The following is a 113637-nucleotide window of genomic DNA, read 5'->3' on the forward strand; positions in this document are numbered from 1 at the left end:
AACTGCCCACCTCGGTCCTGCTCGCCCGCATGGAGCGGCACGGCATCGCCGCCGACCGCGCGCACCTGGAGGCGATGGAGCAGATGTTCGCGGGCGCGGTGCAGCAGGCCGTGAAGGAGGCGCACGCGGCCGCCGGCCACGAGTTCAACCTGGGCTCGCCCAAGCAGCTCCAGGAGGTCCTCTTCGGCGAGCTGGCCCTGCCCAAGACCAAGAAGACCAAGACCGGCTACACCACCGACGCCGACGCGCTCGCCTGGCTCGCCGGCCAGACCGAGAACGAACTGCCGGTGATCATGCTCCGGCACCGCGAGCAGGCCAAGCTCCGGGTGACGGTCGAGGGACTGATCAAGACCGTCGCCGCCGACGGCCGTATCCACACCACCTTCAACCAGACCGTCGCCGCGACCGGCCGTCTCTCCTCCACGGACCCGAACCTCCAGAACATCCCGGTCCGCACCGACGAGGGCCGGGCGATCCGCCGGGGCTTCGTGGTGGGCGAGGGCTTCGAGTCGCTGATGACCGCCGACTACAGCCAGATCGAACTGCGGGTGATGGCCCACCTCTCCGAGGACGAGGGCCTGATCGAGGCGTTCACCTCCGGCGAGGACCTGCACAACACGGTCGCCTCACAGGTGTTCGACGTCGACCGGTCGGCCGTCGACGCGGAGATGCGCCGCAAGATCAAGGCGATGTCGTACGGCCTCGCGTACGGACTGTCGGCCTTCGGCCTCTCCCAGCAGCTGAACATCGACGCGGGCGAGGCACGGGGCCTGATGGACACGTACTTCGAGCGCTTCGGCGGTGTCCGCGACTACCTGCGCCGCGTCGTCGACGAGGCACGGGCCACGGGCTACACGGCGACCCTGTTCGGCCGCCGCCGTTACCTCCCCGACCTCAACAGCGACAACCGCCAGCGCCGTGAGGCGGCCGAGCGGATGGCCCTCAACGCGCCCATCCAGGGCACCGCGGCGGACATCGTCAAGATCGCCATGCTCAGGGTGGACAGCGCGCTCCGCGAGGCGGAGCTGAAGTCCCGCATGCTCCTCCAGGTCCACGACGAAATCGTCCTGGAGATCGCGCCCGGCGAGCGCGCGGAGGTCGAATCCGTCCTTCGCGCGCAGATGTCCGACGCGGTCCACCTCAGGGCCCCACTGGACGTCTCGGTGGGCGTGGGCCCGGACTGGGAGTCGGCAGCGCACTAGCCTCCGGCGAAAGCCGGGAGAGGGCACCGCTCCCCGACTCGGGTGGAGCGGTGCCCCCGTCACTCACCTGGACCCCGTCAGAACGCCCCCGCCCTCGCCACCGGCAAGGATGCGGCCATGGGTATACGCATGGTTCACCGCCGGACGCCCCAGAGCAGGCCCCGGGCCAAGGCCCGTTCCGCCTCCGCCTCCGCTCAGGTCACAGCGTCCCCGTCGGCCCCGGCCCAAGCCGCCGGCGCCAGCTCCGCCCGCATCCCCACCGACCTCGCCGTCACCGTCCGCCGAGCGGTCACCCGCCTGCGGCGCAGGCTCCGCGCCCGCCTCGGCCCGCGCCAGTGGCTCGACCTCGCCCGCAGCTACCTCGCGCTGCTCCTCACCGCGCTCCCCGGCCCCCGCCGCCCCCGCACCATGACGGTGTTCGTGGCGACCCTCACCGAACGGCCGACGGGCTCCGCCGCACGCCGTCGGTCACCGGAGCCGGACGCCGCACCCTGACCGCCACGGCGTACCCCAGCACCCCGAGCAACAGTCCCGCGCCCGCTCCGAAGAGCACCGTGGGGAGCAGCTCCCAGGGCTTGGCCGTAGCACCCCAGTAGTCCCACCACCGCGTGGCCCGCTGCACCGCCGCGACCAGGGCGCAGCCGGCGATCCCGATCCCGGCCCACCACCGGTCCCGTACCGACAGCGGCGGCACCCCCACCGGCTCCCCGGCCCGCGCCCGCCGTACCGCGCGGACCACGAACACGGCGAGCACGGCCGCGCCCGCCGCCGAACTGCCGTACTGGAGCAGGGTGTACAGCGGCATGCCCGCGACGTCGTCCCGGCCGATCACGGGGATCAGCCGGGTGCCCCAGCGGTCGTGGTGGGTGAACGCGTCCCAGACGACATGGGTGAGCGCGCCGAGCACGGCGGAGACGTACCAGCGGGCCGCGACCAGGACTCCGGCACGCGCGCGTGGCGCCCCGCAGCGCAGCAGCCCGGCCAACCGCCCCTGCCGGGTCCGCGGCGCGAGGGCCACCAGCGGCTCCCGCACCAGCAGCCACAGCCCCACCAGCGCCCAGGAGAACAGCACATCGACGGTGAAGACACCGGTGAAGGAGTGGGTGAACTCGCCGAACTCCATCGCGCCCGGCACCGCGCTCGCCGCGTAGTAGGCGAGGTCGGGGGCGAAGGACCCCGCGACGAGCACCGCCGGCACCAGCCGCCCCCGCCCGGTCCCGTCACCGCGCACGGCGGGCAGCACGGCGGCGGCATGGCTGAGAGTGAACGGCACCCGGGCCCCCTGGAGCGGTCGTCGGCCGGTGTGCCGAACAGAGATCGCGTACGACAAGTATCCGGGAAGCCACCATCGTTCAACGGGGGATGGCCAACTGGTGAAAATCGGGCACCGGTGGGTGTCCGTGGAAAGCAAGTTGTCGTAGTGTCGCCTGGGTCGCCGCCCCGGGCGCGTACGGCCGGGTGCACGACCTCACAACTCGAAAGAGGTAACGGGGGCAACCACAGCACCGGGTCAACCGTCACACCAGGGCGAGCGGACAGACGGAAACGGGCGCTCAGAAGGCGCCCAGGGGAGGGGTTCACCACTATGGCGGCGCAATTCGGCAGGCGGCTGCGCAAGGGAGCGGCGACGACCGCCGCGGCCGCGTTGGCGGTAGCGGCTCTGTCCGCGTCCCAGGCACCGGGCAGCACGACCGGCGACACGGGCAGACAGGCCAACGCCGGCGCCAGCACCTCCGCACCCGACACGGCCGGCGCGACCGGTGGTGCCACCGGCAACTCGCCGTACTACACGGACCTGCCGCCGCTGAACAGCCCGAACCCCAGCACCGGCCCCACCGCCTCCTCGTCGAGCATCGGCACCGCCGTCGCCAGGGGCGAGGCCGAGGCCGGCATACCGGCCACCGTCCTGGACGCCTACAAGAAGGCCGAGACGGAGCTGCGCAGCGCCAAGCCCGGCTGCAACCTGCCCTGGCAGCTGCTCGCCGCCATCGGCAAGGTGGAGTCCGGACAGGCCCGCGGCGGTGACGTCGACGCCGAGGGCAACACCCTGCACCGGATCCTCGGCCCCGAGCTCGACGGCAACGGCTTCGCGCTCATCAAGGACACCGACGGCGGCAAGTACGACGGCAACAGCCAGTACGACCAGGCCGTCGGCCCCATGCAGTTCATCCCGTCGACCTGGGCCTGGGCGGGCCGCGACGGCAACGGCGACGGCGTCAAGGACCCCAACAACGTCTACGACGCGGCGCTGGCCGCCGGCTACTACCTGTGCCGCTACGGCTGGGACCTGTCCGTCCAGGCCGACATGAACAGCGCGATCCTCAGCTACAACAACTCGCAGGACTACCTGAACCTGGTCATGTCCTGGTACGAGTACTACCGCAAGGGCACCCACTCGATCCCGGACGGCACCGGCACCGTGCCCAGCCACCGCAGCGACGACGGCACGTCCGGGTCCGGTTCCGGCGGCTCCAGTGCCTCCCCGTCGCCCAGCACGCCGGGCACGAGCACGCCGACCCCCTCGGAGCCCACGCCGAGCACCCCGAGCACGTCGCCCTCCCTGCCGCCCACGGCCACCGACACCGTGGACCACCTGGAGGACGCGGGCACCGCCACGCTCACGGCGATGACCGGCGACGCGTTCACCAAGAAGATCAGCACGCGCGCGGAGACCGTGGCCGGCCGGACCGTCGCCAAGGTCCGGGTCCGCTTCACCATCGTCGGATCCACCGACGCGACCTTCACCGGCGGCGAGAGCACCGCCGTAGTCGCCACCGACAGCAAGGGCGTCGCCGTCGCCCCCGCGCTCCAGGCGGGCGAGAAGACCGGCGACTTCACGGTCCACGCCGGCGTGGTCGGCCGTACGGTGAAGGGCGTCGACTACGACGCGACCGTCACCGCGCGCGCCGCCGACACCCTCGCCCTCGTCAACACCACCGCGCTGACCTGCACCCCGGGCGGCGAGTTCGCCGACCAGGTGCAGACGAAGGCCACTTATCAGGGTGCCGTCGCCGACAAGGTCGCCGCCACCGCCACCCTCGTCAAGTCGGCGGACGACACCAGCGAGAACGACCAGGGCCCGTACTTCAAGGACGCGAACGGCAACGCCGTCCGCACCCTGACGGACCTCCAGACGGACGCCAACGGCCTGCTCACGCTGCCCAAGCTGTACGCGGACGACACCACCGGCACGTTCCTGCTGCGCATCACCACCACCGGCGGTGCGACGCTCACCGTCGAGCTGACGGTCGCCGCGGCGGACAGCTCGGCGAGCCCCTCGCCGACCGCCTCCGAGTCGGCCTCGGCCTCGGCCTCCGCCTCCCCGAGCGCCTCAGCCACGTCCTGAGTCCCGGTCGTACGACGACGAGGGCGCCCTTCCGCCGACGCGGGAGGGCGCCCTCGCGTGTGAGACCTGTTCTCTTCTCACCCTCCCGTTGCTACCGTGCCCGGACCTGACGATCCATCAGGAACCGAAGCCGCCGGGAGGCCCCGCATGCGTGCTCTGATCGCCGCCGCGACCGGTCTCACCCTCGCGGTCGTCCTGGTCGTCACGATCAGCGCCCTGGGGTCGCCGACCGGAAAGACGTCCCCCAAGCCGCTGCTCACGACGGTGCCGTCACATCCGTAACCGCCGCCCCGGGAGGCCGAGATGCGCCGCAAGGCCAGTCTGGTCCTGCTCGCCTGCGCCGTGTTCTTCGCGACGCTGTCCCCGATGCTGCGCTGGTACGCCTTCCCGCGCCTCGCCAAGATCCCGCCGAACCAGTACCAGGACATGGTCCTGGTGGCGAAGAACGCCACGCTTCTCGACTACGGAACCATGAAGGCGAAGAAGGTCCCCCAGGTCACCATCGTGCAGACCCTCAAGGGCAATGTGGAGGCCGCGAAGGAGATCGAGCGGACGGCGGGCCGGGACGTCGTGGTCTGGGACGGGCTGTCCTACGTCCAGGGGCCCGACGGCAAGATGGTCTCCGAGATCCCCGAGCGCTACATCTTCGACGCCCACAGCCAGGAACCCGTCCACGCCACCGGCGAGATGGTCGACGGCGACCCGGTGAGCCGGGACGGTATCGAGTTCAAGTGGCCGTTCCTGACCGAGAAACGGGACTACGAGTACTTCGACGCGCAGACCCGCACCACCAACCCCATCCACTACAAGGGGGCGCAGACCTTCCGGGGCGTCAAGGTCTACTACTTCGAGCAGACCATCCCGTGGACCAAGGTCGCGATGCCCAAGAAGATGCCGGTGCAGGGCATCACCCCGGAGACCGTCGCCAAGACCGGCACCACCCGCTGGTACACGACGGTCCGCAAGTTCTGGGTGGAACCCGTCACCGGCGCGCCCGTCTACGGCGAGGAACTCCACAAGGAGGAACTGCGCGGCGGCACCCTGCTGGGCGGCCGCGCCAAGGTGACCGCCTTCGCCGGCGACGTGAAGATGCGCGAGGACTACATCGAGCACACGGTCGCCCTGGTGAAGCACAACCGCACGATCGTCCTGCTGCTGACCTCCTACCTCCCCTGGGGCTTCCTGTCCCTCGGTATCGCGCTGCTCGCCCTCTCCCTCTGCCTGGAGGCGCTGAGCCGGCGCCCCGCCGACCCGCAGCCGGCCGAGTCCGCGATCCCGGAACCGGTCAGCGCCTGAGCCGCGCGTTGGTGTGCCGGGTGGGCTCGGCGGTGGCCGGATCCTCCGGCCAGGGATGCTTCGGATACCGCCCCCGGAGCTCGGCCCGCACGCCCTTGTAGCCGTCCTTCCAGAAGGAGGCGAGGTCGGCGGTGACGGCGGCGGGCCGCCCGGCGGGAGACAGCAGATGCACCAGCACCGGCACCCCGGCCACGGCAGGCGACTGCTGCAATCCGAACATCTCCTGCAACTTCACGGCGAGAACCGGCTGTTCGGGATTCCCGTAGTCGACCCGGATCCGCGACCCGCTGGGTACGGCGATCCGCTCGGGCGCCAGCTCGTCGAGCCGCCCCGCCTCCCCGCTCGCCCACGGCAGCAGCCGCCGGAGCGCCTCCCCGGCGTCGATCCGCCCGAGATCGGCCCGCCGCCGGGCCCTGCCGAGCTCCGGCTCCAGCCAGTCGTCCACGCGCGCGTGCAGCGCGTCGTCGGACACGTCGGGCCAGGGCTCCCCGAGGTGCAGCCGAAGGAAAGCGAGCCGCTGCCGCAGTACGGCCGCGTCGGGCGTCCACCGCACCAGGCCGAACCCCTCCTGCCGCAGCCCTTCGAGCAGCGCGTCGCGTACCAGGGCGGGGTCGGCGTCCCGCAGCGGCCGCACCGCGAGCTCGATCGCCCCGAGCCGTTCCACGCGCCGTGCGACGACCTCACCGTCGGCCCAGTGCACCTCGTCCCGCTCGTCCAGCAACGCCCCGGCCGCCACGCGCGCGACCTCCTCGTCCACGGCCGCCGCGAGCTGCACCCGCGCGTGCCCCTTCCCGAGGGGCCGGTCGGCGACGGCGACGGCGAGCCAGGGCGTGGACCGCAGCGGCGACCCTTCCCGGAGTTCGGCACGGGTCCCGGAGACCATGAGGTAGGAACCGCCGTCCGCCCGGCCGACCCGCTCGGGAAAGGCGAGGGCGGCGACGAGCCCGGCGATCTGATCGTCGGGGGTGTCCGGCCCGTACCCGACCTCGACCTCGCCTGCTGACCGACTGCGATGGGCCGGTGGGCGGGAGATGTCGTCGAAGACGGCCCGCAGCCGCCGGACCTCCGCACGCCACCTCCCGGAATAGGCGTCACCCCCACGCCGCACACTCCGCAGCGCAGCCCCCAGATCGTCCCCGTACTCCCGAGGAACCTCCTCGCTCAACAACGCGACCACCTCCGCGGCCCGCTCCACCCCCGCCACCGCGGCTCCGTCCACCAGCGCCCGCCCCAGCCGGGGGTGCAAGCCCAGCCGCGCCAACCGCACCCCCCTCCCCGTGGCCCGGCCGACGGAGTCCACCGCCCCGACCGCCGTCAGCAGCCCCCGTGCCGCCGCCATCGCCCCGCCCGGCGGTGGATCCAGCAGTGCCAGCCCCGTGGCCCCGGGATCGCCCCAGCAGGCCGTCTGGAGGGCGAACGCGGTCAGGTCGGCCACCTTGATCTCAGGTGCCGGAAAAGCCGTCAGGCGGGCGTCCTCGGCCTCGGACCAGCACCGGTACACCGCCCCCGGCGCCTCACGCCCGGCGCGCCCCGCACGCTGCCGCCCGGCCGCGCGCGACGCCCTTACCGTCGCCAGCGCGCTCAACCCGCGCGCGTGGTCGACACGCGGCTCCCGCGCGAGTCCGGAGTCGACCACCACCCGGACGCCCGGGACGGTCAGCGAGGACTCCGCCACCGACGTGGTGAGGACCACCCGGCGCCGCGCCCCGGGCGCCAGCACCGCGTCCTGCACGACCGCCGGTGCCCGGCCGTGCACCTGGAGCACCTCGGTGTCCCCGAGGTCCCCCAGCTGCCCGGCCACGCGCGCGATCTCGCCGACCCCGGGCAGGAAGCACAGCACGTCCCCGGAGCGCTCGGCCAGGGCCCGCCGCACGACGGACGCCACGTGTGCCAGCAGGAGGGGGTCGACGCGCATCCCGTGCGGCGGCCGTACCGGACGCGCCGGCGGCGCCCACACCACGTCCACGGGGTACGACACGCCGTCCGCCTCGACCACCGGCGCGTCGCCCAGGAGCCGCGCCCACCCCTCGGCGTCCGTCGTCGCCGACGCGGCCACGAGGCGCAGCTCCGGTCGCAGCGTCTCCCGTACGTCCCAGAGGAAGGCCGCCACCGTGTCGGCGTCCAGATGCCGTTCGTGGCATTCGTCGAGGACGACGACGTCCACGCCGGACAGCTCCTGGTCGCGTTGCAGACGCTGCAACAGCACACCGGTCGTGACGACCTCCACGCGCGCGTGCCGCCCCACGACCCGCTCGCCGCGCACGGTGTAGCCGATGCTCCGCCCGACCTGCTCGCCGAGCAGCCATGCCATCCGGCGGGCCGCCGCACGGGCGGCGATCCGGCGCGGCTCGGCCACCACGACCCGTCGCGCGGGCCCCTCGCCCAGCAGCCCGGCCAGCGCCAACGGCACCAGCGTCGTCTTGCCGGTGCCGGGCGGTGCCACGAGGACGGCGGTGCCGTGCCCCTCCAGGGCGTCCTCCAGGCCGGGCAGGGCCTGTCGTACGGGCAGCGCTTCCAGGGCGTCGTAACGGATCACGCCCCTAGTGTCGTACGCCCCCGGAAACCACCCGCACGCGCGCGTGCGGGTGGTTTTTCAGTCCCGGTCCTTCAGTCCCGCTCGCACACGAAGATCGCCGTGCCGGGGATGAGACCGCCCCGCAGCGGGGACCAGCCGCCCCATTCGGACGAGTTCCAGGCCGGCCACTCCGGCTCCACCAGGTCCACCAGCCGGAAACCCGAGGAGGCGATGTCGCGGACGCGGTCGCCGAGCGTGCGGTGGTGCTCCACGTACACCGCGCTGCCGTCCTCGTCCTGCTCGACGTACGGCGTCCGGTCGAAGTAGGAGGCCGACACGGACAGGCCCTCGGGGCCCGGCTCGTCCGGGAACGCCCAGCGGATCGGGTGGGTGACGGAGAAGACGAAACGGCCGCCGGGACGCAGCACGCGGTGCCCCTCGCGCAGCACCAGGCGCGGGTCGGCGACGAAGGGCAGCGCGCCGTACGCCGAGCACACCAGGTCGAACGACGCGTCCGCGAAGGGCAGCGCACCCGCGTCCGCACAGACGAGGGGAAACGATCCGCCGATGCGCAGCGCGTGCTGGAGCTGGCGGTGCGAGAGGTCCAGGGCGACCGGCCGGGCACCCTGGGCGGCCAGCCAGCGCGAGCACTGGGCCGCGCCGGCGCCGATCTCCAGGACGTCCTTCCCCTTCAGCTCCTCCGACGGGCCGAGCAGCTCCGCCTCCACCTCGTCGAGGCCCTCGGGGCCCCACACGAAGCGGTCGTCGCCCAGGAACGTGCCGTGCTCGATCTGGTACTCGTCGGCGTTGCGGTCCCACCAGCCCCGGTTGGCCCGGCTGCTCTCCGCGACCCCGGCGGCACGCCGGGTGGCTTCCGGTTCGGCCTCGGCGCCGGCCGTCGAACCGGCCTCTTCCAGGTCGAACGAATCGGGCTCTTGGATGATCGGCTCCCTCGTCGTACTCTTCCGTGCAACCCGTCGGCGGGTGTGTCACGGAGGGGGTCTCTCAGGCGTGCGTGGCCTGGTGGGACGTTTCTTGTGCCGGGTATGCGGTGTTCCGCCCCGGGTGTGCGCCTTCGCGCATTGACCCTGCCCGGCTGCCCCCGTATGCTACAAGTTGCGCTGCGGGCCTGCGCACCTCAGACGTAGCAGGCTGCGCTCGCATCTGTATGTATGTCCCCTCGGTTGTCGAGGCGTCACCAGTGTTTCGGGTGGCGCTTCCCAGGCTGTCCGGCTTCTGCAGAGCGAAACAGGCTCCCGGCGTAAGCAGTACCTACGACTTCAATGTCCGTACCGGAGCCCTTTCTCACATGACGAGCAGCACCGAGACCACCGCCACCACCCCGCAGGTAGCGGTCAACGACATCGGTAACGAGGAAGCCTTCCTCGCCGCGATCGACGAGACGATCAAGTACTTCAACGACGGCGACATCGTCGACGGCGTCATCGTGAAGGTCGACCGGGACGAGGTCCTGCTCGACATCGGTTACAAGACCGAAGGTGTCATCCCGAGCCGCGAGCTCTCGATCAAGCACGATGTCGACCCCAACGAGGTCGTCGCCGTCGGTGACGAGATCGAAGCCCTTGTTCTCCAGAAGGAGGACAAGGAAGGCCGCCTGATCCTCTCGAAGAAGCGCGCCCAGTACGAGCGTGCCTGGGGCACCATCGAGAAGATCAAGGAAGAGGACGGCATCGTCACCGGTACCGTCATCGAGGTCGTCAAGGGTGGTCTCATCCTCGACATCGGCCTCCGCGGCTTCCTCCCGGCCTCCCTGGTGGAGATGCGCCGTGTCCGCGACCTCCAGCCCTACGTGGGCAAGGAGCTCGAGGCGAAGATCATCGAGCTGGACAAGAACCGCAACAACGTGGTCCTGTCCCGCCGTGCCTGGCTGGAGCAGACCCAGTCCGAGGTCCGCCAGACGTTCCTCACGACCCTCCAGAAGGGTCAGGTCCGCTCCGGTGTGGTCTCCTCGATCGTCAACTTCGGTGCCTTCGTGGACCTGGGTGGCGTCGACGGTCTGGTCCACGTCTCCGAGCTGTCCTGGAAGCACATCGACCACCCGTCCGAGGTTGTCGAGGTCGGCCAGGAGGTCACCGTCGAGGTCCTCGACGTCGACATGGACCGCGAGCGCGTCTCCCTGTCGCTGAAGGCGACCCAGGAAGACCCGTGGCAGCAGTTCGCCCGGACCCACCAGATCGGTCAGGTCGTCCCGGGTAAGGTCACCAAGCTGGTTCCGTTCGGTGCGTTCGTCCGCGTGGACGAGGGCATCGAGGGTCTGGTCCACATCTCCGAGCTGGCCGAGCGCCACGTGGAGATCCCGGAGCAGGTCGTCCAGGTCAACGACGAGATCTTCGTCAAGGTCATCGACATCGACCTCGAGCGCCGCCGCATCAGCCTCTCGCTGAAGCAGGCCAACGAGGCCTTCGGTGCCGACCCGGCCACGGTCGAGTTCGACCCGACCCTGTACGGCATGGCCGCGTCCTACGACGACCAGGGCAACTACATCTACCCCGAGGGCTTCGACCCCGAGACCAACGACTGGCTCGAGGGCTACGAGACCCAGCGCGAGGCGTGGGAGCACCAGTACGCCGAGGCGCAGCAGCGCTTCGAGCAGCACCAGCAGCAGGTCATCAAGAGCCGCGAGGCCGACGCTGCCGCTGCCGAGGAGGGCGGCGACGCCGCGGGTGCGGCTCCGGCCGCGGGTGGCGGTTCGTACTCCTCCGAGGGCGCCGACACCTCCGGTGCGCTGGCCTCGGACGAGGCGCTGGCCGCGCTTCGCGAGAAGCTCGCGGGCGGCCAGAGCTGAACGCTCACTGAGCAGTAGCTCCTGACCGAGGGGCCGTGCCTTCCGAGGTGCGGTCCCTCGGTGTTTTCCGCGTTCTCCACCGGCACGCCCCGGCGTTCACGGGGATGGTCGCCCTCACAGCCGTAGAAACGTGTGGGATACACGAGTAACCGTTGCGCCGTAACGCGGCGCTGGGACGCTTCCCCGGTCTTCGTTCAAGATCGGAAGGGGAGTCCCGTCATGGCACAGCCTCAGTACAGGTCAGGGACGAGTCGGCGGGCGTTCCTGAGGAACGTCGGTGTCACCGGCGGAGCCGGCGCCATGTTCGCCACCATGGGAGCCCTCGGCCTCGCTCCCACCGCCCGCGCGGAGGCCTTCCGGGCACCGCGCGCCGGCGACTTCGCGCTCACCGGGCGCGCCGCGGCCAGGGTCGTCGTCCTCGGCGGCGGCATCGCCGGCCTCGCGACCGCGTACGAACTGGGCAAGGCCGGCTACGACTGTACGATCCTGGAGGCCAGGGACCGTACCGGCGGCCGCAACTTCACCGTGCGCGGCGGTGACTCGACCACCGACCTCTACGGCAACACACAGACCGCGCGGTTCGCCGACGGCCACTACATGAACGCCGGACCGGCCCGCATCCCGCAGTGGATGATCACCCTCGACTACTGCCGTGAACTCGGCGTCCCCATCCAGGTGTTCACGAACGTCAACGCCGACGCGTACCTCTACAACGAGTCCGCCGGCATGACGAAGCCCGAGCGCTACCGCACCGCCAAGGCCGATGTGTACGGCTACGTCTCGGAGTTGCTCGCCAAGGCCACGAACAAGGGCGCCCTGGACAAGGAGTTGACGGCCGCCGACCAGGAGCGGCTCGTCGAGTTCCTCAAGGACTGGGGCGAACTCGGCGACAGACTGACGTACGAGGGCGGTGAGCGGCGCGGATACACGACCGTACCGGCCGCCGCCGGCACCCCCGGAGTGCTCCTCGGCGACGTCCCGACCGCCTCCCAGGTGTTCGCGAGCGGTGTCGGGCGCTACTTCTCCTTCGAGTTCGGCTTCGACCAGGCCATGCTGATGTTCCAGCCGGTCGGGGGCATGGACCGGATACCGAAGGCGCTCACCCGGGCGATCGGCGCCCACCGGGTCCGTACCGGGGCCGTCGTGTCCAGGATCACCGACAAGGGCGACGGTGTCACCGTGACGTACACCGAGGGCGGCCGCACCAAGGCCGTCGAGGCCGACTACTGCGTGGCCGCCATGCCGCCCAACATCCTCGCCAGGGTGCCGCACAACCTCGGCTCCGGCGTACAGAGCGCCCTGGAGGCCATCACGCCGTCGTCCGCGGCCAAGATCGGCCTCGAGTACCGCTCCCGCTGGTGGGAACTCGACCACCACATCTACGGCGGCATCACCGAGACCGACCAGGACGTCACCCACATCTGGCACCCCTCGTACGGCTTCCACGGCGAACGGGGCGTCCTCATCGGCTACTACAACTACGACGACGACGCGGACTCCTACGCCGCGCTCACCCCGGCCGGGCGCGAACAGCGCGCGGTGGCCGCCGGAGTGAAGATCTACGGCGAGAAGTACCGCACCGAGCTGGCCTCCTCCTTCTCCCACCACTGGCGGCAGACACCGCACCTGGAGGCCGCCTGGCACGACACCCCCGGCGGCCCCGACGACGTCCGCTACAAACCCCTCGACGAGCCCACCGGCCGGGTCTACTTCGCCGGTGACTGGCTCAGCTACACGGACGCCTGGCAGCACGGCGCGTTCAGCTCCGCGCGGAAGGCGGTCACGGCCCTGCACGCGCGCGTGATGTCGGTGTAGGACAGGACGGGTGCACGCGCGCGTGCGTGTGTTCGGCCCCGCGGGGACGCGCGCGCGTGTTCGCCTTCCGGCCGTGAGAAGGCGGTGAGATGTCGGCCGTCCGCATCGCCGACGGGAATGCCTGCGGCCTGCGGCACGTTGTCCCGTACGAACACGAGGAGGAGCGGTCACAGTGCTTGATCCGCAGGGTTTGTACGCATGGGAGCCGAAGGGCCTCGCCGTGGTCGACATGGCGCTCGCCCAGGAGTCGGCCGGTCTTGTCATGCTCTACCACTTCGACGGATACATCGACGCGGGTGAGACCGGCGACCAGATCGTCGACCGGCTCCTGGACTCGCTGCCCCACCAGGTCGTCGCCCGCTTCGACCACGACCGGCTCGTGGACTACCGGGCCCGCCGCCCGCTGCTGACCTTCAAGCGGGACCGCTGGACCGAGTACGAGGAGCCCACCATCGAGGTGCGGCTGGTCCAGGACGCCACGGGCGCGCCGTTCCTGCTGCTGTCCGGGCCCGAACCGGACGTCGAGTGGGAGCGCTTCGCCGCCGCCGTACGGCAGATCGTGGAGCGGCTCGGCGTCCGCATCTCCGTGAACTTCCACGGCATCCCCATGGGCGTCCCGCACACCCGCCCCGTCGGCCTCACCCCGCACGGCAACCGCACCGACCTCGTCCCGGGCCACCGCAGCCCCTTCGACGAGGCCCAGGTGCCCGGCAGCGCCGAGTCGCTGATGGAGTACCGCCTCATGGAGGCCGGCCACGACGTCCTGGGCGTCGCCGCGCACGTCCCGCACTACATCGCACGCTCGCCCTACCCGGACGCCGCCCTGACCGTCCTGGAGGCCATCACGGGCGCCACCGGGCTGGTCCTGCCGGGCATCGCGCACGCCCTGCGCACGGACGCGCACCGCACGCAGACGGAGATCGACCGCCAGATCCAGGAGGGCGACGAGGAGCTCACCGCCCTCGTCCAGGGCCTGGAGCACCAGTACGACGCGGCCGCGGGCGCCGAGACCCGGGGCAACATGCTCGCCGAGCCGGTGGAGATCCCGTCGGCGGACGAGATCGGCCTGGAGTTCGAGCGGTTCCTGGCGGAGCGCGAAGGCGACAACTGAGCACCGTCCGGGCGACGGGCGGGCGCAGGCCGGGCGTAGCCCCGGTGACGGCCGAGCCCCGTCCGGGCCGGTGCCGGTGGCAGGCCCTAAGCTTCGGGGCATGCTGAAAGTTGGCCTCACCGGCGGGATCGGCGCCGGCAAGAGCGAGGTGTCGCGGCAACTCGTCGGGCGCGGCGCGGTGCTGATCGACGCGGACCGCATCGCGCGTGAGGTCGTCGCGCCCGGAACTCCCGGTCTGGCGGCCGTCGTCGAGGCCTTCGGCCCGGACGTGCTCACCGCCGACGGCAGCCTGGACCGGCCGAAACTGGGCTCGATCGTCTTCGCCGACCCCGAGAAGCTCGCCGTACTGAACTCGATCGTGCACCCCCTGGTCGGCGCCCGCTCCCGTGCACTGGAGAGCGCGGCCGCCCCCGACGCCGTGGTGGTCCACGACGTCCCGCTCCTCGCGGAGAACGGCCTCGCCCCGCTCTACGACGTCGTGGTCGTCGTGGACACCGCCCCCGAGACCCAGCTCGACCGGCTGACACGGCTGCGGGGGATGACGGAGGAGGACGCACGCGCGCGCATGGCCGCGCAGGCGACACGCGAGAAACGCCTGGAGATCGCCGACATCGTGATCGACAACGACGTGCCCCTGGCCGCGCTCGAACAGCGCGTCGAGGAGGTCTGGGGCGATCTCGTACGCCGGGCGCGGACGTCCGGTTCGAACTAGCGGGCACGCGTCTTCGAAATAGCGGGCACCCGTCCGGGCGTTGAACCGCTTCAGTGAGGGAAGGACTTTGCCGTGCCCGAGACCAGCGGTTCGACCGGACGTACTCCGGAGACGCATGTCATCGACTTCCGTGCCGCCGAGCAACTGCTCAACGCACGGGACCCGCGGGGTGCGGTGAAGCTGCTCGACAGAGTGATCGCCGCGCACCCCGAGAACACCGCCGCCCGGCTGCTGCGCGCGCGTGCCTTCTTCGCGGCCGCGCAACTGCGTCCCGCCGAGCTGGAGTTCACCATCGTCCTGGAGCGCGAGCCGGACAACGCGTTCGCCCACTTCGCGCTCGCCCGCACCTACCAACGCCAGGGCCGCGCCGACCTCGCGATACGCCACTTCCGGCTGGCGGCCGCGCTGGACCCCAACCCGGAGTACCTGAAGGCGGCCCGTTTCGAAGGCGGTGCGTGAGCGGGCGGTCCCTCACGGGTGACCTTGCTGCGGCGGGCGCCGGAACGTCGGCGGGCGGGTGTCAGCGGGCCGGTACGGCGGCACATCGCGGCCCGGCTGATAGTGCGGACCCTGTCTGATGTGCCTGAGGATCACGGCCATGTCGATGGTGGCCACCAGCCACAGCACCCCGCAGGCGGCCGCCCAGCCGGGACGGCCGAGGAGCGCGAACACCGCCGTGCCGAAGATCGCCCAGGCCAGTCCCCACACGCTCAGCCACAACCGCGCCCGCAGTGCACTGCGCGCGGTCGCCGGTTCACTTCCCGTACGCATCCCGGATCACCGCTCCTCCTAGCAACGTACTCTTCGACCAGGACGTTCACCAAGGGGGACCCCGCTGTGCTGCCGGACGCCGACGACCTGCCCGACCTGCTCCTCGACCTCGCCGTGCCGCACGAGGACATCAACGAGGTGGTCGCGCTGCGGCGGACCGTGACCGCCGATCCCGGGGTACGACGGCTGCTGGAGGAGTGCGCCGAGGACGCGACCGGGGGCGTACGGGAGGTCGACGACCCCGACGGGCTCGGTGCCCGGGCCGCCGAGGCCCCGGCCGCGCTGGGCGAGTACTTCCTCGTGTACGTCTTCGTCACCGCGCTGCCCCACGTCCGCGCGCTGCACCGGGCGCGCGAGATCCCCGACGACGTCTCCCGGCACACGCTCGCCGACCTCGGCCGCGGCATGGCGCTGCACCGCAGACGGTACGGCCGAGGAGGCCTGGCACCGCGCCACGCGCACTGGCTCACCCGCCACTTCTGCGGCCGCCTCTACCAGCTGGGACGACTGCAGTACGAGCGGACCGGGCTCGGCGATCGCACGGCACGGGCGGTCACGGCGGCCGGAACCGCCGTGACCGCGGGCGAGCCCTGCCTGGACCTGCACATCCCCGACTTCCACGGACCGCTCTCCCCGGCCGCCTGCGACCGCTCCCTGGACCGCGCCCGGAAGTTCTTCGCCCGGCACTTCCCCGAGGAGACCCACGCCGTCGCGGCCTGCCACTCGTGGCTGCTCGATCCGCAGCTGCGGCAACACCTCCCGGCGGACTCCAACATCGTCCGCTTCCAGGAGAGGTTCCGGCCCGGCTGGGAGGATCCGGAGTCGGCCGACACCACCCCGGTCGGCTTCGTCTTCGGCGACCCGGACCTTCCGGTACGGGACCTTCCCCGGCGCACCTCGGTGGAGCGGATGGTCGGCGACCATCTGAGGGCGGGCGGCCACTGGTACGTCGGGCACGGGTGGTTCCCGTGGGAGCACTGACCCGTGGAAAGTTCCCGACAGACCTCGAACTACTCGAACGGGTGAACCGGCGAGGTGCGGGAACGGCCGTGCGGCGGCGGGCCGTTGTTCGGGTATGACGGTTGAAATGCGTGAGGGGTACGAGGGAACAGGGCCCGGTGCGATCACCCCGGACGGCTGCGCGGTGGAGCTCTACGCGCGACTTTCCGTGGGGGAGGAGCCGGACATCATCGAGGCGGCGGTGCCGGCCGGCGCCCACATCCTGGAGCTGGGCAGCGGCGTCGGGCGGGTGACGCATCCGCTCCTGGAGCGCGGCTTCACGGTCACGGCGGTGGACGAGTCACCGGAGATGCTGGGGCGCGTGCGCGGGGCACGCACGATATGCGGCGCCATCGAAGGCCTCGACCTGGGCGAGAAGTTCGACGTGGTGATGCTCGCGTCGTTCCTGGTGCACACCGGGGACGTGGAGGTGCGCCGGGGCATGCTGCGCACCTGTGCGGCGCATGTGGCGGACGGTGGCTGTGTGCTCATCCAGCGGGAGGGCGCGGACTACCACTCGAAGGTGCCCAGGGAGCGGGTCGACCCCAGCGGCTACACCGTCCGGATCGTGTCGGCCGAGCCGGTCGGGGACGGGGTGAACTCGGTGCATGCGGAGTACGAGTTCCCGGACGCGGCCTGGACCCAGACGTTCCTGGCCCGGCCGCTCACCCGGGAACAGTTCGAGGAGGCACTCGCGGAGGCGGGACTGGAGGTGGACAAGTACCTGACCGAGGACGGGACATGGGTGCGGGCGGTGCCGACGGCGACGGCGTAGCCCGGAGCGGGCCTCGGCGGATCAGCGTCCGTCGGGGCGCTCACCGCCCGGCCGACCCGTTCCCCCCGACCCGCCCATCCCACCCATCGCGCCGAGGCCGCGCAGCCGTTCCAGCTCGCGGCGGTCGCGCTTGGTGGGGCGGCCGGCGCCGCGGTCACGGATGCCGATGGGGGCGACGGCCTCGCGGGGCGGGGGCGGCGGGGAGTTGTCGACGAGGCACTGGGCGGCCACGGGAGCGCCGACCCGCTTGCGGATCAGCCGCTTCACGATGACGACGCGTTCCCGCCCCTCGTGGCGCAGCCGTACCTCGTCACCGACGCGCAAGGAGTGGGCGGGCTTGACCCGCTCGCCGTTCACCTGCACATGCCCGCCCCGGCAGGCGGTGGCTCCCATGGACCGGGTCTTGATCAGGCGCACGGCCCAGATCCAGCTGTCGATCCGCACGGTCTCCCCGGGCGCGGGCCCCGCGGCCTCGGCGGCGGCAACGGCAGCGGCGAGGGCGGCGGGGTCGAGGGCCTGGCCGGCAGGGGAGGCGATGGCTTCGGCCCCGCTGTCCTCGCGGTCCCTGGTGTCGTCCGCATCCTCAGCAGCCATGCCCTGACCTTAGCCCCCCGAGCCGACAGAACTGGAGCCGATTTTCCGGGCACCCACATCCGCGCCGTAAAGGGGCGCGGGGAACTGCGCGACCAGCCACGGTCAACCCGCGGTCGCCACCTCGCACAAACTGACACGGTGCTCCCGCGAACTCCCACCGCCCCTGCCCGAGCCGATCCGGCAGACCCTTCTTTCCCCCAGGTCACCGGGCCCTACTGTTGAAGCATGGACGGCACCTCCCTCGCTCAGCTGGACCAGCAGGTCGGCGACTGCCGCGCCTGCCCCCGCCTGGTCGCCTGGCGCGAGGACGTGGCGCGTACCAAGCGCGCCGCGTTCGCCGACTGGACGTACTGGGGCCGCCCGGTACCCGGCTTCGGGCCCCCCGACGCCCGGCTGCTGGTCATCGGCCTCGCCCCGGCCGCGCACGGCGGCAACCGCACCGGCCGGATGTTCACCGGCGACCGCTCCGGTGACGTGCTGTACCAGGCGCTGTACGACGTCGGGCTCGCCTCGCAGCCGACGTCGGTGAGCGCCGACGACGGCCTGGAGCTGTACGGCGTGCGGATCACCTCGCCCGTGCACTGCGCCCCGCCCGCCAACAAGCCGACCCCCGAGGAGCGCGACACCTGCCGCCCCTGGCTGGTCGAGGAGCTGGCGCTGCTGCGGCCGACGCTGCGTGCCGCCGTCGTGCTCGGCGCCTTCGGCTGGCAGGCCGCGCTGCCGGCCTTCGCGGAGGCGGGCTGGACCGTGCCCCGGCCCCGCCCGCCCTTCGCCCACGGCGCCCGGGTCGACCTCGGCGGCCTGGACCTCTTCGGCTGCTTCCATGTCAGCCAGCGCAACACCTTCACCGGCCGCCTCACCCCCGAGATGCTCCGCGAGGTGCTGCGGACGGCGGCGGAGGCGGCCGGGCTGACCTGAGGGGGGTAAGGGGGCTCAGACGATCCGGGCCGCCGCCACCGGGCGGTCGCCGACCGTGTGGGTGCCGGTGGACGCGGACGAGTTGACGCTCCAGCGGTAACGGGAGAACTCGCCGGTGGCGTCGGAGGCGTAGAACATCATGTGGCCGATGCCGACGCCCTGGAAGCTCTCGCCGGTCACGTTGCTGACCATGCGGGTGTCCGGGTACTGCGGATAGTTGGTCAGGCCGTAGACCCCGTGCGGGTCGGAGGTGCAGTCGACGATCTCGACGGCGTACTGGGTCTCGCCGGTGAAGTCCGCGACGCCGCTGAAGACCCCCTTGACCTCGCGGACCATCACGATGTGCCCGGTGTTGTCGGCGTCCTGCCCGTTGTAGTCGACGGCGATCAGGTCGCCCGGCCGCAGGTCGGTCACCTTGTGGATGCGGCGGAAGCGCGGGCCGGCGGTGTCGTTCAGGAACGCGCTGCAGTAGTCGGCGGCCTCCGGGCTCTTCTCCTGGAAGTACTGGAGGAAGTAGGCGTCGGTCGCCCAGCCGTAGGTGTGCCTGAGCAGCGCCGTGACGAACGACGAGCAGCGGGCCCGGGCCACCCAGCTCGCGAGGTCGTCAGGGCGGCCCCAGGTCACGGTCGCTGTGGCGTTCATCAGATAGACGTTGTCGGCACGTGCCGTGACACCGCTGATCAGCGCGATCTCCTCCGGGATCAGGGCACGGTCGTAGGCGCGGACGTCGTCGATCGCGCCGTTGAAACGGTTCACGTAACCGCCGTCCCAGCGGGCGCGGCCGATGCTGAAGCCCTGGGTCGCGGCCCAGGCGAGGGTGGTGTCGGCGCTGCCTTCCAGCACGCCGTTCACATGGAGCTGGATGCGCGTGCCGTCCCAGACGCCTGTCAGATGGGTCCAGACGCCGGTCTTGGTGACGGGTGTGGCGCCGAGCGCGGAGATCTTGGTGCTCTGGTCCTCGCTGCGCACCTTGAAGGCCCAGGTCCCGGCCGTGTTGTCGTACTGGAGCAGGAAGCGGCTGTCGCTGCCGCCGTCCTGGCTGACCGCTGTGTACATGTTCGTGAGCACGGCGTCGTCGGCCAGCCGGACCCAGGCCGCGACGGTGAACGGGGCCGTGGTGTCCAGGACGGAGGCGGTGGCGGCGTAGGCCCCCGAGGTGCCGTCGAAGCTCAGTTCACCGCCCGCCCGCAGGCTGGTCCAGCTCGCTCCGGAGCCCAGGGCGACGGGATGCTGCAGGCCGGAGCGGTCGGCGGCGGAGCCGTCCAGCGGCCAGTGCCCGGCCAGCCCGGTCGGCAGATGGCCGGCCGCGAGCATGCGCTGGTACTGCACCATCTGCTCGCCCTCGGCCAGATGCGGCGCGGTGACCGGGGTGAACGGCGTGTCCAGCGGGGTGTCGGCCGCGGCGGTTCCCGTGCCGACGGCCACGCCTGCCACCGCGCCCATCCCCACGAGCGCGGCTCCGCTCAACAGCCCCCGTCTGCTCACCATGGTCATGCCCTCCCCGTTCGATCCGCTCGATCCGTTCGATCTGTCCGGATCCGTTTCGATCTTCACTGGCGAGGAGAACTCTAGGAGATCCCTGTGGGAACGGGTGTTCCCCTGGATCCTTCCGCGGACGGCCGGATCCGGCCGCTAGCGGCCGGTCTCCTCGCCGAAGAGGTGCCGCACCGTCGACCGGTAGTTGGCCTGGACATGGCCGAGCGCGAGGGCGCGGGCGCGGTCCGGGTCGCCGGAGGCGATCGCGTCGTACAGCTCGCGGTGTTCGGTGAGGAGCTGCGGCCACTCCTCGTTCCGCCGGGTGAGCCAGCGGAGGCGGCCGTCGACCGGTTCCATCACCGAGATGAGCAGGCTGTTGCCGGCCAGGGCCAGGATCCGGTCGTGGAAACGGGTGTTGATGTCGGTGATGGTCTCGGCGTCGTCCGCCTCGGTCGCCGTGGCCGCCCGGTCGAGCAGTTCCCGCAGCTCGGCCAGGGCCTCGGGCGTCGTCCGCGCCGCCGCCAGCCCGGCCGCGTACACCTCCAGTGCCTCGCGCAGTTCGAAAAGTTCCTTGACGTCGGTCGGGGTCAGCCGGCGCACGACGGTGCGGCGGGCCGACTCGAAGAGGACGAAGCCCTCCGCGACCAGGGCCCGGATCGCCTCCCGGACCGGTACCCGGGACACCCCGAACCGCTCGGCGAGCTCGCGCTCGACCAGCCGGTCGCCCGGACCGAGGCGCCCCTCGATGATGTCCTGTCGCAGGGTCGCCAGGACGCGTTCGCGCACCGCGCCCAGTGGTTCGATCTTCGTCGTGGGGGAGCCCATGAGGTCATTTTCGCCGACCCGAGGGGGCTTTTACGGAGCCGTAACGGGACGGACATCGGTCAGAACGCTTGACGGGAGCACCATGACGCAGTTTGGTATACCAAACGCGCGCAGTACCCGGTATCCGGCGGCCGACAGCAGCATCCGGCAGCCGTCCTCCTTCCTCCCCGCCCCGTAGTCCCTGGAGGTCCCGTGTCCCTGGCCGACCGCGCCGAAGCCACCGGCGCACCCGCGTTCGTCCCCGATCCCCGGCTCACCAACGAAGACCTCGCGCCCGCCGAGAAGCGGAACTGGAAGGTCTTCGACCTCTTCGCCATGTGGATGTCGGACGTCCACAACCTCGGCAACTACACCTTCGCCGCCGGCCTCCTGGTCCTCGGCATGAACGTCTGGCAGGTCTTCACCTCCCTCCTGGTCGGCTTCGTGCTCATCTACGTCGGCATGAACTGGATGGGCGGGATCGGCCAGCGCCACGGCGTGCCGTTCCCGGTGGTCAGCCGGATCAGCTTCGGCGTCTGGGGTGCCAACATCCCGGCGCTGATCAGAGCCGTGATCGCCATCATGTGGTACGGCATCCAGACCTATCTGGCGTCCGTCGCCGTCAACGTGATGCTGCTGGCGGCCTGGCCCGGACTGAAGTCCCTCACGGAGAGCTCCTTCCTGGGCCTGGACGCGCTGGGCTGGATCTCCTTCGTCTCGCTCTGGCTGGTCCAGGCGGCGATCATCAGCCGGGGCATGGAGACGATCCGCAAGTTCCAGGACTTCTGCGGCCCGGCGATCTGGCTGGTGATGATCGCGCTGGCGATCTGGATCCTCGCCAAGGCCCACTGGACCATCTCGCTGACCTCCACCCCGCACCCGGTCTCGACCGGCGAGCAGTGGCGGCAGTGGTTCGGCGCGATCGGCCTGATCCTCGCCACCTACGGCACGCTGATGCTCAACTTCTGCGACTTCTCCCGCTTCGCGCCGGACTACCGCACCGTGCGCCGCGGCAACTTCTGGGGTCTGCCCATCAACTCGACGGCGTTCGTGGTCGTCTCGGTGATCGTCACGGCGGGCTCCCTGGAGGTCTTCGGCGAGGCCATCACCGACCCGGCCGAACTGGTCGCCAAGGTCGGCAACACCTGGGTCCTGGTCGTGGCCGCGCTGACCTTCGCGGTCGCCACCATGGGCGTCAACATCGTCGCCAACTTCGTCTCGCCGGCCTACGACCTGGCCAATGTCTGGCCGCAGAAGATCAGTTTCAAGGTCGGCGGCATGATCAGCACGGTCGCCGCCCTGGTCGTCACCCCCTGGAACCTCTTCTCCAACCCCACCGTCGTCAACTACTTCCTCGGCGGGCTCGGCGCCTTCCTGGGGCCGCTGTTCGGCGTGATCATGGTCGACTACTACGCGATCAAGCGCGGCAAGGTGGATGTGCAGGCGCTCTTCAACGCGGCGCCCGGCTCGCCGTACCACTACCGCAAGGGCGTCAACCCCAGGGCGCTGTGGGCGTTCCTGCCGTCGGCGGCGGTCGCGGCCGTGCTCGCGCTGGTGAAGACGTTCAGCGATGTGGCGCCCTACTCCTGGTTCATCGGCACCGCGCTGGCGGCGGGCCTGTACCTGGCGCTGTGCCGCCGTGACCGAACCCCCGTGACCGAGGAGGTCTGAAGGACGTGCGGATCGTCGTCACCAACTGCAACACCACGCAGGAGATGACCGCGGAGATCGTACGAGGTGCCCGGGCCGCCGCAGGCCCGGGCACCACCGTGACCGGGCTGACCCCGAACTGGGGACCCGAGTCGGCGGAGGGCTGGCTGGACAGCTATCTGTCGGCGGCGGCGGTCATCGACGCACTGCGGACCTACGCGGGGCCGCCGTACGACGCCGTGGTCATGGCCGGTTTCGGCGAGCACGGGCGGGAGGGCGTCCGGGAACTGGTGGACGTGCCGGTCGTGGACATCACCGAGGCCGCCGCCCATCTCGCCTGTCTGCTGGGTCGCCGCTACGGCGTCGTCACCACGCTGGAGCGCTCGCGCGGGCAGATCGAGGACAGCCTGGAGACCGCCGGGGTGGCGCGCAACTGCGTCGCGGTCACCGGCACCGGACTGGGCGTCCTCGCCCTCGCCGGTGACCCCGAGCGCACCGAGGCCGCGTTCCTCGCGGCGGCCGAACGGGTCCGGGACGCCGGGGCCGAGGTCCTCGTCCTGGGCTGCGCCGGGATGACGGGGCTGCAGCGGGTGGTGGCGGAGAAGCTGGGGGTTCCGGTGGTCGACGGAGTCGGCGCGGCGGTGAAGCTGGCGGAGTCCCTGGTGGCACTGGGGCTCACGACCAGCCGGGCGGGGAGTTACGCCAAACCGTTGGCCAAGAGGCGGGTGTGGGGGCCGCGCGGGGCGTAGGGACGGGGCGTGCGGACGAGGCATGGGGGGCGGCGGCTTCGGGCACACGGACCTCGTGGGACGCACGGCGCCGCCGTGTCCTCGGTGGCGCCTGGAATGGTCCTACATCCTTGTGATTCACATCACACGAGGAGGCGTACATGAGCACCCCGACCACCGAAACCGGAACCATCGCGGACCCCGGCCCACTCGGCCTCGCCGCCTTCGCCGCGACCACCTTCGTCCTCAGCGTCTTCAACGCCGACCTGATCACCGACAAGAGCCTGGCCGCCGTCGTCCTGCCGGTCGCCCTCTTCTACGGCGGACTGGCCCAGCTTCTCGCGGCCATGTGGGAGTTCCGCAAGGGCAACACCTTCGGAGCCACGGCCTTCGGGTCCTACGGTGCCTTCTGGCTGGCGTACGCCGCCTATGCGAAGTTCGTCGCGGGCAGCCTGCCGCCCGCCACCGCACACCAGGCGACCGGTCTGTTCCTGCTGGTGTTCGCGATCTTCACGGTCTACATGACCGTCGCCGCGACCCGCACCACGGGAGCCATCCTGGCCGTGCTCGTCACCCTGTCGGCCACGTTCATCGTTCTGTGCGTCGGAGAGTTCGCGCAGTCGCCCGGCACGGTCAAGGCCGGCGGCTGGCTCGGCCTGGTCACGGCCGTGTGCGCCTGGTACGCGTCGTTCGCGGGCGTCACCAACTCCACCTACCACCGCGCCGTCGTGCCGGTCTTCCCGAACATCGGCGACCACCTGCGGACGCACCGCGGCCACCACGGCGGTCCGGTCGCCGGAGTCCACGCGTGATCAGCAGCGCTCAGGGCCGCCACACGTACCGCACGTCCGGCTCCCGCTCCTCGTTCCCGCTCCCGTCCGTGTACTCGACGGCGACGAAGCCGTGCCGCTCGTAGAACCGGTGAGCGGGCTTGTTGACCTGGAACGTCCAGAGCGTGAGTCCGCCGGGTCTCAGCTCCTTCGCGAGGGCGACGAACCTGTCACCGACACCCCGCCCCCGCCATGCGGGGTCCAGATACAGCTGGGACAACAGACCATCCGCGAGCACCATCATCCCCACGATCCGACCGCCCGCCGCCGCGACCCAGGTCTCCCGCTCCGGCACCACGACGTCCCGGAAGTACGCGCGCACCTCGTCGTCGGAGCGCGCCCGGACGACGGTGGGCAGGGCGGTGGAGTACGACCGCAACCAGACGTCGGCGACGGCGCCCGCGTCCGGACCACCGGCCCGGCGCAGCACGACCTCGGTGTTCATGCCCGCGCCTCCTCGTCGGGTACGACGGCCGTGGCCGTGATCTCCACCAACTGCCCGGTGTAGCCGAGGCAGGCGACCCCGATCAGTGTGGACGAGTGGGGCCCGGCACTGAGCCCGGAGGCCTCCACGACCTCCCACACGGCCGACAGCACCGCAGGGTCGCTGCTCACCACGTACACATCCGTGGCCACGACGTGCGCCAGGTCGGAGCCGACCGCACGCAGCTGCTCCGCAAGGTTCGTGAGCACCTGCTCGGCCTGCCGTACGGCGTCTCCCGCACCGACCAGCTGTCCGTCCGCGTCCAGCGGGACGGACCCGGCGAGGAAGGCGAGTCTCGTACCGGCCTCGACGACGGAGGCGTGCGAGTACGTCGGCGGCGGGAAGAGGGCGGGGGCGGTCACACGGCGGATCACGGCGGCTCCTCGGACAGACGACTGCGGGCGCCCCGATCATCCGGACGCGGAACCGTGACCGCATCCGAATTTCCGGCGTACTCCGCCACCCCACCCCCGTCGCCGTACGGGCTCTCGACCCGCCAGCCGTCCTCGCGCGCCACCCGCTCGAACACTCCGATCTTGTACGCCAGGCCTTCCGGCTCCCCGATGTCGCACGACCGTTCCGCCCTCGCCCACTCCTCCTCTCCTCGCACCAACGGCCGCCCGCGCACGGCGAGATGGAGCGCCAGCGTCGACAACGCGTACAGCCGCATCGCATCCCGCCGCTCCGACAACCGCCGGTACGCCTCGGTCTCCCGCAGCCGCAGCCGCTTCCCGTCGACACCGGCCGACAGCAGCGCCATCGGCTCCGACCCCTCCTCCTCACCCCGGACAAGGAAGACCAACTCCCCTTCCACCTCCCTGACTTCGTAGCGAGGCAGATACGACAGCCGGGCGAAGCCGAGGGCGTGCTTCCACGAGGTGACCCAGAGGCCGCGGGCGAGGTAGTAACGGACTGATTCCCGCCAGGTCCAGTACGCGTCCAGGCGGAACCCGCACAGCCCCTCGGCGCGGCACGCCTCGTACACCGTGTCCAGCGCGGCGGCCGCCACACCGCGCCGCCGGACGACCGGATGGACGTAGAGCGAGGAGACGCGCAGTGCGCCCGCGCCCAGCGGCCAGGTGTCGACGGCGACGGTACCGACGGGCTCCGGGCCGCCGCCCGGCGGCAGCAGCCAGTACCTCCGCCCGAAGTCGTCGTCATGCCGGTGCTCGCGTCCCTCGGCGCCCAGCCCGAGCCGTAGGCGCTTCTCCCTCGACACCGTGAGCGAGCCCGGATCGACGCAGGTGCCGAAGGCGCCCTCGGTCAGCGAGGCGAGGTCCCACAGCCCGAACCGGCGGCCCTCCCCGAAGCCGACGGGGCGCAGCAGCGGAGCGGCCGCCAGCCGTTCGTGCACGCGCAGCGCTTGATCATCTTTCATGTGCCCGGAGCGTAGGAGCGCGTCGGGACGGCCGGGTGTCGTTGCCGGTACGTCACCCGGGCAGGTCATTCCGGCGGAGGACCACCCTCCTGTTCGCACAGTCGCCGTTCGCACTCGCGTTCAAGGTGCGGGTACGCCTCGGCGATGGCCTCGTAGACCCGTCGCCGCAGCAGTTCCTCGGCGGCGCCGCGGCCGGTGCTGCCGTACCACCCCGTCAGGAGTTCGTCGTAGCGGATCAGCCGATGACGCAGGTAGTCGACCTCCCAGCGGTCGAGGGCACCGGGATCGGCGCTCTCGGCCGTGGCCGGTTCCGGCACGTGGTCCCAGCGTTCGTACGCCCGCTCCGCGTCCCGCCGGTTGCGGTGCCCGACGGCGAGGTCCGTCAGTCTGTGCGGAGCCAGCCTCGGCACGTCGATCGGCTCCGCCGCGATCCGCGTCAGCACGTCCCGCCGCCTGCGCTGCGCGGCCGCCCGCGCCGCCAGGGACCGCCGCGCCGCGGCCGCCGCCACGGTCCTGAACTCCTCACTCTGTTCGGCGGCCGCCACCCGCTCGACGCGATAGAGCCGGATCGGCGGGCCTGTCTCACGAAAGCGCGGATGGACCCGGAGCAGGTCGGGCTCGCCGAGCAGCCGCCGCACCATGCCCCGCGTCCATCCCCGAGCCCGCAGCCCGCCCGCGGAGACGTACATACCGCCCGCGGAGTCGTCCCCGTCACAAGTCGTCACAACTACCTCCCCCGAAATCACAGTCAGTGACGACTTCATTGATAACGCGTGGCACTGACAATGGGCCGGGAGGCATGCTGCGAACCATGTCCGCCACGAACGCCGACGACGACCGGACCTTCCTCGCAGCCACCGCCGACCGCCTCGCCGCACTCCCCGCGGTGCGGGCCGTCGCCCTCGGCGGCTCCCGTGCCCAGGGCACCCACCGCCCCGACAGCGACTGGGATCTCGCCGTCTACTACCGGGGCTCCTTCGACCCCGCCGATCTGCGGGCCGTCGGCTGGCAGGGCGAGGTCTCCGAGGTCGGCGGGTGGGGCGGCGGGGTCTTCAACGGCGGGGCCTGGCTGACGATCGACGGACGGCGCGTCGACGTGCACTACCGGGACCTCGACGTGGTCGAGCGGGAGCTGGCCGAAGCGGCGGAGGGACGGTTCCGGGTGGAGCCGTTGCTGTTCCATCTCGCCGGGATTCCCAGCTACCTGGTCGTCGCCGAGCTGGCCGTCAATCGCGTGCTCAGGGGCACCCTGCCCCGCCCGGCGGCCTACCCGGAGAAGCTGCGCGCGACCGCCCCCGCACGCTGGCACGGCGTCGCCCGCGCCACCCTCGCCTACGTCAGGGCCGACCACGCCCCGAACGGCCGGCTCACCGAGGTCGCCGGCGCCGTGGCCACGGCTGCTCTCCAGACCGGGCACGCCGTCCTCGCGGCCCGCGGGGAATGGGTGACGAACGAGAAACGGCTGCTGGAACGCGCCGGGTTGCGGGGCGTCGATGACATCCTCGCCGAATTGCGCCCGGAATCCGGGGTACTGGTCAGAGCCGTCGACGCCGCCGAGCGACTTTTCGGTGCCGCATGACCCTGTTTCCCCGCTCGAAAAATGCCTGGGAATCGGCCGGTTGCCACTGCTACCGTCCTTCACGTGGCGAAACTCAATCAGATCATCGCGGTCGAGAAGGGCATCAAGTCCAAGGCGCATCAGGACCTGACGTCGGCTCATCACGGGCTGCAGAAGCCCGCGTTGCTGGCCGGTATCTCGCGGACTTATCAGCCGAAGGACGAGGAGGGCGAGCAACTGCCGCCCGAGTCCACGCGGGTTCAGGTGCAGGCCGAGGACGTGCTGCGGGAGACCTCGGCCACGCTGACGCGGCTCTTCGACGTGACCGCCACCAAGGACTGGGCCAACTGCGGGGCCAGGGCCGATGTGAAGGTGGACGGGCGGGTGCTGGTCGCCGGTGTGCCCGTGGCCTATCTGCTGTTCCTGGAGAAGCAGCTCGTCGATCTCAACACGTTCGTACGGAAGCTGCCCGTGCTCGACGCCTCCGAGTCGTGGGTGCAGGACCCGTCCACCGACGCCTGGAAGACCGAGCCGGTAAGGACCCTGCGGACCAAGAAGGTGCCCCGGAACCATGTGAAGGCCGAGGCCACCGAGAAGCATCCGGCGCAGGTCGAGGTGTACTACGAGGACGTGCCGGTGGGGTATTGGACCACCGTGAAGTTCTCGGGCGCCCTGCCCGCCCGCAGGGTCAACGAACTTCTCGACCGCGTCGAGAAGCTGCAGCAGGCCGTCAAGTTCGCCCGGGAGGAGGCGAACGGCGTCGACGTCGACGACCAGCGGGTCGGGGACGCCGTGTTCGGCTACCTCTTCGGGTAGCCCACAGAACTCCCCGGTCCCTGGTGGCCGGGGTGCGCGAGGAGCGCAAGCTGAAGCTGAGGCTTGTCGTGACGAGCGGTCGTACCCCACAGAACACGGGGCGGACCGCGTTGAATCTCAGACTCTCGCTCCAGACTCAGCATTCGCCGCCGATCGCCGGATCGACCGGGCCCGGGCCCCAGCACGTCGAAATGCAGGTTCAAGTCCTGCCCGCGCAGCTCGATGCGTGGTGGTCCAAAGGAAGGACGCGGCGACCTCACGACTGACCCGGGTTCTCAAGTGTGCCGGCGTGTGACGATGGGTGGCATTCCGGGGCCCGGGGGCAGGCTACGCCCTCGGGCCCGCTCGCGTTTCCACGGTCCCGTTTCGACGTTCGCGTATCACCGTGAACCGGGCGCGCATGAAATTGCGTTCATAAAGAACACGGCTCGACGGGCCATTTGTCACGCCCGGGAAATACAAACGAACCTTCCCGCACGGGATCGCGATCTACGGTGGGTACCACCCAAGCCAACAGCCCGGCCGCCGTCGTCCGAAGGCACACCCCCGCCCTCGCCCGGACAGGAGCCCCGTGCCCCCTCGTATCGCCCTGCCGCCCTGGCTCGCCCACGCCCTGCGCGCCCAGCGCGGGCCCGTGCCCTGGAACGCGGTGACGCGAGGAGCGCTGGCCGCCGGGCCGTTGCTGCTCGCCGCGGTCATGCTGCACCGCACCTCCCTCGGCGTCGTCGCCGCCATCGCCGCCATGCTCGCCGGGATCAACGACCGTCCGGGAAGTCGGCGGGCCGCCGTCCGGCGGCTCGGGGTCCCCGCGGTCGCCGGTGCCCTCGGGCTGCTCGTCGGGACGTACGGTGGCGCGCACCTCGCCGCCGTACCGCTGACCCTCCTGCTCACCGGGCTCGGACTGGTCGCCGGTGGGACGAGTGCCGTCGGGCCCGTCGCCTCCGGGGCCGGGACGCAGCTACTGGTCGCCTCCGCCATCGGCGCCGGAATGCCGGTCGCCGAGGCGGGCTGGCAGCGGGCCCTCGCCTTCCTCGCCGGGGCCGGGTGGCTCATCCTGCTGCGGCTCGCCCTGCCCACCCCCGGCGCGATCGCCGGCGACTACCGCTTCGACGGGGAGCGGGACGCCGTCGCCGCCGTGTACGCCGCCGTCGCCGACCTCCTCGACGCCGTGGGGAGCGAGGCGGCCGGCACCAGGAGGGCTGCCCTCACCGCCGCCCTCGACCACGCCCAGGACGCCCTCACCGGGCCTCGGCTGCGGCGGTACGCCAGTTCCGCCGCCGAGCGCCGGCTGCACGCGCAGTACGCCGCCGCGCTGCCCCTCGCCGAGGCGGCGACCGCTCTCGCATGGGCCGGAGAGCCGGTATCCGCACGGGCGGCCGAAGGGCCCCGGCGGCTCTCCCTCACCGTCCGGGACAACGGCAGTACCGGGCCGCTGCCCGCGCCGTCCCGGTCGGTTCCCGCTCTGCGCGCGCTGGACGACGCCCTGCTCCGCGCCGCCGAGGCCTTCGACCGGGCCGAGGGCGCCGAGCAGCGCCCGCCCGCCCGGCGCCGCAGCGCCCTCGACATCGTGCGGGCCGCGCTCGGCAGCGGCGGGCGGGAGTACGGGCTGCGGGTCGCCCTCTGCTTCGGCGCCAGCGCCGCCATCGCCCAGGCCCTGCACCACGCCCGCTGGTACGGCGAGCACCAGCACTGGTACTGGCTGCCCGCCACCGCCGTCTTCCTCGTCAAGCCCGACCTGGGACCGCTCGCCTCCCGGGTGCTGTGCCGGGCCGCGGGGACGGTGCTCGGCGCCCTCGTCTTCGCGGGCTTCGCCGTCGTACTGCCCCGGCCCGAAGGGCTCATCGCCCTGGTGGCCGTCTGCGGCGCGCTCGTCCCGGTGGCCACCCGGCACTTCGCCGCCCAGACCGCCGTCGTCACCGTCCTCGTGCTCGCCCTGGTCATGGTCGGCGGCGAACCGCAGGCCTCCGTCAGCCGGATCGGCGAGACGCTGCTGGCCTGCGCGCTCGTGCTGATCGTCGGCCATCTGCCGATGGCGGGCAGGCGGGGCGGCGGGGTACGGGCCCGGCTCGCGGCGGCCGGACGGGCCGCACACGCCTACCTCGACCACGTGCTGAGCGAGTCCGACGACCGCGCCGAACGCTGGGCGCTGCGCCGCGAGGCCTACCGCACCCTCGCCGAGGCCCGCACCGCCATCGCCCTCGCCGCCGCCGAACTCCCCGCCCTCGCCCGGCACACCGAGGGCACGGACGCGGTGGCCGCCGTACTCGAACGGCTCGTGGACACCACCACCGCGTGCGCCGTGCACCTCGACGACACCGGGCGGCTCACCGCCCGGCACACCCGGCAACTCGACGAACTGGCGGGAGAACTGGAGCGCGGCGGGCAACGACTCGGCCTCGCGGTGCCGCGGATGCCGGTCGCGGCCTGAAGGCTCGAAGGCTCGAAGGCCTGAGCGTCCGAAGCGGGCTCACCACACGACGGACGTAGCGAAACAAATCTCCGGCCGCACCGATGAGTTCTGTCGCCCCCGGCGGTCACCACCCGGAACCGACCGTCGGACAGGAGGGCCCATGTCGCTTCCGGAGATCGTCTCGCGTGAGCGGTGGCGTGCCGCGCGTGAGGAGTTACTGCTCAAGGAGGAGGCGCTCACACGCGCGCGGGAGGCACTCAACGCCGAGCGGCGCCGGCTGCCCATGGTCGAGGTGGACGCCGAGTACGTCTTCGAGGGCGGCGACGGCAAGGCGACCCTGCTCGACCTCTTCGACGGGCGCGCCCAACTGATCGTCCACCACTTCATGTTCGCCCCCGAGTGGGAGGCCGGCTGCCCCAACTGCGCGGCCTTCCTGGACCAGATCGGCCATCTCGCCCATCTGCGGGCGCGCGGCACCTCGTTCGCGGTGGTCTCCCGGGCGCCGTTCACCAGAATCCTGCCGTTCAAGGCGCGGATGGGCTGGACGCTGCCCTGGTACTCGTCGTACCACAGCGACTTCACCCGCGATTTCAACCGTGACTTCGGGGCGACCCTGGTAGTGGACGACGAACCGGTCGAACGACCCGGGATCAGCTGCTTCCTGCGGGAGCACGACCGGGTGTTCCACACCTACTCGGCCCATGACCGCGGACTCGACGGACTCGGTTCGACCATGTCCCTGCTCGACCTGACCGCGCTGGGGCGGGTGCCCGAGGGCAGCGACCGGGTGCGCTATCACGACGAGTACGAGGACTGAAGCGGACCGTCACGGACCTGGCTGAAAGTCAACGGACCCTCACACTCCGCGCCGGTGGCGTGTCGGCTATGTCTCAGTACCGTCACCGGGCGAGCCATTCGTGTTCTCCAGAGCGTTAACTCCTACAAGTACGACGCATTTCTGGAGGTGCAGGATGGTGAACGGGCGAACCGTGCTCGAACGCTTTCCCGCAGGCGGACCGCGAGGATCATGGCCTGCGGAGGAGTTCGCACAGGCCAGGCGGCTGGAAGGGCTGCCGGCAGAGGTCGTGATGGACCTGGCGACCGACACGTTCCTGGTGATCGTGCGCGGAGACGTCGCAGAGAGCTAACCCGCCTTGCGGGCCGGGAGCTTCACCGTGAACTGGTCCGCCTGGAGCGCGTACAACTCCGCGTAGACCCCGCCGCTCGCCAGCAGTTCCTCGGGGGTGCCCGACTCCACGACCCGGCCCTGGTCGAGGACATGCACCAGATCGGCATGGCGGACCGACGCCAGCCGGTGGGTGATCAGTACGACGGTCTGCCCGCTGCCCGCCAGCGCGCGGATCTTCTCGAAGACCTCCAGCTCGGCCCGGGCGTCCAGGGCGGCCGTCGGTTCGTCCACGATCAGGATGTGCCCGCGCCGGTAGGCGGCCCGCGCGATACCCAGCCGCTGCCACTGGCCGCCGGACAGCTCGTGCCCACCGCTGAAGTTGCGGGCCAGCAGGGTGTCCAGGCCGCGCGGCAGATCCTCGACCACCTCCTCCGCGCCGGCCTCGGCGACCGACGTGGCCAGCCGCTCCTCGGTGAGCGGCGCCGACGAGCGGCCGACGGCCACGTTCACCTTGGCGGTGAACGGCCAGCGCTTGAAGTCCTGGGCGACCATCGCGATGCGCTCGGCGAGCCGGTGCCGGTCGGCCTTCGCCGCGTCGACCCCGTCCCACAGGATGCGGCCCCGGTCCGGCTGGTACAGCCCGGCCAGCAGCTTGACCAGGGTGGTCTTGCCGGAGCCGTTCTCACCGACCAGTGCGACGATCCGGCCGAGGGGGAACGTGAGGGTGACGTCGTCGAGGGCGGGACGGGTGGCATTACCGCGATCATCACCCGCCTGATCACCTGGATCATCGCTTGGATCATCACTCGGATAGGTGAACGTGACGTTCTCGAAGCGGATCTCCCGCGGGTCCTCGGGCAGTTGGTCGCCGCCGACCGGGATCGCCCGTTCGGCCGCCTCGACGTACAGCCGCTCCAGATCGCCGACGAACAGCGCCTCCTCGTGCAGTGTGTTGATCTCCAGCACGAGCGTGTCGAGGCTCGCCGAGCCGGTGCGGATCGCGATCACCGCCGTACCGGCCACCGACAGGGCCATCGCCCCGCTCAGCAGCAGCGCGCCCAGCGTGGCGTACGTGGCGACGGTCGCGAGGCCGGTCCAGGCCGCCGCGATCAGACCGGTACGGGCGGCCAGCCTGGCCAGCCGGGCCTGCTCGGCCTCCGCCGTCTCCGACATCGCCCGGAAGTGCCGCAGCAGGAACGGGCCGACCCCGTGCACCCGGATCTCCGGCGCCGCCTCCGGCTCGGTGAGCAGGGCGCTGATCAGATGGCCGGCGCGGGCGTGCTGGATCCAGGTGTGGAACGACTCGTAACGGCGCCGGGCGTTGGTCAGGGCGCCCCAGGCGCTCGGGATCGTCATCGTGATCAGCAGCGGGAGCAGCGCCGGGTGCAGCACGGTCAGCACACCGGCCGCGGCGATCAGCGAGATCATCGCGTTCACCACGCGGGTGCCGTAGCTGATCATGCGGCGGGCGGAGGAGGCGCCGTACTGCGCGGTGTCCAACAGCTTGTGGAAGGCGTGGTCCTCGATCGCCGCGAGCTCGACGGCGGCCGCCCGCTCCAGGTACATCTCGGTCGCCACCCGCTCGACCTTGGGTTCGAGACGGCCCGTGGCGTACGTCGAGGCGGCGCGCAGCAGGGCGGCCACCAGCAGGACCGCGGCCATGATCACCAGCGCCGGGGCGGCGCCGCGCAGCCGCTGCTCGATGGCGCCGCTGCCGATCAGCCGGCCCAGCACGCTGTTCACGGCCAGCAGGCTCACGGCCTGGGCCACGCCGACGCCCACCTGTGCCGCCAGCACGATACGCGCGGCCTGGGCGTCGGCCTGCCGGGCCAGCCGCAGACTGGAGGAGAGCATGCCGGGCAGACGGGTCACCATGGCGCGGAAGTCCAGCTCCAGGAAGGCGTCCCCGTGCTGGTTCCAGCCCATGTCGTAGCGCAGCGGCCCTCCGAACAGCAGGCGCTCCGACTCCGACACATCGGGTGCCACCGTGTCCTGCCTCTTCCTCACCGCGATCCTCCCGGGGCCGTCGACGAACGGCCACTATCGCGGGCAGAACGGCCGCCCGGCAGGGCGTGCGACAGGGATCCCGGGGCACGGGGGAGTGCGCGGGGGGTGTGGGCCGGGGACGGCCTGGGCGGCCGGGGCCGCCTGGCGGGCTGAGCGGCCTGGCGGGCTGTGCGGTGAGGGCGGCGGCGGGCTGAGCGGTCCGGCGGCCAGGGAGGTCTGGGCGGTGTGGGCGGTGTGGGCGGTCTGTCAGGCTGGGCGGGCTGGCGGTCTAGACGGGCTGAGCGGTCCGGGCGGTCCGGCGGCCTGCGCGGCCAGAAGACATGCCGGATCCTCTGCGCGGGTGGCCGGGTGGCCGGGTGGCCGGGTGGCCGGGTGGTTGGGCGGGTCTGGGGTGCGGTTGACCGGGCCGGTCTCCGGTGCGCGCGGTCGAGCCGATCTACTACCCGAGCGGCCGGGCCGATGTCATGCCAGCCGTCTTGCGATGCCGGCTGTCCTGTGGGCTGGTCTCGCGATGGCGGCTGACAAGCCGGGTCGGTTCGTAGGGCTGGCCAGCCAGCGGGCTCGCCGGCTGTCGTGTCGGCGAGACGTGCGTTGCTGGCTGTCATGCCGGGCGGTCTCGCGAGGCTGACCGATAAGCAGGCCGGTCTCGCGCCGACGCGCCGCCGGTCTCGCGCCGCCGCGCGGTCGGGCGTCGGCCGGCCGACCTCACGCTGCCGTCGGCCAGCCCCGCGCAGCGGTCACGCGCTCAGGGGGCGGGACCACTCCGGGGTCGTGCCCGTCACCCGGCACAGGGCGAGGTACAGCGGTATCGGCGGGGTGTACGGCACCGTACCCGCGGGTCGGTGGATCAGACGGGCGGCGCCGGGGAGCGGGGCGCCCGCGCTGTATTGGGCCGGGGCCGGCCAGGTGAGGGCGTAGTCGGAGTCCGCCGGAACGATCCACCACCAGTGCGTGCCATCGGCGTACACGCATCCCACCCGCGGCAGCCGGGGCACGACCAGCGGTCCGAGCCTCGCCGGTACGGCCACGGCGTCGCAGCCCAGGGGGGTCGTCATGCCCTCGGGCACCGGTGATCTCCGGGAGTCGCCGCCCGTCGCCGGCCACCGGCCGCGCTTGAGGCGGACCAGGGTGTCGAGGCCCAGCGGCCGGCCGACCCCGGCGGTGCCGCTCATGCCGGCCTCCGCCGGGGCACCCCACCCAGCGCCTGCGACTGCCCCTCCTCGCCGGAACCCGGAGAGGGACGGTGCACCGGACTGTGCGCCGGACCCCGGGACGAGCCACGTGACGTACCGGGCTCGGGGCGGGCTCCCCAGCCCAGGTCGTTACGGGGCTCGGCGGTGTCGCGGGCCGCGTCGGTCTGGCGCGGCAGCTCCGCCCAGACCAGCAGCCCGGGCCCGTGCTCCTGCGCCCCCCAGGCCAGGCACAACGCGTCGACGAGGAGCAATCCCCTCCCGTGCTCCTCCTCCGGCCGCTGTGGGGACGGGTGGGGTTCGTCGGGAGAGCAGCCCTCGTCGTGCACGGCTATGCGCACCGTGTCGTCGTGGTCGTGCAACTCGCACACGACGCGACTGCTCGCGGTGTGCACGATCGCGTTGGTGACCAGTTCGGATATGACGAGCGCGGCGGTGTCACAGGTGTCCGCGCAGACCGACCAGCCGGTCAGCCGGGCACGCACCAGGCGTCTTGCCTGGGCGGGGGAACCCGGATGAGCGGCCAGCTCGAACCGGAACCGGCGCTCGGCAGCGCCCTCAACAGGGGCGACTCCCGTGGCAGCGCCGAGACCGACACGGTCCCCGGCGGCGTCTGTTCCTAAAGGCGCGGACGGAATCACGCTTGCCACTATCGCCCCGCCGTGAACACTTGGCAAGTGTCACTCTGAAAAATGCAGAGTGCTGTGTGACGCGGTGAAAGGCCGTGGCACACTGCTCGCAACAGCATGTCGAGCGGCGCCAGTTGGGATCAGTGAGGATCCGGCGGACCGATCCGGCCTATGCGGCACGATGTGACGGACTGTGAACAACCCGGGCGATCCGGTCGTTCCAGCCGGTCCGGTTGTCCTGGGTGCCGTGGTCGTTCCGTCAGATTTTCGAATGAGCCTTCGAACGGCGCCGCCGGGTTGTCAGCATGCCTGGTGACACCTGTAGGTGCCTGGAGATGTGGACGGCCGTGACACCGGTGAGCCCAAGCGGCGGCCCGGCCAGGGAACTTCGTGGAGGTGGAGCGTGAGCGAGCCGCGGTCCGCGCCGACGGTGGGCCAGGTGGTCCTCGGCCGGCGCCTCCTCGACCTACGGGAACGCGCCGGGCTCAAGCGCGAGGAAGCCGCCCGCGTACTCCGGGTGGCGCCCGCCACCGTCCGCCGTATGGAGATGGCCGAGGTCGCGCTCAAGATCCCGTACCTCCAACTGCTCCTGAAGGCCTACGGGGTGACCGACGACGAGGCCGACCTCTTCGTCCGGCTCGCCGAGGAGGCCAACAAGCCCGGCTGGTGGCAGCGGTTCCACGACATCCTCCCCGGCTGGTTCTCCATGTACGTCAGCCTGGAGGGCGCGGCGAGTCTGATCCGTTCCTACGAGCCGCACTTCGTCCCCGGGCTGATGCAGACCGAGGACTACGCGCGCGGGGTGCTGAAGTCGGGCGCCATCGGCCAGACCCAGCCGGAGGACATCGAGCGCCATGTCGCCCTGCGCATGCAACGCCAGGAACTGCTCACCCGTCCCGACGCACCCCGTTTCTGGGCGGTGATGGACGAGACCGTCCTGCGCCGCCCGGTCGGCGGACCGGAGGTGATGCGCGCGCAGATCGACCGACTGATCGAGGTCACGAAGCTGCCCAATGTGACGCTCCAGGTCGTCCCGTTCTCTAGCGGGCCGCACCCGGGGACGTACGGGCCCTTCGTGCTGTTCCGATTCGCCATGCCCGAACTGCCGGACATGGTCTACAGCGAGTACCTGACCGGCGCCGTCTACCTGGACGCGCGCACCGAGGTGGCGACCCATCTCGAGGTCATGGACCGCATGGCGGCGCAGGCCGCTACGGCACAACGCACGAAGGAGATCCTCCGGGATCTCCGCAAGGAGCTGTGAATGGATCGCATCAAACCCCAGTCCGGGCCGCGGAACCGCACCGAGCGGATCTACAACGGCATGCCCGCCCGGGAACTGGGCAGCGAGGGCTGGCACAAGCCGTGGAGCGGCGGGAACGGAGGCAACTGCCTGGAGGCGATGAAGCTGGCCGACGGCCGGATAGCCGTCCGCCAGTCGACCGACCCGGACGGACCGGCGCTGATCTACACCACGGACGAGATGACGGCTTTCATCGAAGGCGCCAAGGCGGGGGAGGCCGACTTCCTGCTCTCCTGAACCCCTTCTGTCTCTGTCTGCCTCCTTTTCTTTCTTCTTATTCAACTTCTTTGTAATGGTGCTGAATTGATCATCGACCACGTCAGACGTCTACGGAGTACCTCGTGATCGACACCAGCAAGCCGCACCCGGCGCGCATGTACGACTGGTATCTCGGCGGCAAGGACAACTACCCCGTCGACGAGGCGATGGGCAGGCAGATGCTGGCCCTCGACCCCCGGGTGCCGGTGATGGCCCGGGTCAACCGCGCCTTCATGCACCGCGCCACCCGCTGGCTGGCCGAGCACGGCGTACGGCAGTTCCTGGACATCGGCACGGGCATCCCGACCGAGCCCAACCTGCACCAGATCGCCCAGGGCGTCGCGCCCGAGTCCCGGGTCGTCTACTGCGACAACGACCCGATCGTGCTGGCTCACGCGGCGGCCCTGCTGCGCGGCACGCCCGAGGGGGCGACGGAGTACCTCCAGGCCGATGTGCGTGACCCGGCGGGGATCCTGGCCGGCGCGCGCGAGGTCCTGGACCTCGACCGTCCGGTCGCGCTGTCGCTGGTCGCCCTGCTCCACTTCGTCTCCGACGAGGACGGGGCGCACGCGCTGGTCGGGCGGCTGCTGTCCGAACTGCCGTCGGGCAGCTACCTGATGATGACCCACGCCACCGCCGACTTCACTCCGGAGGAGTCGGCGGCGGCCACCGCCAAACTCAAGGCGTCCGGGGTCACGCTGGCGCTGCGCTCCCGGGAGGACTTCGGCCGCTTCTTCGACGGCCTCGAACTCGTCGAGCCGGGCGTCGAGGTGCCGCACCTGTGGCATCCCGAGCTGGGCGAGCCCGTTCCCGGTCAGGACGACGGGGTGATTCCGGGGTACGGGGCGGTGGCCCGGAAGCCGTAGGTCTAGGCGGAGGGGCGGTGACCGCCAGCTGGGGCCGGTGGCCAGGGCTGGTGGTCACGGCCGGTGGTCACCGGCCGGTGACCGGGTGCCGGTCTCCGCAGGGCGCGTCAGCCGTCGCCGGCGATCCGCGCCCCCGCCTCCACCCTCACCCTCACCGCCGTCCCTCCCCTATACGGTCATCGGCCGGTCGTGCGGCGATATCGGCGACGGCAGCTGGGAACTCCCGGTCAGGTAGCGGTCGACGGCCGTTGCCACCGCCCGCCCCTCGGCGATCGCCCACACGATCAGCGACTGCCCGCGCGCAGCGTCCCCGGCGGCGAACACGCCCGGCACGTTCGTGGTGAACTCCGTGTCCCGGGCGATCGTCCCGCGCGGCTCCGTCACCACCCCCAGCTGGTCGATGAGCCCGTCCTCACGGTCGGGCCCGGAGAAACCGAGGGCGAGCAGCACCATGTCGGCCGGCAGCGTCCGCCCGGTCCCCGGGACCGGCAGCCGAGCCGCGTCCACCTCCACCAGATGCAGCGACCGCACATGCCCGCTGTCGTCGCCGGTGAAGCGGAGCGTCGACGCCGCGAACAACCGCGCGTCCGCGTCCGCCGCGGGCGCCGTCTCCAGGTCCCGCGCCTCCTCGTGCGCCGCCGACAGCCGGTAGAGCTTCGGATACGTCGGCCACGGCTCGAGGTCCTCGTCCCGCTCCGCCCCCGGCTGCGCGTAGATGTCCAGCTGGGTGACCGATGCGGCCCGCTCCCGCAGCGCCGTCCCCAGGCAGTCCGCCCCCGTGTCACCCCCGCCCACGATCACCACATGCTTGCCCGCCGCCGACATCGGCGACTCCGTCAGATCTCCCTCGCACACCCGGTTGGCCAGCGGCAGATACTCCATCGCCTGGTGTATCCCGTCCAACTCCCGGCCCGGCACCGAAAGTTCCCGCCACGCCGTCGCCCCGGTCGCGATCACCACCGCGTCGTACCGGGCACGCAGCTCCGCCGCGCCCACGTCCCGCCCGACCGTCACGGACGTACGGAACTTCGTCCCCTCGGCCCGCATCTGCCCGAGCCGCCGTTCAAGATGGTGTTTCTCCATCTTGAACTCGGGGATGCCGTACCGCATCAGCCCGCCGAGCCGGTCGTCCTTCTCGTACACGGCGACCGTGTGACCGGCCCGGGTCAGCTGCTGCGCCGCCGCGAGCCCGGTCGGCCCCGAACCGATCACCGCCACGGTCCGCCCGGACAGGCGCTCCGGCGGCCGCGGCGACGCGAACCCCTCCGCCCAGGCCCGGTCGGCGATCGCGCACTCGACGTTCTTGATCGTGACGGCCGGCTGGTTGATCGCCAGCACACACCCCGCCTCGCAGGGCGCCGGACACAACCGCCCGGTGAACTCGGGGAAGTTGTTCGTCGCGTGCAGCCGGTTGCTCGCCGCCCGCCAGTCCTCCCGCGACACCAGGTCGTTCCACTCGGGGATCAGGTTGCCCAGCGGACAGGCGTCATGGCAGAACGGCACCCCGCAGTCCATGCAGCGGTCCGCCTGCTTGCTGATGATGGGCAGCAGCGCCCCGGGGACGTACACCTCGTCCCAGTCCCGGACCCGCTCCTCGACCGGCCGCCGCGGCCACTCCTCGCGCGGCGTGGTCATGAAACCCTTGGGATCGGCCATGGTCGTCTTCCTCGTGTGCGTCTACCACGAGCCGTGCATCATCGGGCGGCACTCTTTCGGCCACAATACGTCCGCTCGGTGACGACCGCAGAGTGGCTGACAGCGCTTTCTGCGGGGTCTTCCTCAGGAGGGAGTCAGCCCGAAGCCAGCAGGAGACCAGTAGGGAGCCAGCAGGCGGCCAGTTTTCTCCCACGTCCCCCTCAGGACAGGGCCAGTACATACACGACCGCCGCCGCGGCCGACGCGAGCGTGCGCACGTGGTTCCACAGCGTCCACTCACGCACATACACCGGCCAGTAGGAGGCCGCCTCGGCGGTGCCCGGCTCCAGCTTGGCCAGTGTCTCGTTCCGGGGCACGTTCACCACCACGGTCAGCCCGAACGAACCGAACACGTACAGCGCGCTGGCCAGCAGCAGTTCCACCTTCCCGGCGTCCGGCCACAGCACGAACGTCACCACCGCGATCATCGCGCACAGCACCGCCGACCCGGCGAACACCAGCATGAACGCCGGCGTCAGGGCGGCACGGTTGATCGCGTTCATGGCCGCGACCCCCTGCGCCGGCGGCAAGGAGGCCAGTCCGCGCATCACAAAGGTCGAGAACCCGCAGAACACCCCCGCGACCAGCCCGGTCCCCAGCACCCCCAGCAGCACGAGTACGAAATACGGCCCGTCGATCACGACCACCACACCCACTCTCGCCCTGGACACCTCCGCCACTCAAGTCAATGCCCACGAGCCACCCCATCCCATGGCTGTGAAACACGTCCACATACGCATCCGTCCAAAAACACCCCCCGTAGCCACTCCATCAGCACCTCGGCGGTGCCTGCACAGCCCTGCCCGGCGTCAGCCGGTCAAGCGGACCTGCACCCCGGCCTCCCACTCCCGCAGCACCGCCTCCACCGTCCCCGCGATGCGCCGCCGTGCCTCGTACCGCGGCACCCCGCTCATCAGCAGCTGGTCGTACGGCGTGTCCACGTGCCGCACCCCCGCCACCACCGCCGATATCACCGCCCCCTCCGACAACGCCCGCCCGGCCGCGGTCCGCCCCACCCGTCCACTGCCCCGCACCGACGCGTGCGCCGCTATCGCCCGCGCCCGCTCCACCGGACAGCCCGGGAACAACCGCAGGATCTCCGCCGCGAAGGCCTCCGTGAACCGCACGTCCTGTGCCGTCCGCCGCTTCGCGTCCCGCGCCCGGCGCCGCCGCCGTGCCTCGGCGTCCGCCAGACACCGTGCCTCGGCCCGGGCCAGCGCGTCCTCCTCGACCAGGACACCCTGCCGCTCGTAACGGCTCTTGCGCCGGTTGAACCGCACCACCACCGCCGACAGCGAGCTCTCCTCCCGCGACCGCCGGGTCAGCGCCGTGTCCCCGCGGGGCAGGAACACCAGATGCCCGAGATCGGCGCACTCCAGACATCGCGGCGCCCCGTCCTCCAGCACCAGCAACGACAACGGCCCTCGTCGGCACGCCACACACCGCTTGTGCCGAACGGGCTGCACGACCAGAAGTCCACCGTGATGAGGGGGAGTTGCGAGGCGCGTCATATGCGGTACTTTCCCCTTTCCCCGGACCGATCCCACGTCTTCCACCGGTGTCCGCCGGCACGAACGACCGTGTCTGCGCCGGAACCACCCGGGCGTGCCTCAGGGGGTGTCCGGCGGATCATGCCGGCGTGGCGGGGCCTGCCACGCACTCCCCCCACTGCCTTAAAGGCGTGGGGACCCCCAGCCGCGTTGTCGTCGGTCGCCGACGTCCCCCAGCCTTCGGCCGGGAGGTGCCCCCACCGCGTCGCCCGCCGCGGCAGCGGCTGATGGGCTACGCCTCCTCCGCCTTGCAGTTGCATGCTCCCCCACACTTGAACAACCTCGCGTGGGAGGACCCCCACGACCCCGCTCGCGGTCGGCCGAGAAGCGCTGCCACTTGCAGCCGACCCGATCCGCCGGACACCCCCTGGCGGTCGACCCGGCATCATGATCCCGTGCGACTCGAAGCGATCACCTGGGACCGGCTCGCCGAGCGTCTCGCCGAGCGGCTGGACGAACTGAAGCCCGCCGACGGAGGCGCCTGGCCGCGCGTCGCCTTCGACGGTGCCCCGGCCGCCCAGCCCGGGGACCTGGCGGAGCGCGTCGCGGAGGCGCTGCGCGTACGGGGCCGGCCTTCGCTCGTCGTGGGTGCCGAGGGCTTCCTGCGCCCCGCCTCACTGCGCCTGGAGCACGGCCGTCGCGACGCGGAGTCCTACTACGGCGGCTGGTTCGACACCAACGCGCTCTGGCGGGAGGTTTTTGGCCCCCTCGACCCCGGCGGGACCGGCCGCGTCCTGCCCGACCTGTGGGACCCGGCCACCGACCGCGCCACCCGCAGCCCCTATGTCCAACTCCCTCCCGGTGGCCTCCTGCTGCTGCACGGGCCGCTTCTGCTGCGGCACTGGTTCCCGTTCGACCTGACCGTCCACCTCCTGCTGTCTCCCGGCGCCCTGCGCCGCCGCACCCCCGAGACCGACCACTGGACCCTCCCCGCCTTCGAGCGCTACGCGGACGAGACCGACCCCGCCGGCTCGGCCGACGTCCTGGTCCGGGCCGACGACCCGCGGCACCCGGCATGGAGCGGCTGAGCGGCAGCGTCCGCGGCCGGGCCGGCGAAACGCTTTCTGCGGGCGATCCGGCAAACCCCTTTTATATGTGCGTGCATGTAACTAGCCTGATCGCATGACGACCTTATCGAACGCTCCCGTCACCTTCGACGACTCCGTCCGGGCCCTCCTCGACGGCAAGAACTTCGCCAGCGTCGCCACCCTCGGCCCCGGCGGCGCCCCGCAGAACTCGGTGGTCTGGTTCAAACGCGAGGGCGACACGGTGCTGTTCTCCTCCACCGACGGCCGCCAGAAGGTGCGCAACCTCCGCAGGGACCCCCGAGTCAGCCTCACGGTCTTCGATCTGGCCAACCCCTACCACTCGGCCGAGATCCGCGGCACCGCCGAGATCCTCCCGGACGAGGACAAGCGGCTTCCGTACGAGCTCTCCCACAAATACCTCGGCATCGACCCGCCCGCGGAGAAGGAGGACGAGACCCGCGTGATCATCAGGGTCGTCCCGCGGCGGGTCGTCGCCTTCTCCGCCTGAGCCGGCCTCGGGGATCCTCGCGGCTCAGAGCCAGCCGTTGCGCCGGAATCCCCGGTACAGCGTCAGACACGCCGCGGATATGACGCCGATGACAAGCGGATAGCCGAACCGCCAGTGCAGCTCCGGCATGTGATCGAAGTTCATGCCGTACACCCCGCACACCATCGTCGGCACGGCGATCACCGCGGCCCAGGCCGTGATCTTCCGCATGTCCTCGTTCTGTGCCACCGTCACCTGCGCCAGATGCGCCTGGAGGATGGAGTTGAGCAGTTCGTCGAAGGCCGCGATCTGCTCCTTGGCCCGCATCAGATGGTCGAACACATCCCTGAAGTAGGTCTGTATCTCCGGGGGGATCACCCGTATCGGCCGGGCGGTCAGGTCCTCCATCGGCCGGCCCAGCGGTACCACCGCCCGCTTCAGCTCCAGGAGTTCACGCTTCATCTGGTAGATCCGCCCCGGGTCGGCCCGCGCGCCGTTCTCCGCGAACACGTCCGCCTCGACCTGGTCGATGTCGGCCTGCACCGAGTCCGTGACGTTCAGATAGTCGTCGACCACATGGTCCGCGATCGCGTGCAGCACCGCCGCCGGACCCTTGGCGAGCTGACTCGGCGTGGTCTCCAACTCCTCCCGCAGCGGCCCCAGCGAGCCATGCCGGCCGTGCCGTACCGTGATCACGAAGTCCTCGCCGACGAACACCATGATCTCGCCGGTGTTCACCACCTCGCTGGTCGCCGTCAGCTTCTCGTGCTCGACGTAGCAGACCGTCTTGAACACCGCGAACAGCGTCTCGCCGTACCGCTCCACCTTCGGGCGCTGATGGGCCTCGACCGCGTCCTCCACGGCCAGCGGGTGCAGGTCGAACAGCTCGGCGATGCCCGCGAACTCGCTGTCCGTCGGCTCGTGCAGCCCCAGCCACACGAACCCCTCGCCCTTCTTGCGCACCCGCTCCACCGCGGAGAAGAGGTCACTGCACTCCGGGACCCGCACCCCGTCCTCGTACGTCACACAGTTGACCACCGAGGAACCCAGCGGGGACCGCGCGTGATGGTTCAGGTCGACGCGGGGCCGCCGCCGGGCCAGCCGCGCCACCTTGCGCAGCCCGCCGGCCCTGCCCAGCCCCGTGACCTTCCGCAGATTCCCTGCCATCGTCATCCGGATCTCCTTGCGTGGATCCCCTCGCACAACGCCTCCGCGCCTTGCCCGGCAAGTCTGCCAGCCCGGCGTGAGACGCGGGTAAGCCTGGGGGAGCAGGACATTCCGGTAAGTTCCCGCCTGTGGACAAGCGGCTTCCGGCTCCTGTTCCCACAGGTCCACAACGAGTGCCCCGAGTCCGATGCCCGTCCCCCCTGCGCCGAACCGGAGCGTCGGCTGTCCCGGACAAGCCGGGCAACTGGGATCATCGCTTCATGACACGAGCCGACGGATATCTCCTCGACAACCGCCAGAGCGAGGCCGGACAGCGCTTCGACGCCTTCGCCGCCCTCTTCGACCCCACCACCTTCCGGCACCTCGAGGCACTCGGCCTCGGACCGGGCTGGCGGTGCTGGGAGGTCGGGGCCGGCGGCACCTCCGTGGTGTCCTGGCTGGCCGAGAAGGTCGGCCCGACCGGTCAGGTCGTCGCCACCGACATCGACACCTCGCTGATCGCCGCGGCCGCCCGGCCACCGGTCGAGGTCCGCACCCACGACGTCGGCGCCGAAGAGCCGCCGGGGGAGGGCTTCGACCTGGTGCACGCCCGGCTCGTCCTGGTCCATGTGCCCGACCGGGAGCGGGCGTTGCGCTCCATGATCAAGGCCCTGCGCCCCGGCGGGCGACTGCTGATCGAGGACGCCGACCCCGCCCTCCAGCCCCTCACCTGCCCCTACGAGTACGGCCCCGAGCAGCAACTCGCCAACCGGCTGCGCCAGGGCTTCCGCAAGCTCCTCGCCGAACGCGGCGCCGACCTGTCGTACGGCCGCAAGCTCCCGCGGCTGCTCCGCGAGACCGGGCTGCACAACGTCGAGGCCGACGCCTACTTCCCCGTCGCCTCGCCCGCCTGCACCGCCCTGGAGTCCGCCACGGTCCGGCAGATCCGCGGCCGGCTCGTCACGGCTGGCCTGGCCACCGACGAGGAGATCGACCAGCACCTGGCCAACGTCGAGGCGGGCACCATGGACCTCGCGACGGCCCCGATGATCTCGGTGTGGGGCCACAAGCCGTAGTCCAGCCGCACACGACGTATTCCGTCGTCCGTAGTCCGTCGTCTGTTGTTCGTTGTCCGCTTGGCCCGGTCAAGGCGCCGGGTCGGCCGCGGGCGGTCTGGCACCCACGCGTTCCACCGCCCGCGCGCCCGCCCGGCAGCCCCGCGCCGCCGCCTCCTCGGGCTCCGCGCCTGCGACGAGTGCGGCGAGGAACGCCCCGGTGAAGGCGTCACCGGCGCCCGTGGTGTCCCGGGGCGCCGCCGGGGCCGCCGGGACCCGCGCGAGAATGTCGCCGGCCCTGGCGACCAGAGCGCCGTCCGCCCCCGACTTGGCGACCACCAGGGGCACCTGGCGGCTCAACTTGGCCGCCGCGTCCGCCGGATCGGGCAGTCCGGTCAGCAGACACGCCTCGTCCCGGCTCGGCAGCAGGATGTCCACACCCTCCACGAGCGCCAGAAAGCGGTCCACGCCCAGCGCCACCAGGAACCCGGCCGACGCCGGATCCAGACTCACCGGCACGCCACGCGCGCGTGCCGACGCCAGTGCCACCGCCACCAGCGCCCGGCTGGGCTCGGAGAACAGCAGATAACCGGAGAGATGCAGCCGGACGACCCCGTCGAGCAGCGCGTCCGACCAGTCGGCGGGTTCCAGCCGCAGGGACGCCCCGCTGTCCGTGAGGAACGTACGTTCGCCGGAGGCGCCGTTGTCGACGAGGCAGATCACCGTTCCCGTCGCGGCCTCCGGATCCACCACGAGCCGCGGCCGCACCCCGGCGGCGACCAGCTCCCGCTCGTGCCACTGCGCCGCGTCCGCGCCGACCCGCCCCAGCAGCCGTACGTCCGCACAGCCCGTGTGAGCCGCCCAGCAGGCCACGTTGGCGCCCGCGCCGCCGGGCAGCGTCCGGATCACGGCGGCCGTGTCGGTGCAGGCCGCGAGCGGCCCCGTGTGCCGGGCGACGACGTCGGTGACGACGTCTCCGACGACCAGCAGCGCTCCGCCCGAGCCCGGCGGCACGGCCCCGCCAGGCGTCGCCCCTCGACCTGGCGCCACTCCCCGGCCCGGCGTCACCTCCGGGCCCGGTGTCACCCCCTGGCCCACGCCGACGCGATCCGCGCCGCCAGCCGCACGTTTCCGCGCACGGCCGCCAGGTTGGCCTCCAGCGAGGCGCCGTCCGTGTGCCGGACCAGATAGCCGAGCAGGAACGGCGTGACCGCCTGACCGGTGATCCCCTCCGCGTCGCACGCGTGCAGCGCGTCGGCGAGCACGCGCGCGTGCAGCGCGGGATCGAGCTGCTCCGCCTCCGGGACGGGGTTGGCGACGATCAGCGCCGTGTCCGCCGCCGCCAGCGTGTCCTGCGCCCGCATGACCTCCGCGACCTGCTCGGGGGTCTCCAGGGTCCAGTCGACCGGATACCCGGAGTCGGAGAGGTAGAAGCCCGGGAAGCGGTCCGTACCGTAACCGGCCACCGCCACGCCGAGAGTCTCCAGGCGCTGGAGGGTCGCCGGCACGTCCAGGATCGACTTCACGCCCGCACACACCACCGTGATCCGGGTGCGCGCCAGCAGGCCCAGGTCGGCGGACTCGTCCTGGGTCACCGTCCACTCCCGGTGCACCCCGCCGAGACCGCCCGTCGCGAACACCCGGAGGCCGGCCAGCGCCGCCAGCTGCGCCGTCGCCGACACGGTGGTCGCCCCGCTCGCCCCCGCCGCCACGGCGAGCGGCAGGTCACGGTGGCCCAGCTTGCGGATCCCGTCCTCGTTGGCGATCCGCTCCAACTGCTCCTTGTCCAGGCCGACACGGGGCCGCCCGTCCAGCACCGCGATGGTCGCGGGCACGGCACCCTCGCGCCGTACCGTGTCCTCCAGCTCAAGCGCCACCTGGAGGTTGCGCGGACGCGGCAGCCCGTGCGCGATGATCGTGGACTCCAGAGCGACCACCGCCCGGCCCGCGTCGAGCGCCTCCCGGACCTCTTCCGACACCACCAGCACCACGCGCCCGCCTCCTGTCCGTCGGTCTTCCCTCATCTCTGGCGGGCGGCACACCCGGATAAACGCTTGCGGCCTGTGGGGGACACCACCAGCCTGGGCCGCATGACGAATCACACGGCACGTCTGGACCATGTCGTCCTGTGGGTCGCCGACCCGGTCGCCGCGGCCGGCTTCTACGGGCGGATGCTCGGCCTGGAGCCGCTGCGGGTCACCGAGTTCGCCGAGGGAAAGGTGCCGTTCCCCTCTGTACGCGTCAACGAGGAGACGATCCTCGACCTCGCACCGCTCACCCTCGCCGAGCGCGTGCCCGCGTTCCCCGGCTCCGCCGGCCACCCCGTCAACCACATCTGCCTGTCCCTGCCGTCCGACGACTTCGACACCCTGCGTGCCCGCCTGGCCGACCATGCCGTCCCCATGACCGACATCGGCCACGACTCCTACGGCGCCCGCGGGGAGGCCCCGCGCAACTTCTACTTCCGGGACCCGGACGGCAACGTCGTCGAGGCACGCCACTACGGCTGACGGCACTACCGCCGACCGCGCGCCCGGGCGGCTCAGAACAGCGGCTCGGGCAGCACACCCTCCAGAGCGAGCAGCTTCCGCTTGGTCTCCAGACCGCCCCCGAACCCGCCGATGCCGCCGTCGCTCTCCACCACCCGGTGGCACGGCACGACGACCGGCAGCGGATTGGCACCCATCGCCGCCCCCACCGCCTGCGCCCCGCCGGGCTGGCCGACCCGGCCCGCCAGATCGCCGTACCCGACCACCGCGCCGAACGGGACACCGGCGGCCAGTTCGCGCAGCACCTGCCGGTTGAAGCCGGAGATCAGCGACCAGTCCAGCGGCAGGTCGAAGTCCTGCCGTTCGCCCGCGAAGTACGCCCGCAGCTGGCGTATCGCCTCGGCCAGCACCGGTGCCGCGGGATCCTCGGCGGGCTCGGCGCCCAGCCGGGCCGCCAGCCGCTCCAGAGCCCGCTCCCGCACCGCGTCGGTGGCGTGGAACACCACGTTGACCAGGCCCTCGCGGGTCGCCGCCAGCAGCAGCGGACCGATGTCGCTGTCCACGACGGCCCACACCACCCGCTGCTCGTACTGCCCTTCGCTGTCCATGCGCCCCACCGTACGGCTCGCCACTGACAACGCCCGCCGCCCGGCCGCACTCAGCTCGCGCGCAGCGCGGCCCGCACCACGTCCGGCTTGTTGGTGATGATCCCGTCCACGCCGTAGCCGACGGCCTTCCACGTGGTGACCGCGTCGTTCACCGTCCATGTGAAGACCCGCAGCCGCCTGCCGTGCGGTCCCTCGACCGAGTGCACGGCTGACACATAGCCGGTGGAGATCGACCCCACCGAGGGGTTGATCAGGTCGCTGAAGCGCGCGTACTGCCGCAGGGACGCGACGGACGGCGTGCCGAGGTAGCCGGTCGTCACCGAGGGCTTCAGCTCGTGCACGATACGCAGGCTGTCCGCGCTGAAGCTCTGCACGACGATCCGGTCGAGGTGGCCGCGGTCCAGCCAGCCCTCGTTGCTCAGCGTCTTCAGGATCTGCCGCTCGACGCCCGGGTACAGCTCCGGGTTCTTGATCTCCAGGAGCAGCCTCTCGTGGTTGTGCTCGACCCTGCGCATGTACTGCGCCAGCGTCGGCACGCGCGTGCCCGCGTACGAGGGCGAGAACCAGCTGCCCGCGTCCAGCCGGGCGATCTCCGCGGCCGTGAAGTCCTTCACCTTCCAGGGCGCCCGGCCCGGGAAGACCTGTTCGACGTTGGTCGTGCGTTCGAGGCTGTCGTCGTGGATGACGACGAGCCGGCCGTCCCTGGTGCGCTGGACGTCGTTCTCGACCCAGGTGAAGCCCATCGCGGCCGCCTTGTCGATGGCGGCCAGCGTGTTCTCCGGGGCGTAGGCGGAGGCGCCCCGGTGCGCGAGCACCGTGGGCTGCGCGGCATCGCCCGCCCGGGCAGTGGGCACAGGGCTCAGCAGGGCGGCCGTTCCCAGAAGCGCGGTGGTCGTGGCGGCGACTGCGCGCGCGTGCATACGGACTCCTCACGTCCAGCGAATACGGACAGCACAAGACTGACAGCAGGGAGTCAACAACGGGCGGGTACGGGATGACCACAGATTGAATGGAGTTGCCCAAGTCCGCTCACTGGTGCCGCACAACTGCGGCAAGGGCGTGTTTCTTTGCCGGAAAATCGTTCGACCATTCCAGTGGGAGTCATACTCTCTGCGTCAACCCTGACCGCTCGGGCGGTCCTGGGACGGGGGCGCATATCAAATATTCCGGGACGCAAAGGGTGAAGGGCAGCCACGTATGCAGGGCACGGTCGACGGATTCAGCTATGGGGTCGTCACCCCGCTGGTGGCCTATCTGATGGCCTGCCTCGGCGGTGCCCTCGGGCTGCGCTGCACGACCCGGGCGATGCTGGTGGCCCACTCCTGGCGGCCCGCCTGGCTCGCCCTGGGCTCGGCGGCGATCGGTTCCGGCATATGGACCATGCACTTCGTCGCCATGATGGGGTTCAGCGTCAAGGAGACGCCGATCCACTACGACAAACCGCTCACCTACGCGAGCCTCGGCCTCGCCATCCTCATGGTGGGCGTCGGGATCTTCATAGTCGGCTACCGGGGCGCCACCGGAACCGCCCTCTTCACAGGCGGCACGATCACCGGTCTCGGCATCGCCTCGATGCACTACCTCGGCATGGCCGGCCTGCGCCTGAACGGGAACCTGGAGTACAACACGCTGACCGTGGCCGCGTCGGTGGTGATAGGCGTGGTGGCCGCCACCTCGGCCCTGTGGGCGGCCGGGCAGATCCGTGGCTTCCTGTGGAGCGTCGGCGCGAGCCTCGTCATGGGGCTTGCCGTCAGCGGCATGCACTACACCGGCATGGCCGCCCTCACCGTCCACCTCCACGGCCACGAGGTGACGACCCCCGGTGACTCACCCGCCTCGCTGCTCGCCCCCATGCTGATCGGCCCGCTGACCTTCCTCTGCCTCGCCGCCGTCGTCGTGATGTTCGATCCGCTGATGGTCATGGGCAAGCCCGACCGGCTCCGTGTGGAGCACAAGCCGGGCGTCCCGGCCGACGAGGTCACCCACCACCCGAGCCGCCGCCCGTCCCCGCGCGTCGGCCGCCAGCAGAGCCACCACAGCTCGCGCACCCCGCAGAACCGCTGATCAGAACCGGTTGTCAGTGCGGGGTCGTACGGTGGATGCCATGCGGCCCGTTTCCCACATCGAACGCACGGTGGCGCCCTTCGAGGTCGTCAGCCCGTACCAGCCCAGCGGCGACCAACCGGCGGCCATCGCCGAGCTTGCCAAGCGCATCGAGGCCGGTGAGAAGGACGTCGTCCTCCTCGGCGCGACCGGCACCGGCAAGTCCGCCACCACCGCGTGGATGATCGAGAAGCTCCAGCGCCCCACCCTGGTGATGGCGCCGAACAAGACGCTGGCCGCCCAGCTGGCCAACGAGTTCCGCGAGCTCCTCCCGAACAACGCGGTCGAGTACTTCGTCTCGTACTACGACTACTACCAGCCCGAGGCGTACGTCCCGCAGTCGGACACCTACATCGAGAAGGACTCCTCGATCAACGAGGAGGTCGAGCGGCTGCGCCACTCCGCGACCAACTCGCTCCTCACCCGCCGCGACGTCATCGTGGTCGCGTCGGTCTCCTGCATCTACGGCCTCGGTACGCCGCAGGAGTACGTCGACCGGATGGTCCCGCTGCGGATCGGCGACGAGATCGACCGCGACGACCTGCTGCGCCGTTTCGTCGACATCCAGTACACGCGCAACGACCTGGCGTTCACACGCGGCACCTTCCGCGTCCGCGGCGACACCATCGAGATCTTCCCGGTCTACGAGGAGCTCGCCGTCCGCATCGAGATGTTCGGCGACGAGATCGAGGCGCTGTCCACGCTGCACCCGCTCACCGGCGAGATCATCAGCGACGACCAGCAGCTGTACGTCTTCCCGGCCTCGCACTACGTCGCGGGTCCCGAGCGCATGGAGCGGGCCGTCAACGACATCGAGAAGGAGCTGGGGGAGCGCCTGGCGGAGCTGGAGAAGCAGGGCAAGCTCCTGGAGGCCCAGCGGCTGCGGATGCGCACCACGTACGACATCGAGATGCTCCGCCAGATCGGCACCTGCTCCGGCGTGGAGAACTACTCGATGCACTTCGACGGCCGCCTGCCCGGCTCTCCGCCCAACACCCTGCTGGACTACTTCCCGGACGACTTCCTGCTCGTCATCGACGAGTCGCATGTCACCGTCCCCCAGATCGGCGCCATGTACGAGGGTGACGCCTCCCGCAAGCGCACCCTCGTGGACCACGGCTTCCGGCTGCCCTCCGCCCTGGACAACCGCCCCCTGAAGTGGGAGGAGTTCCAGGAGCGGATCGGGCAGGCCGTGTACCTGTCGGCCACCCCCGGCACGTACGAGCTCTCCCGCGGGGACGGCGTCGTCGAGCAGATCATCCGTCCCACCGGCCTCGTCGACCCCGAGGTCGTCGTCAAGCCCACCGAGGGCCAGATCGACGACCTGGTGCACGAGATCCGCAAGCGCACCGAGAAGGACGAGCGCGTCCTGGTCACCACGCTCACCAAGAAGATGGCCGAGGACCTCACCGACTACTTCCTGGAGCTCGGCATCCAGGTGCGCTATCTGCACAGCGACGTCGACACCCTGCGCCGCGTCGAGCTGCTGCGCGAGCTGCGCTCCGGCGAGTTCGACGTCCTGGTCGGCATCAACCTGCTGCGTGAGGGTCTCGACCTGCCCGAGGTGTCCCTGGTGGCGATCCTCGACGCCGACAAGGAGGGCTTCCTGCGCTCCGGCACCTCGCTGATCCAGACCATCGGCCGCGCGGCGCGCAACGTCTCCGGCCAGGTCCACATGTACGCCGACAAGATCACCCCGGCGATGGAGAAGGCCATCGACGAGACCAACCGGCGCCGGGAGAAGCAGGTCGCCTACAACAAGGCCAAGGGCATCGACCCGCAGCCGCTGCGGAAGAAGATCAACGACATCGTCGCGCGGATCGCCCGCGAGGAGGTCGACACCGAACAGCTGCTCGGCTCGGGCTACCGGAAGCTGAAGGACGGCAAGGGCGCCAAGGCCCCCGTTCCGTCCCTGGGCGACAAGGCGGCCAAGGGCGCGAAGGCCGGCAAGGCCGCCAAGGGCAAGGCCAAGGAAACAGTGCCCACCGACCGCCCGGCAGCCGAACTCGGGGAGCAGATCGAGGAGATGACGGAGCGTATGCGCGCCGCCGCCGCAGATCTGCAGTTCGAGATCGCGGCCCGGCTGCGTGACGAGGTGTCCGAGATGAAGAAGGAACTGCGCCAGATGAGGGAGGCGGGCCTGGCCTGACCCCTGATCCGCTGGCGGACCCCGGTAAGTGCGCGAAGTGTTGCAAGACCGACACAAAGCGCGGGCCGGGGTTCGGCACTGTCAGTGGCGCTGCATAGGGTTTTGGTCAACCGCGCACTCCGCGGCAGCAGGGGACATCCGACGAGGGGAAGCAGCCGTGACGGTCAACATGACCAAGGGTCAGGCCATCAGCCTGGAGAAGAAGGACGGAGGCTCTCTGAGCTCCGTCCGTATGGGACTTGGTTGGAAGGCGGCGCCCCGGCGCGGGCTGTTCGGCTCGCGCACCCGTGAGATCGACCTGGACGCCTCTGCGGTGCTGTTCGCCGACAAGCAGCCCGTAGACGTCGTGTTCTTCCGTCACCTGGTGAGCGACGACGGCTCCGTCCGCCACACGGGTGACAACCTCGTCGGCGGCGCGGGCCAGGGCGGCGACGACGAGGCCATCCTCGTCGACCTCGCGCGCGTTCCGGTCCACGTCGACCAGATCGTCTTCACCGTCAACTCCTTCACCGGCCAGACCTTCCAGGAAGTGCAGAACGCCTTCTGCCGGCTGGTCGACGAGAGCAACGGCCAGGAACTCGCCCGCTACACGCTCGACGGCGGCGGCGAGTACACCGCCCAGATCATGGCGAAGGTGCACCGCTCGGGCTCGGGCTGGACGATGACGGCCCTGGGAGTTCCGGCCAAGGGCCGCACCTTCCAGGACCTGGTGCCGACGATCCTGCCGGTCCTCTAGCCTTTCGGTCCTCCAGCCCTTCGGCCTCCGGGAGAGGGCCGGCGGCGCACGACGACACGACACACAGGAGGACGTGGGCACATGGCGGCCGAGCTGGTGCGCGGGCAGAACCATCCACTCTCGCGGAACCGGATCGAGATCCGGATCTCGGCCGATGTGCCGGTCGTCGCCGGGGCCACCCTCGCCGACGAGAACGGCCGAGTGCGGGGCGCCGACCGGGTGGTCCATCCGGGAGCGCCCACGCGCCCCGGGATCGAGGTCTCCCGACAGGCGGCCGCCGATCACCGCCTCGCCGCCGATCTCGACGCCATGCCCGAGGCCGTGCACCGGGTCAGTGTGCTGATCGCCCTGCCTGCCACGCCCGGCGGCCCGCTCCGCTTCGGCGCGGTGGCCGCGCCCCGTGTCGCGGTGACCGGCCTCGACGGCACCGAGGTCGCCGCCTACACCCTCACCGGCCTGGACGCCGAGTCGGCGGTCGTGGCTCTGGAGCTCTACCGTCGGCAGGACGCCTGGAAGATCCGCGCGGTCGGCCAGGGCTACGCGGAGGGCCTCACCGCGCTCCTGGCCGACCAGGGCCTGCCCCAGGCCGCCGAACTCGCCTGCGGGATCGAGGAAGCGGTGGCGCGGGGCATGGCCCGTTCGGTCCCGGCGAGTACGACGGAGACCGATCGCTCCCGTCGTACGGCCCCATCCGTCACCGGCCCCGACCTCTCCGGCACCGCTTCCGGTGCCGAATCCCCGTACGACGTTCAGACACCCGGTGACGGCAGGCCCACGGTCTCCGGCGTATCCGGCCCACCCGGTGCATCCGGCGCTGTCGGCGCACCAGGCCCCACAGAGCCTTCCACGCCGACCGGCAGCCCCATCGACTACACCCATCCCAAACGCCGCCAGACGTCCCCGCCCTCGGCCCCGGCGGTTTCCGCCTCGGCGGAGGGGCCCGTGCCGCCCGTCGCGGGTGACGCGGTCGGTTGGTCCATGGACGAGCGGCTGTACAACCAGGTCTGGGGCATGTTCGAGGACCTGGCCCGTTCCACCGCCGCCTACCGCAGTGCCGTCGATTTCGCCGAGTCGCGCATGGAGAAGGAGCTCGACCAGGTCCTCTCCGACCCGCGCAACCGCCTGGGCTCGACCGGCGACGCCGCACGCGAGGAGGCCCGCGCCCGGCAGGCCCGGCTGGTCGACCAGGCTCGGGCGGCCCTCGACCGTGACCTCGCCCAGCTCACCGCCGAGTCCGAGGTCGTCGAGCCGGCCCTGCCGCCGGCGTACGCCCGCTGGGACAACCCCGTCTGGCACGGCTACCGGGTGCCGACCGAGTTGCCGATGGCCGTGCGACTGGGCGACCTCCACCTCCCGGAGAGCGCTCCGCTGCGCATTCCGATGCTGGTCCGGCTGCCCCTGGAGCGGGGGCTGTGGGTCGACAGCGGTTCCCCCGACGGATCCGGGTCCGATGCCGGCGAGGTGCGCCACTTCGCCATGCACACGGCCGTGGCGCTCGCGGCCCGACTACTCGCTGCTCACCCGGCGGGGGAGTTCGGCGTGCAGGTCATCGACCCGGCCGGTTCCGGCGCGTCCGCGCTGGCACCGCTGACGGGTGCCGGCGCACTGGCCGCGCCGCCCGCTGCGGGCGCCGTCGGCGTGGCCGAGGTGCTGGGGCGACTGACCGAGCGTGTCGACCTGGTGCAGATGGCGGTGCAGGGTGGCGCGGCCGACGCGCTGCCGCCCGGTCTGGACATCTCGCGGCAGCTGCTGATCGTCAACGACTTCCCGCACGGCTTCGACGACCGTGCCGTCACCCAGCTGCGCTACCTCGCGGACGAGGGCCCGGACGTCGGCGTCCATCTCCTGCTGGTCGCCGACCGGGAGGACGCCGCCGCATACGGCCCGTTGCTCGATCCACTGTGGCGTTCACTGATGCGACTCACGCCGGTACCGGACGATCACTTGGCCGATCCGTGGGTGGGGCATGCCTGGACGTACGAGCCCTGCCTCGTGCCGGTCGGCAGCCATGTGCTCCAGCAGGTGCTCACCCGGGTGACGGCTGCTCGCACCAAGGACATGTAAAGTGCCCTGACCTGCGTATTTGGTCTTTCTTTTGCCAAGTGCTTTACCTTTCCTTGGTGATTGGGGTACTGTTTTCCTCACGGAGGGGAGTACTCCCTGTCTGCTGCGGCGTACCCGTCAATACGGATCCGACCGGATCCCGGGGCGTCGGCCCGTCTCGGGTGGAAGAGACCTCCGGCAGCGATGACGCTGACCCTTTGCCTGTTCACGAACCGGAGGCGCAGTGGATGTGTCCGTGACCCTGTGGGTCCTCACCGTCCTGGGGCTGGCCGCCCTGATCGCGGTCGATTTCTTCATCGGCCGCAAACCGCATGACGTGTCCGTCAAGGAAGCCGGAATCTGGACCGTCGTCTGGATCGCCCTGGCCGGACTCTTCGGCCTCGGCCTGCTCGTCTTCTCCGGCGGGCAGCCCGCCGGAGAGTTCTTCGCGGGCTTCATCACCGAGAAGTCGCTGAGCGTCGACAACCTCTTCGTCTTCGTCCTGATCATGGCGAAGTTCGCCGTGCCCTCGCAGTACCAGCAGCGGGTGCTGCTCGTCGGCGTCCTCATAGCCCTGGTCCTGAGGGCCGTCTTCATCGCCGCGGGCGCAGCGATTCTCGCCAGCTTCTCGTGGGTCTTCTACCTCTTCGGCGCCTTCCTGATCTGGACCGCCTGGAAGCTCATCCAGGAGGCCCGGACCGACGACGAGGAAGAGGAGTTCGAGGAGAACAAGCTGCTCAAGGCCGCGGAGCGCAAGTTCGGCGTGGCCGACCGGTACCACGGCACCAAGCTGTGGATCCAGCAGAACGGCAAGCGGGTCATGACCCCGATGCTGGTCGTGATGCTCGCGATCGGTACGACCGATGTCCTGTTCGCGCTGGACTCCATCCCCGCGATCTTCGGCCTGACGCAGGACCCGTACATCGTCTTCACGGCCAATGCCTTCGCGCTGATGGGCCTGCGGCAGCTGTACTTCCTCATCGGCGGACTGCTGAAGAAGCTGGTCCACCTGTCCTACGGCCTGTCGGTCATCCTCGGCTTCATCGGCGTCAAGCTGGTGCTGCACGCCCTGCACGAGTCCGGCGTCCATGTCCCGGAGATCAGCATCCCGGTCTCGCTCGGCGTCATCTGCGCGGTCCTGATCGTCACCACGATCACCAGCCTGAGGGTCTCCAGGAAGCAGGCGGCGGCCGAGGCGGCGCAGGCACGGAGCGAAGGCGCTCCGAAGGACAGCATCGACGTCTGACCACGTCAGACGTAGGAACAACCACCCCGCGGAGCGGTGCGAAGCCGATTGCCGACCACCGCTCCCGATGCTTCCTTTGGGTGCAGGGCGTCCCTGGCCGGGGACGCCACCGCCCGGTGGAGGCAGTGTGACGTTCGTCCAGATCATCGACTTCGAAACCGACCGCATCGACGAGATGAAGGAACTCGCCGACGGCATGGACAGCCAATTCGCCGGCCGCGAGGGCGGCCCCACCCGCCGCCTGATCCTCAGGGACCGGAGCCGGCCCGGCCACTACCTCGGCGTGATCGAGTTCAACTCCTACGAGGAGGCCATGCAGAACAGCAACGACCCCGAGACAAGCAAGTTCGCCGAGCAGATGGCCGCCCTGTGCACCCGGCCGCCGTCCTTCGCCGACTGTGACGTCGTGGACATGACCGACTTCAGGTAGCCGCTCGACCGACCGCGCCCGTACGACCCGGGGGCCGTGCCCTACTGGCGGCAGGGCCCCCGGAGCCCGAAAGGACCGGAATGCGAACCCCGTACGCCTCTGCCACCATCGCTGCATGATCACTCGGCTCCGGTCGCTCACCCCCCAGTGGACGTTCCTCGTGCCGGTGCTCGCGGTCGTCCTGCTCCTGTTCACCTGGGGCCGCCATCTGCCCGGCGCGGTCGTCGCGGTGGTGACCGTGGTCCTCGCCGGATCGGTCCTCGCCGCCGTCCACCACGCCGAGGTCGTGGCCCACCGGGTCGGCGAACCCTTCGGCTCCCTGGTTCTCGCCATCGCCGTCACGATCATCGAGGTCGCCCTGATCGTCACCCTCATGGCCGACGGCGGTGACAAGAGCTCCACCCTGGCCCGGGACACCGTCTTCGCCGCCGTGATGATCACCTGTAACGGCATCGTCGGCCTCTGCCTTCTCGTCGCCTCGCTCCGCCACGGCACCGCGGTCTTCAACCCCGAGGGCACCGGCGCCGCCCTCGCGACCGTGGCCACCCTGGCCACGCTCAGCCTGGTACTGCCGACCTTCACCACCAGCAGACCGGGCCCGGAGTTCTCCGGTATCCAGCTGACCTTCGCGGCCCTGTCCTCACTGATCCTGTACGGCCTGTTCGTGGCGACCCAGACCGTCCGCCACCGTGACTACTTCCTGCCGATCACCCGGCAGGGCGAGGTGATCACCGCCGATGACCACGCCCAGGCCCCGTCCGCGCGCACGGCATGGATCAGCCTCAGCCTGCTGGGCCTGGCCCTGATCGGCGTCGTCGGACTGGCCAAGGGCGTGTCGCCGACGATCGAGTCCGGTGTGGAGGCGGCCGGCCTGCACCAGGCCGTCGTCGGTGTGATCATCGCCCTGCTGGTGCTGCTCCCCGAGACCATCGCCGCCCTGCGCTCCGCCCGCCGCGACCGCGTGCAGACCAGTCTCAACCTGGCGCTCGGCTCCGCCATGGCCAGCATCGGCCTGACCATCCCCGCCGTCGCCCTCGCGTCCGTCTGGCTCCCCGGCCCCCTGGTCCTCGGACTCGGCGCGACCCACATGCTGCTGCTCGCGCTGACCGTCGTCGTCAGTTCCCTGACGGTCGTGCCGGGCCGGGCCACACCGCTGCAGGGCGGCGTCCACCTGGTGGTGTTCTTCGCCTATCTGGAGCTGGCGATCAACCCGTAGCGGGCTTCGCGCCTCTATCCGGTGACCGCCTCGACCGCCGTCACCGGCACCGGACGCGTCTCCGGCAGCAGTGCGAAGCAGCCGAGGCTCAGCAGCGCGATCGCCGTCAGATACGCCCCCACACCCCACGGCACACGACCGCTGTGTTCCGCCAGCGCCGTCGCCATGATCGGCGTGAGCGCGCCGCCGAGGACCCCGCCGAGGTTGTACCCGACGGCGGCCCCGGTGCAGCGCACCCGTGGCTCGTACAGCTCCGGCAGATAGGCGGCGACGACCGAGAACATGGTGACGAAGGAGATCAGCGCGCCCGTGAACCCGAGGAACATCAGCAGAGGCTGACCGGTCGCCAGCAGCGCGACCATCGGGAACATCCACAGCACCGAGGCCGTGCACCCCAACAGGCACAACGGCTTCCGCCCATAGCGGTCGCCGAGCAGGGCCATCACCGGTGTGAGGGAGCCCTTCACCACCACGGCGGCCATGATGCAGATCAGCATGACGGTACGGCTCACCCCGAGCCGCTCCGTCCCGTACGCCAGCGACCAGGTCGTCACCGCGTAGAACACCGCGTACCCGACCGCGAGCGCCCCCGCCGTCAGCAGCACCAGCCGCCAGTGGTGCCGTACGACCTCCGCGAACGGCATGCGCGCGTGCTCGTGGATCTCCAGGAACCGGGGGCTCTCGGCGAGCGAGGACCGCAGCCACAGCCCGCCCAGCGCCAGTGTCCCGGCCGCCCAGAACGGCACCCGCCACCCCCACTGCGCGAACTGCGCGTCGGACAGCGACGCCGACAGGGCCAGCATCACGCCGTTCGCGAGCAGAAAGCCGATGGCCGGACCGATCTGCGGAAAACTCGACCACAGGGCGCGTCGCCCGGCGGGCGCGTGCTCCGCGGTCAGCAGCACCGCTCCGCCCCACTCCCCGCCGAGCCCCAGCCCCTGCAGAAAGCGCAGCACCAGCAGCAGCACCGGGGCGGCGACGCCGATCGTGTCGTACCCCGGTACGCACCCGACCGCGACCGTCGAGGCGCCGGTCAGCAGCAAGGACGCGAACAGTACGGGACGCCGGCCGCGGCGGTCCCCGATGTGCCCGAACAGCACCGAGCCCAGCGGCCGGGCCACGAACCCCACGCCGAACGTCCCGAACGCCGCCAGCGTCCCCGCGAGCGGCGAGAACGTCGGGAAGAACAGCGGTCCCAGAACGAGCGCCGCGGCCGTGCCGTAGACGAAGAAGTCGTAGAACTCGATCGCGGTCCCGGCGAGCGAGGCGGCCGCCAGCCGCAGCATCGAAGGGGCCCTTACGGTGCGTGCATCGTGCATGCTGCGTCAACTACCCACGGTGATCGTGAGTTACGGGGGCGCACGGCGCCCTTCGCAGGCGCCCCGGCGCACCGTGATAAACCGGTCTGAGCCGCGGTCCGCCCAGGACCGTTCATCACCCCTACGGAGCCGGAGGAATCGTGCCACGCACCCTGGCCAACGCCCCGATCATGATCCTGAACGGGCCCAATCTGAACCTGCTCGGCCAGCGTCAGCCCGAGATCTACGGCTCCGACACACTCGCCGACATCGAGGCACTGTGCGCCAAGACGGCGGCCGCGCACGGAGGCACCGTGGACTTCCGGCAGTCCAACCACGAGGGCGAACTGGTCGACTGGATCCACAAGGCACGACTCGACCACTGCGGGATCGTCATCAACCCGGGCGCCTACTCGCACACCTCGGTCGCGATCCTGGATGCCCTCAACACCTGCGACGGCATGCCGGTGTTGGAGGTCCACATCTCCAACATCCACAAGCGCGAGTCGTTCCGGCACCACTCGTACGTCTCGATGCGTGCCGACGGTGTGATCGCGGGATGCGGTGTGCAGGGCTATGCGTTCGGCGTGGAGCGGGTGGCGGCACTGGTCGGCGCCGCCACCGCCGACGCGTAGCGCCTCAGAGCCGCCCGGCCTCCACGATCCGCCGCAGGAAGCGCCGGGTGCGCTCCTGCTGCGGGTCGCCGAACACCTGATCGGCGGTACCGCGTTCCAGGACGACACCGCCGTCCAGGAAGCAGACCTGGTCGGCGACGTCGCGGGCGAAGCCCATCTCGTGCGTCGCCAGCACCATCGTCATGCCCTCGTCCTTCAGGTCACGGACCACGGTGAGCACCTCGCCCACCAGTTCCGGGTCGAGGGCGGCGGTGATCTCGTCGAGCAGCAGCAGCCGGGGCCGTACGGCCAGAGCGCGCACGATCGCCACACGCTGCTGCTGGCCGCCGCTCAGCCGGTCGGGATAGGCGCCCGCCTTGGCACCCAGCCCGAGGCGCTCCAGGAGCTCCCTGGCCCGCTCCTCGGCCTCCGCGCGGGAGACGTCGTGCACCCGGCGCGGCGCCAGCGTGATGTTGTCCAGCACGGTCATGTGCGGGAAGAGGTTGTACGCCTGGAAGACCACGCCGATACGGCGGCGCACCGCGTCCTGGTCGGCGCGCGGGTCGGTGATCTCCTCGCCGTCCAGCCAGATCGCGCCGTCGTCGATCTCCTCGAGGAGGTTGGCGCAGCGCAGCAGCGTCGACTTCCCGGACCCCGAGGCGCCGATCAGCGCGGTCACCGTGTGCGGGGCGAGCTCCAGGTCGACGTCCCGCAGGACGACCGAGTCGCCGAAGGTCTTGCGGACGGACTCCATGCGCAGGACGGGCGCGTCGCTCATATGGATCCTCCCTGGGCCCGCTGACGGTCCATCCGGGCCGTCACCCAGTCCGTGAAGCGGGTCATCGGGATGGTCAGGGCCACGAAGACCAGCCCGGCGACGATGTACGGCGTGTAGTTGAGGCTGCGCTGGGCGATGATGTCGGCCGCCCGTACGGCATCGATCGCGCCGCCGATCGACACGAGCCCGGTGTCCTTCTGCAGCGACACCAGGTCGTTCAGCAGCGGCGGCACCTGACGGCGTACGGCCTGGGGGAGCACCACGTACCGCAGCGCCTGCCGGTTGGTCAGCCCCAGCGAGCGGGCCGCGGCGCGCTGCGAGGGGTGCACGGACTCGATGCCCGCGCGGAACACCTCGGCGACGTACGCGGAGTACGTCAGCGTCAGCGCTGTTCCGCCCAGCAGTACGGGATCGACGGTCACGCCCTGGAGGCGCAGCGCGGGTACCCCGAAGACCACGATCATCAGGTTGATGATCAGCGGCAGACCGCGGAAGAAGTCCGTGTACGCCGCCGCCAGTGCCCGCAGGGGGAAGAACACCGGCCCCGGCAGCGTGCGGGCGATGGCGATCAGCATGCCGAGGACGAGCACCAGCACGCCGCAGATCAGCAGCAGCCGGACGTTGAGCCACAGTCCTTCGAGCACCTTGGGGAACGCCTCGCGCGCGTACTGCCCGTCGAAGAAGGTCTCCTTGGTGCGCTCCCAGCCCGGCGCGCTGACCACGACCACGTACAGGACGACGGCCGTGACCAGGGTCGACAGCGCGGCGATCGCGGTCGCCCGACGGGCGCGGGCACGCTTGTAGCGCTCCCGCTCCAGCCGCCGTTCGGAGGGGCTGTAACCGTCGGCGCCCGCGGGGGTGCCGACGGGCATGTCGCCCTTGTCGTCCGTGCCCTCCTGGCCGGACTCGTCCTTGGCGACCGTCACTTGAGCACCGGAGCGTCGACGGCGTCCGACAGCCACTGCTTCTCCAGCTTGGCCAGGGTGCCGTCCTTGCGCAGGGCGTCCACGGCCGAGGACACGCAGGACGTGAGGCCACTGCCCTTGTCCAGGACGAGCCCGAACTGCTCGGGCGTGTCGCCCTGGTTCTCGAACTGGCCGACGATCTCGGCGTTCGTCACCTGGGCGGCGGTGATGTAGAAGGCGGTCGGCAGGTCGACGACGATGGCGTCCACCTGGCCGTTCTTGAGCGCCGACACGGCCTGGTCGTTCTTGGAGAACGCGGCCGCCTCCTGCGACGGCTTCACCACGTCGCTGATGTAGTTCAGGCTCGTCGTGCCGACCTGGGCGCCCAGCTTGAGCCCCTTGAGGCCGGCGATGCTCGTCGCCTTCGCGGCCTTGCTGCCCTTGAGCGCGACGACCGCCTGGCGCACGTCGTAGTAGCCGGACGAGAAGTCCACGGCCTTCTTGCGCTCGGTGCTGATGGACACCTGGTTGATGTCGAAGTCGAAGGTCTTCACGCCGGGCGCGAACGCCTTGTTGAACGGCACGCTCTGCCAGACGACCGCGCTCTTGTCGTACCCGAGCTGCTTCGCCACGGCGTAGGCGACCGCCGACTCGAAGCCCTTGCCATTGGCCGGCTTGTCGTCCTTGAACCACGGCTCGTACGCCGGTTCGTCCGTCGCGATCGTCAGCTTGCCGGAGGTCTGGGTGGCCAACTTGCCCTTGGCGCAGGTGGTTCCGGCCGTCGAGGAGGACGTGCCGGACGCCTTCTCGTCCGGCTGGGGAGCACAGCCGACAGCGGTGGCGAGCAGGGCTATGGTGGCGGCGGCGACAGCGCGACGCAGCGCGCTCGGGGCGAGGTGCATGGCGGGAGAGTGACAGCGAACGCCGCGTTTGTCCAGGTCAAAGGGGTATTTGTCCGCATGCTGGGAACGGGTGTTGCGGTCTTGTGAACGTTGCCCGCTGCGCGGTGGACGCGCCGGGGCCGCCGGCCGAGGGCGGGGATTGATGACCGGCGGCCCGTACCGCGCAGGAGCCGTCATCCTGTGCGGGGCTACTCCCAGTTGACCGCGCAACAACGCGCGCGGGGAGCGTGCGCTGGGCTCCGGCGTGTGCGAACTCTTCACACGGGGCGCGCGATGAGACTCCGCGGGGCGTACGAGGCTTGCGCGCCGGGCGCGTGTGAAGTGGTGTGCGCCGGGCGTGCGTTGGGGTTCGTGAGCGGGGCGTGAGCGCGGGATGCGCGGCCTGCGGGCGCGCTCACGTCCAAGGGTGCGCGCCCTCGTGCCCATGCCCAGGCGCGCACCCCACTCTCACCATCCGCGCGCGTGCCACTCCGGAAGGTGCGGGCGCTCCGTGCCCAGCGTGGTGTCGTTGCCGTGCCCCGGGTACACCCAGGTCTCGTCCGGCAGGGCGTCGAAGATCTTCGTCTCGACGTCGTGGATCAGGCTCGCGAAGGCCTTCGGGTCTTTGAACGTGTTGCCGACACCGCCGGGGAAGAGGCAGTCCCCGGTGAAGACGTGCGGATGGCCGTGCGGGTCGTCGTAGACCAGCGCGATGGAGCCGGGGGTGTGGCCGACCAGATGGCGGGCGGTCAGCTCCACGCGGCCGACCCGGATGACGTCGCCGTCGTCGACGGGGACGTCGATGGTGACCGGGATGCCGGGGGCGTCCTCGCGGCCCGCGTAGGTCCGCGCGCCGGTGGCGGCGACGACCTCGGCCAGCGCCTGCCAGTGGTCGCCGTGCTGGTGCGTGGTGACGACGGACGCGATGCCGTCGTCACCGATCATGCCCAGCAGGGTCTCCGCGTCGTTGGCCGCGTCGATCAGCAACTGCTCGTCCGTGGCGCGGCAGCGCAGCAGATAGGCGTTGTTGTCCATCGGCCCGACCGCGATCTTGGTGATCATCAGGTCCTTGAGCTCGTGCACGTCCGCCGGTCCGCCGACCGTCACCTCTCCGCTGTACGTCATGACGGTCAGCCTATAGCGGGCAGTGGCCGACGAGGTGCCGTGCGGTACAGAGGTGCCGTGCGCTACAGCGGAGGGAGCGCGGGCAGGGTGCCGCCCGTCACCGTCAGGGCCGAGCCGTCACGGCGGCCGGAGAGCCAGCCCAGCAGATCCGCCGGCCCGCCGGTGACGGTGAGCTCCGCCTCGGGGGCCTCCTGTCCGGTGCGCCACGCGCGCGTGCCGTCCGTGATCCGTGTCGCCGGGACGTCGGGGTGCGCGAGGAAGCGATGCGCGAGGAAGTCGATCTCCCGCTCCGTGAACTCCTCCGGAAGATCCTCCAGCTCGTACCCGGTCCCGAGGTCGACATGGTGCAGCTCGACCTCGGCCCAGCGCCGGAACGGCACCTGCGCCGCCGAGTCGGTGACCCCGTTGCGCAGTTCCACCGTGCGTGTCCAGTCCGCCGGCTCGGCGCCCCGGGCCCGGAAGCGAGCGTCGCATGCGCGCAGGTCGGCGACCTGGGCGTCGAGTGGCCGCGGCGCGTCCCGCTCGATGTCGGCGTCGCGGGCCTCGGCGGAGGCGTACATGGGGCGCCCGTCGAGGACGTTCGTCAGCGCGTCCGCGTTGCGGGCGAGGTGCGCGAGGACATGGCCGACCGTCCAGCCGGGCAGCCGTGACGGTCGCGCGACGGACGCGTTGTCCAGTGGGGCGACTGCGGTGAGGAGTCGCTCCGTCGCTTCCTGCACAGATGCCAGGTCATGAGCGTGATCAATCATGGCGCTGACACTAGCCCTGCCACTCCTTCGGGTGAAGGTTTCGCACCAGCTCCGTAAATCGAATGCGCGTGCTATATCGTCGGTGGCGGCGTCGGGCATGCTGGATGGCCCGGGATTGTTTACCCATCCAGGAATCCGACCGGCGTTGTCAGTGGCTCCCCCTAGTCTGAAGAAGCACGGGGCCCTGCCCCTGTCACTTCTCTCAAGAAAGGTGCGGACCGGCTGTGGCCGACCGTCTCATCGTCCGTGGCGCGCGCGAGCACAACCTGAAGAATGTCTCGCTCGACCTGCCTCGTGACTCGCTCATCGTCTTCACGGGCCTGTCCGGGTCGGGCAAGTCCTCCCTTGCCTTCGACACGATCTTCGCCGAGGGCCAGCGTCGCTACGTGGAGTCGCTCTCCTCGTACGCCCGCCAGTTCCTCGGGCAGATGGACAAGCCGGACGTGGACTTCATCGAGGGCCTGTCCCCGGCGGTGTCCATCGACCAGAAGTCGACCTCGCGCAACCCGCGCTCGACGGTCGGCACCATCACCGAGGTCTACGACTACCTGCGGCTGCTCTTCGCGCGCATCGGCAAGCCGCACTGCCCCCAGTGCGGCCGCCCGATCTCGCGCCAGTCGCCGCAGGCCATCGTCGACAAGGTCCTGGAGCTTCCGGAGGGGAGCCGCTTCCAGGTGCTGTCGCCGCTGGTGCGCGAGCGCAAGGGCGAGTTCGTCGACCTCTTCGCCGACCTCCAGACCAAGGGCTACAGCCGCGCGCGCGTGGACGGCGAGACCGTCCAGCTCTCCGACCCGCCGACGCTGAAGAAGCAGGAGAAGCACACCATCGAGGTGGTCATCGACCGTCTCACGGTGAAGGAGTCCGCCAAGCGCCGCCTCACCGACTCCGTGGAGACCGCGCTCGGCCTGTCCGGCGGCATGGTCGTGCTCGACTTCGTCGACCTCCCCGAGGGCGACCCCGAGCGCGAGCGCATGTACTCGGAGCACCTGTACTGCCCGTACGACGACCTGTCCTTCGAGGAGCTCGAGCCCCGCTCCTTCTCCTTCAACTCGCCCTTCGGCGCCTGCCCCGAGTGCACCGGCATCGGCACGCGCATGGAGGTCGACCCGGAGCTGATCGTCCCGGACGAGGACAAGTCCCTCGACGAGGGCGCCATCCACCCCTGGTCGCACGGGCACACCAAGGACTACTTCGGCCGTCTGATCGGCGCCCTTGCCGACGCGCTGGGCTTCCGCACCGACATCCCCTTCGCCGGCCTGCCGCAGCGCGCCAAGAAGGCCCTGCTCTACGGCCACAAGACGCAGATCGAGGTCCGCTACCGCAACCGGTACGGCCGCGAGCGCGTGTACACCACGCCCTTCGAGGGCGCCGTGCCGTTCGTCAAGCGCCGGCACAGCGAGGCCGAGAGCGACGCCAGCCGTGAGCGCTTCGAGGGCTATATGCGCGAGGTGCCCTGCCCGACCTGTGAGGGCACGCGCCTGAAGCCGATCGTCCTCGCGGTCACGATCATGGACAAGTCGATCGCCGAGGTCTCGGCGATGTCCATCAGCGACTGCGCCGACTTCCTGGGCGAGCTCAAGCTCAACGCGCGCGACAAGAAGATCGCCGAGCGTGTGCTCAAGGAGGTCAACGAGCGGCTGAAGTTCCTGGTCGACGTCGGCCTGGACTACCTCTCGCTGAACCGCGCGGCCGGCACCCTCTCCGGCGGCGAGGCCCAGCGCATCCGCCTGGCCACCCAGATCGGCTCCGGTCTCGTCGGCGTCCTGTACGTCCTCGACGAGCCGTCGATCGGCCTGCACCAGCGCGACAACCACCGGCTCATCGAGACCCTGGTCCGGCTGCGCGACATGGGCAACACGCTCATCGTCGTCGAGCACGACGAGGACACCATCAAGGTCGCCGACTGGGTCGTCGACATCGGCCCCGGCGCCGGCGAGCACGGCGGCAAGGTCGTGCACAGCGGCTCCCTCAAGGAACTGCTCGCCAACGACGAGTCGCAGACCGGCCAGTACCTGTCCGGCAAGAAGTCGATCCCGCTGCCCGACATCCGCCGCCCCCAGGACCCGTCCCGTCGGCTCACCGTGCACGGCGCCCGCGAGAACAACCTCCAGGACATCGACGTGTCCTTCCCGCTCGGCGTGTTCACGGCCGTCACGGGTGTGTCCGGCTCCGGCAAGTCGACGCTGGTCAACGACATCCTGTACACGCACCTCGCCCGTGAGCTGAACGGCGCGCGGAACGTCCCCGGCAGGCACACGCGTGTGGACGGCGACGACCTCGTCGACAAGGTCGTGCACGTCGACCAGTCGCCCATCGGCCGCACCCCGCGGTCCAACCCGGCTACGTACACGGGCGTCTTCGACCACATCCGCAAGCTGTTCGCCGAGACCACCGAGGCGAAGGTCCGCGGCTACCTGCCGGGCCGCTTCTCCTTCAACGTCAAGGGCGGCCGCTGCGAGAACTGCGCGGGCGACGGCACGATCAAGATCGAGATGAACTTCCTCCCGGACGTCTACGTCCCGTGCGAGGTCTGCCACGGCGCCCGCTACAACCGGGAGACCCTGGAGGTCCACTACAAGGGCAAGTCCATCTCCGAGGTCCTGAACATGCCGATCGAGGAGGCCACGTCGTTCTTCGAGGCGGTCCCCTCGATCGCCCGCCACCTCAACACGCTGAAGGACGTCGGCCTCGGCTACGTCCGCCTCGGTCAGTCCGCGACCACCCTGTCCGGCGGCGAGGCTCAGCGCGTGAAGCTCGCCAGCGAACTGCAGAAGCGCTCCACCGGACGCACGGTCTACGTCCTCGACGAGCCGACCACCGGTCTGCACTTCGAGGACATCAGCAAGCTGCTGAAGGTCCTCGCCGGCCTCGTCGACAAGGGCAACACGGTCATCGTCATCGAGCACAACCTCGACGTGATCAAGACCGCGGACTGGGTCGTCGACATGGGTCCCGAAGGCGGCGCCGGTGGCGGACTCGTCGTCGCGGAGGGCACGCCCGAGGAGGTCGCCGGCGTCCCGACCAGCCACACCGGCAAGTTCCTGCGCGAGATCCTCGGCGCCGACCGCGTCAGCGACGCCAGTTCGGTGAAGGCCCCGCGCAAGACGGCGGCGAAGAAGACGGTCGCGGCCACGTCGACCGCGAAGAAGACGGCGACCGCCAGTACCGCCAACAACGCGGCCACGAAGAAGGCGGCCGGGGTCACCAAGAAGGCGGCGCCCGCGAAGAAGACGACGCGGGCCCCCAAGGCCTGAGGCCACCGGGCCACGGGCTCGGACAAATCCAGAAAAGTGCGGCGCCTCGCGGGAACTTTCCGCGAGGCGCCGCTCGTTGCACAGTCAGCCGCCCGATCTCTGCGGCCACGACGAACCTTGACTCCTCAACAGCGGAATCAGCGGCACCGGTCAATCGGCGACAGAGAGCCGAACATCCCTTATATGTCCCCGAGTTCGGAGGCGTACGGCGGCTCCGCACCCGCCCGGGAGCAGGTGATCGCGGCTGCCCGCGCCGCGAATCGCAACAGCCTCGTCCAGCCGTCGGCGCCCAGTCCCAGGAGCGCTTCGGCGGACAGGGTGTCCTGGGCGGCCAGGCCGTGCAGCAGAGCCGCGTTCACGGTGTCACCCGCACCGATCGTGTCCACGACGTCGACCTTCTCACCGGGGACGGCGTACACGGTGCCGTCGCGGGTGAAGGCGCTGAGGCCGTCGCCGCCATGGGTGATCACGACGGCCGAGGGACCCGACGCCAGCCATTCGCGCGGGGTTCCGCCCAGCCACAGCGCGTCCTCCTCCGAGAGCTTGAGGAGAGTCACCGAGGGCAGCCAGCTCTTGAAGCGCGCCCGGTAGGCGTTCGGGTCCGGAATCAGACCTGCCCGGATGTTCGGGTCGAGGGCGGTGAACAGGCCCTGCCCGGCCGCGCTGCGCATCAACTCCTCGTAGGCGCTCGCCCCCGGCTCCAGGGCGAGCGAGAGCGTGCCGAAGGAGACGGCACGTGTCGTGGCGGGGAGGTCGGCGGGTGCCGCGAACAGACGGTCGGCGGTGCCGTCGACGTAGAAAGAGTAGGAGGCGGAGCCGTGCGGGTCGATCGTGGCAACCGCCAGGGTGGTCGGCTCCGTGCCGCGCTCCACGAGGGACACATCCACATTCGCCCGTCGCAGCCCGTCCAGCAGCGCCTCGCCGAAGGCGTCGTGCGAGGTACGGGAGCAGAACGTGGTGGGAGAGCCGAGGCGGCCGAGGGCCACGGCCGTGTTGTACGGGCCGCCGCCGAGCGCCGGCTGCAGCGGCGCGAGGGCGCCCGTGCCCTGCGGTACCAGGTCGATCAGTGCCTCACCGGCGACGACGATCACGAGAGGGTTCCTTTCTCGGGGTGCTCGGGATGTCCGGAGCGGGGGACCCGCTGGGAGTGTGCGGACTGCTGAGGGGACCGTGCCGACGAGGCCTGCGCGGACTGCCGGCCAGCCTCACCCGACCGGTCCCGCGTGGCCGCGTCGGCCCCGCCGTCCTCCTCCCGGCACCCGCACGACGTCCGGTGCGCGAGGGTGCACGGGAGCCGTACGGTCCGGGCGGGCCGGTCGGGTGAGGCCAGCCGTTCGAGGAGCACCCGGACCGCCTCGGCGCCGATCTCCTTGCTGGGCTGGGCGACAGCGGTGAGCCGGGGGGAGAACAGGTCGGCCCAGGCGAAGTCGTCGAAGCAGCACAGGGCGATGTCGTGCGGCACGGAGAAGCCGTGTGTGCGCAGGGCGCGAAGGGCGCCGATGGTCATCGCGTTGTTGGCGGTGACGAGCGCCGTGGGCGGGACGGCGAGCGACATCAGGGCGGCGGTGGCCTGCTCGGCGCGCGCGGACTCGGAGTTGCCGGAGACGACCAGGTTCTCGTCGAAGGGCAGCCCGGTGGCGGCGAGCCCCTGCCGGTAGCCGGTGATCCGCTCGCTCGTCGTGCTCAGCCCGGGCAGCCCCGCGACCAGGCCGATCCTGTGGTGCCCGAGACCGGCGAGGTGAGTGACGAGCCGGGCCATCGGTTCGGTGTTCTCGGCGCAGACCTGGTCGAAGCGCGGGGCGGTGTCCGCGCGGCCGTCGAGCACCCGGTCGAGGAGGACGGTCGGCACCGCGTGGCGGTCGAGGTAGGCGAGGAGTTCGCGCGGGTCGGCGGAGGGGGCGACGATCATGCCGTCGACGCGGCGTTCGTGGAGAAGCTGGACGACCTTGCGTTCGTGCTCGGGGTCGTCGTGCGGGTCGGCGATGAGCAGGCCGTAGCCGTGCTCCAGTACGGCGGCCTCGACGCCCTGGAGGATCTCCGTGAAGTACGGGTTGCTGATGGCCGACACCGCGAGCCCGATGGAGCGGGTGCGAGAGGTCACCAGGGAGCGGGCGAGGGTGTTGGGGGTGTAGCCCAGCTCCTCGATGGCGTCGAGCACGGCCTGACGGGTGTGGGGCAGCACCGGACGGGTCTCGTTGAGCACATGGGAGACGGTCGCCACGGAGACTCCGGCACTCCGAGCCACGTCGGCCATGGTGGGCATGGGCTCCCCTTCTCTCCTTCTCCGCTTCCCGCCCGGGCAGGGTTCCTCGGCTCCCACGCCAGGTTCGCCGTGGGCCTTCGGCCGGGAAGCTACCTCATTCGCCGACGCCGCGTAAACGCTTACGCAAGCGTTTACGTCCTTTCGGGTCGGCCCTCGCCCGCACCCCGACCCACCCCGAAGCGGGACAGATCCGCCCAGGTATCGTCGCCCTGCACGATCCCGACCCATCTGGAGCCCCGCATGCCCGCCCGACCCTCCGCGAGCCGCCGTACCGTCCTGCGCGGGGCGGCGGTGACACCGGTCGCCGGGCTGGGGCTGGCCGCCTGTTCCGCACCCGACGGTGCGGCCTCGGCGGACGCGACGCCGACCGCGCCGGTCGACCTCGGGGCCGAGAGCGAGCTCACCAAGGGCGACGCCAAGCTCTACCGGGAGCACAACCTCGTCGTCAGCCGGTCCGCAGACGGGGCGCTCAAGGCCTACAGCACCGTCTGCACGCACGCGGGGTGCCCGATCAACAAGCTGCAGGGCACGACGCTGGTCTGCCCCTGTCACGGCAGCGAGTTCGACGCCATGACCGGAAAGGTGGTGCGGTCGCCGGCCACCGAGCCGTTGAACGAGCTGCCGGTCAAGGCCGCGAACGGCCGGATCGTGGCGGGGCCGGGCGCCTGATCAGGGCGGCACGACACGCTGGACCGGATCGCCGCCCACGGGGCCGGTTCAGCGCCGGTTCATTCCCAGTCCCAGCCGATTCCCAGGAGACCCGGCCGCACCCGGGGCTCGACCAGATGGACGGAGCGGTGCAGCCCGCTCAGCGGCAGCGCCTGCCGGCCGCTGCGCGGGGCGGCTGCCGAGTGCTGGGCGAACCGGTGGCAGTGCGTCGGCAGTGCGTCGGTGGCGAAGCGCACCTGGAGGGTGTACTGGCCGCCGGGAAAACCGAAATCGCGGACGTACTCGCGTGAGACACCGGCCGTACCGTCCTCGACGACATAGCGGAAGAGAAAGGTGTCGCCCGAGCGCAGGCGGGTGCCGAAGAGGAGTTCGGCGATGAGGAGGCCGGTCTCCGGGTCCGAACGGAGGCGACCCGTGCGGCAGTTCTCCAGGGCGCGCACGGTCATGTGCTGCGGGGCGCAGCCGGGGTCACCGTGGTGGACGGCCACGAAGCGGTCGATGCCGTCCCGGTGGGCGCGCACGATGTGCTGCGACTCGCGGGCGGCCAGTTCGCGGTGGACGCCGATCCGCACCCGCTCGTGGTGTCCCAGGGTGTGCAGGCCGCCGTCGAGGGACCAGCCGAGCTCGGCCTGCAACCGGTCCTGGACGTCGGAGGCCTCGATCAGCGAGCGGTAGGAGCGGGTCGCGGGGCGGCGCACGGCGGGGTCCTGGTCGGAGTCGGCGAGCAGCCGGATCAGGGACTCGTCCGGGAGCTGGAGGATCTCCTCCAGTGCGCGGACGGCCCGCAGCGACTCCGGGCGCTGCGGGCGGCGGGCCCCCTGCTGCCAGTAACTCAGGCTGGTGACGCCCACCTTGACCCCGTAGCGCGACAGATGGTGCTGCACACGTTGGAGCGGCAGCCCACGGGCGGCGATCGCGGCGCGCAGAGCCACATGGAAGGGGCCGCCGCGCAGGGCCGAGTCCAGTTCCGCGGTGGCGACGTCCGCGTGCTGTATGCCATGCCGCATGCAGGGGCCTTTCTCTCGGGGGGTCAACGGCTGGTCAGGCCGTTGGCGCGGGTTCGGGGCCACCCCGTCGGCGCCGGGGGCGGCCGCACCTGGGTACGCCGCGTCCGCAGGCCGTCGCTCACGGCCCCGAGTTCCCCCGCATTGAAGCGTGTTGACCAATCCCCGACAACACCTTCGTCCGGCCGGGGGCGCCCACCTGGCCGAGGCGTGACCCCGTCGACGGCGGGATCCGGCGGGCGGGGCGGCACCGACGCCGCCCCGGGACCGGAGATCGTTCACGTGGAAGGCGCCGATTTACGGAGGAAGCGGCACAGGGGCCGCCCTGATCGGCTCGACGGCTCCGCCACGGCCACCGACCGGGCCAGCGGCGGTGGCGTGCCCGAACGGCTCGGGATGTTGCCGAGGTGGCCGATTTCAAGGTCCGTAGTCCTGGCGGGCCGCCGGCCGCGGCCCTGGTCACGCCGGAAGCGCGAGGCCCTCGCTCAGACGCCGGACGGCCGCACCGCTGCACGCTTTGGCTGCCGCCTCGGGGCAGGTACCGCTGGTCCCGCGTCCCAGGAGCCCGACCGGTCCGGTGCCCCGGGCGCCCCCTGCCCCGTCGGCTACGCCCAGGAGCCCTCCAGACCCCGCCACCCCCGCCGGGCCCGGCCCCCCGTGTTCCCGGTCACTCACCGGCCTCGTAGGCCCCGCCATCCCCGTCGAGGGTTGTCCACAGGCCCGTCGCGGTGTCGGTGTGCGCCAGTAGGGTGTGAGACATGGCCGACCCCTCCAGCTACCGCCCCAAGCCGGGACAGATCCCGGACTCTCCCGGGGTGTACAGGTTCCGAGACGAGCACCGCCGGGTGATCTACGTCGGAAAGGCGAAGAGCCTGCGCCAGCGCCTGGCGAACTACTTCCAGGACCTGGCGAGCCTGCACCCCCGCACCCGGACGATGGTCACCACCGCCGCGTCCGTGGAGTGGACCGTGGTGTCCACGGAGGTCGAGGCGCTCCAGCTGGAGTACTCCTGGATCAAGGAGTACGACCCCAGGTTCAACGTCAAGTACCGCGACGACAAGAGCTACCCGTACCTCGCGGTGACGATGAACGAGGAGTTCCCGCGCGTCCAGGTGATGCGCGGTCACAAGAAGAAGGGCGTCCGCTACTTCGGGCCATACGGCCACGCGTGGGCGATCCGGGACACCGTCGACCTGCTGCTGCGCGTGTTCCCGGTGCGCACCTGTTCCGCCGGGGTGTTCAAGAACGCCACCCGTACCGGCCGCCCCTGCCTGCTCGGCTACATCGGCAAGTGCTCGGCCCCCTGCGTCGGCCGGATCCCCGCCGAGGAGCACCGCGAACTGGCCGAGGAGTTCTGCGAGTTCATGGCCGGCCGCACCGGCACCTACCTCCGCCGTCTGGAGCACCAGATGATGGAGGCCGCCGAGGAGATGGAGTACGAGCGGGCCGCCCGGCTGCGCGACGACATCGAGGCACTGAAGAAGGCCATGGAGAAGAACGCGGTCGTGCTCGCCGACGCGACCGACGCCGACCTCATCGCCGTCGCCGAGGACGAGCTGGAGGCGGCCGTCCAGATCTTCCATGTGCGCGGTGGGCGCGTCCGCGGCCAGCGCGGCTGGGTCACGGACAAGGTGGAGGAGGTCACCACCGGGGCTCTCGTCGAGCACGCCCTCCAGCAGCTGTACGGCGAGGAGACCGGGGACGCGGTTCCCAAGGAGGTGCTGGTTCCGGCCCTGCCGGAGCCCGTCGAGCCGGTCCAGGAGTGGCTGACCGGCCGCCGCGGGTCGAATGTCTCGCTGCGCATCCCGCAGCGCGGCGACAAGAAGGCCCTGATGGAGACCGTGCAGCGCAACGCCCTGCAGGCACTCGCCCTGCACAAGACCAAGCGCGCCTCCGACCTCACCACCCGCTCGCGCGCGCTGGAGGAGATCGCCGACGCCCTGGACCTGGACAGCGCCCCGCTGCGTATCGAGTGCTACGACATCTCCCACCTCCAGGGCGACGACGTGGTGGCCTCCATGGTCGTCTTCGAGGACGGACTGCAGCGCAAGGGCGAGTACCGCCGCTTCCAGATCAAGGGCTTCGCCGGCCAGGACGACGTGCGCTCCATGCACGAGGTGATCACCCGCCGCTTCCGCCGCTACCTCGCCGACAAGGAGAGGACCGGGGAGTGGGTGGAGGACGACGCCGAAACCACCCTCACGGCGGCCGGAACCTTCCCCGGAACCGGAACCGGAATCGAAGACGGCACCGACACCGGTACCCGCACCAGCACTGGCACCAGCACCGAAAACGGCACCGACGCCGAACCCGGCACCGAACCCGGCACCGAACCCGATACCGAGACCGGCTCGGTCAACGGTTTCAAGGACGAGGACGGCCGGCCCAAGAAGTTCGCGTACCCGCCGCAGCTCGTGGTCGTCGACGGCGGCCGGCCCCAGGTCGCCGCGGCCAAACGGGCGCTCGACGAACTCGGTATCGACGACATCGCCGTCTGCGGCCTGGCCAAGCGCCTCGAAGAGGTCTGGCTGCCCGAGGACGACGACCCCGTGGTCCTGCCCCGCTCCAGCGAGGGTCTGTATCTGCTCCAGCGCGTCCGCGACGAGGCGCACCGCTTCGCCATCACCTACCAGCGCACCAAGCGCGCCAAGCGCTTCCGTTCCGGCCCCCTGGACGAGGTGCCGGGCCTCGGTGAGACCCGCAAACAGGCGTTGATCAAGCATTTCGGCTCGGTGAAGAAGCTGCGGTCCGCCACAATCGAGCAGATTCAGGAAGTCCCCGGGATAGGCCGCAAGACGGCCGAGACCATCGCCGCGGCCCTTGCCCAGGCGGCCCCGGCCGCACCCGCCGTGAACACGGCGACCGGAGAGATCATGGATGACAGGGAAGACGAGGCGCCCGAGACGACGGCGGACGCCTCGGGGGAGCCCGTACCCGCGGGCGCCCCGGACGATCGACGGGGGCAGGAGAGATGACCGAGCACGACGCACAGCACACAGCCCAGCGAGATCCGGCGTTCAGCGAAACGCAGGGCGCGGCCAAGGAAACGCACAACGAGGCGCGCCAGGATCAGCCGCAGCAAGCGGAAGCGGTAGCGGTCCAGGAAAACGGAGCAGAAGTGAGTACGGATGCCAGTCCGGCCGGGGTCCCCGAGGCGGCCATCCCCGAGCTGGTGATCATCTCCGGCATGTCGGGAGCCGGCCGTTCGACGGCGGCCAAGTGTCTGGAGGACCTCGGCTGGTTCGTCGTGGACAACCTCCCGCCGGCCCTCATCCCCACCATGGTCGAGCTGGGCGCCCGTTCCCAGGGGAACGTGGCACGGATCGCGGTCGTCGTCGACGTGCGCGGCCGGCGCTTCTTCGACAACCTGCGCGAGTCCCTCGCCGACCTGGACAGCCGGGGCGTCACCCGCCGGATCGTCTTCCTCGAGTCGTCCGACGACGCCCTGGTCCGGCGCTTCGAGTCGGTGCGCCGCCCGCACCCGCTCCAGGGCGACGGCCGGATCGTCGACGGCATCGCCGCCGAACGCGAGCTGCTGCGGGAGCTGCGGGGCGACGCCGACCTGGTGATCGACACCTCCAGCCTGAACGTGCACGAGCTGCGCGCGAAGATGGACGCGCAGTTCGCCGGCGAGGAGGAGCCCGAGCTGCGGGCGACGGTGATGTCGTTCGGGTTCAAGTACGGCCTGCCGGTCGACGCCGACCTGGTCGCCGACATGCGGTTCCTGCCCAACCCGCACTGGGTGCCGGAGCTGCGCCCGTACACCGGCCTCAACGAAGAGGTGTCGGCGTACGTCTTCAACCAGCCGGGTGCCAAGGAGTTCCTCGACCGGTACGCCGAGCTGCTGCGGCTGATCGCGACCGGGTACCGGCGCGAGGGCAAGCGGTACGTGACCATCGCCATCGGCTGCACGGGTGGTAAGCACCGCTCGGTCGCCGTGTCCGAGAAGCTCGCCGCCCGCCTGGCCGCCGAGGGAGTGGAGACCGTAGTCGTGCACCGGGACATGGGGCGCGAGTGACCGGACGTTCTGCACGGCTGGGCAGGCTGCGCCGGGTGGTGCCCGAGACCCGCGCGGGCCGTCCCGTCGAGGCCCGTGGCGCCCGGCCGCGCCGCCGCGGCGCTCAGCCCAAGGTGGTCGCCCTGGGCGGCGGCATGGGCCTGTCCGCCTCGCTCGCCGCACTGCGCCGGATCACCGGCGATCTCACCGCCGTGGTCACCGTGGCCGACGACGGCGGCTCCAGCGGGCGCCTGCGCGACGAGTTGGGTGTGCTGCCGCCCGGCGACCTGCGCAAGGCGCTCGCCGCGCTGTGCGGCGACGACGACTGGGGCCAGACCTGGGCCCGGGTCATCCAGCACCGCTTCCACTCCAAGGGCGACCTGCACGACCACGCGGTCGGCAATCTGCTGATCGTCGCGCTGTGGGAACAGCTCGGCGACCATGTCCAGGCCCTGGACCTGGTCGGCAAGCTGCTCGGCGCGCACGGGCGGGTGCTGCCCATGTCCGCGGTGCCGCTGGAGCTGCAGGCCCTGGTCAAGGGGCATGACCCCGAGCGGCCGGAGGAGGTGGACATCGTCCGGGGGCAGGCCACCGTGGCGCTCACCCCCGGCGAGGTGCAGTCCGTGCATCTGGTGCCGCACGACCCGCCGGCGGTGCCGGAGGCGGTCGCCGCCGTGCTGGACGCGGACTGGGTGGTGCTCGGCCCGGGGTCCTGGTTCTCCTCGGTGATCCCGCATCTGCTCGTCCCCGAGCTGTTCGACGCGCTCAACGAGACCAAGGCGCGTAAGGTCCTGTCCCTGAACCTGGCACCCCAGCCGGGAGAAACCGAAGGCTTCTCCCCGCAGCGTCATTTGGAGGTTTTGGGGCGACACGCCCCTAAACTCGCCCTGGACGTGGTGCTGGCCGACGAGGCCGCCGTGCCCGACCGCGACTCGCTCACGGAGGCCGCCAAGCGGTTCGGAGCCGCGGTCGAGCTGGGCCCCGTGGCCCGGACCGACGGTTCACCCCGGCATGACCCGGAGCTGTTGGCCGCCGCGTACGACCGTATTTTTCGGATGCATGGAAGGATCGGCCCATGGCGATGACGGCAGCGGTGAAGGACGAGATCTCCCGGCTACCCGTCACCCGGACCTGCTGCCGGAAGGCTGAGGTCTCCGCCATTCTGCGGTTCGCGGGCGGCCTCCATCTGGTGAGCGGGCGCATCGTGATCGAGGCGGAGCTGGACACCGCGATGGCGGCCCGGCGCCTCAAGCGGGACATCCTGGAGATCTTCGGCCACAGCTCCGAGCTGATCGTGATGGCACCGGGCGGGCTGCGCCGCGGCTCGCGCTACGTGGTGCGCGTGGTGGCCGGCGGCGACCAGCTGGCTCGCCAGACCGGCCTCGTGGACGGGCGGGGCCGCCCGATCCGGGGTCTGCCCCCGCAGGTGGTCTCCGGGGCCACCTGTGACGCGGAGGCGGCCTGGCGCGGCGCGTTCCTCGCACACGGCTCGCTGACCGAGCCCGGCCGTTCCTCCTCCCTGGAGGTGACCTGCCCGGGCCCGGAGGCCGCGCTCGCCCTGGTCGGCGCGGCGCGCCGGCTGTCCATCGCGGCGAAGGCCCGCGAGGTGCGCGGCGTTGACCGGGTGGTCGTCCGTGACGGTGACGCGATCGGCGCCCTGCTGACCCGCCTCGGCGCGCACGAGTCGGTGCTGGCCTGGGAGGAGCGCCGGATGCGCCGCGAGGTCCGCGCCACCGCGAACCGCCTCGCCAACTTCGACGACGCCAACCTGCGCCGTTCCGCACGCGCGGCCGTCGCCGCCGGTGCCCGCGTGCAGCGTGCCCTGGAGATCCTCGCCGACGAGGTCCCCGAGCACCTCGCGGCGGCCGGCCGGCTGCGCATGGAGCACAAGCAGGCCTCCCTGGAGGAGCTGGGCGCGCTCGCCGACCCGCCGCTCACCAAGGACGCCGTCGCCGGCCGGATCCGCCGCCTGCTCGCCATGGCCGACAAGCGCGCCTCGGACCTGGGCATCCCGGGCACCGAGGCCAACCTCTCCGAGGAGCTGGCGGACAACCTCGCGGGCTGAGCAGGGCTGAGCCCGGCTCAGCCCTGCTGAGTCGACGTCAATTCGCCGGTACGGACGACCCGATCGGTCGTCCGCACCGGCGTTTGCGCGTTCATGGGCTCCCCATGGCATACGTGTGAATTGCCCATGTGTTGTCCGTGAGTCGCCCTTGACTCGATCATCGAGTGTCATGAGCCTGGCATGGGTTCGCCGCCGTGGCGGACCACTGCTAGGGGGGTACATGAGACACAGAGCGAGATCGATCCTCGCTGTCGTCGCGCTCCTGATCGGCGGAGCCGGCCTCGCACCCGTGGCCCAGGCACAGACCGGCGGTTCACCCAAGCCCGGCCCCGACGAGGTCAAGGTCTACCGCGCCGACGTCACCAAGAAGCAGATTCCCCTGCTGCTCAAGGCCGGCCAGGACGGCCATGAACTCGGCGGCCAGGTCGCCGGGTCCGGGAAGTCGGAAGTCGAGCTCTACCTCACCGACCAGCAGGCGAAGACGTTGCGGAAGCAGGGCGTCGGCCTCACCGAGCACACACTCTCGGCCAGGGCCGAGGCGCGCGTCGAGGGCGCCGCGCAGGGCGTGTTCCGCCCGTACGGCGGAAGCGGCGGGCTGGAGGCGGAGATCCTCGCGACCGCGCAGGCCAACCCCGGTCTCACCAAGGTCGAGTCCATCGGCAGGACGATCGACGGCCAGGACATTCTCGCGCTCAAACTGACCAAGGGCGCGAAGAAGTCGAAGGACGGCTCCAAGCCCTCCGTGCTGTACGTGTCCAACCAGCACGCGCGTGAGTGGATCACACCGGAGATGACCCGCCGGCTGATGCACTACTACCTGGACAACTACAGCAGCGACAAACGCATCAAGAAGATCGTCGACTCGACCGAGCTGTGGTTCGTGCTCTCGGCCAACCCCGACGGCTACGACTACACCTTCCAGAACTCCGGCACCCGTCTGTGGCGCAAGAACCTGCGGGACGTCAACGGCGACGGTGTCATCTCCACCGGCGACGGCGTCGACCTCAACCGCAACTTCGGCTACAAGTGGGGCTACGACGACGAGGGGTCGTCCCCGAGCCCCACCAGTGAGACGTACCGCGGCGCGAGCCCCGAGTCCGAGCCCGAGACCAGGGCGCTGGACGACTTCGAGAAGCGGATCGGGTTCACGTACGGCATCAACTACCACTCCGCCGCCGAACTGCTGCTCTACGGCGTCGGCTGGCAGGTGGCCACCCCGACCCCGGACGACGTCCTCTACAAGGCGCTCGCCGGCACCCCGGACAACCCGGCGATCCCCGGCTACCACTCGCAGGTCTCCTCGGAGCTGTACACCACCAACGGCGAGGCGGACGGCCACGCGTCCAACGTCAACGGCATGGCGATGTTCACCCCCGAGATGTCGACCTGCCAGACCGCGTCGAACATCGATCCGAACGACGCCTGGAACGCCGCCGACTGCCAGTCGGTCTTCAACTTCCCGGACGACGAGAAGCTGATCCAGGACGAGTTCGAGAAGAACGTCCCGTTCGCGCTCTCCGTCGCCGAGACCGCCGCCCACCCCGACCGGCCGGTCTCCTCGGTCGGACTGAGCGCCGCCGACTTCACCCCGGCCACGTTCACCACGTCGTACTCGCGCGGCGCCGACCAGGAGGTCTCCGTCGTCGTACGGAAGGCGGTGCGCGACAAGGAGCTCAAGTACCGCGTCAACGGCGGCCGTACGCACGATGTGGCGCTCAAGCCCTGGAAGGGCGGCGAGACCTACGGCGGTCACGACAACCTCTACTTCGACGAGTACCGGGCCAAGGTGAAGGACGGCGACCCGGGCGACAAGGTCGAGGTGTGGTTCACGGGGAGGACGAAGAGCGGCAATAAGGTCGCCGGTTCGCACTTCACCTACACCGTCGCCCGGCGCGCCACGGCGGACACGCTCGTCGTCGCCGAGGAGGGCGTGCAGGCCACCCAGGCGCAGACCTACGTCGACGCGCTGAAGGCGGCCGGGCACAAGGCGGTCGTCTGGGACGTCGCCACCCAGGGGGCGCCCGACGCGCTCGGTGTGCTGAAGCACTTCAGGACCGTCGTCCACTACTCCGGTACGAACGGCCCCGGCAACGACACCCAGCTCCAGCTGCGCGCCTACCTCAACGAGGGCGGCAAGCTGATCGAGGCGGGCGAACTGGCCGGCGGCAGCGTCGACCTCGGTGACGGCACCCCGTCCAACGACTTCAGCCAGTACTACCTGGGCGCCTACTCCCGTACGTCGACCCCGGGGGCCACCGGCTTCACCGGATCCGGCGCGCTGGAGGGCTTCACCGGGGCCCTGAGCGGTACCGCCGCCAACCCGCTCGACAAGGCCGGGACCTACGCCGTCACCTCGGACGAGCTGCCCACGAGCACTTACCCGCAGTTCGCCAGCGCGGGCGCGGGCCGGTTCGCCGGGACCGTCGATCCGTACGGGCCGTACACCGGTTCGTACATGGCGGCGGCCGTCCACACCGACGACGCCTACAAGCGCCTCACCCGCACCATCGATCTCACCGGTGTCAGCGCCGCCGCCAAGCCGACCCTCAGTACCAAGCTGCTGTGGGACACCGAGCCGGGCTACGACCACGCGGTCGTCGAGGTGCACACCACCGGCGCCGACGACTGGACGACCCTCCCCGAGGCGGGCGGCGCCACCAGCAGCGCCGTACCGAGCGAGTGCGGGGCCGGCTTCCTGATCGCCGAGCACCCGTGGCTCAAGCACTACCTCACGATCGCCGACGGCCAGTGCGCCGCGACCGGCACCAGCGGGTCCTGGAGCAGCCTCACCGGCAGCTCCAGCGGGTGGCAGTCGGTGAACTTCGACCTGAGCGCGTACGCCGGGAAGTCGGTCGAGGTCTCCCTCGCCTACATCACCGACCCGAGCACCGGCGGCCATGGCGTCCTCGCCGACGACACCTCGCTCGTGATCGGCGGCACGGCCACCGAGACCGAGGGCTTCGAGACCTCCCTGGGTCCCTGGAGCGTCACCGGACCGCCCGCGGGCAGCCCGGCCGTCCTCAAGGACTGGGCGCGCACCGGAGCCCTGTTCCAGACGTACGGAGCGGTCACCACCGACGACACCGTGCTGCTCGGTTTCGGCCTGGAGCAGGTCGGCTCCGCGGCCGATCGTGCCGCTCTGGTGAAGAAGGCGTTGACGGCACTCGACAGATGATGCGGACGGCGCTCGAAAGATGACATGAACGGCACTCGACAAGTGAGCCGACCCGCTCACGAACGAGTGAAAGCGCGGTAAAAACGGGTCGATATAACGCCGCAAAACGGTTCAACTCGGCCCGCGATCCGAGGTGGTCCGTACCCCTACTGGCGGGTACGGGCCGCCTCGCCGTGTATGGGGCATCTGGATGTCACCAGGGGAGCCTCAGGGAGGTAGGGTCGTGGGTGGTCGGGGACATCCCAAATACAGCTCGCCGGCACCGCATGGCCGGCGTACCAACGAGGAGATCGGTTCGTGACGATCCGCGTAGGCATCAACGGCTTCGGTCGTATCGGTCGCAACTACTTCCGCGCGCTGCTGGAGCAGGGCGCTGACATCGAGATCGTGGCTGTCAATGACCTGGGTGACACCGCGACCACCGCGCACCTGCTGAAGTACGACACGATCCTGGGCCGCCTCAAGGCCGAGGTGTCGCACACCGCCGACACGATCACCGTCGACGGCCACACCATCAAGGTGCTGTCCGAGCGCAACCCCGCCGACATCCCCTGGGGCGAGCTGGGCGTCGACATCGTCATCGAGTCGACCGGCATCTTCACGAAGAAGGCCGACGCCGAGAAGCACATCGCCGGCGGCGCCAAGAAGGTCCTCATCTCGGCTCCGGCCACCGACGAGGACATCACCATCGTGATGGGCGTCAACCAGGACAAGTACGACGCGGCCAGCCACCACGTCATCTCCAACGCCTCCTGCACCACCAACTGTGTGGCGCCGATGGCGAAGGTCCTCGACGAGAACTTCGGCATCGTCAAGGGTCTGATGACGACGGTGCACGCGTACACCAACGACCAGCGCATCCTGGACTTCCCGCACAAGGACCTGCGTCGCGCCCGCGCCGCCGCCGAGAACATCATCCCGACCACCACCGGTGCCGCCAAGGCCACCGCCCTGGTCCTGCCGCAGCTCAAGGGCAAGCTGGACGGCATCGCCATGCGCGTCCCGGTCCCGACCGGCTCGGTCACCGACCTGGTCGTCGAGCTCGGCCGCGAGGTCACCAAGGAAGAGGTCAACGCCGCCTTCCAGAAGGCCGCCGAGGGCGAGCTCAAGGGCCTCCTCGAGTACACCGAGGACGCGATCGTCTCCTCCGACATCGTCAACGAGCCGGCCTCCTGCACCTTCGACTCGTCCCTGACCATGGTCCAGGACGGCAAGAACGTGAAGGTCATCGGCTGGTACGACAACGAGTGGGGCTACTCGAACCGCCTCGTCGACCTCACGGTCTTCGTCGGCAACCAGCTCTGATCTGCGGAGCAGGCACCTCGATGCGGTAGCAGGGCTCGGGCAGCGCACGGTCGCGCTGTCCGAGCCCTGACGCGCGTAAGGATCGACCCGACGGCGTCCGGTCCTCGACCCGACGTCATACGGTGCGGTCAGCCCCCGTACGATCAAGAGCCCTCCTGGAGGAGTCCCCAACCATGAAGACGATCGACGAACTCCTCGCCGAAGGAGTCGACGGCAAGCGGGTCTTCGTCCGCGCCGACCTCAACGTGCCGATGGCCGACGGTCTCATCACCGACGACGGCCGCATCCGCGCCGTCCTGCCGACCGTCAAGGCCCTCGCCGACGCGGGCGCCAAGGTGGTCGTCGCCTCCCACCTGGGCCGCCCCAAGGGTGCCCCGGACCCGAAGTTCTCCCTGCTCCAGGCCGCCGAGCGGCTCGCCGAACTCCTCGGCGCCCCGGTCGCGTTCGCGCAGGACACCGTCGGCCCCGCCGCCCACGACGCCGTCAACGGCCTCCAGCCCGGCCAGGTCGCCGTCATCGAGAACCTGCGCTTCAACGCCGGTGAGACCGCGAAGGACGACACCGAGCGCGGCGAGTTCGCCGATCAGCTCGCCGCCCTCGCGGACGTCTACGTCGGCGACGGCTTCGGCGCCGTGCACCGCAAGCACGCCTCCGTCTACGACCTGCCGGCCCGGCTGCCGCACTACGCCGGCCACCTCATCGCCACCGAGGTCGGCGTCCTCAAGCAGCTCACCGAGGACGTCCAGCGGCCCTACGTCGTCGCCCTCGGCGGCGCCAAGGTCTCCGACAAGCTCGCCGTCATCGACGAGCTGCTCGGCAAGGCCGACCGCCTGCTCATCGGCGGCGGCATGGCGTACACGTTCCTGAAGGCCAAGGGCTACGAGATCGGCAGCTCCCTCCTCCAGGAGGACCAGCTCGCCACGGTCGCCGAGTACATCGAGCGCGCCGAGAAGACGGGCGTCGAGCTCGTCCTGCCCGTCGACGCCCTCGTCGCTCCCGAGTTCCCGGACCTGTCCGCCAAGACTCCGGCCAACCCCGCCACGGTCGCCGCGGACGCCATGCCGGCCGGCCAGATGGGTCTCGACATCGGCCCCGAGAGCGGCAAGCTGTACGCCGCGAAGCTCGCCGACGCCCGGACCGTCTTCTGGAACGGCCCGATGGGTGTCTTCGAGCACCCCGACTACGCCGAGGGCACCAGGGCGGTCGCCCAGGCTCTCGTCGAGTCCGAGGGCTTCACCGTCGTCGGCGGCGGTGACTCCGCCGCCGCCGTGCGCATCCTCGGCTTCGACGAGAACGCGTTCGGACACATCTCGACCGGAGGCGGCGCCTCCCTCGAATACCTCGAGGGCAAGACGCTCCCCGGCCTCGCCGCACTGGAGGACTGACCCCGCATGACCACTCGCACGCCGATCATGGCGGGCAACTGGAAGATGAACCTCAACCACCTCGAGGCCATCGCGCACGTCCAGAAGCTCGCCTTCGCCCTGGCCGACAAGGACTACGAGGCCGTCGAGGTCGCCGTCCTGCCGCCCTTCACCGACCTGCGCTCCGTGCAGACCCTGGTCGACGGCGACAAGCTCAAGATCAAGTACGGTGCCCAGGACATCTCGGCACACGACTCCGGGGCCTACACCGGCGAGATCTCCGGCCCGATGCTGGCCAAGCTGAAGTGCACGTACGTGGTCGTCGGCCACTCCGAGCGCCGCCAGTACCACAACGAGACGGACGACGTCGTCAACGCCAAGGTCAAGGCCGCCTACAAGCACGGCCTGACCCCGATCCTGTGCGTCGGCGAGGAGCTCCACGTCCGCGAGGCCGGCAACCACGTCAGCCACACCCTCGCCCAGGTCGAGGGCGGGCTGAAGGACCTCACGGCCGAGCAGGCCGAGACCATCGTGATCGCCTACGAGCCCGTCTGGGCCATCGGCACCGGCAAGGTCTGCGGTGCCGGGGACGCCCAGGAGGTGTGCGCCGCGATCCGTGCCAAGATCGCCGAGCTGTACAGCCAGGAGCTGGCCGACCAGGTCCGCATCCAGTACGGCGGCTCCGTCAAGGCCGGCAACGTCGCCGAGATCATGGCGCAGGCCGACATCGACGGCGCCCTCGTCGGCGGCGCCTCGCTGGACGCCGACGAGTTCGTCAAGATCGTGCGCTTCCGCGATCAGTGAGCACACCGGTGAGTAGGCGGTAGCGGCGATCCGTCGTACCCTTGCGGGGCCGAGGCTGTTATCCGGAGCGTGAAGCTTCAAACAGTCCCCGGCCCCGCAGTCCATCCGTATCCGAGGAAGTTGGTCCAGCCGTGGTTTTGGGGTTCTCGATCGCCCTGATCGTCTTCAGCCTGCTGCTGATGCTGCTGGTGCTGATGCACAAGGGCAAGGGCGGCGGCCTCTCCGACATGTTCGGTGGCGGCATGCAGTCCTCCGTCGGCGGCTCCTCGGTCGCCGAGCGCAACCTGGACCGGATCACCGTGGTGATCGGTCTGCTGTGGTTCGCGTGCATCATCGTCCTCGGCATGCTGATGAAGACGAACAGCTGATCCGCGACTCGCACACACGCACATTCCGCACGTAAGGCCCCATGTTCGGTACGCGCACCTGAGCGCGGCCTATCATGGGGCTTGCGTCTAGGTGCGGGGGCGGTAACTCCCACCACTGGACGCGCGTTGGGCCTTACGTAGACTGAGGCGCTCGCAACGAAGCGACACGCCGACTCGCTTCGCGGCACCATCACGCAGGGAGTTACGACCGTGGCAAGTGGCAACGCGATCCGAGGTAGCCGGGTCGGGGCGGGGCCGATGGGCGAGGCCGAGCGCGGCGAGTCCGCGCCGCGTCTGCGCATCTCCTTCTGGTGCTCCAACGGGCACGAGACGCAGCCGAGCTTCGCCAGCGACGCGCAGGTGCCCGAGACCTGGGACTGCCCGCGCTGTGGCTTCCCGGCCGGTCAGGACCGGGACAACCCGCCGGACCCGCCGCGCACCGAGCCGTACAAGACGCATCTCGCGTACGTACGGGAGCGGCGCAGCGACGCGGACGGCGAGGCGATCCTCGCCGAGGCGCTCGCCAAACTGCGGGGCGAGATCTAGGAGTTGAGAACCGGCCGGGTGCCCGAGGGCGCCTGGCCGGAGCTGTCTGGGCGGCCGGTCCCGGCCCGTTGTCAGTGGCGCCCTCTACGGTTTGTGCATCAGCGAATCGTGAGGGGGCGGCGGTGACGACGGGGGAGCGGGCACCCGCGTGGCGCGGGGGATTCGGACGGCTGTGGACGGCCGCCGTGGTCTCCCGGTTCGGGGACGCGTTACGGACGTCCGCGCTGCCCCTGCTGGCCGCGCGCCTGACCGAGGACCCGCTCGCCATCGCCTCGGTGACCGCCTGCGGCTATGTGCCGTGGCTGCTGTTCGGGCTGCTCGGCGGTGCCGTCGCGGACCGGGTGGACCAGCGGCGCGCGATGTGGGCCGTCGACACCGTACGAGGGCTGCTCGTGGCCGCCTTCGCGCTCGCCGTGGGGCTCGGCCACGCGTCGATTCCGCTGCTGCTCCTGCTCGCCTTCGCGCTGACGACCCTTCAGACGCTCTTCGACAACGCGTCCACGGCCCTGCTGCCCTCCCTCGTGGACCGCCAGGCCCTGGGCGGCGCCAACGCCCGGCTGATGACCGGTCAGCAGATCGCGGGCGGTCTGCTCGGTGCCCCGCTGGTGCCGCTGTTGCTGACGGCCGGCGCGTTCATGCCCTTCGCGGCCGACGCGAGCACCTACCTGGCGGCCGCCGCCCTGGTCGCGTCCCTGCGGACACGGCCGCCGGAGCGGCCGCCGCGCCCGGTCGGCAGCACCCTGCGCGCCGAGATCGGCGAGGGTCTGCGCGCCCTGTGGCAGGACCGGGCCCTGCGGGCGGTCTGCGTCTCCACCCTGCTCTGCAACATCGGCATGGGCGCCCTCATCGCCACCCTCGTGCTGCATGTGACCCGCTGGCTGCACGCCGGCACCGCCGGATACGCGGCCGCCGTGACCGCGTACTCAGCAGGCAGCATCACCGGCGGCTTCCTCGCCCAGCGCATCGCCCGCCGCACCGGCCGGGTGCGCGCCCTGCTGGTCGCCGGGACCGTCCAGACATCGTCCCTGGTCCTCATGGGTACCGTGCGGCACCTCGGCGCCCTCGTCGCCGGCATGCTGCTGCTCGGCGCGATGAACATGGTGTGGAACGTCAACCAGGTCACGCTGATGCAGCAACGCGCGCCCGAGTCGATGACCGGCCGGGTCGCCTCCGCCTTCCGCACCTCCTCCACGTCCGGAGCGCCGCTCGGCGCCCTCCTCGGCGGAGCCGTCGCCGCGGCGTACGGCCTGAACGGACCCGCGCTGCTGGCGGCCGTCCTCTTCGGCCTGGCCGTCACCTCGTTGATACCGGTGCGCAAGCCGGACGTACCTGTTGTTGCGCCGCGGGACGGCGCGACAGCAGGCCGCGCCCCATGCTGATCAATTAGGTTGGAACCGGCAGCGGGGCGGGCACGCCACAGGACAGGTGCAAGGAAGAAGGCTGAAGTCGGAATGAACGCAGACGGCCGTACCAGGCTCAACCAGACGCCCGAGTGGACCGCGCTCGCCAAGCACCGGGAGGAGCTCGCCGACACCCATCTGCGGGACCTGTTCGCCGCGGACCCGGGACGCGGCACGGGCTACACGCTCCAGGTCGGCGACCTCTACGTCGACTACTCGAAGCACCTGGTCAACGACGACACACTGCGGCTGCTGCGCGAGCTGGCCGCCGCCACCGACGTCTTCGGCCTGCGGGACGCCATGTTCCGCGGCGAGAAGATCAACGTCACCGAGAACCGCGCGGTGCTGCACACGGCGCTGCGCGCCCCGCGCGACGCGGTGATCGAGGTCGACGGCGAGAACGTCGTGCCCCAGGTGCACGCGGTCCTGGACAAGATGAGCGGCTTCGCCGACCGCGTCCGCTCCGGCGAGTGGACCGGCCACACCGGCAAGCGCATCCGCAACATCGTCAACGTCGGCATCGGCGGCTCCGACCTCGGTCCGGCCATGGCCTACGAGGTGCTGCGCAGCTTCACCGACCGCGACCTGACGGTGCGCTTCGTCTCCAACGTCGACGGCGCCGACCTGCACGAGGCCACCCGTGACCTGGACGCGGCGGAGACGCTGTTCATCATCGCCTCCAAGACGTTCACCACGATCGAGACGATCACCAACGCGACCTCGGCCCGCAACTGGGTGCTCGGCGAACTGAAGGCCGGTCAGGAAGCCGTCGCCAAGCACTTCGTGGCCCTCTCCACGAACTCCGAGAAGGTGTCGGACTTCGGCATCGACACGGCCAACATGTTCGAGTTCTGGGACTGGGTCGGCGGCCGCTACTCCTACGACTCCGCCATCGGCCTCTCCCTGATGATCGCCATCGGCCCGGACCGCTTCCGCGAGATGCTCGACGGCTTCCACCTGGTCGACGAGCACTTCCGCACCGCCCCCGCCGACTCCAACGTCCCGCTCCTGCTGGGCCTGTTGGGCATCTGGTACGACAACTTCCACGACGCCCAGTCGCACGCGGTGCTGCCGTACAGCCACTACCTCTCCAAGTTCACCGCCTACCTCCAGCAGCTGGACATGGAGTCCAACGGCAAGCACGTGGCGCGGGACGGCAAGGAGGTCGAGTGGACCACCGGCCCGGTCGTCTGGGGCACGCCGGGCACCAACGGCCAGCACGCCTACTACCAGTTGATCCACCAGGGCACGAAGCTGATCCCGGCGGACTTCATCGGGTTCGCCGAGCCGGTCGCGGAGCTCAGCGGTGAACTGAAGGCGCAGCACGACCTGTTGATGGCGAACTTCTTCGCCCAGACCCAGGCGCTGGCCTTCGGCAAGACCGCCGACGAGGTCCGCGCGGAGGGCGTCGCGGAGGAACTGGTCCCGCACAAGACCTTCGAGGGCAACCGCCCGACGACCACCATCCTCGCGAAGGAACTCACCCCGTCGGTCCTCGGCCAGCTCGTGGCCCTCTACGAGCACAAGGTCTTCACCCAGGGCGCCGTCTGGAACATCGACTCCTTCGACCAGTGGGGCGTGGAGCTCGGCAAGGTCCTCGCCAAGCGCGTGGAACCGGCCCTGACGGAGGGCGCCGAGGTCGAGGGCCTCGACGCGTCCAGCAAGGCCCTGGTCGCCAAGTACCGGGAGCTGCGCGGGCGCTGAGCCCGACAGCGGTCATGAGGTCATGAAAAAACCCGTACGGCCACCAACGGCCGTACGGGTTCTTCCGGAGCTTCGTCAGGGCGAAGCCGGCGGATACAGCGACCGCGGCAGCTGGGCCGCCGCCGTCGAGTCCAGGAGCCACAGGGTGCGCTGTCGGCCCTGGGCGCCCGCCGCCGGGGCCTGGATCTCGCCCGCGCCCGAGAGGGCGATGGCGACGGCCTCGGCCTTGTCGTCGCCCGCCGCCAGCAGCCAGACCTCACGGGCCGACCGGATGGCGGGGAGCGTGAGAGAGACCCGGGTCGGCGGGGGCTTGGGGGCCCCGTGGACACCGACCACCGTGCGTTCCGTCTCGCGGACCGCGGGGAGCTCGGGGAACAGCGAGGCCACATGGGTGTCCGGCCCGACGCCCAGCATCAGGACGTCGAAGGTGGGCACCGAGCCGTGGTTCTCGGGGCCGGCCGCACGGGCCAGCTCCGCCGCGTAGGCCTCGGCCGCCGCGTCCACGTCCGTACCCCAGGGACCGTCCGACGCGGGCATGGCGTGCACGCGCTTCGGGTCCACCGGGACCTGGTCGAGCAGGGCCTCGCGGGCCTGGGTGACATTGCGTTCCGGGTCGCCCTCGGGGAGGAAACGCTCGTCGCCCCACCACAGGTCGAGCCGGCTCCAGTCGATGGCGTCCCTGGCCGGTGCCGCGGCCAGGGCCGCGAGCAGGCCGTTGCCGTTGCGGCCGCCCGTGAGGACCACGGACGCCTCGCCCCGGGAGGCCTGGGCGTCCACGATCTTCGTGATCAGGCGGGCCGCGGCGGCCTGCGCCATCAGCTCCTTGTCGTGGTGCACGACCAGCTGGGGAGTGCTCATGTCGCCTTCGCCCTCTTCTTCAGCGGTGGCGGTTCCTGCGTCGCCGATTCTGTCGCGGGAGCCTCGGCAGCGGCTTCGAGCCCGGTTCCGACGACGGCCCGTTCTCCTTTGGGCGACGGGTCCGTCGTAGCGGGAACCGGAGCCGGAGCGGGATCCACGGCCGGAGCCGTGGGTGCCGAAGCCGACGCGTTCAGCCGCTCCACGCCGAACCGCAGCGCGGACGCGTACGTGTCGTCCGGGTCGAGCCGGCGCAGTTCCTCCGCGATCAGCTCGGCCGTCTCCCGCCGCTTCAGCGCCACCGCGCGGTCCGGCTGACCGTCGATGGACAGGGTGGCGAGGGAGCCGTCCGCGCGGTCCAGCGCGATCGCGCCCTCGCTGGTCTCCAGGCGGACCGCCGTCAGGCCCGGGCCGGAGGACAGCGACCGCTTGACGGGGACGTCCAGCCGGTCCGCGAGCCACATCGCCAGCAGCTCGCAGCTCGGGTTGAACTCCTCGCCCTCCACCTCGACCGCCTTGACCTCGCAGACCACCTGGTCCAGGGCCGCCGCCAGCATGGAGCGCCAGGGGGTGATCCGGGTCCAGGAGAGGTCGGTGTCGCCGGGGGTGTAGGTGTCGGCGCGGGCGGTCAGTTCGCGTACCGGCTGTTCGGAGGCGTAGGTGTCGGTGACCCGGCGCTGGGCGAGGGCGCCGAGGGGGTCCTTGGCGGGGTCGATGGGGGCGTTGACCGGCCACCAGACGACGACCGGTGCGTCGGGCAGCAGCAGGGGCAGGACGACGGAGTCGGCGTGGTCGGCGACCTCGCCGAACAGCCGGAGCAGGACCGTCTCGCCGGAGCCGGCGTCCACGCCCACCCGGACCTCGGCGTCCAGGCGGGACGTCGTGCGGTCGCGGGGGGAGCGGGAGACGCGCTTGATGACGACCAGGGTGCGCGAGGGGTGTTCGTGCGAGGCGTCGCCGGCGGCCTTGAGGGCGTCGTAGGCGTTCTCCTCGTCGGTGACGATGACGAGGGTGAGGACCATGCCCACGGCGGGGGTGCCGATGGCGCGGCGGCCCTGTACCAGTGCCTTGTTGACCTTGCCGGCCGTGGTGTCCGTGAGGTCTGTTTTCATGGCCGGCGCCAGCTCCGTCCTTCTCGTGCGAGCATCTCGTCGGCCTCGGCGGGGCCCCAGGTGCCCGACTTGTACTGGGCGGGCCTGCCGTGCTGGTCCCAGTGTTCCTCGATCGGGTCGAGGATCTTCCAGGACAGCTCGACCTCCTCGGTGCGCGGGAAGAGGTTGGCGTCGCCGAGCAGCACGTCCAGGATCAGGCGTTCGTAGGCCTCGGGGGAGGACTCGGTGAAGGACTCGCCGTAGGCGAAGTCCATCGAGACGTCCCGGATCTCCATGGAGGTGCCGGGGACCTTGGAGCCGAAGCGGACGGTGATGCCCTCGTCGGGCTGGACGCGGATGACGACGGCGTTCTGCCCGAGTTCCTCGGTGGCGGTGTGGTCGAAGGGGGAGTGCGGGGCCCTTTGGAAGACGACCGCGATCTCGGTGACGCGGCGGCCGAGGCGTTTGCCGGTGCGCAGGTAGAAGGGGACGCCCGCCCAGCGGCGGTTGTCGACCTCGACCTTGATGGCGGCGTAGGTGTCGGTCTTCGACTGGGCGTTGATGCCGTCCTCTTCGAGGTAGCCGATGACTTTCTCGCCGCCCTGCCAGCCGGCCGCGTACTGTCCGCGCACGGTGTCGCGGCCGAGGTCTTTGGGGAGCCGGACGGCGCCGAGGACCTTGGTCTTCTCGGCGGCCAGTGCGTCCGCGTCGAAGGAGGACGGTTCCTCCATGGCGGTCAGCGCCATGAGCTGGAGGAGGTGGTTCTGGATGACGTCGCGGGCGGCGCCGATGCCGTCGTAGTAGCCGGCGCGGCCGCCGATGCCGATGTCCTCGGCCATGGTGATCTGGACGTGGTCGACGAAGGACCGGTTCCAGATCGGCTCGAACATGGTGTTGGCGAAGCGCAGTGCGAGGATGTTCTGGACGGTCTCCTTGCCGAGGTAGTGGTCGATCCGGAACACCTGGTCCGGTTCGAAGACCTCGTGGACGACCTTGTTGAGTTCCTCGGCCGACTTGAGGTCGTGGCCGAAGGGTTTCTCGATGACCGCGCGGCGCCAGGAGCCGCCGGTCTGGTCGGCCAGGCCGTGTTTCTTCAGCTGCTGGATGACGACCGGGAAGGAGCGTGGGGGCACGGAGAGGTAGAAGGCGAAGTTGCCGCCGGTGCCCTGTGCCTTGTCGAGTTCCTCGATGGTGGAGCGCAGGCGTTCGAAGGCGTCGTCGTCGTCGAAGGTGCCCTGGACGAAGCGCATGCCCTGGATGAGCTGCTGCCAGACCTCTTCGCGGAACGGGGTGCGGGCGTGTTCCTTGACGGCGTCGTGGACCTCGGCGGCGAAGTCCTCGTTGGCCCACTCGCGGCGGGCGAAGCCGACCAGGGAGAAGCCCGGCGGCAGCAGACCCCGGTTGGCGAGGTCGTACACGGCGGGCATGAGCTTCTTGCGGGAGAGGTCGCCCGTGACGCCGAAGATGACCAGGCCCGACGGCCCCGCGATACGCGGGAGCCGTCGGTCTGCGGGGTCACGCAGCGGGTTGCTGCTTGACAGGGTTCAGCCCTCCGAGGGGGTCAGGCGCTCCAGCACCGCCTGGGTCGACTTGAGCAGGTCGTTCCAGGACGCCTCGAACTTCTCGACGCCCTCGTCCTCCAGGACCTGGACCACGTCGTCGTACGAGATCCCGAGCTTCTCGACGGCGTCGAGGTCGGCGCGGGCCTGGGCGTACGTGCCGGTGATCGTGTCGCCGGTGATGCCGCCGTGGTCCTCGACCGCGACGAGGGTGGCCTCCGGCATGGTGTTCACCGTGTTCGGCGCGACCAGGTCGTCGACGTACAGGGTGTCCTTGTACGCCGGGTCCTTGACGCCGGTGGAGGCCCACAGCGGACGCTGCTTGCGGGCGCCCGCGGACTCCAGCGCGGTCCAGCGGGCCGAGGAGAAGACCTCCTCGTACGCCTGGTAGGCGAGGCGCGCGTTGGCGACGGCGGCCTTGCCGCGCAGCGCCTTGGCCTCGTCGGTGCCCAGCTCGTTCAGGCGCTTGTCGATCTCGGTGTCCACCCGGGACACGAAGAACGACGCCACCGAACGGATGAGCGACAGGTCGAGGCCGCGCTCCTTGGCCTTCTCCAGACCGGCCAGGTAGGCGTCCATGACCTCGCGGTAACGCTCCAGCGAGAAGATCAGCGTGACGTTGACGCTGATACCGAGGCCGATGACCTCGGTGATCGCCGGGAGACCCGCCTTGGTGGCCGGGATCTTGATGAGGGTGTTGGGGCGGTCCACCAGCCAGGCCAGCTGCTTGGCCTCGGCGACCGTCGCCTTGGTGTGGTGCGCCAGGCGCGGGTCGACCTCGATGGAGACCCGGCCGTCCTGGCCGTCGGTCGCGTCGAACACCGGGCGCAGGATGTCGGCGGCGTCGCGGACGTCCGCCGTGGTGATCATGCGGATGGCCTCTTCGACGGTGACCTTGCGGGCGGCGAGGTCGGAGACCTGCTGCTCGTAGCCGTCACCGGAGGAGATCGCCTTCTGGAAGATCGTCGGGTTGGTGGTGACGCCCACGACGTGCTGCTGGTCGATCAGCTCGGCGAGGTTGCCGGACGTGATCCGCTTGCGCGACAGGTCGTCCAGCCAGATCGCGACGCCTTCCTCGGAGAGGCGCTTGAGTGCGTCTGTCATGGAATTACATCTCCTACGTGTCGTATATGAGCGTCAGCGCTGGGCGGCGGCGATGGATTCCCGGGCCTTGGCGGCCACGTTCTCGGCAGTGAAGCCGAACTCCTGGAAGAGCACCTTGCCGTCGGCGGAAGCACCGAAGTGCTCCAGGGAAACGATGCGGCCGGCGTCCCCGACGTACTTGTGCCAGGTGAGGCCGATACCCGCCTCGACCGACACACGCGCCTTGACGGACGGCGGCAGGACGCTGTCCCGGTACCCCTGGTCCTGCTCCTCGAACCACTCCACGCACGGCATCGACACGACGCGCGTGGGCACGCCGTCGGCCTCCAGCCGCTCGCGCGCCTCGACGGCGACGTGCACCTCGGAACCGGTGGCGATGAGGATGACCTCGGGGGTGCCGTTCGACGCCTCGAAGAGGACGTAACCGCCCTTGACGGTGTCCTCGTTGGACTCGTACACCGGCACGCCCTGGCGGGTCAGCGCCAGACCGTGCGGGGCGCCCTTGCCGAAGACCTTGGTGTAGCGGCGGAGGATCTCGCGCCAGGCGATCGCGGTCTCGTTGGCGTCGGCGGGACGCACGACGTTGAGACCGGGGATGGCGCGCAGCGAGGCGAGGTGCTCGACCGGCTGGTGGGTGGGGCCGTCCTCGCCGAGACCGATGGAGTCGTGGGTCCACACGTACGTCACCGGCAGGTGCATCAGCGCCGACAGGCGCACGGCGTTGCGCATGTAGTCGGAGAACACCAGGAACGTACCGCCGTAGACACGGGTGTTGCCGTGCAGGGTGATGCCGTTCATCTCCGCGGCCATGGAGTGCTCGCGGATACCGAAGTGGATGGTGCGCCCGTACGGGTCCGCCTCCGGCAGCGGGTTGTCCGCCGGCAGGAACGAGCTGTCCTTGTCGATGGTCGTGTTGTTCGACCCGGCCAGGTCGGCGGAACCGCCCCACAGCTCGGGGACGATCGCGCCGAGCGCCTGGAGCACCTTGCCGGAGGCGGCACGGGTCGCGATGCCCTTGCCGGGCTCGAAGACCGGGACCTTCTCCTCCCAGCCCCTGGGCAGCTCGCCCGCGGAGATGCGGTCGAACTCCGCGGCGCGCTCGCCGTTGTTGTCACGCCACAGCTGGAAGGACTTCTCCCACTCCGCCTTCGCGGCCGCGCCGCGCTCGCCGGCCTGCCGGGTGTGCGCGATGACCTCCTCGGCGACGTCGAAGCTCTTCTCCGCATCGAAGCCCAGGACGCGCTTGGTGGCCGCGACCTCGTCCGCACCCAGCGCCGAGCCGTGGGCGGCCTCGGTGTTCTGCGCGTTCGGGGCGGGCCAGGCGATGATCGAGCGCATCGCGATGAAGGACGGCTTGTCCGTCACCTTCTTCGCGGCCTCGATCGCGTTGTAGAGGGCGTGCGGGTCCAGGTCGCCGTCCGGCTTCGGGGCGATCCGCTGCACATGCCAGCCGTACGCCTCGAACCGCTTGACGGTGTCCTCGGACACGGCCGTCTCGGTGTCGCCCTCGATCGAGATGTGGTTGTCGTCCCACAGCAGGACCAGGTTGCCGAGCTCCTGGTGGCCGGCCATCGAGGACGCCTCCGCGGAGATGCCCTCCTGCAGACAGCCGTCACCGGCGATGCAGTAGATGAAGTGGTCGAAGGGCGACTCGCCCTGCGGCGCCTCCGGGTCGAACAGACCACGCTCGTAGCGGGAGGCCATCGCCATCCCGACGGCGTTGGCAACCCCCTGGCCCAGCGGACCGGTGGTGGTCTCCACGCCCCTGGTGTGGCCGTACTCCGGATGGCCCGGGGTCTTCGAACCCCAGGTGCGGAACGCTTCCAGGTCCGCCAGCTCCAGGCCGAAACCGGCCAGGTAGAGCTGTGTGTAGAGGGTCAGCGACGAGTGACCGGCAGACAGCACGAAGCGGTCGCGGCCCACCCAGTCGGGGTCGGACGGGTCGTGCCGCATCACCTTCTGGAAGAGGGTGTACGCGGCCGGGGCCAGGCTCATCGCCGTACCCGGATGGCCGTTGCCGACCTTCTGTACGGCGTCGGCGGCCAGGACGCGGGCGGTGTCGACGGCCCGCTGGTCCAACTCGGTCCAGTCGAGGTCTGTGGTGGTCGGCTTGGTGCTCACCCTGAGTCAGGGCTCCTCTCCACATGTTCGGTTACCGGCTCACGGGCACACGCCCACACCGGCTGCCGGCGCACTGGGTGCCCACCGGCCGTTGTCGAGCCTACCCCCGTAAGGACGTGCATTTTTTCGAGTGTTTCCAGACTGCCGGGACTCTCGGGGATCCGCCTCCCGACTGGCCGAGAAGGCATGTCGGCACTCGAATGCAGTTGAATACGCAGCCGCTCATCTGACTGCTCAATCGAGCCACCCCACCCCTCTCCCGAGACGCCTCCCAACACGACCCCACCCCCGCGAAGGTCGGGGTATGGGCAACGTCTAAAGTGGCGTGGTACGCGCGAGCCTTTACCGTGAGTTCACACGGCGGGGCTCGCTGGGATGTCTCTGTCAGGGGTGTGCGTGACGGCCGTCGAATCCCGTCCAGCGGGGGTACTCGGTGCGAGCGAGAGCCCGAGTCACCGGCCGTTCGGGGCCCGTGTCAAAGCTTTCGTGGCGCTGACCAAGCCACGGATCATCGAGCTTCTGCTCATCACCACGGTTCCGGTGATGTTCCTGGCGCAGCAGGGTGTGCCCGACCTGAAGCTGGTGCTGCTCACCTGCCTCGGCGGCTACCTGTCCGCCGGCGGCGCCAACGCGCTCAACATGTACATCGACCGGGACATCGACGCGCTGATGGACCGCACCTCGCAGCGTCCGCTGGTGACCGGCATGGTCAGCCCGCGCGAGTGCCTCGCCTTCGGCATCACCCTGGCGGTCGTCTCCACACTGCTGTTCGGGTTCGCCGTCAACTGGCTGAGCGCCTGGCTGTCACTCGGAGCGCTCCTCTTCTACGTCGTCGTCTACACGATGATCCTCAAGCGCCGTACCGCGCAGAACATCGTGTGGGGCGGCATCGCGGGCTGCATGCCGGTGCTCATCGGCTGGTCCGCGGTGACGGACTCGCTCTCGATCGCCCCGGTCATCCTCTTCCTGGTCATCTTCTTCTGGACGCCGCCGCACTACTGGCCGCTGTCCATGAAGGTGAAGGACGACTACGCGCGCGTGGGCGTGCCGATGCTCCCGGTCGTCGCCTCCAACAAGGTGGTCGCCAAGCAGATCGTCATCTACAGCTGGGTGATGGTCGCCGTCTCCCTGCTCCTCACCCCCCTCGGCTACACCGGCTGGTTCTACACCCTGGTCGCGCTCGCGGCGGGCGGCTGGTGGCTGTGGGAGGCGCACGCCCTGCAGAACCGCGCGAAGGCCGAGGCGACGGGCGGGAAGCTCAAGGAGATGCGCCTGTTCCACTGGTCCATCACCTACGTCTCGCTGCTCTTCGTGGCGGTGGCGGTGGACCCCTTCCTGAGGTAAGGGTCACTCGCCCCATACGTCGCCAAGCGATCTACCCGTCGGTAGCATCCTGACCATGGCAGACACGCAGCAGGTTGACCAGAAGGCCGAGCGCAAGGTGGCGCGCCTCGCCAAGCAGATCGACACCTTCGCCAAGGCGCACGGCGGCGCCGAGGGCCAGGTGGCCCACATCGGCGAACGCGGCGCACGCATCGTCCTCGTCGGCGAGGACGGCGGCTGGGGCGACCTGGTGGCCCCGAGCACCGAGATCGCCCGGCAGGCGGTGGAGAAGGCGGGCATCACCGTCCACGAGTCCTTCGACGGCGAGTTCGCGGCGAAGGTACAGACGGGCCCGTACGAGTGGAAGCGCATGGCCGGCATCCAGATCGGCGGCTGATTCAGCGCCCCGTCAGGGCGCAGGGAACTGCGCGACCAGCCCCCACCGGGCTGCGGCCGAAGAACGACCGCACACCGCGACCTCCATCCCGGTTCCCCCGTTAAGACGGTTAAGTAGCCGTCCACACGGGAGCCCGGATGATCGAAACGCCGTCCCTGGTGGACCAGTACTGCCACGGAGTGCTCCGCACCGAGCTGGGCCTGGGCACCTTCGAGGCCCAGCTCGCCCGCACCGAAGGCCCCCCGGCCCCCGGCACCACCCTCTTCGACACCCAGACCGGTTTCGCCGTACGGCGCTGGTGCCCCCCGCTCCTCGGCCTCGAACCCCACTCCGCGCCCGCCCGCTACCTGGCCCGGCGTCGCGAGCTGGGCGTCCTGGAGACGGGCCGCCGTCTCCTGCGCGGCAGCGGCATCACCACCTACCTCGTCGACACCGGCCTCCCCGGCGACCTCACCGGCCCCGCCGAAATGGCCTCGACCGGCGACGCGGAGGCCCGCGAGATCGTCCGTCTGGAACTGCTCGCGGAGCAGGTCGCCGACACCTCCGGCACCGTCGAGTCCTTCCTCGCCAACCTCGCCGAGTCGGTGCACGGCGCGGCGGCGAACGCGGTCGCCTTCACCTCGGTCGCCGGTCTCCGCCATGGACTGGCGCTGGCTCCCGAGCCGCCCGGCCCCGGTGAGGTGAGAGGCGCGGCAGGCCGCTGGCTGGCGGCCCGCCCGGTCGGCGGCGAGCTGACCGACCCGGTTCTGCTGCGCCACCTGCTCTGGATCGCCGTGGCGTCCGGCCGCCCCCTCCAGCTGCACGCGGGTCTCGGCGAGCCCGGCGCCCGGATCGACCGTACCGACCCGGTCCTGCTCACCGACTTCGTCCGGGCCACCGCGGGCCTCGGCACCGACCTGGTCCTGCTGCACGGCTACCCCTACCACCGCCACGCCGCCCACCTCGCCGGCGTCTTCCCGCACGTCTACGCCGACTCGGGCGCGGCCCTGGTCCGCACCGGCGCCCGCGCGGCGACGATCCTCGCCGAGATCCTGGAACTGGCCCCCTTCGGCAAGATCCTCTTCTCCAGCGGCGCCCACGGCCTGCCCGAACTGCACGTCGTCGGCGCCCGCCTCTTCCGCGAGTCCCTCGGACGGGTGCTGGGCACCTGGGTGGCCGAGGACGCGTGGTCGCTCGCCGACGCCCAGCGCGTGGCCGGACTGATCGCGGCGGGAAACGCGAAGCGGGTCTACGGGCTGGAGTGAAACGGGTGTACGGGCTGGAGCGAGCTGTACAGACTGGGCGGATGCAGACCGAGACGTTATTGGCCCGTTTCCGCCACGAGCTGACAGCCCTGGACCCGGTCGCCGTCTGGGCGCACGGCTCGCTCGCCGCGGGCGACGACTACCAGGAGGGCCGCAGCGACCTGGACCTGGTCGCGGTGCTGCCGGGCCGGGTGACCCCGGCGGTCGTCTGGAAGGTCGCCGTGGCACACGCCCGGCTGCGCGCGCTGCCGCTCGCCCCCGTGCTGCACTGCACCTATCTGACCCCGTCGACGGCGGCCGACCCCGCCCGGACCCATCTGACCTTCGCGTACGGGCAACTGTTCAGACGGCCGGTCAGCCCGGTGACCCGGCGTGAGCTGCACGCCTTCGGACGGGTGCTGGACGGACGGCCGCCCGCCGGGCTGCTGCCGCCGGTGACGGACCGGGAACTCGCCGACCACGTCCTCCGCGACCAGCGGGACTACTGGCGGCCCGTCGTCGACAAGGCCCCGCTGTGGACCCGGGACGTCTGGGTCGACCTGGGCCTGATCACCTTCGCCCGCGCCACCGTCACCGCACGCGAGGGCCGCCTCATCTCCAAACGCGAGGCACTCGACCTGCTGCCCGGCCTGGGCGCCCCCGCCGAGGTCGTCGAGGACGTCCGCCGGCGCCGTTACGGCGACCCCGCGCCGCCCACCGAGGAGTGGACGGCGCGCAGGGCCCGGCTGGCCCGGGACTACTTGGGCCCGGCGATCGACGCGCTCACGGCGTCGTACGGCTGAGCGGGCAGGTCGGCCACGGCGTCGGCGCGTTCCCGCAGGGACAGCAGGACGCGCAGTACGCCGATCCACACCAGGCAGGAGCCGAACATGTGCAGGCCGACCAGGACCGTCGGCAGATGCGTGAAGTACTGGACGTAACCGATCACGCCCTGGCCGAGCAGGATCAGGAACAGGTCGCGGGTGCGGTCGCGCGGTCCCTGGGGTGCGTCGATGCCCTTGAGGAAGAACCACAGCGCGAAGGTCAGCGAGACCACGATCCAGGCCAGGACCGCGTGCAGTTCGGCGACGCCCGACCAGCTGACGTCGATGCGCTCGACGTCGCCGGAGTCGCCCGGGTGCGGTCCCGCGCCGGTCACCACCGTGCCCGCGGCGATGAGCAGCAACGACACGACCACCAGGGCCCGGACCAGCTGCTGCACGGCCTTGCCGACCAGCGGCCGCGGCTCCCCGTCACCCTCGCGGGTGCGCTGCCACATCACGGCGGCGACCGTGATGAGCGCCGTCGCCAGCAGGAAGTGGGCGGCGACGGTGTACGGGTTGAGGCCGACGAGCACCACGATGCCGCCGAGGATCGCGTTGCTCATCACGAGCCAGAACTGCGCCCAGCCCAGCCGGGTCAGACTGCGCCGGTACGGCTTCTCGGACCGGGCGGCGATGATCGCCCAGCCGACCGCCGCGCACAGCACGTACGTCAGCATGCGGTTCGTGAACTCGATGGCGCTGTGATAGCTCAGCGCGGTCGTCGGGGTCAGCGAGCCGGCGGTGCACTCGGGCCAGGTCGGGCAGCCGAGGCCCGAGCCGGTGAGGCGTACCGCGCCACCGGTGACCACGATGACCACCGACATGACGAGCGCGGCGAGGGCCGCACGCCGGACGGTCCGGGGATCCGGGGTCCAGCGGGCGGCGATGAAGGCGAGCGGGTTGCGCAGAGCGGCTACGGCGTCGGCGGGGGTCAGCTTTGGCACGCGCACCATCGTAGGGCGCCGCTTGTGCATGCGTTCACGAGGGTCACTCCCAGCGGAAGAAACGGCCCGCGGCGGCCAGGCCCAGCACCGCCCACACGCCGAGGATCCCCAGGTCGCCCCAGGGTGTCCCGGCCCCGTGCTGGAGCACGTCCCGCAGCCCGTCCGACAGGGCGGAGATGGGCAGCAGGCCGAGGACGTCCTGGGCGCCGCCGAACTTGTCCAGCGGGACGATGACCCCGCCGCCCACGAGCAGCAGCAGGAAGACCAGGTTGGCGGCGGCCAGGGTCGCCTCCGCCTTGAGCGTGCCCGCCATCAGCAGGCCCAGCCCGGAGAAGGCGGCCGTGCCGAGGACCAGCAGGAGCAGGACGGCGAGGGGGTTGCCGTGCGGGGACCAGCCGAGGGCGAAGGCGATCACCGTCAGGAGGATCACCTGGAGGATCTCCGTGACCAGGACCGACGCGGTCTTCGCCGCCATCAGGCCCCAGCGGGGGAGCGGGGAGGAGGCGAGGCGCTTCAGGACGCCGTAGCGGCGCTCGAAGCCCGTCGCGATGGCCTGGCCGGTGAAGGCCGTGGACATGACGGCGAGGGCGAGGATGCCGGGGGTAAGGAAGTCGACCGACTTGCCCGCGCCCGTGTCGACGACGTCCACCGAGCTGAACAGGACCAGCAGGAGGGTCGGGATGACGACCGTCAGCAGGAGCTGCTCGCCGTTGCGGAGCAGCATCCTCGTCTCCAGGGCCGCCTGCGCCGCGATCATGCGGGGGAGCGGGGCGGCACCCGGCCGGGGGGCGTAGGTGCCCGTCGCGGTGGTCGCGGTGGTCATGAGCGCAGCTCCTTGCCGGTCAGCTCCAGGAAGACGTCCTCCAGCGTGTGCCGCTCGACCGAGATGCGGTCGGGCATCACCCCGTGCTGGGCGCACCACGAGGTCACCGTCGCCAGCAGCTGCGGGTTGACCTTGCCCATGACCCGGTAGGACCCCGGGGTCAGCTCGGCGGCCGAGGAGTCGGCCGGGAGCGCCTTGAGCAGGGAGCCGACGTCGAGCCCGGGGCGGCCGGTGAACCGCAGGGTGTTCTCGGCGCCGCCCTTGCACAGTTCCTCGGGGGAGCCCTGGGCGATCACCCGGCCGGCGTCGATGATCGCGACGTCGTCGGCGAGCTGCTCGGCCTCCTCCATGTGGTGGGTGGTGAGGATGACCGAGACGCCGTCGGCGCGCAGGTCCCGCACCAGGTCCCAGGTGGCGTGGCGGGCCTGTGGGTCCAGGCCCGCGGTGGGCTCGTCGAGGAAGACCAGTTCCGGGCGGCCCACCACGGCCATCGCGAGCGCGAGGCGCTGCTGCTGGCCGCCGGAGAGCCGCCGGTACGACGTCCGGCCGCAGCTGCCCAGGCCGAGCCGCTCCATCAGCGCGTCCACGTCGAGGGGCTGCGCGTGCAGTCTGGCCACGTGCCGCAGCATCTCGTCGGCGCGGGCGCCGGAGTAGACACCGCCTGACTGGAGCATCACGCCCACTCTGGGGCGCAGCTCGGCGGACTGGCGTACGGGATCGAGACCCAGGACGCGCACCGAGCCGGAGTCCGGCTTCCGGTACCCCTCGCAGGTCTCGATCGTCGTCGTCTTGCCCGCTCCGTTGGGGCCGAGCACGGCGGTCACACCGGGCCGGGCCACCAGGCAGAGGCCGTCCACCGCGGTCTTCGTGCCGTACCGCTTCACCAGGTCCCGCACGTGGACCACGGGCTCACTTCGCATGGAGACAGAGTCTAGGGACGACTGCCGTCACCCGGACGGCCGGGTGCTACATCTCCTCCTCACGGGGTCGGTGTACGGCCAGCCACCGCTCGGCGTAGGCCACCGCGTCGGCCACGGGGAAGAGCCGGGTTTCGGCCGCGCCGACCTGTCCGCGGACGACGACGGGCCGGTCGCGTTCGAAGTCGTACCCCAGTTCGTCGAAGCGGTCGGAGGTGATCGACACCTCGGTCACCTCCTCCCAGCCGCCGCCGGGGGCGGGCCGGCCGACCGGGACGCGTGGCGAGGGTATGCGGTATTCGGCCAGGTGGAAGCTGGTGCAGGTGGCGTAGCCGGTGCCGAGCATGAGGACCCGCGCGCCGAGCTTCTCCAGGCGGGCCAGCGGACTCCGCTCGCCGAGCCGGCAGTCGGGGGCGTGGCCGCCGGTGATCTCGGCCGCGCGCGGACCGACCGCCGCGAAGGAGGTCTGCGGGTGCCCGCTGCGCAGGGCGCCCGGCCAGGTCCGTACGGTCTCCGGGATCACGCCGACCCCGCGCGCGGGGGTGATCCGGGGGTCGTACGAGGGCATGGTCGCCCGGACGGCCGCCCACCACTCCTGCGGTACCGGCGGATTCCGCCACACCGCCGGGTCCGAGAGGTCGCCGGTCTGGGTGGGGACCACCAGGGTGCCGTCCGGGCCGAGGGCATCGAGAAGTCCCTGGACGACCGCGACGGGTCCGCCGTTCACCCAGCCGAGGGAGCTGAGGGACGAGTGCGTCAGAAGGGTCTCGCCGGGCTGGACACCGAGGGCGCAAAGCTCGCTCGCGAGTGTGTCCCGCGTGACAAGAGGGCCGGTCGGAGGGGGTGTGGGCATGGTTCCGGAGTGTTCCGGAGGGGGCGGCCGAGCGCCACCCCATTGAGTCGAGGGATGATCGATCAAAGATCGTTTCCGCAGGTCACATTAGGTATACCTAAGTGACGCAGGGCACCGTCAGGTCACCCGGACGCGGCTTGCCTGGCTCTGAGGAATTACGCAACAATGGCGTTGTGAAAAACGTCGACGAGGCTCGGGAGACCCCCACGGGGACCCAGCAGGAGGAGCTCGCGACCGGTGAGCGCTCGACGCGCAACCGGGTCGCGCGGTCGATCCTGGACCACGGCCCGTCGACCGTCACCGAACTGGCCGGACGCCTGGGCCTGACCCCGGCGGCCGTACGCCGGCATCTGGACGCGCTGGTCGTCGACGACGTCGTGGAGGCACGCGAGCAGCGGGTGTACGGCGCGCGGACACGCGGCCGGCCCGCCAAGGTCTTCGCCCTCACCGACTGCGGCCGCGACGCCTTCGACCAGTCCTACGACAAGCTCGCCGCCGACGCCCTGCGCTGGATCGCCGAGCAGGGGGGCGGCCAGGACGCGGTCGTCGCCTTCGCGCGGGCCCGGATCGCCGCCCAGGCGACCGCGTACCGCAAGGCGATAGAGAGCGCGGGCCCCGACGAGCGGGCGGAAGCGCTGGCCAAGGCCCTGAGCCTGGACGGGTACGCTGCAACGGCGCGCAGCGCACCGGTCGGCGAACAGCTGTGCCAGCACCACTGCCCGGTCGCCCATGTCGCGGAGCAGTTCCCCCAGCTGTGCGAGGCGGAGACGGAGATCTTCGCCGAGCTGCTCGGAACCCATGTCCAGCGACTGGCGACCATCGCGCACGGCGACGGCGTCTGCACGACGTTCATCCCCAAGATCTCCACGACTTCCACTGACGCATCTGCAAGCACGGCCGGGAGGAACCCCGCATGACGCTCCCCACGGAGACTGCCCACCCTGAGCTCGAAGGCCTGGGCAAGTACGAATACGGCTGGGCCGACTCCGACGTGGCCGGTGCCTCTGCCAGGCGCGGTCTGAACGAGGAGGTCGTCCTCGACATCTCCGGCAAGAAGTCCGAGCCGGAGTGGATGGCCAAGCTGCGTCTCAAGGGCCTGAAGCTCTTCGAGAAGAAGCCCATGCCGAACTGGGGCTCCGACCTCTCCGGCATCGACTTCGACAACATCAAGTACTTCGTGCGCTCCACGGAGAAGCAGGCGGAGTCCTGGGAGGACCTGCCCGAGGACATCAAGAACACCTACGACAAGCTGGGCATCCCGGAGGCGGAGAAGCAGCGCCTGGTCGCCGGTGTCGCCGCCCAGTACGAGTCGGAGGTCGTCTACCACCAGATCCGCGAGGACCTGGAGGAGCAGGGCGTCATCTTCCTCGACACCGACACCGCCCTCAAGGAGCACCCGGAGCTCTTCAAGGAGTACTTCGGCACCGTCATCCCGGCCGGTGACAACAAGTTCGCCGCGCTGAACACGGCCGTGTGGTCCGGCGGCTCCTTCATCTACGTGCCGAAGGGCGTGCACGTCGAGATCCCGCTCCAGGCCTACTTCCGTATCAACACGGAGAACATGGGCCAGTTCGAGCGGACCCTGATCATCGTCGACGAGGGCGCCTACGTGCACTACGTCGAGGGCTGCACGGCCCCGATCTACAAGTCGGACTCGCTGCACTCCGCGGTCGTCGAGATCATCGTCAAGAAGAACGCCCGCTGCCGCTACACGACCATCCAGAACTGGTCGAACAACGTCTACAACCTGGTCACCAAGCGCGCCGTCGCCTACGAGGGCGCGACCATGGAGTGGATCGACGGCAACATCGGCTCCAAGGTGACGATGAAGTACCCGGCCGTCTACCTGATGGGCGAGCACGCCAAGGGCGAGACCCTCTCCATCGCCTTCGCGGGCGAGGGCCAGCACCAGGACGCCGGTTCCAAGATGGTCCACATGGCGCCGAACACCTCCTCCAACATCGTGTCGAAGTCCGTGGCGCGTGGCGGCGGCCGGACGTCCTACCGCGGTCTCGTCGAGATCGGCGAGGGCGCCGCCGGCTCCAAGTCCAACGTGCTCTGCGACGCGCTGCTGGTCGACACCATCTCCCGCTCGGACACGTACCCGTACGTCGACGTCCGCGAGGACGACGTGTCCATGGGCCACGAGGCGACCGTCTCCAAGGTCTCCGAGGACCAGCTCTTCTACCTGATGAGCCGCGGTCTGACCGAGTTCGAGGCGATGGCGATGATCGTGCGCGGCTTCGTCGAGCCGATCGCCAAGGAGCTGCCCATGGAGTACGCCCTCGAGCTCAACCGGCTGATCGAGCTCCAGATGGAAGGCGCGGTCGGCTAAGCGACCGTAGTCACCGTCAAGCCACTTACGGAACGGAAAGCGAGCACTACGACAGCCATGGCTGAGGCTCAGAACACCCCGGTGGGCTCCTCCACCACCGCCGGCGCCATCGCGGTGGCCGCCGAGTCGACCGTCGCCACGCGCATGAGCGCGCCCCCCTCCTTCGACGTCGCGGACTTCCCGGTCCCGCACGGTCGCGAGGAGGAGTGGCGGTTCACCCCGCTGGAGCGCCTGCGCGGGCTGCACGACGGCACCGCGGTCGCCACCGGCGAGGGCGTGAAGGTCGTCGTCGAGGCCCCCGAGGGCGTCACCGTCGAGACCGTCGACCGCGGAGACGCGCGGCTCGGCCGCGCCGGCACCCCGGTGGACCGTGTCGCCGCCCAGGCGTACTCGGCGTTCGAGAAGGCCGGCGTGGTCACCGTCCCCAAGGAGACGGTGCTCACCGAGCCGATCCGGATCGCCGTGCACGGTGAGGGCGGCACCGCCTTCGGCCACCAGGTGATCGAGCTCGGCGCCTTCGCCGAGGCCGTCGTCGTCATCGACCACACCGGTGACGCCGTGCTCGCCGCCAACGTCGACTACCTGCTCGGCGACGGCGCCAAGCTGACCGTCGTCTCCGTCCAGGACTGGGACGACAAGGCCGTGCACGTGGCCCAGCACAACGCCCTCGTCGGCCGGGACGCCTCCTTCAAGTCCGTGGTCGTCACCTTCGGCGGCGACGTCGTACGACTGCACCCCCGCGTCACCTACGCGGGCCCCGGCGGCGAGGCCGAGCTGTACGGCCTGTACTTCACCGACGCCGGGCAGCACCAGGAGCACCGCCTGCTGGTCGACCACAACGCCCCGCACTGCAAGTCCAACGTCGCCTACAAGGGCGCGCTCCAGGGCGACGACGCGCACGCGGTCTGGATCGGTGACGTCCTCATCGAGGCCAAGGCCGAGGGCACCGACACCTACGAGATGAACCGCAACCTGGTCCTCACGGACGGCGCGCGGGTCGACTCGGTGCCGAACCTGGAGATCGAGACCGGCGAGATCGTCGGCGCCGGCCACGCCTCCGCCACCGGCCGCTTCGACGACGAGCAGCTCTTCTACCTGATGGCCCGCGGCATTCCGCAGCACGAGGCCCGCCGCCTGGTGGTCCGCGGCTTCTTCGCCGAGCTGGTCCAGCAGATCGGTGTCGCCGACATCGAGGAGCGCCTGCTCGCCAAGATCGAGGAGGAGCTGGAGGCCTCGGTCGCATGACAGTCCCGACCGCGTTCGTACGCGCCTGCGCGCTGAGCGAGCTGGAGGAGGACACCCCCAAGCGGGTGGAACTCGACGGCACGCCGGTCTCGGTCGTCCGCACCGAGGGAGAGGTGTTCGCGATCTACGACATCTGCTCCCACGCCAACGTCTCGCTCTCCGAGGGCGAGGTGGAGGACTGCCAGATCGAGTGCTGGCTGCACGGCTCCAGCTTCGACCTGCGCACCGGCAAGCCGTCCGGCCTCCCGGCCACGCGCCCCGTCCCCGTATACCCCGTAAAGATCGAAGGGGACGACGTGCTCGTCTCCCTCACCCAGGAGTCCTGAGGCACCCATGGCAACGCTTGAAATCCGAGACCTGCACGTCACCGTCGAGGCCGACAACGCCACGAAGGAGATCCTCAAGGGCGTCGACCTCACCGTGAAGCAGGGCGAGACGCACGCCATCATGGGCCCCAACGGCTCCGGCAAGTCGACCCTCGCCTACTCGCTGGCGGGTCACCCGAAGTACACGATCACCGGCGGCACCGTCACCCTCGACGGCGAGGACGTCCTGGAGATGTCCGTCGACGAGCGCGCCCGCGCGGGCCTGTTCCTGGCGATGCAGTACCCGGTCGAGGTCCCCGGTGTCTCGGTCTCCAACTTCCTGCGCACCTCCGCCACCGCCATCCGCGGCGAGGCCCCCAAGCTGCGCACCTGGGTGAAGGAGGTCAAGGAGACCATGGAGCGACTCTCCATGGACCCCTCCTTCGCCGAGCGCAACGTCAACGAGGGCTTCTCCGGCGGTGAGAAGAAGCGCCACGAGATCCTCCAGCTCGAACTGCTCAAGCCGAAGATCGCGATTCTCGACGAGACCGACTCCGGCCTCGACGTGGACGCGCTTCGCATCGTCTCCGAGGGCGTCAACCGGGTCCGCGAGACCGGCGAGGTCGGCACCCTGCTGATCACCCACTACACGCGCATCCTGCGCTACATCAAGCCCGACTACGTCCACGTCTTCTCCGGCGGCCGCATCGTCGAGTCCGGCGGCGCCGAGCTCGCCGACAAGCTGGAGGACGAGGGCTACGAGGCATACACGAAGGGTGGCGCATCCGCGTGACACAGCTGCCGGGCCTCCTCGACACCGAGGCGATCCGCAAGGACTTCCCCGTCCTGGACCGACTGGTCCACGACGGCAAGAAGCTCGTGTACCTGGACAACGCGGCGACCTCGCAGAAGCCGCGCCAGGTACTGGACGCCCTGAGCGAGTACTACGAGCGCTACAACGCCAACGTCCACCGCGGTGTGCATGTGCTCGCCGAGGAGGCCACGGCGCTGTACGAGGGCGCGCGCGACAAGGTCGCCGAGTTCATCAACGCGCCCAGCCGCGACGAGGTGATCTTCACCAAGAACGCCTCCGAGTCGCTGAACCTCGTGGCGAACATGCTGGGCTGGGCCGACGAGCCCTACCGGGTGGACCACGAGACCGAGATCGTCATCACGGAGATGGAGCACCACTCCAACATCGTGCCGTGGCAGCTTCTCGCACAGCGCACGGGCGCGAAGCTGAAGTGGTTCGGCCTCACCGACGACGGCCGGCTCGACCTGTCCAACATCAACGAGATCATCACCGAGAAGACGAAGATCGTCTCCTTCGTGCTGGTGTCGAACATCCTGGGCACGGTCAACCCGGTCGAGGCGATAGTGCGCCGCGCCCAGGAGGTCGGCGCCCTCGTCTGCATCGACGCCTCCCAGGCCGCGCCCCACATGCCGCTGGACGTACAGGCCCTCCAGGCCGACTTCGTGGCCTTCACCGGCCACAAGATGTGCGGCCCGACCGGCATCGGCGTCCTCTGGGGCCGCCAGGAGCTCCTTGAGGACCTGCCTCCGTTCCTCGGCGGCGGCGAGATGATCGAGACCGTGTCGATGCACTCCTCGACGTACGCCCCGGCGCCCCACAAGTTCGAGGCGGGCACCCCGCCGATCGCCCAGGCGGTCGGCCTCGGCGCGGCGATCGACTACCTGAACGCCATCGGCATGGACAAGATCCTCGCCCATGAGCACGCACTCACCGAGTACGCGGTGAAGCGGCTGGCCGAGGTCCCGGACCTGAAGATCATCGGCCCGACCACGGCCGAGGACCGGGGCGCCGCGATCTCCTTCACCCTCGGCGACATCCACCCGCACGACGTGGGCCAGGTCCTCGACGAGCAGGGCATCGCGGTCCGCGTCGGCCACCACTGCGCGCGGCCCGTCTGCCTCCGGTACGGAATTCCTGCGACCACGCGAGCGTCGTTCTATCTGTACTCCACTCCGGCCGAGATCGACGCTCTGGTCGAGGGACTGGAGCACGTACGGAACTTCTTCGGCTGAAGGGCGTGAGCTGAAACCGTGAAGCTGGATTCGATGTACCAGGAAGTCATCCTGGACCACTACAAGCACCCGCACGGGCGTGGTCTCCGGGACGGCGACGCCGAGGTGCACCATGTGAACCCGACGTGCGGCGACGAGATCACCCTCCGAGTGAAGTACGACGGCACGACCATCGAGGACGTCTCGTACGAGGGCCAGGGCTGCTCGATCAGCCAGGCCAGCGCCTCCGTGCTGAACGACCTCCTCGTGGGCAAGGAGCTGGCCGACGCGCAGAAGATCCAGGAGACCTTCCTGGAGCTGATGCAGTCCAAGGGCAAGCTGGAGCCCGACGACTCGATGGAGGAGGTACTGGAGGACGCCGTCGCGTTCGCCGGTGTCTCCAAGTACCCGGCCCGGGTCAAGTGCGCCCTCCTGAGCTGGATGGCGTGGAAGGACGCGACGGCCCAGGCCCTGGGCGGAGCCGACGCCGAAAGGAAGACGGCATGAGCGAGACCGTTGAGATGAAGCCGGCCTCGGAAGAGGAACTCCGCGAGGCCCTGTACGACGTCGTCGACCCCGAGCTGGGCATCGACGTCGTCAACCTCGGCCTGATCTACGGCATCCACATCGACGACGCGAACATCGCGACGATCGACATGACCCTGACCTCGGCGGCCTGCCCGCTGACGGACGTCATCGAGGACCAGGCCAAGTCCGCCACGGACGGCCTCGTCAACGAACTGCGCATCAACTGGGTCTGGATGCCCCCGTGGGGCCCCGACAAGATCACCGACGACGGCCGCGAGCAGCTCCGGGCGCTCGGGTTCAACGTCTGAGACGTCTGAGACGTCTGACACCGGACACGTGAAAGCGGCGGCACCTTCGAGGTGCCGCCGCTTCTGTGTGCGTGTGCTCAGCCCAGCGGATCCACCAGCCGGAACGCGGAGTCCGCCCGGTACAGGTCGCTGTTCTGGTACGGGTCCAGCTTCAGCTGGAAGTTCTGGTGGCGCAGATAGCGGCCGGGGTAGTTCACCGACTCCAGCATGACCGCGCCGGAGTAGGACGAGGCCCGGGGGCAGAAGGTGGCGTCCTGCTTGAAGAGGGACGAGCCGTCGTCGCTCATGGCCCGCAGGATGAAGTTGCGGTGCCGCAGGTACCGGCCGTCGGACATCCTGAACGAGTAACAGGAGCTGTTCGCCAGGCCCTTGACCACGGTGAACGAGGAGTCCGCACGGGACTCCGAACCGCGCGGCGCGTCCAGCTTCACGAAGCCGTCGCTCACGTGCCAGTAGCGGTCCGGGTAGTTGACCGAGCGGACCGACGTACGGCTCGTGGTGGGCTGCTGGTTCGAACCGCCCGAGCCACCCGAACCGCTCGAACTGCCGGAGCTTCCCGAACCTCCCGAACCTCCTGTGGAGGACGAGGACTTGGAGGGCTTCGCGGCGGACGGCGAGGCCTTCGGCCCGGCCGTTCCGTCACCCGAGGCCGTCGCCGTGGCGGACGGGCTCCCGGCCGAATCGGCCGACGACATGGCCGACTTGCCCTCCGGCGGCGCGGTCGTGCCCGACGCCTTCGGCGAGGCGAAGGAGAGCAGGCCGGGGCCGTTGTCGGTGTTCGCGTCGGCCGCCGGGGGAGCCGACGCCCGGTCAGGGGTGCTGTGGCTGACGGCTATCGCCGTGACACAGGCGACGACCGTGGCGATCGCCATCGTGCCGGCCAGCCAGAGTCTTCGGGTTCCTGGAGCCCGGGAGGTGTCGGGGGCCCAGCCGTTCTCCCAGGAAGGATGCGGCGGGGGTTGGGGGGTGGTTTGTTGCATACGTGTTTCCTCCAGCGGCGCCAAGGCAGCGGCGGCCGGGGGTGTGAAGGTGAGGTGAGTGAAGTGTGAAACGGTGATGGATCACAGAGGTGCACACACTAGTGGAGCGGTGGGGCTCAGGGGAGCCGTTTCAGCTAGCGGTTTCTATGAGAATTAAACATCTTCATGGGGCGCGGGGGACTTCAAACGGCATTCCCAGGGCTCTCGCAGTGCCCGCTCATCACCCGGCGGAACCCTGGCACGGATGGTCACCTGGGAGCTTTCCCCTGTTCGCCCCGCCTTCGTCCTCGGCTGCCGCCGCTCCGGAACGCCGAGGCCGTCGCCGGCCGGATCGCCGACAGCCCTGGTCCGCGACGGCCGGGACCCGGCGCCACGCCCGCCGGCTCGGCCCGGGCGCCTGGCGCGAGGTCCGCTTCGAGGACCTGGTCGCCGATCCCGAGTCCCAACTCCGGGTGATCTGCGCCGACCTGGGCGAGGACTACGACCCGGCCATGACCGAGCCGCACCGCCTCACGCGCACCGCCGTACCGGCCTGCAAGACCTGGCGCCCGCCGCGACCACCGCACCCGCGGCGCCCTCGGCACCTCCCGCGGCAGCAGCTGGCCGACACGTTTGACACCTGATCAAATCCCGCTAGCCGACGCCGTGTTGGGCGCCCGCCCCCGCCGAACTGCTCCGCTACCGCCGTGTCTTCGTCCTGCGTCCTGCGCCGCGCGGCCACACCAGGCGTCGGCTGCTCGACTGCCTGACCCGGCTGCGCGAACCGGGCCTCGTGGCGGCGGCCCGTTCCGCCCGCGAGGTCACGGTCCGACGGCGTTCTCCGCCGAATCGTGGCCGAGCTGTTGTGTACGCCCGTACACAACGTTGCGTACACTCGTACACATGGGATATCTGACGCTCGCCGGCGCCATAGCCGCCGAGGTCGCCGCCACGACGGCGATGAAGTACGCGGACGGCTTCAGCAGACTCTGGCCCTCGCTGCTGACGGCGGTGGGTTACATCGTCTCGTTCGTCCTGCTGGCCGAGACGCTGAAGACCGTGTCGATCGGCACGGCGTACGCGATCTGGTCCGGGGTCGGCACCGCGGCCATCGCCGTGCTCGGCCTGCTGCTCTTCGGGGAGGGACTGAGCATGGTCAAGGTCGCCGGAATCGTGCTGATCATCGGGGGAGTGGTGGTCCTGAACCTGGGAGGTGCGCACTGATGCCCCGCCGTTACGACCCCGACCGCCGGCAGCGGATCATCGAGGCCGCGATCCGGGTGGTCGGCGAGAAGGGGCTCGCGGGGCTGAGCCACCGCACCGTCGCCGCCGAGGCCGATGTCCCGCTCGGCTCCACGACGTACCACTTCAAGACCCTGGACGAGCTGATGGTCGCCGCGCTGCGCCAGGCGAACGAGGGCTTCGCCAAGGCGGTCGTCGTGCACGGCGGCCTGGACGACTCCTCGGCCGACCTCGCCACCGCCCTCGCGCGGATCCTCGGCGACTGGCTGAGCGGCGACCGCACCGCCGTGGAGCTGGAGTACGAGCTCTACCTCGCCGCCCTGCGCCGCCCGGCCCTGCGCCCCGTCGCCGCCGAGTGGGCCGACGACCTCGCCCGACGGCTCACCCACCGCACCGACCCGGTCACGGCGCGGACGCTGGTCGCGCTGATGGACGGGATCTGTCTCCAGGTGCTGCTGACGGGGACGCCGTACGACGAGGGGTACGCGCGGGAGGCGCTGGGGCGCGTGATTCCCTGAGCGGACGCGTCTGCCGAACCCCTTCCCGCCGAGCCTGCCGGGACACCGTGCTCTTCATGGCTCGCCCCCTGAGACGCCCCGCACGCTGGTTCGCCTCCCCGGGCCCCGGCCGGTTAGGTTGCCCTCATGACCGACACGACTGCTCTTCGCACCACCGGCGCCGTGGCCGCCGGCCTCGCCACCATCGCCGCCGACGGCACCGTTCTCGACACCTGGTTCCCCGCCCCCGAACTGGTCGCCGAGCCCGGCCCGGCCGGCACCGAGACGCTCTCCGCCGAGCGGGCCGTGGAACTCCTCGGCGAGGGTGCGGCCCAGGCGATCGGCCCGGACCCCCGCCGCAACGTCGAGGTCGTCGCGGTCCGTACGGTCATCGCCTCGATCGACGAGAAGCCGATCGACGCGCACGACGTCTACCTGCGCCTCCACCTGCTCTCGCACCGTCTGGTCAAGCCGCACGGTCTCAGCCTGGAGGGCCAGTTCGGCTTCCTCGCCAACGTCGCCTGGACCTCCCTCGGCCCGGTCGCCGCCGACGAGATCGAGACGGTACGGCTGAACGCCCGCGCCGAGGGTCTGCACCTCCAGGTGACCTCCGTCGACAAGTTCCCGCGGATGACGGACTACGTCGTCCCGAAGGGCGTGCGCATCGCCGACGCCGACCGGGTCCGCCTCGGCGCGCACCTCTCCGAGGGCACCACCGTCATGCACGAGGGCTTCGTCAACTTCAACGCCGGCACGCTCGGCACCTCGATGGTCGAGGGCCGTATCTCGGCCGGTGTCGTCGTCGGCAACGGCTCGGACATCGGCGGCGGCGCCTCCACCATGGGCACGCTGTCCGGCGGCGGCAACGTGATCATCTCCATCGGCGAGCGCTGCCTGATCGGCGCTGAGGCGGGCGTCGGCATCGCGCTCGGCGACGAGTGCGTGGTCGAGGCCGGCCTGTATGTCACCGCGGGCACCCGCGTCACCATGCCCGACGGCCAGATCGTCAAGGCCCGCGAGCTCAACGGCGCCTCCAACATCCTCTTCCGCCGCAACTCGGTCTCCGGCGCGGTCGAGGCCCGCCCGAACAACGCGGTCTGGGGCGGCCTGAACGAGATCCTGCACAGCCACAACTGACCCACCGCACCGCACCATGCCGCTGAGCCGAGCGCCCTTCCGTCCGGGAGGGCGCTCATGTCCCGTGGGGTGTTGTCGGTTGCCGAGGTTGCGGTAATTCGCTGCTGTACCGCTGCTACGGGGAGTCCATCGGTGTGGTTGTCACGTGGTGCTGCGCGACCGGAAGAAGCCGCTCCCCAACCGGACGGTGAAGACCAACACCGCGACCGCCAGTACGAAGTTGAGCGTGTCAACGACCTCGACGAGGGGATGGGGGGCGTGCAACAGGCTTGGCAACGTGGCGCTGATCATCCCCAGACCTATGAGGAGGGGGAGCCAGGCCCAGAAGTAACGCATGCCCGGGTCGGGGTTGTCTCCCGTGGAAACCTTGGTCCGTTCCCACCAGCGGCCGCCGAGA

At 70.6% G+C, this 113637-nt stretch carries 107 protein-coding genes (2 of these 107 cut by a window edge); 65 read left to right on the forward strand and 42 right to left on the reverse strand.

What is annotated here, in order from left to right:
• Window positions 1-1202 carry the end of a DNA polymerase I gene (polA, locus tag AB0D85_RS06460; RefSeq protein ID WP_362314462.1) on the forward strand. The gene continues 1519 nt to the left of window position 1, outside the view, so only the last 1202 of its 2721 coding nucleotides appear in the window; the start codon falls outside the window, past its left edge; the stop codon is at window positions 1200-1202.
• A gap of 117 nt (window positions 1203-1319) precedes the next feature.
• Window positions 1320-1697, forward strand: a complete 378-nt coding sequence (locus AB0D85_RS06465) for a hypothetical protein (protein ID WP_362314464.1) — start codon at window positions 1320-1322, stop codon at window positions 1695-1697.
• Here the strand turns inward: AB0D85_RS06465 and AB0D85_RS06470 are convergent.
• Window positions 1633-2475: a DUF4184 family protein gene (locus tag AB0D85_RS06470; protein ID WP_362314466.1), complete on the reverse strand. Its 843-nt coding sequence runs from the start codon at window positions 2473-2475 to the stop codon at window positions 1633-1635. The genes AB0D85_RS06465 and AB0D85_RS06470 overlap by 65 nt on opposite strands.
• A 312-nt stretch (window positions 2476-2787) precedes the next feature.
• On the opposite strand from AB0D85_RS06470, the gene AB0D85_RS06475 reads away from it, so the two are divergent.
• The 3 genes from AB0D85_RS06475 to AB0D85_RS06485 all read left to right on the forward strand — a co-directional run bounded on the left by AB0D85_RS06475 (window position 2788) and on the right by AB0D85_RS06485 (window position 5844).
• Window positions 2788-4548 carry a lytic transglycosylase domain-containing protein gene (locus AB0D85_RS06475; protein WP_362314469.1) on the forward strand — a complete coding sequence of 587 codons (1761 nt, stop codon included), beginning with the start codon at window positions 2788-2790 and terminating at the stop codon, window positions 4546-4548.
• Between the two features lie 147 nt (window positions 4549-4695).
• Entirely contained in the window at window positions 4696-4830 is a 135-nt protein-coding gene (locus AB0D85_RS06480; RefSeq protein WP_362314471.1) for an SPW_0924 family protein, read from the forward strand.
• Between the two features lie 21 nt (window positions 4831-4851).
• Window positions 4852-5844, forward strand: a complete 993-nt coding sequence (locus AB0D85_RS06485) for a DUF3068 domain-containing protein (RefSeq protein ID WP_362314474.1) — start codon at window positions 4852-4854, stop codon at window positions 5842-5844.
• Here the strand turns inward: AB0D85_RS06485 and hrpB are convergent.
• Together hrpB and AB0D85_RS06495 are read right to left on the reverse strand one after the other, a co-directional pair.
• Window positions 5834-8380, reverse strand: coding sequence for an ATP-dependent helicase HrpB (hrpB, locus tag AB0D85_RS06490; protein ID WP_362314477.1), 2547 nt, complete (start codon window positions 8378-8380; stop codon window positions 5834-5836). The genes AB0D85_RS06485 and hrpB overlap by 11 nt on opposite strands.
• Window positions 8381-8451: 71 nt before the next feature.
• Entirely contained in the window at window positions 8452-9300 is an 849-nt protein-coding gene (locus tag AB0D85_RS06495) for a class I SAM-dependent methyltransferase (RefSeq protein WP_362315211.1), read from the reverse strand.
• Window positions 9301-9668: 368 nt separating this feature from the next.
• Here AB0D85_RS06495 and rpsA point away from each other — a divergent pair, with 368 nt between their 5' ends.
• From rpsA to AB0D85_RS06520, 5 genes are all read left to right on the forward strand, one after another.
• On the forward strand, window positions 9669-11165 hold the full coding sequence (rpsA, locus tag AB0D85_RS06500) for a 30S ribosomal protein S1 (RefSeq protein ID WP_123977983.1): 1497 nt from the start codon (window positions 9669-9671) through the stop codon (window positions 11163-11165).
• A gap of 219 nt (window positions 11166-11384) precedes the next feature.
• On the forward strand, window positions 11385-12980 hold the full coding sequence (locus AB0D85_RS06505) for a flavin monoamine oxidase family protein (protein ID WP_362314482.1): 1596 nt from the start codon (window positions 11385-11387) through the stop codon (window positions 12978-12980).
• A 172-nt stretch (window positions 12981-13152) separates the two neighbouring features.
• The gene (locus AB0D85_RS06510; protein WP_362314485.1) at window positions 13153-14091 is read left to right on the forward strand and encodes a PAC2 family protein; all 939 of its coding nucleotides are present in this window, start codon (window positions 13153-13155) and stop codon (window positions 14089-14091) included.
• A gap of 100 nt (window positions 14092-14191) precedes the next feature.
• A complete protein-coding gene (gene coaE / locus AB0D85_RS06515; protein ID WP_362314487.1) occupies window positions 14192-14803 on the forward strand; it encodes a dephospho-CoA kinase in 612 nt (203 codons plus the stop codon).
• Between the two features lie 72 nt (window positions 14804-14875).
• Window positions 14876-15262, forward strand: a complete 387-nt coding sequence (locus AB0D85_RS06520; RefSeq protein ID WP_362314489.1) for a tetratricopeptide repeat protein — start codon at window positions 14876-14878, stop codon at window positions 15260-15262.
• A 12-nt stretch (window positions 15263-15274) separates the two neighbouring features.
• Here AB0D85_RS06520 and AB0D85_RS06525 read toward each other — a convergent pair whose 3' ends face one another.
• The gene (locus AB0D85_RS06525; protein ID WP_362314492.1) at window positions 15275-15574 is read right to left on the reverse strand and encodes a DUF6343 family protein; all 300 of its coding nucleotides are present in this window, start codon (window positions 15572-15574) and stop codon (window positions 15275-15277) included.
• Window positions 15575-15640: 66 nt separating this feature from the next.
• Here AB0D85_RS06525 and AB0D85_RS06530 point away from each other — a divergent pair, with 66 nt between their 5' ends.
• Window positions 15641-16555 carry an acyltransferase domain-containing protein gene (locus tag AB0D85_RS06530; protein WP_362314494.1) on the forward strand — a complete coding sequence of 305 codons (915 nt, stop codon included), beginning with the start codon at window positions 15641-15643 and terminating at the stop codon, window positions 16553-16555.
• A 106-nt stretch (window positions 16556-16661) separates the two neighbouring features.
• Entirely contained in the window at window positions 16662-17348 is a 687-nt protein-coding gene (locus AB0D85_RS06535) for a class I SAM-dependent methyltransferase (RefSeq protein ID WP_362314497.1), read from the forward strand.
• Window positions 17349-17369: 21 nt separating this feature from the next.
• Here the strand turns inward: AB0D85_RS06535 and AB0D85_RS06540 are convergent, their stop codons facing one another.
• On the reverse strand, window positions 17370-17942 hold the full coding sequence (locus AB0D85_RS06540) for an RNA-binding S4 domain-containing protein (RefSeq protein WP_362314499.1): 573 nt from the start codon (window positions 17940-17942) through the stop codon (window positions 17370-17372).
• A 225-nt stretch (window positions 17943-18167) separates the two neighbouring features.
• Here AB0D85_RS06540 and AB0D85_RS06545 point away from each other — a divergent pair, with 225 nt between their 5' ends.
• Window positions 18168-18860 (forward strand): uracil-DNA glycosylase, encoded by a 693-nt coding sequence (locus tag AB0D85_RS06545; protein WP_362314502.1) that lies wholly within the window; start codon window positions 18168-18170, stop codon window positions 18858-18860.
• A gap of 15 nt (window positions 18861-18875) precedes the next feature.
• Here the strand turns inward: AB0D85_RS06545 and AB0D85_RS06550 are convergent, their stop codons facing one another.
• Window positions 18876-20348: a LamG-like jellyroll fold domain-containing protein gene (locus AB0D85_RS06550; RefSeq protein WP_362314505.1), complete on the reverse strand. Its 1473-nt coding sequence runs from the start codon at window positions 20346-20348 to the stop codon at window positions 18876-18878.
• A 144-nt stretch (window positions 20349-20492) separates the two neighbouring features.
• Window positions 20493-21161 (reverse strand): GntR family transcriptional regulator, encoded by a 669-nt coding sequence (locus tag AB0D85_RS06555; RefSeq protein ID WP_362314508.1) that lies wholly within the window; start codon window positions 21159-21161, stop codon window positions 20493-20495.
• Between the two features lie 192 nt (window positions 21162-21353).
• On the opposite strand from AB0D85_RS06555, the gene AB0D85_RS06560 reads away from it, so the two are divergent.
• From AB0D85_RS06560 to AB0D85_RS06570, 3 genes are all read left to right on the forward strand, one after another.
• Window positions 21354-22811, forward strand: a complete 1458-nt coding sequence (locus AB0D85_RS06560) for an NCS1 family nucleobase:cation symporter-1 (RefSeq protein WP_362314510.1) — start codon at window positions 21354-21356, stop codon at window positions 22809-22811.
• 5 nt (window positions 22812-22816) lie between these two features.
• Entirely contained in the window at window positions 22817-23539 is a 723-nt protein-coding gene (locus tag AB0D85_RS06565; RefSeq protein ID WP_362314513.1) for an aspartate/glutamate racemase family protein, read from the forward strand.
• A 140-nt stretch (window positions 23540-23679) separates the two neighbouring features.
• Window positions 23680-24330 carry an acetate uptake transporter gene (locus tag AB0D85_RS06570; RefSeq protein ID WP_362314515.1) on the forward strand — a complete coding sequence of 217 codons (651 nt, stop codon included), beginning with the start codon at window positions 23680-23682 and terminating at the stop codon, window positions 24328-24330.
• Between the two features lie 10 nt (window positions 24331-24340).
• Here AB0D85_RS06570 and AB0D85_RS06575 read toward each other — a convergent pair whose 3' ends face one another.
• From AB0D85_RS06575 to AB0D85_RS06590, 4 genes are all read right to left on the reverse strand, one after another.
• A complete protein-coding gene (locus tag AB0D85_RS06575) occupies window positions 24341-24793 on the reverse strand; it encodes a GNAT family N-acetyltransferase (protein ID WP_362314518.1) in 453 nt (150 codons plus the stop codon).
• Window positions 24790-25206, reverse strand: coding sequence for a RidA family protein (locus AB0D85_RS06580; protein WP_362314521.1), 417 nt, complete (start codon window positions 25204-25206; stop codon window positions 24790-24792). Before AB0D85_RS06580 ends, AB0D85_RS06575 begins: the two co-directional genes overlap by 4 nt.
• Window positions 25203-26210: a GNAT family N-acetyltransferase gene (locus AB0D85_RS06585; RefSeq protein ID WP_362314524.1), complete on the reverse strand. Its 1008-nt coding sequence runs from the start codon at window positions 26208-26210 to the stop codon at window positions 25203-25205. Before AB0D85_RS06585 ends, AB0D85_RS06580 begins: the two co-directional genes overlap by 4 nt.
• Before the next feature lie 65 nt (window positions 26211-26275).
• Window positions 26276-26935 (reverse strand): hypothetical protein, encoded by a 660-nt coding sequence (locus tag AB0D85_RS06590; protein ID WP_362314527.1) that lies wholly within the window; start codon window positions 26933-26935, stop codon window positions 26276-26278.
• 86 nt (window positions 26936-27021) lie between these two features.
• On the opposite strand from AB0D85_RS06590, the gene AB0D85_RS06595 reads away from it, so the two are divergent.
• From AB0D85_RS06595 to AB0D85_RS06610, 4 genes are all read left to right on the forward strand, one after another.
• Window positions 27022-27789, forward strand: coding sequence for a nucleotidyltransferase domain-containing protein (locus AB0D85_RS06595; RefSeq protein ID WP_362314529.1), 768 nt, complete (start codon window positions 27022-27024; stop codon window positions 27787-27789).
• 63 nt (window positions 27790-27852) lie between these two features.
• Complete coding sequence (locus AB0D85_RS06600; protein WP_362314532.1) at window positions 27853-28584, forward strand: hypothetical protein; 732 nt, start codon at window positions 27853-27855, stop codon at window positions 28582-28584.
• Window positions 28585-29233: 649 nt separating this feature from the next.
• Window positions 29234-31012 carry an FUSC family protein gene (locus AB0D85_RS06605; RefSeq protein WP_362315216.1) on the forward strand — a complete coding sequence of 593 codons (1779 nt, stop codon included), beginning with the start codon at window positions 29234-29236 and terminating at the stop codon, window positions 31010-31012.
• Window positions 31013-31154: 142 nt separating this feature from the next.
• Window positions 31155-31811: a DUF899 domain-containing protein gene (locus AB0D85_RS06610; RefSeq protein WP_362314535.1), complete on the forward strand. Its 657-nt coding sequence runs from the start codon at window positions 31155-31157 to the stop codon at window positions 31809-31811.
• A 327-nt stretch (window positions 31812-32138) separates the two neighbouring features.
• Here the strand turns inward: AB0D85_RS06610 and AB0D85_RS06615 are convergent, their stop codons facing one another.
• The 3 genes from AB0D85_RS06615 to AB0D85_RS06625 all read right to left on the reverse strand — a co-directional run bounded on the left by AB0D85_RS06615 (window position 32139) and on the right by AB0D85_RS06625 (window position 35847).
• Window positions 32139-34049 carry an ABC transporter ATP-binding protein gene (locus tag AB0D85_RS06615; protein ID WP_362315219.1) on the reverse strand — a complete coding sequence of 637 codons (1911 nt, stop codon included), beginning with the start codon at window positions 34047-34049 and terminating at the stop codon, window positions 32139-32141.
• A gap of 818 nt (window positions 34050-34867) precedes the next feature.
• Window positions 34868-35302, reverse strand: a complete 435-nt coding sequence (locus AB0D85_RS06620) for a hypothetical protein (RefSeq protein ID WP_362314538.1) — start codon at window positions 35300-35302, stop codon at window positions 34868-34870.
• The gene (locus AB0D85_RS06625) at window positions 35299-35847 is read right to left on the reverse strand and encodes an ATP-binding protein (RefSeq protein ID WP_362315221.1); all 549 of its coding nucleotides are present in this window, start codon (window positions 35845-35847) and stop codon (window positions 35299-35301) included. The genes AB0D85_RS06620 and AB0D85_RS06625 overlap by 4 nt, the downstream gene beginning before the upstream one ends.
• Before the next feature lie 505 nt (window positions 35848-36352).
• Here AB0D85_RS06625 and AB0D85_RS06630 point away from each other — a divergent pair.
• The 3 genes from AB0D85_RS06630 (at window position 36353) to AB0D85_RS06640 (ending at window position 38376) form a co-directional block, all read left to right on the forward strand.
• A complete protein-coding gene (locus AB0D85_RS06630) occupies window positions 36353-37213 on the forward strand; it encodes a helix-turn-helix transcriptional regulator (protein WP_362314541.1) in 861 nt (286 codons plus the stop codon).
• Window positions 37214-37489 carry a DUF397 domain-containing protein gene (locus AB0D85_RS06635; protein ID WP_089100964.1) on the forward strand — a complete coding sequence of 92 codons (276 nt, stop codon included), beginning with the start codon at window positions 37214-37216 and terminating at the stop codon, window positions 37487-37489.
• 104 nt (window positions 37490-37593) lie between these two features.
• Window positions 37594-38376 (forward strand): SAM-dependent methyltransferase, encoded by a 783-nt coding sequence (locus tag AB0D85_RS06640; protein WP_362314544.1) that lies wholly within the window; start codon window positions 37594-37596, stop codon window positions 38374-38376.
• Between the two features lie 168 nt (window positions 38377-38544).
• On the opposite strand, the gene AB0D85_RS06645 is transcribed toward AB0D85_RS06640, so the two are convergent.
• The 3 genes from AB0D85_RS06645 to AB0D85_RS06655 form a co-directional block, all read right to left on the reverse strand.
• Window positions 38545-40032: a glutamate synthase subunit beta gene (locus AB0D85_RS06645; RefSeq protein WP_362314547.1), complete on the reverse strand. Its 1488-nt coding sequence runs from the start codon at window positions 40030-40032 to the stop codon at window positions 38545-38547.
• 200 nt (window positions 40033-40232) lie between these two features.
• Window positions 40233-40712, reverse strand: coding sequence for an anthrone oxygenase family protein (locus AB0D85_RS06650; protein ID WP_362315223.1), 480 nt, complete (start codon window positions 40710-40712; stop codon window positions 40233-40235).
• 168 nt (window positions 40713-40880) lie between these two features.
• Window positions 40881-41582, reverse strand: a complete 702-nt coding sequence (locus AB0D85_RS06655) for a DUF2293 domain-containing protein (protein ID WP_362314550.1) — start codon at window positions 41580-41582, stop codon at window positions 40881-40883.
• 434 nt (window positions 41583-42016) lie between these two features.
• On the opposite strand from AB0D85_RS06655, the gene AB0D85_RS06660 reads away from it, so the two are divergent.
• Both AB0D85_RS06660 and AB0D85_RS06665 read left to right on the forward strand, forming a co-directional pair.
• The gene (locus AB0D85_RS06660; protein ID WP_362314554.1) at window positions 42017-42649 is read left to right on the forward strand and encodes a uridine kinase; all 633 of its coding nucleotides are present in this window, start codon (window positions 42017-42019) and stop codon (window positions 42647-42649) included.
• Between the two features lie 94 nt (window positions 42650-42743).
• The gene (locus AB0D85_RS06665; protein WP_362314557.1) at window positions 42744-43157 is read left to right on the forward strand and encodes a PPOX class F420-dependent oxidoreductase; all 414 of its coding nucleotides are present in this window, start codon (window positions 42744-42746) and stop codon (window positions 43155-43157) included.
• Window positions 43158-43181: 24 nt separating this feature from the next.
• Here AB0D85_RS06665 and AB0D85_RS06670 read toward each other — a convergent pair whose 3' ends face one another.
• Window positions 43182-44309 (reverse strand): magnesium and cobalt transport protein CorA, encoded by a 1128-nt coding sequence (locus AB0D85_RS06670; RefSeq protein WP_362314560.1) that lies wholly within the window; start codon window positions 44307-44309, stop codon window positions 43182-43184.
• Window positions 44310-44563: 254 nt separating this feature from the next.
• Here AB0D85_RS06670 and AB0D85_RS06675 point away from each other — a divergent pair, with 254 nt between their 5' ends.
• Window positions 44564-45358, forward strand: coding sequence for a methyltransferase (locus AB0D85_RS06675; protein ID WP_362314562.1), 795 nt, complete (start codon window positions 44564-44566; stop codon window positions 45356-45358).
• Between the two features lie 69 nt (window positions 45359-45427).
• Here the strand turns inward: AB0D85_RS06675 and AB0D85_RS06680 are convergent, their stop codons facing one another.
• Complete coding sequence (locus tag AB0D85_RS06680; RefSeq protein WP_362314565.1) at window positions 45428-46351, reverse strand: PfkB family carbohydrate kinase; 924 nt, start codon at window positions 46349-46351, stop codon at window positions 45428-45430.
• Window positions 46352-46419: 68 nt separating this feature from the next.
• On the reverse strand, window positions 46420-47328 hold the full coding sequence (locus AB0D85_RS06685) for a pseudouridine-5'-phosphate glycosidase (RefSeq protein ID WP_362314568.1): 909 nt from the start codon (window positions 47326-47328) through the stop codon (window positions 46420-46422).
• 99 nt (window positions 47329-47427) lie between these two features.
• Here AB0D85_RS06685 and AB0D85_RS06690 point away from each other — a divergent pair, with 99 nt between their 5' ends.
• Window positions 47428-47847, forward strand: a complete 420-nt coding sequence (locus AB0D85_RS06690; protein ID WP_362314571.1) for a VOC family protein — start codon at window positions 47428-47430, stop codon at window positions 47845-47847.
• A gap of 32 nt (window positions 47848-47879) precedes the next feature.
• Here the strand turns inward: AB0D85_RS06690 and AB0D85_RS06695 are convergent, their stop codons facing one another.
• A complete protein-coding gene (locus tag AB0D85_RS06695) occupies window positions 47880-48434 on the reverse strand; it encodes a methylated-DNA--[protein]-cysteine S-methyltransferase (protein WP_362314574.1) in 555 nt (184 codons plus the stop codon).
• A 50-nt stretch (window positions 48435-48484) separates the two neighbouring features.
• Window positions 48485-49354: a glycerophosphodiester phosphodiesterase family protein gene (locus tag AB0D85_RS06700; protein WP_362314576.1), complete on the reverse strand. Its 870-nt coding sequence runs from the start codon at window positions 49352-49354 to the stop codon at window positions 48485-48487.
• 277 nt (window positions 49355-49631) lie between these two features.
• On the opposite strand from AB0D85_RS06700, the gene AB0D85_RS06705 reads away from it, so the two are divergent.
• The 7 genes from AB0D85_RS06705 (at window position 49632) to AB0D85_RS06735 (ending at window position 58357) form a co-directional block, all read left to right on the forward strand.
• Window positions 49632-50498: an MHYT domain-containing protein gene (locus tag AB0D85_RS06705; RefSeq protein WP_362314579.1), complete on the forward strand. Its 867-nt coding sequence runs from the start codon at window positions 49632-49634 to the stop codon at window positions 50496-50498.
• 40 nt (window positions 50499-50538) lie between these two features.
• Window positions 50539-52686, forward strand: a complete 2148-nt coding sequence (uvrB, locus tag AB0D85_RS06710) for an excinuclease ABC subunit UvrB (protein WP_362314582.1) — start codon at window positions 50539-50541, stop codon at window positions 52684-52686.
• Between the two features lie 157 nt (window positions 52687-52843).
• The gene (locus AB0D85_RS06715; RefSeq protein ID WP_362314585.1) at window positions 52844-53422 is read left to right on the forward strand and encodes a TerD family protein; all 579 of its coding nucleotides are present in this window, start codon (window positions 52844-52846) and stop codon (window positions 53420-53422) included.
• 81 nt (window positions 53423-53503) lie between these two features.
• Window positions 53504-55486 carry a TerD family protein gene (locus tag AB0D85_RS06720; RefSeq protein ID WP_362314588.1) on the forward strand — a complete coding sequence of 661 codons (1983 nt, stop codon included), beginning with the start codon at window positions 53504-53506 and terminating at the stop codon, window positions 55484-55486.
• A gap of 223 nt (window positions 55487-55709) precedes the next feature.
• Window positions 55710-56711, forward strand: a complete 1002-nt coding sequence (locus AB0D85_RS06725; RefSeq protein WP_362314592.1) for a TerC family protein — start codon at window positions 55710-55712, stop codon at window positions 56709-56711.
• Between the two features lie 127 nt (window positions 56712-56838).
• Window positions 56839-57141: a hypothetical protein gene (locus AB0D85_RS06730; protein WP_362314594.1), complete on the forward strand. Its 303-nt coding sequence runs from the start codon at window positions 56839-56841 to the stop codon at window positions 57139-57141.
• A 115-nt stretch (window positions 57142-57256) separates the two neighbouring features.
• Window positions 57257-58357: an ionic transporter y4hA gene (locus AB0D85_RS06735; RefSeq protein ID WP_362314597.1), complete on the forward strand. Its 1101-nt coding sequence runs from the start codon at window positions 57257-57259 to the stop codon at window positions 58355-58357.
• Between the two features lie 14 nt (window positions 58358-58371).
• Here the strand turns inward: AB0D85_RS06735 and AB0D85_RS06740 are convergent, their stop codons facing one another.
• A complete protein-coding gene (locus AB0D85_RS06740; protein WP_362314599.1) occupies window positions 58372-59643 on the reverse strand; it encodes an MFS transporter in 1272 nt (423 codons plus the stop codon).
• 173 nt (window positions 59644-59816) lie between these two features.
• Here AB0D85_RS06740 and aroQ point away from each other — a divergent pair, with 173 nt between their 5' ends.
• Window positions 59817-60290 (forward strand): type II 3-dehydroquinate dehydratase, encoded by a 474-nt coding sequence (gene aroQ, locus AB0D85_RS06745; protein ID WP_362314603.1) that lies wholly within the window; start codon window positions 59817-59819, stop codon window positions 60288-60290.
• Window positions 60291-60294: 4 nt separating this feature from the next.
• On the opposite strand, the gene AB0D85_RS06750 is transcribed toward aroQ, so the two are convergent.
• The 5 genes from AB0D85_RS06750 to AB0D85_RS06770 form a co-directional block, all read right to left on the reverse strand.
• Window positions 60295-61047, reverse strand: a complete 753-nt coding sequence (locus AB0D85_RS06750) for an amino acid ABC transporter ATP-binding protein (RefSeq protein WP_362314606.1) — start codon at window positions 61045-61047, stop codon at window positions 60295-60297.
• Window positions 61044-61973 (reverse strand): amino acid ABC transporter permease, encoded by a 930-nt coding sequence (locus tag AB0D85_RS06755; protein ID WP_362314610.1) that lies wholly within the window; start codon window positions 61971-61973, stop codon window positions 61044-61046. The genes AB0D85_RS06750 and AB0D85_RS06755 overlap by 4 nt, the downstream gene beginning before the upstream one ends.
• Window positions 61970-62854 (reverse strand): ABC transporter substrate-binding protein, encoded by an 885-nt coding sequence (locus tag AB0D85_RS06760; protein WP_362314613.1) that lies wholly within the window; start codon window positions 62852-62854, stop codon window positions 61970-61972. Before AB0D85_RS06760 ends, AB0D85_RS06755 begins: the two co-directional genes overlap by 4 nt.
• A 447-nt stretch (window positions 62855-63301) precedes the next feature.
• The gene (locus tag AB0D85_RS06765) at window positions 63302-63958 is read right to left on the reverse strand and encodes an MBL fold metallo-hydrolase (RefSeq protein WP_362314616.1); all 657 of its coding nucleotides are present in this window, start codon (window positions 63956-63958) and stop codon (window positions 63302-63304) included.
• Window positions 63959-64020: 62 nt separating this feature from the next.
• The gene (locus AB0D85_RS06770; protein WP_362314618.1) at window positions 64021-64707 is read right to left on the reverse strand and encodes a maleylpyruvate isomerase family mycothiol-dependent enzyme; all 687 of its coding nucleotides are present in this window, start codon (window positions 64705-64707) and stop codon (window positions 64021-64023) included.
• A gap of 224 nt (window positions 64708-64931) precedes the next feature.
• On the opposite strand from AB0D85_RS06770, the gene uvrA reads away from it, so the two are divergent.
• Window positions 64932-67961: an excinuclease ABC subunit UvrA gene (gene uvrA / locus AB0D85_RS06775; protein ID WP_362314621.1), complete on the forward strand. Its 3030-nt coding sequence runs from the start codon at window positions 64932-64934 to the stop codon at window positions 67959-67961.
• A gap of 179 nt (window positions 67962-68140) precedes the next feature.
• On the opposite strand, the gene AB0D85_RS06780 is transcribed toward uvrA, so the two are convergent.
• Window positions 68141-69052, reverse strand: coding sequence for a carbohydrate kinase (locus AB0D85_RS06780; RefSeq protein WP_362314624.1), 912 nt, complete (start codon window positions 69050-69052; stop codon window positions 68141-68143).
• Complete coding sequence (locus tag AB0D85_RS06785; protein WP_362314627.1) at window positions 69049-70224, reverse strand: LacI family DNA-binding transcriptional regulator; 1176 nt, start codon at window positions 70222-70224, stop codon at window positions 69049-69051. The genes AB0D85_RS06780 and AB0D85_RS06785 overlap by 4 nt, the downstream gene beginning before the upstream one ends.
• A gap of 240 nt (window positions 70225-70464) precedes the next feature.
• Here AB0D85_RS06785 and AB0D85_RS06790 point away from each other — a divergent pair, with 240 nt between their 5' ends.
• Window positions 70465-70893, forward strand: coding sequence for a Rieske (2Fe-2S) protein (locus AB0D85_RS06790; RefSeq protein WP_362314630.1), 429 nt, complete (start codon window positions 70465-70467; stop codon window positions 70891-70893).
• Window positions 70894-70952: 59 nt separating this feature from the next.
• Here the strand turns inward: AB0D85_RS06790 and AB0D85_RS06795 are convergent, their stop codons facing one another.
• Complete coding sequence (locus AB0D85_RS06795; RefSeq protein WP_362314633.1) at window positions 70953-71900, reverse strand: hypothetical protein; 948 nt, start codon at window positions 71898-71900, stop codon at window positions 70953-70955.
• 755 nt (window positions 71901-72655) lie between these two features.
• Here AB0D85_RS06795 and uvrC point away from each other — a divergent pair.
• The 12 genes from uvrC (at window position 72656) to pgi (ending at window position 88625) form a co-directional block, all read left to right on the forward strand.
• Entirely contained in the window at window positions 72656-74872 is a 2217-nt protein-coding gene (gene uvrC, locus AB0D85_RS06800; RefSeq protein WP_362314636.1) for an excinuclease ABC subunit UvrC, read from the forward strand.
• Window positions 74869-75915, forward strand: coding sequence for an RNase adapter RapZ (gene rapZ, locus AB0D85_RS06805; protein ID WP_362314639.1), 1047 nt, complete (start codon window positions 74869-74871; stop codon window positions 75913-75915). Before uvrC ends, rapZ begins: the two co-directional genes overlap by 4 nt.
• Window positions 75912-76979 (forward strand): uridine diphosphate-N-acetylglucosamine-binding protein YvcK, encoded by a 1068-nt coding sequence (yvcK, locus tag AB0D85_RS06810; RefSeq protein WP_362314642.1) that lies wholly within the window; start codon window positions 75912-75914, stop codon window positions 76977-76979. Before rapZ ends, yvcK begins: the two co-directional genes overlap by 4 nt.
• A complete protein-coding gene (whiA, locus tag AB0D85_RS06815) occupies window positions 76970-77959 on the forward strand; it encodes a DNA-binding protein WhiA (protein WP_089100932.1) in 990 nt (329 codons plus the stop codon). Before yvcK ends, whiA begins: the two co-directional genes overlap by 10 nt.
• A 220-nt stretch (window positions 77960-78179) precedes the next feature.
• Window positions 78180-81134, forward strand: a complete 2955-nt coding sequence (locus tag AB0D85_RS06820; RefSeq protein ID WP_362314646.1) for a M14 family zinc carboxypeptidase — start codon at window positions 78180-78182, stop codon at window positions 81132-81134.
• A gap of 297 nt (window positions 81135-81431) precedes the next feature.
• A complete protein-coding gene (gap, locus tag AB0D85_RS06825; RefSeq protein WP_362314649.1) occupies window positions 81432-82439 on the forward strand; it encodes a type I glyceraldehyde-3-phosphate dehydrogenase in 1008 nt (335 codons plus the stop codon).
• A 173-nt stretch (window positions 82440-82612) separates the two neighbouring features.
• Window positions 82613-83824, forward strand: a complete 1212-nt coding sequence (locus AB0D85_RS06830; RefSeq protein ID WP_362314651.1) for a phosphoglycerate kinase — start codon at window positions 82613-82615, stop codon at window positions 83822-83824.
• A 6-nt stretch (window positions 83825-83830) separates the two neighbouring features.
• A complete protein-coding gene (gene tpiA / locus AB0D85_RS06835) occupies window positions 83831-84607 on the forward strand; it encodes a triose-phosphate isomerase (RefSeq protein WP_362314654.1) in 777 nt (258 codons plus the stop codon).
• Between the two features lie 137 nt (window positions 84608-84744).
• On the forward strand, window positions 84745-84975 hold the full coding sequence (secG, locus tag AB0D85_RS06840; protein ID WP_046733461.1) for a preprotein translocase subunit SecG: 231 nt from the start codon (window positions 84745-84747) through the stop codon (window positions 84973-84975).
• A 210-nt stretch (window positions 84976-85185) separates the two neighbouring features.
• Window positions 85186-85521, forward strand: coding sequence for an RNA polymerase-binding protein RbpA (locus tag AB0D85_RS06845; protein WP_003976875.1), 336 nt, complete (start codon window positions 85186-85188; stop codon window positions 85519-85521).
• Window positions 85522-85706: 185 nt separating this feature from the next.
• The gene (locus AB0D85_RS06850) at window positions 85707-86900 is read left to right on the forward strand and encodes an MFS transporter (protein WP_362315227.1); all 1194 of its coding nucleotides are present in this window, start codon (window positions 85707-85709) and stop codon (window positions 86898-86900) included.
• 72 nt (window positions 86901-86972) lie between these two features.
• Window positions 86973-88625, forward strand: a complete 1653-nt coding sequence (gene pgi / locus AB0D85_RS06855) for a glucose-6-phosphate isomerase (RefSeq protein WP_362314657.1) — start codon at window positions 86973-86975, stop codon at window positions 88623-88625.
• Window positions 88626-88700: 75 nt separating this feature from the next.
• On the opposite strand, the gene pgl is transcribed toward pgi, so the two are convergent.
• From pgl to tkt, 5 genes are read right to left on the reverse strand one after another with little or no spacing between them, the layout of a single operon-like run.
• The gene (gene pgl, locus AB0D85_RS06860; RefSeq protein WP_362314660.1) at window positions 88701-89483 is read right to left on the reverse strand and encodes a 6-phosphogluconolactonase; all 783 of its coding nucleotides are present in this window, start codon (window positions 89481-89483) and stop codon (window positions 88701-88703) included.
• On the reverse strand, window positions 89480-90592 hold the full coding sequence (gene opcA / locus AB0D85_RS06865) for a glucose-6-phosphate dehydrogenase assembly protein OpcA (RefSeq protein WP_362314663.1): 1113 nt from the start codon (window positions 90590-90592) through the stop codon (window positions 89480-89482). The genes pgl and opcA overlap by 4 nt, the downstream gene beginning before the upstream one ends.
• On the reverse strand, window positions 90589-92112 hold the full coding sequence (gene zwf / locus AB0D85_RS06870; RefSeq protein ID WP_362315230.1) for a glucose-6-phosphate dehydrogenase: 1524 nt from the start codon (window positions 92110-92112) through the stop codon (window positions 90589-90591). Before zwf ends, opcA begins: the two co-directional genes overlap by 4 nt.
• Before the next feature lie 3 nt (window positions 92113-92115).
• Window positions 92116-93234, reverse strand: a complete 1119-nt coding sequence (tal, locus tag AB0D85_RS06875) for a transaldolase (RefSeq protein WP_362314666.1) — start codon at window positions 93232-93234, stop codon at window positions 92116-92118.
• Window positions 93235-93267: 33 nt separating this feature from the next.
• Window positions 93268-95355: a transketolase gene (gene tkt / locus AB0D85_RS06880; RefSeq protein WP_362314669.1), complete on the reverse strand. Its 2088-nt coding sequence runs from the start codon at window positions 95353-95355 to the stop codon at window positions 93268-93270.
• Between the two features lie 390 nt (window positions 95356-95745).
• Between tkt and AB0D85_RS06885 the strand changes: the two genes are divergently transcribed.
• The 4 genes from AB0D85_RS06885 to AB0D85_RS06900 all read left to right on the forward strand — a co-directional run bounded on the left by AB0D85_RS06885 (window position 95746) and on the right by AB0D85_RS06900 (window position 99101).
• Window positions 95746-96699, forward strand: a complete 954-nt coding sequence (locus AB0D85_RS06885) for a heme o synthase (RefSeq protein WP_362315233.1) — start codon at window positions 95746-95748, stop codon at window positions 96697-96699.
• 55 nt (window positions 96700-96754) lie between these two features.
• Window positions 96755-97075, forward strand: a complete 321-nt coding sequence (locus AB0D85_RS06890) for a hypothetical protein (RefSeq protein ID WP_362314672.1) — start codon at window positions 96755-96757, stop codon at window positions 97073-97075.
• 137 nt (window positions 97076-97212) lie between these two features.
• Window positions 97213-98319, forward strand: a complete 1107-nt coding sequence (locus AB0D85_RS06895; RefSeq protein ID WP_362314675.1) for an amidohydrolase family protein — start codon at window positions 97213-97215, stop codon at window positions 98317-98319.
• A 41-nt stretch (window positions 98320-98360) separates the two neighbouring features.
• On the forward strand, window positions 98361-99101 hold the full coding sequence (locus tag AB0D85_RS06900) for a nucleotidyltransferase (protein WP_362314678.1): 741 nt from the start codon (window positions 98361-98363) through the stop codon (window positions 99099-99101).
• On the opposite strand, the gene AB0D85_RS06905 is transcribed toward AB0D85_RS06900, so the two are convergent.
• The 4 genes from AB0D85_RS06905 to AB0D85_RS06920 are packed head-to-tail and all read right to left on the reverse strand — an operon-like array spanning window position 99056 to window position 102659.
• Window positions 99056-100075, reverse strand: coding sequence for a COX15/CtaA family protein (locus AB0D85_RS06905; protein ID WP_362314681.1), 1020 nt, complete (start codon window positions 100073-100075; stop codon window positions 99056-99058). The genes AB0D85_RS06900 and AB0D85_RS06905 overlap by 46 nt on opposite strands.
• A gap of 34 nt (window positions 100076-100109) precedes the next feature.
• Entirely contained in the window at window positions 100110-100889 is a 780-nt protein-coding gene (locus AB0D85_RS06910) for an ABC transporter permease (RefSeq protein WP_362314684.1), read from the reverse strand.
• Window positions 100886-101809 (reverse strand): ABC transporter ATP-binding protein, encoded by a 924-nt coding sequence (locus AB0D85_RS06915; protein ID WP_362314687.1) that lies wholly within the window; start codon window positions 101807-101809, stop codon window positions 100886-100888. The genes AB0D85_RS06910 and AB0D85_RS06915 overlap by 4 nt, the downstream gene beginning before the upstream one ends.
• A gap of 46 nt (window positions 101810-101855) precedes the next feature.
• Window positions 101856-102659 carry an AAC(3) family N-acetyltransferase gene (locus tag AB0D85_RS06920; RefSeq protein WP_362314690.1) on the reverse strand — a complete coding sequence of 268 codons (804 nt, stop codon included), beginning with the start codon at window positions 102657-102659 and terminating at the stop codon, window positions 101856-101858.
• 173 nt (window positions 102660-102832) lie between these two features.
• Here AB0D85_RS06920 and AB0D85_RS06925 point away from each other — a divergent pair, with 173 nt between their 5' ends.
• The 8 genes from AB0D85_RS06925 to AB0D85_RS06960 are packed head-to-tail and all read left to right on the forward strand — an operon-like array spanning window position 102833 to window position 109405.
• Entirely contained in the window at window positions 102833-103576 is a 744-nt protein-coding gene (locus tag AB0D85_RS06925) for a metalloregulator ArsR/SmtB family transcription factor (RefSeq protein WP_362314694.1), read from the forward strand.
• Window positions 103573-104994, forward strand: a complete 1422-nt coding sequence (gene sufB, locus AB0D85_RS06930; RefSeq protein WP_316777459.1) for a Fe-S cluster assembly protein SufB — start codon at window positions 103573-103575, stop codon at window positions 104992-104994. Before AB0D85_RS06925 ends, sufB begins: the two co-directional genes overlap by 4 nt.
• 57 nt (window positions 104995-105051) lie before the next feature.
• Window positions 105052-106239 carry a Fe-S cluster assembly protein SufD gene (sufD, locus tag AB0D85_RS06935; protein ID WP_362314697.1) on the forward strand — a complete coding sequence of 396 codons (1188 nt, stop codon included), beginning with the start codon at window positions 105052-105054 and terminating at the stop codon, window positions 106237-106239.
• Entirely contained in the window at window positions 106236-106565 is a 330-nt protein-coding gene (locus AB0D85_RS06940; RefSeq protein ID WP_362314700.1) for a non-heme iron oxygenase ferredoxin subunit, read from the forward strand. The genes sufD and AB0D85_RS06940 overlap by 4 nt, the downstream gene beginning before the upstream one ends.
• A gap of 7 nt (window positions 106566-106572) precedes the next feature.
• Window positions 106573-107337 carry a Fe-S cluster assembly ATPase SufC gene (gene sufC, locus AB0D85_RS06945; protein WP_362314703.1) on the forward strand — a complete coding sequence of 255 codons (765 nt, stop codon included), beginning with the start codon at window positions 106573-106575 and terminating at the stop codon, window positions 107335-107337.
• Window positions 107334-108590 (forward strand): cysteine desulfurase, encoded by a 1257-nt coding sequence (locus AB0D85_RS06950; RefSeq protein WP_362314706.1) that lies wholly within the window; start codon window positions 107334-107336, stop codon window positions 108588-108590. Before sufC ends, AB0D85_RS06950 begins: the two co-directional genes overlap by 4 nt.
• Before the next feature lie 18 nt (window positions 108591-108608).
• Window positions 108609-109076, forward strand: a complete 468-nt coding sequence (gene sufU / locus AB0D85_RS06955; RefSeq protein WP_362314709.1) for a Fe-S cluster assembly sulfur transfer protein SufU — start codon at window positions 108609-108611, stop codon at window positions 109074-109076.
• Window positions 109073-109405, forward strand: a complete 333-nt coding sequence (locus tag AB0D85_RS06960) for a metal-sulfur cluster assembly factor (protein ID WP_037743875.1) — start codon at window positions 109073-109075, stop codon at window positions 109403-109405. Before sufU ends, AB0D85_RS06960 begins: the two co-directional genes overlap by 4 nt.
• Window positions 109406-109482: 77 nt before the next feature.
• Here the strand turns inward: AB0D85_RS06960 and AB0D85_RS06965 are convergent, their stop codons facing one another.
• Window positions 109483-110385: an AbfB domain-containing protein gene (locus AB0D85_RS06965; RefSeq protein ID WP_362314714.1), complete on the reverse strand. Its 903-nt coding sequence runs from the start codon at window positions 110383-110385 to the stop codon at window positions 109483-109485.
• A 209-nt stretch (window positions 110386-110594) separates the two neighbouring features.
• On the opposite strand from AB0D85_RS06965, the gene AB0D85_RS06970 reads away from it, so the two are divergent.
• The 4 genes from AB0D85_RS06970 to dapD all read left to right on the forward strand — a co-directional run bounded on the left by AB0D85_RS06970 (window position 110595) and on the right by dapD (window position 113240).
• Window positions 110595-111008 carry a sulfotransferase gene (locus AB0D85_RS06970; RefSeq protein ID WP_362314717.1) on the forward strand — a complete coding sequence of 138 codons (414 nt, stop codon included), beginning with the start codon at window positions 110595-110597 and terminating at the stop codon, window positions 111006-111008.
• Window positions 111009-111267: 259 nt separating this feature from the next.
• Entirely contained in the window at window positions 111268-111588 is a 321-nt protein-coding gene (locus AB0D85_RS06975; protein WP_362314720.1) for a multidrug efflux SMR transporter, read from the forward strand.
• Window positions 111588-112124: a TetR family transcriptional regulator gene (locus tag AB0D85_RS06980; RefSeq protein ID WP_362314723.1), complete on the forward strand. Its 537-nt coding sequence runs from the start codon at window positions 111588-111590 to the stop codon at window positions 112122-112124. Before AB0D85_RS06975 ends, AB0D85_RS06980 begins: the two co-directional genes overlap by 1 nt.
• 126 nt (window positions 112125-112250) lie before the next feature.
• On the forward strand, window positions 112251-113240 hold the full coding sequence (dapD, locus tag AB0D85_RS06985; protein ID WP_362314726.1) for a 2,3,4,5-tetrahydropyridine-2,6-dicarboxylate N-succinyltransferase: 990 nt from the start codon (window positions 112251-112253) through the stop codon (window positions 113238-113240).
• A 141-nt stretch (window positions 113241-113381) separates the two neighbouring features.
• Here the strand turns inward: dapD and AB0D85_RS06990 are convergent, their stop codons facing one another.
• A protein-coding gene (locus tag AB0D85_RS06990) for a hypothetical protein (RefSeq protein ID WP_362314729.1) crosses the window boundary here: on the reverse strand, window positions 113382-113637 show its 3' portion. Its footprint extends 59 nt past the window's final position; only the last 256 of its 315 coding nucleotides appear in the window; its start codon lies off the right edge, out of view; its stop codon occupies window positions 113382-113384.

Source organism: Streptomyces sp. NPDC048277 (assembly GCF_040652235.1).
Taxonomy (GTDB): Bacteria; Actinomycetota; Actinomycetes; order Streptomycetales; family Streptomycetaceae; genus Streptomyces.

Excerpts from the sequence above, each read along its gene's own strand:
- AB0D85_RS06465 (WP_362314464.1), top strand. The coding sequence starts at position 1,320 with ATGGGTATACGCATGGTTCACCGCCGGACGCCCCAGAGCAGGCCCCGG.
- AB0D85_RS06475 (WP_362314469.1), top strand. The coding sequence starts at position 2,788 with ATGGCGGCGCAATTCGGCAGGCGGCTGCGCAAGGGAGCGGCGACGACC.
- AB0D85_RS06480 (WP_362314471.1), top strand. The coding sequence starts at position 4,696 with ATGCGTGCTCTGATCGCCGCCGCGACCGGTCTCACCCTCGCGGTCGTC.
- AB0D85_RS06485 (WP_362314474.1), top strand. The coding sequence starts at position 4,852 with ATGCGCCGCAAGGCCAGTCTGGTCCTGCTCGCCTGCGCCGTGTTCTTC.
- rpsA (WP_123977983.1), top strand. The coding sequence starts at position 9,669 with ATGACGAGCAGCACCGAGACCACCGCCACCACCCCGCAGGTAGCGGTC.
- AB0D85_RS06505 (WP_362314482.1), top strand. The coding sequence starts at position 11,385 with ATGGCACAGCCTCAGTACAGGTCAGGGACGAGTCGGCGGGCGTTCCTG.
- coaE (WP_362314487.1), top strand. The coding sequence starts at position 14,192 with ATGCTGAAAGTTGGCCTCACCGGCGGGATCGGCGCCGGCAAGAGCGAG.
- AB0D85_RS06525 (WP_362314492.1), bottom strand. The coding sequence starts at position 15,574 with ATGCGTACGGGAAGTGAACCGGCGACCGCGCGCAGTGCACTGCGGGCG.
- AB0D85_RS06535 (WP_362314497.1), top strand. The coding sequence starts at position 16,662 with ATGCGTGAGGGGTACGAGGGAACAGGGCCCGGTGCGATCACCCCGGAC.
- AB0D85_RS06540 (WP_362314499.1), bottom strand. The coding sequence starts at position 17,942 with ATGGCTGCTGAGGATGCGGACGACACCAGGGACCGCGAGGACAGCGGG.
- AB0D85_RS06545 (WP_362314502.1), top strand. The coding sequence starts at position 18,168 with ATGGACGGCACCTCCCTCGCTCAGCTGGACCAGCAGGTCGGCGACTGC.
- AB0D85_RS06550 (WP_362314505.1), bottom strand. The coding sequence starts at position 20,348 with ATGGTGAGCAGACGGGGGCTGTTGAGCGGAGCCGCGCTCGTGGGGATG.
- AB0D85_RS06555 (WP_362314508.1), bottom strand. The coding sequence starts at position 21,161 with ATGGGCTCCCCCACGACGAAGATCGAACCACTGGGCGCGGTGCGCGAA.
- AB0D85_RS06570 (WP_362314515.1), top strand. The coding sequence starts at position 23,680 with ATGAGCACCCCGACCACCGAAACCGGAACCATCGCGGACCCCGGCCCA.
- AB0D85_RS06575 (WP_362314518.1), bottom strand. The coding sequence starts at position 24,793 with ATGAACACCGAGGTCGTGCTGCGCCGGGCCGGTGGTCCGGACGCGGGC.
- AB0D85_RS06585 (WP_362314524.1), bottom strand. The coding sequence starts at position 26,210 with ATGAAAGATGATCAAGCGCTGCGCGTGCACGAACGGCTGGCGGCCGCT.
- AB0D85_RS06595 (WP_362314529.1), top strand. The coding sequence starts at position 27,022 with ATGTCCGCCACGAACGCCGACGACGACCGGACCTTCCTCGCAGCCACC.
- AB0D85_RS06610 (WP_362314535.1), top strand. The coding sequence starts at position 31,155 with ATGTCGCTTCCGGAGATCGTCTCGCGTGAGCGGTGGCGTGCCGCGCGT.
- AB0D85_RS06615 (WP_362315219.1), bottom strand. The coding sequence starts at position 34,049 with ATGGGCTGGAACCAGCACGGGGACGCCTTCCTGGAGCTGGACTTCCGC.
- AB0D85_RS06620 (WP_362314538.1), bottom strand. The coding sequence starts at position 35,302 with ATGAGCGGCACCGCCGGGGTCGGCCGGCCGCTGGGCCTCGACACCCTG.
- AB0D85_RS06635 (WP_089100964.1), top strand. The coding sequence starts at position 37,214 with ATGGATCGCATCAAACCCCAGTCCGGGCCGCGGAACCGCACCGAGCGG.
- AB0D85_RS06645 (WP_362314547.1), bottom strand. The coding sequence starts at position 40,032 with ATGGCCGATCCCAAGGGTTTCATGACCACGCCGCGCGAGGAGTGGCCG.
- AB0D85_RS06655 (WP_362314550.1), bottom strand. The coding sequence starts at position 41,582 with ATGACGCGCCTCGCAACTCCCCCTCATCACGGTGGACTTCTGGTCGTG.
- AB0D85_RS06665 (WP_362314557.1), top strand. The coding sequence starts at position 42,744 with ATGACGACCTTATCGAACGCTCCCGTCACCTTCGACGACTCCGTCCGG.
- AB0D85_RS06670 (WP_362314560.1), bottom strand. The coding sequence starts at position 44,309 with ATGACGATGGCAGGGAATCTGCGGAAGGTCACGGGGCTGGGCAGGGCC.
- AB0D85_RS06675 (WP_362314562.1), top strand. The coding sequence starts at position 44,564 with ATGACACGAGCCGACGGATATCTCCTCGACAACCGCCAGAGCGAGGCC.
- AB0D85_RS06690 (WP_362314571.1), top strand. The coding sequence starts at position 47,428 with ATGACGAATCACACGGCACGTCTGGACCATGTCGTCCTGTGGGTCGCC.
- AB0D85_RS06695 (WP_362314574.1), bottom strand. The coding sequence starts at position 48,434 with ATGGACAGCGAAGGGCAGTACGAGCAGCGGGTGGTGTGGGCCGTCGTG.
- AB0D85_RS06700 (WP_362314576.1), bottom strand. The coding sequence starts at position 49,354 with ATGCACGCGCGCGCAGTCGCCGCCACGACCACCGCGCTTCTGGGAACG.
- AB0D85_RS06705 (WP_362314579.1), top strand. The coding sequence starts at position 49,632 with ATGCAGGGCACGGTCGACGGATTCAGCTATGGGGTCGTCACCCCGCTG.
- uvrB (WP_362314582.1), top strand. The coding sequence starts at position 50,539 with ATGCGGCCCGTTTCCCACATCGAACGCACGGTGGCGCCCTTCGAGGTC.
- AB0D85_RS06720 (WP_362314588.1), top strand. The coding sequence starts at position 53,504 with ATGGCGGCCGAGCTGGTGCGCGGGCAGAACCATCCACTCTCGCGGAAC.
- AB0D85_RS06735 (WP_362314597.1), top strand. The coding sequence starts at position 57,257 with ATGATCACTCGGCTCCGGTCGCTCACCCCCCAGTGGACGTTCCTCGTG.
- AB0D85_RS06740 (WP_362314599.1), bottom strand. The coding sequence starts at position 59,643 with ATGCTGCGGCTGGCGGCCGCCTCGCTCGCCGGGACCGCGATCGAGTTC.
- AB0D85_RS06750 (WP_362314606.1), bottom strand. The coding sequence starts at position 61,047 with ATGAGCGACGCGCCCGTCCTGCGCATGGAGTCCGTCCGCAAGACCTTC.
- AB0D85_RS06760 (WP_362314613.1), bottom strand. The coding sequence starts at position 62,854 with ATGCACCTCGCCCCGAGCGCGCTGCGTCGCGCTGTCGCCGCCGCCACC.
- AB0D85_RS06765 (WP_362314616.1), bottom strand. The coding sequence starts at position 63,958 with ATGACGTACAGCGGAGAGGTGACGGTCGGCGGACCGGCGGACGTGCAC.
- AB0D85_RS06770 (WP_362314618.1), bottom strand. The coding sequence starts at position 64,707 with ATGATTGATCACGCTCATGACCTGGCATCTGTGCAGGAAGCGACGGAG.
- AB0D85_RS06785 (WP_362314627.1), bottom strand. The coding sequence starts at position 70,224 with ATGCCCACCATGGCCGACGTGGCTCGGAGTGCCGGAGTCTCCGTGGCG.
- AB0D85_RS06790 (WP_362314630.1), top strand. The coding sequence starts at position 70,465 with ATGCCCGCCCGACCCTCCGCGAGCCGCCGTACCGTCCTGCGCGGGGCG.
- AB0D85_RS06795 (WP_362314633.1), bottom strand. The coding sequence starts at position 71,900 with ATGCGGCATGGCATACAGCACGCGGACGTCGCCACCGCGGAACTGGAC.
- uvrC (WP_362314636.1), top strand. The coding sequence starts at position 72,656 with ATGGCCGACCCCTCCAGCTACCGCCCCAAGCCGGGACAGATCCCGGAC.
- rapZ (WP_362314639.1), top strand. The coding sequence starts at position 74,869 with ATGACCGAGCACGACGCACAGCACACAGCCCAGCGAGATCCGGCGTTC.
- whiA (WP_089100932.1), top strand. The coding sequence starts at position 76,970 with ATGGCGATGACGGCAGCGGTGAAGGACGAGATCTCCCGGCTACCCGTC.
- AB0D85_RS06820 (WP_362314646.1), top strand. The coding sequence starts at position 78,180 with ATGAGACACAGAGCGAGATCGATCCTCGCTGTCGTCGCGCTCCTGATC.
- AB0D85_RS06830 (WP_362314651.1), top strand. The coding sequence starts at position 82,613 with ATGAAGACGATCGACGAACTCCTCGCCGAAGGAGTCGACGGCAAGCGG.
- tpiA (WP_362314654.1), top strand. The coding sequence starts at position 83,831 with ATGACCACTCGCACGCCGATCATGGCGGGCAACTGGAAGATGAACCTC.
- pgi (WP_362314657.1), top strand. The coding sequence starts at position 86,973 with ATGAACGCAGACGGCCGTACCAGGCTCAACCAGACGCCCGAGTGGACC.
- pgl (WP_362314660.1), bottom strand. The coding sequence starts at position 89,483 with ATGAGCACTCCCCAGCTGGTCGTGCACCACGACAAGGAGCTGATGGCG.
- opcA (WP_362314663.1), bottom strand. The coding sequence starts at position 90,592 with ATGAAAACAGACCTCACGGACACCACGGCCGGCAAGGTCAACAAGGCA.
- tal (WP_362314666.1), bottom strand. The coding sequence starts at position 93,234 with ATGACAGACGCACTCAAGCGCCTCTCCGAGGAAGGCGTCGCGATCTGG.
- AB0D85_RS06890 (WP_362314672.1), top strand. The coding sequence starts at position 96,755 with ATGGCAGACACGCAGCAGGTTGACCAGAAGGCCGAGCGCAAGGTGGCG.
- AB0D85_RS06895 (WP_362314675.1), top strand. The coding sequence starts at position 97,213 with ATGATCGAAACGCCGTCCCTGGTGGACCAGTACTGCCACGGAGTGCTC.
- AB0D85_RS06900 (WP_362314678.1), top strand. The coding sequence starts at position 98,361 with ATGCAGACCGAGACGTTATTGGCCCGTTTCCGCCACGAGCTGACAGCC.
- AB0D85_RS06905 (WP_362314681.1), bottom strand. The coding sequence starts at position 100,075 with ATGGTGCGCGTGCCAAAGCTGACCCCCGCCGACGCCGTAGCCGCTCTG.
- AB0D85_RS06910 (WP_362314684.1), bottom strand. The coding sequence starts at position 100,889 with ATGACCACCGCGACCACCGCGACGGGCACCTACGCCCCCCGGCCGGGT.
- AB0D85_RS06915 (WP_362314687.1), bottom strand. The coding sequence starts at position 101,809 with ATGCGAAGTGAGCCCGTGGTCCACGTGCGGGACCTGGTGAAGCGGTAC.
- AB0D85_RS06920 (WP_362314690.1), bottom strand. The coding sequence starts at position 102,659 with ATGCCCACACCCCCTCCGACCGGCCCTCTTGTCACGCGGGACACACTC.
- sufB (WP_316777459.1), top strand. The coding sequence starts at position 103,573 with ATGACGCTCCCCACGGAGACTGCCCACCCTGAGCTCGAAGGCCTGGGC.
- sufD (WP_362314697.1), top strand. The coding sequence starts at position 105,052 with ATGGCTGAGGCTCAGAACACCCCGGTGGGCTCCTCCACCACCGCCGGC.
- AB0D85_RS06940 (WP_362314700.1), top strand. The coding sequence starts at position 106,236 with ATGACAGTCCCGACCGCGTTCGTACGCGCCTGCGCGCTGAGCGAGCTG.
- sufC (WP_362314703.1), top strand. The coding sequence starts at position 106,573 with ATGGCAACGCTTGAAATCCGAGACCTGCACGTCACCGTCGAGGCCGAC.
- AB0D85_RS06960 (WP_037743875.1), top strand. The coding sequence starts at position 109,073 with ATGAGCGAGACCGTTGAGATGAAGCCGGCCTCGGAAGAGGAACTCCGC.
- AB0D85_RS06965 (WP_362314714.1), bottom strand. The coding sequence starts at position 110,385 with ATGCAACAAACCACCCCCCAACCCCCGCCGCATCCTTCCTGGGAGAAC.
- AB0D85_RS06975 (WP_362314720.1), top strand. The coding sequence starts at position 111,268 with ATGGGATATCTGACGCTCGCCGGCGCCATAGCCGCCGAGGTCGCCGCC.
- AB0D85_RS06980 (WP_362314723.1), top strand. The coding sequence starts at position 111,588 with ATGCCCCGCCGTTACGACCCCGACCGCCGGCAGCGGATCATCGAGGCC.
- dapD (WP_362314726.1), top strand. The coding sequence starts at position 112,251 with ATGACCGACACGACTGCTCTTCGCACCACCGGCGCCGTGGCCGCCGGC.